Source organism: Pseudomonas sp. GD03842 (assembly GCF_029841165.1).
Lineage (GTDB): Bacteria > Pseudomonadota > Gammaproteobacteria > Pseudomonadales > Pseudomonadaceae > Aquipseudomonas.
The window spans coordinates 115,344-230,686 of the sequence record NZ_JAOCEA010000005.1 but is presented as its reverse complement, the minus strand read 5'-3'; the positions used below and the strand labels follow the sequence as shown (position 1 = coordinate 230,686).

At 60.1% G+C, this 115,343-nt stretch carries 84 protein-coding genes, 2 pseudogenes and 1 riboswitch (2 of these 87 cut by a window edge); of the genes and pseudogenes, 40 read left to right on the top strand and 46 right to left on the bottom strand.

From position 1 onward, the window contains the following. Positions 1–1,041, bottom strand: the 5' portion of a protein-coding gene (motB, locus tag N5D61_RS09635; protein ID WP_108239423.1) for a flagellar motor protein MotB. Its footprint begins 6 nt before the window's first position; only the first 1,041 of its 1,047 coding nucleotides appear in the window; it begins with the start codon at positions 1,039–1,041; the stop codon falls past the left edge of the window. Positions 1,042–1,044: 3 nt separating this feature from the next. Next, positions 1,045–1,896, bottom strand: coding sequence for a flagellar motor stator protein MotA (gene motA / locus N5D61_RS09630; protein WP_108239422.1), 852 nt, complete (start codon positions 1,894–1,896; stop codon positions 1,045–1,047). A gap of 210 nt (positions 1,897–2,106) precedes the next feature. On the opposite strand from motA, the gene N5D61_RS09625 reads away from it, so the two are divergent. From N5D61_RS09625 to N5D61_RS09610, 4 genes are all read left to right on the top strand, one after another. Then, the gene (locus N5D61_RS09625) at positions 2,107–3,642 is read left to right on the top strand and encodes an HDOD domain-containing protein (protein ID WP_108239421.1); all 1,536 of its coding nucleotides are present in this window, start codon (positions 2,107–2,109) and stop codon (positions 3,640–3,642) included. A 45-nt stretch (positions 3,643–3,687) separates the two neighbouring features. Beyond that, positions 3,688–4,503: a rhodanese-like domain-containing protein gene (locus N5D61_RS09620; RefSeq protein ID WP_279892280.1), complete on the top strand. Its 816-nt coding sequence runs from the start codon at positions 3,688–3,690 to the stop codon at positions 4,501–4,503. Positions 4,504–4,546: 43 nt separating this feature from the next. Beyond that, positions 4,547–5,416 (top strand): archaetidylserine decarboxylase, encoded by an 870-nt coding sequence (gene asd / locus N5D61_RS09615; protein ID WP_177411104.1) that lies wholly within the window; start codon positions 4,547–4,549, stop codon positions 5,414–5,416. Positions 5,417–5,696: 280 nt separating this feature from the next. Beyond that, a complete protein-coding gene (locus N5D61_RS09610; protein ID WP_279892278.1) occupies positions 5,697–7,481 on the top strand; it encodes a molecular chaperone in 1,785 nt (594 codons plus the stop codon). A 71-nt stretch (positions 7,482–7,552) separates the two neighbouring features. Here the strand turns inward: N5D61_RS09610 and serB are convergent, their stop codons facing one another. Beyond that, on the bottom strand, positions 7,553–8,770 hold the full coding sequence (gene serB, locus N5D61_RS09605) for a phosphoserine phosphatase SerB (RefSeq protein WP_108239417.1): 1,218 nt from the start codon (positions 8,768–8,770) through the stop codon (positions 7,553–7,555). 130 nt (positions 8,771–8,900) lie between these two features. Between serB and N5D61_RS09600 the strand changes: the two genes are divergently transcribed. Continuing rightward, positions 8,901–10,427 carry a HAMP domain-containing protein gene (locus N5D61_RS09600; RefSeq protein WP_108239416.1) on the top strand — a complete coding sequence of 509 codons (1,527 nt, stop codon included), beginning with the start codon at positions 8,901–8,903 and terminating at the stop codon, positions 10,425–10,427. 146 nt (positions 10,428–10,573) lie between these two features. Here N5D61_RS09600 and N5D61_RS09595 read toward each other — a convergent pair whose 3' ends face one another. The 9 genes from N5D61_RS09595 to N5D61_RS09555 all read right to left on the bottom strand — a co-directional run bounded on the left by N5D61_RS09595 (position 10,574) and on the right by N5D61_RS09555 (position 20,031). Then, positions 10,574–11,281, bottom strand: a complete 708-nt coding sequence (locus N5D61_RS09595) for a PqiC family protein (RefSeq protein WP_108239415.1) — start codon at positions 11,279–11,281, stop codon at positions 10,574–10,576. Positions 11,282–11,461: 180 nt separating this feature from the next. Next, positions 11,462–13,720: a DNA topoisomerase IV subunit A gene (parC, locus tag N5D61_RS09590; protein ID WP_108239414.1), complete on the bottom strand. Its 2,259-nt coding sequence runs from the start codon at positions 13,718–13,720 to the stop codon at positions 11,462–11,464. A 10-nt stretch (positions 13,721–13,730) separates the two neighbouring features. Beyond that, positions 13,731–14,252, bottom strand: a complete 522-nt coding sequence (locus N5D61_RS09585) for a TIGR02281 family clan AA aspartic protease (protein WP_108239413.1) — start codon at positions 14,250–14,252, stop codon at positions 13,731–13,733. After that, positions 14,249–15,208 carry an esterase-like activity of phytase family protein gene (locus N5D61_RS09580; RefSeq protein WP_279892424.1) on the bottom strand — a complete coding sequence of 320 codons (960 nt, stop codon included), beginning with the start codon at positions 15,206–15,208 and terminating at the stop codon, positions 14,249–14,251. The genes N5D61_RS09585 and N5D61_RS09580 overlap by 4 nt, the downstream gene beginning before the upstream one ends. Positions 15,209–15,243: 35 nt before the next feature. Then, positions 15,244–17,148: a DNA topoisomerase IV subunit B gene (gene parE / locus N5D61_RS09575; protein ID WP_108239411.1), complete on the bottom strand. Its 1,905-nt coding sequence runs from the start codon at positions 17,146–17,148 to the stop codon at positions 15,244–15,246. A 101-nt stretch (positions 17,149–17,249) separates the two neighbouring features. Further along, positions 17,250–17,870, bottom strand: a complete 621-nt coding sequence (locus tag N5D61_RS09570) for a YqiA/YcfP family alpha/beta fold hydrolase (RefSeq protein ID WP_108239410.1) — start codon at positions 17,868–17,870, stop codon at positions 17,250–17,252. A 116-nt stretch (positions 17,871–17,986) separates the two neighbouring features. After that, the gene (gene cpdA / locus N5D61_RS09565; protein ID WP_279892274.1) at positions 17,987–18,796 is read right to left on the bottom strand and encodes a 3',5'-cyclic-AMP phosphodiesterase; all 810 of its coding nucleotides are present in this window, start codon (positions 18,794–18,796) and stop codon (positions 17,987–17,989) included. A gap of 168 nt (positions 18,797–18,964) precedes the next feature. Then, on the bottom strand, positions 18,965–19,423 hold the full coding sequence (locus tag N5D61_RS09560; RefSeq protein WP_108239408.1) for a DUF1249 domain-containing protein: 459 nt from the start codon (positions 19,421–19,423) through the stop codon (positions 18,965–18,967). Then, complete coding sequence (locus tag N5D61_RS09555) at positions 19,414–20,031, bottom strand: NUDIX domain-containing protein (RefSeq protein ID WP_108239407.1); 618 nt, start codon at positions 20,029–20,031, stop codon at positions 19,414–19,416. Before N5D61_RS09555 ends, N5D61_RS09560 begins: the two co-directional genes overlap by 10 nt. A 231-nt stretch (positions 20,032–20,262) precedes the next feature. Here N5D61_RS09555 and N5D61_RS09550 point away from each other — a divergent pair, with 231 nt between their 5' ends. From N5D61_RS09550 to N5D61_RS09525, 6 genes and pseudogenes are all read left to right on the top strand, one after another. Beyond that, a complete protein-coding gene (locus tag N5D61_RS09550) occupies positions 20,263–21,009 on the top strand; it encodes an RsiV family protein (protein ID WP_108239406.1) in 747 nt (248 codons plus the stop codon). A 263-nt stretch (positions 21,010–21,272) separates the two neighbouring features. After that, complete coding sequence (locus tag N5D61_RS09545; RefSeq protein ID WP_279892270.1) at positions 21,273–22,628, top strand: DUF6861 domain-containing protein; 1,356 nt, start codon at positions 21,273–21,275, stop codon at positions 22,626–22,628. A gap of 9 nt (positions 22,629–22,637) precedes the next feature. Further along, positions 22,638–23,255: a GAD-like domain-containing protein gene (locus tag N5D61_RS09540; RefSeq protein ID WP_108237331.1), complete on the top strand. Its 618-nt coding sequence runs from the start codon at positions 22,638–22,640 to the stop codon at positions 23,253–23,255. 172 nt (positions 23,256–23,427) lie between these two features. Next, positions 23,428–24,049 (top strand): annotated as a pseudogene (locus tag N5D61_RS09535) (GAD-like domain-containing protein). Between the two features lie 23 nt (positions 24,050–24,072). Next, positions 24,073–24,699, top strand: a pseudogene (locus tag N5D61_RS09530) (GAD-like domain-containing protein). A 114-nt stretch (positions 24,700–24,813) separates the two neighbouring features. Then, positions 24,814–25,443, top strand: coding sequence for a GAD-like domain-containing protein (locus N5D61_RS09525; RefSeq protein ID WP_279892267.1), 630 nt, complete (start codon positions 24,814–24,816; stop codon positions 25,441–25,443). Positions 25,444–25,519: 76 nt separating this feature from the next. Here the strand turns inward: N5D61_RS09525 and cytX are convergent, their stop codons facing one another. The 3 genes from cytX to thiC all read right to left on the bottom strand — a co-directional run bounded on the left by cytX (position 25,520) and on the right by thiC (position 29,080). Continuing rightward, positions 25,520–26,812, bottom strand: coding sequence for a putative hydroxymethylpyrimidine transporter CytX (gene cytX / locus N5D61_RS09520; protein ID WP_279892265.1), 1,293 nt, complete (start codon positions 26,810–26,812; stop codon positions 25,520–25,522). Between the two features lie 25 nt (positions 26,813–26,837). After that, positions 26,838–27,089: a hypothetical protein gene (locus N5D61_RS09515; protein WP_279892264.1), complete on the bottom strand. Its 252-nt coding sequence runs from the start codon at positions 27,087–27,089 to the stop codon at positions 26,838–26,840. A gap of 104 nt (positions 27,090–27,193) precedes the next feature. Next, positions 27,194–29,080: a phosphomethylpyrimidine synthase ThiC gene (gene thiC, locus N5D61_RS09510; protein WP_108237337.1), complete on the bottom strand. Its 1,887-nt coding sequence runs from the start codon at positions 29,078–29,080 to the stop codon at positions 27,194–27,196. A gap of 168 nt (positions 29,081–29,248) precedes the next feature. Beyond that, positions 29,249–29,353, bottom strand: a riboswitch (TPP riboswitch). Positions 29,354–29,518: 165 nt separating this feature from the next. Between thiC and N5D61_RS09505 the strand changes: the two genes are divergently transcribed. After that, positions 29,519–30,958 carry a TolC family outer membrane protein gene (locus N5D61_RS09505; protein WP_108237338.1) on the top strand — a complete coding sequence of 480 codons (1,440 nt, stop codon included), beginning with the start codon at positions 29,519–29,521 and terminating at the stop codon, positions 30,956–30,958. A 3-nt stretch (positions 30,959–30,961) separates the two neighbouring features. On the opposite strand, the gene waaA is transcribed toward N5D61_RS09505, so the two are convergent. Together waaA and N5D61_RS09495 are read right to left on the bottom strand one after the other, a co-directional pair. Next, positions 30,962–32,236 carry a lipid IV(A) 3-deoxy-D-manno-octulosonic acid transferase gene (gene waaA, locus N5D61_RS09500; protein ID WP_279892263.1) on the bottom strand — a complete coding sequence of 425 codons (1,275 nt, stop codon included), beginning with the start codon at positions 32,234–32,236 and terminating at the stop codon, positions 30,962–30,964. 14 nt (positions 32,237–32,250) lie between these two features. After that, entirely contained in the window at positions 32,251–33,135 is an 885-nt protein-coding gene (locus tag N5D61_RS09495; protein WP_108237340.1) for a LysR family transcriptional regulator, read from the bottom strand. Between the two features lie 107 nt (positions 33,136–33,242). On the opposite strand from N5D61_RS09495, the gene N5D61_RS09490 reads away from it, so the two are divergent. The 4 genes from N5D61_RS09490 (at position 33,243) to N5D61_RS09475 (ending at position 36,646) form a co-directional block, all read left to right on the top strand. Then, positions 33,243–33,575, top strand: a complete 333-nt coding sequence (locus tag N5D61_RS09490) for an SMR family transporter (protein WP_108237341.1) — start codon at positions 33,243–33,245, stop codon at positions 33,573–33,575. A gap of 69 nt (positions 33,576–33,644) precedes the next feature. Next, positions 33,645–34,820 (top strand): FAD-dependent oxidoreductase, encoded by a 1,176-nt coding sequence (locus N5D61_RS09485; protein ID WP_108237342.1) that lies wholly within the window; start codon positions 33,645–33,647, stop codon positions 34,818–34,820. After that, the gene (locus tag N5D61_RS09480; RefSeq protein ID WP_279892262.1) at positions 34,817–35,638 is read left to right on the top strand and encodes an aldo/keto reductase; all 822 of its coding nucleotides are present in this window, start codon (positions 34,817–34,819) and stop codon (positions 35,636–35,638) included. Before N5D61_RS09485 ends, N5D61_RS09480 begins: the two co-directional genes overlap by 4 nt. A gap of 36 nt (positions 35,639–35,674) precedes the next feature. Then, positions 35,675–36,646: a metal ABC transporter ATPase gene (locus N5D61_RS09475; protein WP_279892261.1), complete on the top strand. Its 972-nt coding sequence runs from the start codon at positions 35,675–35,677 to the stop codon at positions 36,644–36,646. A 109-nt stretch (positions 36,647–36,755) separates the two neighbouring features. Here N5D61_RS09475 and hldE read toward each other — a convergent pair whose 3' ends face one another. Both hldE and msbA read right to left on the bottom strand, forming a co-directional pair. Continuing rightward, positions 36,756–38,177, bottom strand: coding sequence for a bifunctional D-glycero-beta-D-manno-heptose-7-phosphate kinase/D-glycero-beta-D-manno-heptose 1-phosphate adenylyltransferase HldE (hldE, locus tag N5D61_RS09470; protein WP_279892259.1), 1,422 nt, complete (start codon positions 38,175–38,177; stop codon positions 36,756–36,758). Positions 38,178–38,422: 245 nt separating this feature from the next. Further along, positions 38,423–40,225 (bottom strand): lipid A export permease/ATP-binding protein MsbA, encoded by a 1,803-nt coding sequence (msbA, locus tag N5D61_RS09465; protein WP_279892258.1) that lies wholly within the window; start codon positions 40,223–40,225, stop codon positions 38,423–38,425. Positions 40,226–40,396: 171 nt separating this feature from the next. Here msbA and N5D61_RS09460 point away from each other — a divergent pair, with 171 nt between their 5' ends. Further along, the gene (locus tag N5D61_RS09460; protein WP_108237347.1) at positions 40,397–41,059 is read left to right on the top strand and encodes a toluene tolerance protein; all 663 of its coding nucleotides are present in this window, start codon (positions 40,397–40,399) and stop codon (positions 41,057–41,059) included. Here N5D61_RS09460 and N5D61_RS09455 read toward each other — a convergent pair. The 7 genes from N5D61_RS09455 to N5D61_RS09425 all read right to left on the bottom strand — a co-directional run bounded on the left by N5D61_RS09455 (position 41,050) and on the right by N5D61_RS09425 (position 49,514). Then, positions 41,050–42,276: an O-antigen ligase family protein gene (locus N5D61_RS09455; protein WP_158541436.1), complete on the bottom strand. Its 1,227-nt coding sequence runs from the start codon at positions 42,274–42,276 to the stop codon at positions 41,050–41,052. The genes N5D61_RS09460 and N5D61_RS09455 overlap by 10 nt on opposite strands. Continuing rightward, the gene (locus N5D61_RS09450; RefSeq protein WP_108237551.1) at positions 42,273–43,157 is read right to left on the bottom strand and encodes a glycosyltransferase family A protein; all 885 of its coding nucleotides are present in this window, start codon (positions 43,155–43,157) and stop codon (positions 42,273–42,275) included. The genes N5D61_RS09455 and N5D61_RS09450 overlap by 4 nt, the downstream gene beginning before the upstream one ends. A gap of 156 nt (positions 43,158–43,313) precedes the next feature. Next, entirely contained in the window at positions 43,314–44,270 is a 957-nt protein-coding gene (locus N5D61_RS09445) for a glycosyltransferase (RefSeq protein WP_279892254.1), read from the bottom strand. Between the two features lie 70 nt (positions 44,271–44,340). After that, a complete protein-coding gene (locus N5D61_RS09440; protein ID WP_279892422.1) occupies positions 44,341–45,750 on the bottom strand; it encodes a PIG-L family deacetylase in 1,410 nt (469 codons plus the stop codon). Beyond that, positions 45,747–46,643, bottom strand: coding sequence for an antimicrobial resistance protein Mig-14 (locus N5D61_RS09435; protein ID WP_279892253.1), 897 nt, complete (start codon positions 46,641–46,643; stop codon positions 45,747–45,749). Before N5D61_RS09435 ends, N5D61_RS09440 begins: the two co-directional genes overlap by 4 nt. Further along, positions 46,643–47,773: a glycosyltransferase gene (locus N5D61_RS09430; protein ID WP_279892252.1), complete on the bottom strand. Its 1,131-nt coding sequence runs from the start codon at positions 47,771–47,773 to the stop codon at positions 46,643–46,645. Before N5D61_RS09430 ends, N5D61_RS09435 begins: the two co-directional genes overlap by 1 nt. Next, positions 47,757–49,514, bottom strand: coding sequence for a carbamoyltransferase (locus tag N5D61_RS09425; protein WP_279892250.1), 1,758 nt, complete (start codon positions 49,512–49,514; stop codon positions 47,757–47,759). The genes N5D61_RS09430 and N5D61_RS09425 overlap by 17 nt, the downstream gene beginning before the upstream one ends. Before the next feature lie 338 nt (positions 49,515–49,852). On the opposite strand from N5D61_RS09425, the gene N5D61_RS09420 reads away from it, so the two are divergent. Further along, positions 49,853–55,912 carry a membrane-targeted effector domain-containing toxin gene (locus tag N5D61_RS09420; RefSeq protein ID WP_279892248.1) on the top strand — a complete coding sequence of 2,020 codons (6,060 nt, stop codon included), beginning with the start codon at positions 49,853–49,855 and terminating at the stop codon, positions 55,910–55,912. A gap of 44 nt (positions 55,913–55,956) precedes the next feature. Here N5D61_RS09420 and N5D61_RS09415 read toward each other — a convergent pair whose 3' ends face one another. From N5D61_RS09415 to glnE, 8 genes are all read right to left on the bottom strand, one after another. After that, complete coding sequence (locus tag N5D61_RS09415) at positions 55,957–57,396, bottom strand: lipopolysaccharide kinase InaA family protein (RefSeq protein ID WP_279892246.1); 1,440 nt, start codon at positions 57,394–57,396, stop codon at positions 55,957–55,959. Positions 57,397–57,469: 73 nt separating this feature from the next. Continuing rightward, positions 57,470–58,225 carry a lipopolysaccharide kinase InaA family protein gene (locus N5D61_RS09410; RefSeq protein WP_279892244.1) on the bottom strand — a complete coding sequence of 252 codons (756 nt, stop codon included), beginning with the start codon at positions 58,223–58,225 and terminating at the stop codon, positions 57,470–57,472. Further along, positions 58,222–58,956, bottom strand: coding sequence for a lipopolysaccharide kinase InaA family protein (locus tag N5D61_RS09405; RefSeq protein WP_108237355.1), 735 nt, complete (start codon positions 58,954–58,956; stop codon positions 58,222–58,224). The genes N5D61_RS09410 and N5D61_RS09405 overlap by 4 nt, the downstream gene beginning before the upstream one ends. Next, positions 58,956–59,762, bottom strand: coding sequence for a lipopolysaccharide core heptose(I) kinase RfaP (gene rfaP / locus N5D61_RS09400; RefSeq protein WP_279892241.1), 807 nt, complete (start codon positions 59,760–59,762; stop codon positions 58,956–58,958). Before rfaP ends, N5D61_RS09405 begins: the two co-directional genes overlap by 1 nt. Continuing rightward, a complete protein-coding gene (locus N5D61_RS09395) occupies positions 59,759–60,883 on the bottom strand; it encodes a glycosyltransferase family 4 protein (RefSeq protein WP_108237357.1) in 1,125 nt (374 codons plus the stop codon). The genes rfaP and N5D61_RS09395 overlap by 4 nt, the downstream gene beginning before the upstream one ends. Continuing rightward, on the bottom strand, positions 60,883–61,947 hold the full coding sequence (waaC, locus tag N5D61_RS09390) for a lipopolysaccharide heptosyltransferase I (RefSeq protein ID WP_279892239.1): 1,065 nt from the start codon (positions 61,945–61,947) through the stop codon (positions 60,883–60,885). The genes N5D61_RS09395 and waaC overlap by 1 nt, the downstream gene beginning before the upstream one ends. 1 nt (position 61,948) lies before the next feature. Continuing rightward, positions 61,949–62,983 carry a lipopolysaccharide heptosyltransferase II gene (gene waaF / locus N5D61_RS09385; RefSeq protein WP_279892237.1) on the bottom strand — a complete coding sequence of 345 codons (1,035 nt, stop codon included), beginning with the start codon at positions 62,981–62,983 and terminating at the stop codon, positions 61,949–61,951. A gap of 269 nt (positions 62,984–63,252) precedes the next feature. After that, on the bottom strand, positions 63,253–66,204 hold the full coding sequence (glnE, locus tag N5D61_RS09380; RefSeq protein ID WP_279892235.1) for a bifunctional [glutamate--ammonia ligase]-adenylyl-L-tyrosine phosphorylase/[glutamate--ammonia-ligase] adenylyltransferase: 2,952 nt from the start codon (positions 66,202–66,204) through the stop codon (positions 63,253–63,255). Positions 66,205–66,590: 386 nt separating this feature from the next. On the opposite strand from glnE, the gene aceE reads away from it, so the two are divergent. From aceE to msrA, 4 genes are all read left to right on the top strand, one after another. Then, complete coding sequence (aceE, locus tag N5D61_RS09375) at positions 66,591–69,239, top strand: pyruvate dehydrogenase (acetyl-transferring), homodimeric type (protein WP_279892233.1); 2,649 nt, start codon at positions 66,591–66,593, stop codon at positions 69,237–69,239. A 142-nt stretch (positions 69,240–69,381) separates the two neighbouring features. Continuing rightward, positions 69,382–71,037, top strand: a complete 1,656-nt coding sequence (gene aceF / locus N5D61_RS09370) for a dihydrolipoyllysine-residue acetyltransferase (protein WP_279892231.1) — start codon at positions 69,382–69,384, stop codon at positions 71,035–71,037. 448 nt (positions 71,038–71,485) lie between these two features. Then, entirely contained in the window at positions 71,486–74,179 is a 2,694-nt protein-coding gene (locus tag N5D61_RS09365; RefSeq protein WP_108237363.1) for an EAL domain-containing protein, read from the top strand. A gap of 103 nt (positions 74,180–74,282) precedes the next feature. Then, positions 74,283–74,942, top strand: a complete 660-nt coding sequence (gene msrA / locus N5D61_RS09360; RefSeq protein WP_108237364.1) for a peptide-methionine (S)-S-oxide reductase MsrA — start codon at positions 74,283–74,285, stop codon at positions 74,940–74,942. Between the two features lie 188 nt (positions 74,943–75,130). Here msrA and rlmJ read toward each other — a convergent pair whose 3' ends face one another. Then, the gene (rlmJ, locus tag N5D61_RS09355; protein ID WP_108237365.1) at positions 75,131–75,973 is read right to left on the bottom strand and encodes a 23S rRNA (adenine(2030)-N(6))-methyltransferase RlmJ; all 843 of its coding nucleotides are present in this window, start codon (positions 75,971–75,973) and stop codon (positions 75,131–75,133) included. A 92-nt stretch (positions 75,974–76,065) separates the two neighbouring features. Then, the gene (locus tag N5D61_RS09350) at positions 76,066–76,545 is read right to left on the bottom strand and encodes a hypothetical protein (protein WP_279892228.1); all 480 of its coding nucleotides are present in this window, start codon (positions 76,543–76,545) and stop codon (positions 76,066–76,068) included. A gap of 406 nt (positions 76,546–76,951) precedes the next feature. Here N5D61_RS09350 and N5D61_RS09345 point away from each other — a divergent pair, with 406 nt between their 5' ends. Then, positions 76,952–77,215, top strand: coding sequence for a hypothetical protein (locus N5D61_RS09345; RefSeq protein ID WP_108237367.1), 264 nt, complete (start codon positions 76,952–76,954; stop codon positions 77,213–77,215). A gap of 118 nt (positions 77,216–77,333) precedes the next feature. Here N5D61_RS09345 and N5D61_RS09340 read toward each other — a convergent pair whose 3' ends face one another. Then, positions 77,334–78,437: a GlxA family transcriptional regulator gene (locus N5D61_RS09340; protein ID WP_108237368.1), complete on the bottom strand. Its 1,104-nt coding sequence runs from the start codon at positions 78,435–78,437 to the stop codon at positions 77,334–77,336. 577 nt (positions 78,438–79,014) lie between these two features. Then, positions 79,015–80,391 (bottom strand): L-serine ammonia-lyase, encoded by a 1,377-nt coding sequence (locus N5D61_RS09335; protein ID WP_108237369.1) that lies wholly within the window; start codon positions 80,389–80,391, stop codon positions 79,015–79,017. A 466-nt stretch (positions 80,392–80,857) separates the two neighbouring features. Here N5D61_RS09335 and N5D61_RS09330 point away from each other — a divergent pair, with 466 nt between their 5' ends. The 13 genes from N5D61_RS09330 to yccS all read left to right on the top strand — a co-directional run bounded on the left by N5D61_RS09330 (position 80,858) and on the right by yccS (position 98,366). Then, positions 80,858–81,805, top strand: a complete 948-nt coding sequence (locus N5D61_RS09330) for a choline ABC transporter substrate-binding protein (protein WP_108237370.1) — start codon at positions 80,858–80,860, stop codon at positions 81,803–81,805. Between the two features lie 64 nt (positions 81,806–81,869). Further along, entirely contained in the window at positions 81,870–82,718 is an 849-nt protein-coding gene (choW, locus tag N5D61_RS09325) for a choline ABC transporter permease subunit (RefSeq protein ID WP_177411040.1), read from the top strand. After that, positions 82,715–83,896 (top strand): choline ABC transporter ATP-binding protein, encoded by a 1,182-nt coding sequence (gene choV, locus N5D61_RS09320; RefSeq protein WP_108237372.1) that lies wholly within the window; start codon positions 82,715–82,717, stop codon positions 83,894–83,896. Before choW ends, choV begins: the two co-directional genes overlap by 4 nt. A gap of 292 nt (positions 83,897–84,188) precedes the next feature. After that, entirely contained in the window at positions 84,189–84,782 is a 594-nt protein-coding gene (gene betI, locus N5D61_RS09315; RefSeq protein WP_108237373.1) for a transcriptional regulator BetI, read from the top strand. Positions 84,783–84,858: 76 nt separating this feature from the next. Then, on the top strand, positions 84,859–86,331 hold the full coding sequence (gene betB, locus N5D61_RS09310) for a betaine-aldehyde dehydrogenase (protein ID WP_108237374.1): 1,473 nt from the start codon (positions 84,859–84,861) through the stop codon (positions 86,329–86,331). Positions 86,332–86,481: 150 nt separating this feature from the next. Then, complete coding sequence (gene betA, locus N5D61_RS09305) at positions 86,482–88,173, top strand: choline dehydrogenase (protein WP_279892225.1); 1,692 nt, start codon at positions 86,482–86,484, stop codon at positions 88,171–88,173. A 111-nt stretch (positions 88,174–88,284) separates the two neighbouring features. Next, the gene (locus tag N5D61_RS09300) at positions 88,285–88,407 is read left to right on the top strand and encodes a hypothetical protein (protein ID WP_279892224.1); all 123 of its coding nucleotides are present in this window, start codon (positions 88,285–88,287) and stop codon (positions 88,405–88,407) included. Between the two features lie 196 nt (positions 88,408–88,603). Continuing rightward, positions 88,604–90,046, top strand: a complete 1,443-nt coding sequence (locus tag N5D61_RS09295) for a TldD/PmbA family protein (protein WP_279892223.1) — start codon at positions 88,604–88,606, stop codon at positions 90,044–90,046. After that, a complete protein-coding gene (locus tag N5D61_RS09290) occupies positions 90,046–91,371 on the top strand; it encodes a metallopeptidase TldD-related protein (protein WP_279892222.1) in 1,326 nt (441 codons plus the stop codon). The genes N5D61_RS09295 and N5D61_RS09290 overlap by 1 nt, the downstream gene beginning before the upstream one ends. Positions 91,372–91,517: 146 nt before the next feature. After that, the gene (gene mdtD / locus N5D61_RS09285) at positions 91,518–92,960 is read left to right on the top strand and encodes a multidrug transporter subunit MdtD (RefSeq protein WP_279892221.1); all 1,443 of its coding nucleotides are present in this window, start codon (positions 91,518–91,520) and stop codon (positions 92,958–92,960) included. 357 nt (positions 92,961–93,317) lie between these two features. Next, positions 93,318–94,697, top strand: a complete 1,380-nt coding sequence (dbpA, locus tag N5D61_RS09280) for an ATP-dependent RNA helicase DbpA (RefSeq protein WP_108237378.1) — start codon at positions 93,318–93,320, stop codon at positions 94,695–94,697. Positions 94,698–94,833: 136 nt separating this feature from the next. After that, positions 94,834–96,012: an NAD(P)/FAD-dependent oxidoreductase gene (locus N5D61_RS09275; protein ID WP_279892220.1), complete on the top strand. Its 1,179-nt coding sequence runs from the start codon at positions 94,834–94,836 to the stop codon at positions 96,010–96,012. A gap of 143 nt (positions 96,013–96,155) precedes the next feature. Continuing rightward, positions 96,156–98,366 (top strand): YccS family putative transporter, encoded by a 2,211-nt coding sequence (yccS, locus tag N5D61_RS09270; protein WP_279892218.1) that lies wholly within the window; start codon positions 96,156–96,158, stop codon positions 98,364–98,366. Here yccS and N5D61_RS09265 read toward each other — a convergent pair. Further along, a complete protein-coding gene (locus N5D61_RS09265; RefSeq protein WP_279892217.1) occupies positions 98,347–99,084 on the bottom strand; it encodes a transporter substrate-binding domain-containing protein in 738 nt (245 codons plus the stop codon). The two genes, yccS and N5D61_RS09265, sit on opposite strands and share 20 nt — an antisense overlap. A gap of 297 nt (positions 99,085–99,381) precedes the next feature. Here N5D61_RS09265 and N5D61_RS09260 point away from each other — a divergent pair, with 297 nt between their 5' ends. Beyond that, the gene (locus tag N5D61_RS09260; RefSeq protein WP_108237382.1) at positions 99,382–99,840 is read left to right on the top strand and encodes a GNAT family N-acetyltransferase; all 459 of its coding nucleotides are present in this window, start codon (positions 99,382–99,384) and stop codon (positions 99,838–99,840) included. A gap of 68 nt (positions 99,841–99,908) precedes the next feature. Here N5D61_RS09260 and N5D61_RS09255 read toward each other — a convergent pair whose 3' ends face one another. The 3 genes from N5D61_RS09255 to N5D61_RS09245 are packed head-to-tail and all read right to left on the bottom strand — an operon-like array spanning position 99,909 to position 102,923. Further along, complete coding sequence (locus N5D61_RS09255; RefSeq protein WP_279892216.1) at positions 99,909–100,205, bottom strand: winged helix-turn-helix domain-containing protein; 297 nt, start codon at positions 100,203–100,205, stop codon at positions 99,909–99,911. A 27-nt stretch (positions 100,206–100,232) separates the two neighbouring features. Beyond that, entirely contained in the window at positions 100,233–100,727 is a 495-nt protein-coding gene (locus N5D61_RS09250) for a M48 family metallopeptidase (RefSeq protein WP_279892418.1), read from the bottom strand. Between the two features lie 54 nt (positions 100,728–100,781). Continuing rightward, on the bottom strand, positions 100,782–102,923 hold the full coding sequence (locus tag N5D61_RS09245) for an EAL domain-containing protein (protein ID WP_279892215.1): 2,142 nt from the start codon (positions 102,921–102,923) through the stop codon (positions 100,782–100,784). A 317-nt stretch (positions 102,924–103,240) separates the two neighbouring features. Between N5D61_RS09245 and N5D61_RS09240 the strand changes: the two genes are divergently transcribed. Beyond that, the gene (locus N5D61_RS09240) at positions 103,241–103,912 is read left to right on the top strand and encodes a polysaccharide lyase family 7 protein (RefSeq protein ID WP_108237385.1); all 672 of its coding nucleotides are present in this window, start codon (positions 103,241–103,243) and stop codon (positions 103,910–103,912) included. Positions 103,913–104,052: 140 nt separating this feature from the next. On the opposite strand, the gene putP is transcribed toward N5D61_RS09240, so the two are convergent. Beyond that, positions 104,053–105,537 carry a sodium/proline symporter PutP gene (gene putP, locus N5D61_RS09235; RefSeq protein ID WP_177411038.1) on the bottom strand — a complete coding sequence of 495 codons (1,485 nt, stop codon included), beginning with the start codon at positions 105,535–105,537 and terminating at the stop codon, positions 104,053–104,055. Positions 105,538–105,868: 331 nt separating this feature from the next. Between putP and putA the strand changes: the two genes are divergently transcribed. Further along, on the top strand, positions 105,869–109,819 hold the full coding sequence (gene putA, locus N5D61_RS09230) for a trifunctional transcriptional regulator/proline dehydrogenase/L-glutamate gamma-semialdehyde dehydrogenase (RefSeq protein ID WP_279892214.1): 3,951 nt from the start codon (positions 105,869–105,871) through the stop codon (positions 109,817–109,819). A 221-nt stretch (positions 109,820–110,040) separates the two neighbouring features. Here the strand turns inward: putA and N5D61_RS09225 are convergent, their stop codons facing one another. Together N5D61_RS09225 and N5D61_RS09220 are read right to left on the bottom strand one after the other, a co-directional pair. Then, entirely contained in the window at positions 110,041–110,475 is a 435-nt protein-coding gene (locus N5D61_RS09225) for a hypothetical protein (protein ID WP_279892213.1), read from the bottom strand. 4 nt (positions 110,476–110,479) lie between these two features. Further along, complete coding sequence (locus N5D61_RS09220; RefSeq protein ID WP_108237389.1) at positions 110,480–111,169, bottom strand: hypothetical protein; 690 nt, start codon at positions 111,167–111,169, stop codon at positions 110,480–110,482. 590 nt (positions 111,170–111,759) lie between these two features. Between N5D61_RS09220 and N5D61_RS09215 the strand changes: the two genes are divergently transcribed. Continuing rightward, positions 111,760–113,562 carry an acyl-CoA dehydrogenase gene (locus N5D61_RS09215; RefSeq protein WP_279892212.1) on the top strand — a complete coding sequence of 601 codons (1,803 nt, stop codon included), beginning with the start codon at positions 111,760–111,762 and terminating at the stop codon, positions 113,560–113,562. Positions 113,563–113,568: 6 nt separating this feature from the next. Here the strand turns inward: N5D61_RS09215 and N5D61_RS09210 are convergent, their stop codons facing one another. Beyond that, on the bottom strand, positions 113,569–115,343 hold the 3' portion of the coding sequence (locus tag N5D61_RS09210; protein ID WP_279892211.1) for a DUF6543 domain-containing protein. Its footprint extends 928 nt past the window's final position; 1,775 of the gene's 2,703 nt are visible here — the last part of the coding sequence; the start codon falls outside the window, past its right edge; its stop codon occupies positions 113,569–113,571.

Here is a 115,343-nt window from a genome sequence, read left to right as displayed (position 1 = left end):
CTTGGTCTCGTCGATCTTCAATTGCCCTTGGTCGAAGATGTTCAGCTTTTGCCGGATTTCGTGAGGCTGAGCGTAGGCCTGGGGGTCTACCGGGGGCGCTGCCGTCGATGCCTCCGGCCGAGCGCCGGGTGCCGTTGGCGCAGCAGGCGCGGCAGGGGCAGGTGGCACGTCCGTTTTTGGCGCATCCCCCGTGCCTTGTGCGCCCTCGATGCGCTCCTGGGCCTTCTTGGTCAGCACCACAATGTCGATCCGGCGGTTGATCGGGTTGGTGGGGTGTTCCTTGTCGTACAGCGCGGACGAGGCGTAACCCACCACACGAGCGACTTGCGGGTCCGGATAGCCTCCTGCGGTCAGCGCACGCCGGGCCGCGTTGGCACGGTTGGCTGAAAGCTCCCAGTTACCGAAACCGTTGTTACCCACATAAGGCGTCGCATCGGTGTGCCCACTGATACTGACCTTGTTTGGCACCGCTTTGATGGTATCGGCCATGGCCAGCAGAATGTCCTCGAAATACGGCTTGAGGCGTGCGCTGCCGATGTCGAACATGGGCCGGTTTTCTGCGTCCATGATCTGGATACGCAAGCCATCCTGGGTAATTTCGAACAGGATCTGGTCTTTGAATTTGGCCAGTTGCGGATTTTCGTTGACCTTGGTCTGCAGTTCCTGCAGCAGCATCTCAAGACGCTCCTGCTCGACCTGCTCGGCCGCGGAGTCCTGTTGATCCGCATCCACCGGGACCTTGTCGGGCGCTGGGGTGGATTTGACTTCAGGGTTGAGGGTCTGGTCCGGCGACATCTCCGGTGAACCACCCAGATCAATGACATACGGGGATCCGCTGTCCGAGAACCCCACAGGGTCCTTGAAGTAACCCGCAATGGCGATCAACTGCTCGGGCGTGGCCGAAGACATCAGCCACAGCACGAGGAAAAACGCCATCATTGCCGTCGCGAAGTCGGCGAAGGCGATTTTCCAGGCGCCACCGTGATGACCGCCGCCGAAGCGCTTTACGCGCTTGACGATAATGGGTTGATTGTTTTCCATGGATCAGCGACCGCGAACAGCTTGTTCCAGCTCGCTGAAGCTGGGGCGATGGGCCGGGTACAGCACCTTGCGGCCGAACTCGACAGCCAGCGAGGGTGGCACGCCCGACGCAGAGGCGACTAACGAAGCCTTGATCGATTCGAAGACGTTCATCTCTTCTTTCGCGTCGTGGGCGAGACACTGCGACAACGGACCGAAGAAGCCGTAAGCCGCAAGAATACCGAAGAAGGTACCGACCAGTGCGGCGCCTACGTGCATGCCGATCGCGGCCTTGTCTCCAGAGCCCAGCGACGCCATGGTCACAACGATACCCAGTACGGCCGCAACGATACCGAAACCGGGCATGCCGTCGGCGATACCCGTCACGGCGTGGGAAGGGTGCTCCAGCTCTTCCTTCATGCTCAGCAGCTCCATGTCGAACAGGCCTTCCAGCTCGTGGGGGGCCATGTTGCCGGAGGACATGATGCGCAGGTAATCACAGATGAAGGCGATCATCCGGGTGTCTTTCAAAACGCTAGGGTATTTGGCGAAGATCGGGCTGTTTTCCGGCTCTTCGATGTCGCCTTCGATGGCCATCATGCCTTCGCGGCGGCTCTTGTTGAGGATCTCGTAGATCAAGCCCAGCACTTCGAGGTAGAAGGCGTGCGTGAAGCGCGAACCGAACATCTTCACGGACTTCTTGATGACGTGCATGGTCATATAACCCGGGTTCGCCTGCAAAAATGCACCGAACGCGGCACCGCCGATGATCAGGACCTCGAACGGCTGGATCAACGCAGCGATTTGACCATGTGACAGTACGTAGCCGCCGAGAACGCTCGCGATAACGACGATGATGCCGATAATTTTTGCCATAGATAAAAATACTTACTGAGTCGGGTTCAAGGTCATTGTGCGAGAAGCGCTGGAAACGCTTGTTCTACTTATCGGCATGAGTGCGCCAGACTATAGTCAATTCAGGCGAAAATCCTGTCTGGCGTCTGGCTCGCGTACCGCAGCGCGACGGCCAGCATGATGCCACCATTCGACGCCGATCAAAACCTCCCAGCCGTATGGGCCTTGCGAATGCAATCAGAAAAAGCCTCCACGTTCCCCGTTCCGCAGACGCTCGATGCTTGGGTCAAACAGCTCGACAGCATCGCGCTGCCCGTACCGGCTGCCGCCTACACCAAAGTGCATTCAGCGCTGAACGACAGTCGTCGCTCCCTGCGAGAGATTGCCGAGCTCATGCAGGACAGCCCGGCCTTGGTTCTCAGCGTGTTGCGAGAGGCCAACCTCAAGGCGGGTGGCCTTACCGAGCCTGCGGAAAGCCTCGAAGTGGCTTTGAACCGTCTGGGCCTGGCGCGCACCGGCACCTTACTGGCCCGCCTGCCCAGTGTCGAATTGCAGAGCATTCCGGTCGCGTTTCGCCAGTTGCAACTGATCAGCCAGCACGCCACGCAGCAGGCGTACGGACTTTTCGCCAATCAACTGGCACGCCTATGGCAAGACATCCACTTGGGCAGCCTGTTGTTTCTTGCGCCTCTGTGGCCGATGGCACTGGCACATCCGAAGCTGCTGGAGGAGTGGGAGCTGCGGGTCATCCACAAGGGCGAGAGCGCGAAAGTCGTAGAAAAGGCGCTGTTCGGCGTGCGGCTGGTGCAGCTCTGCCAAGCGGTGGCTCAACACTGGCAGTTGCCCATCTGGGTGACGCAGGGCTATGACCTGCTGATTCGTGAGCAGCGCAATCTGGTGAAAGTGCTGCGTATCGCGCACGAACATGACAATCCGCTTCAACGGCAGCAGGCGCTGGACGCTGATCTGCCATTGCGGCGCTGGCTCAATCAGCCCGCCAATACGATATTGCTGGCTAATGGCTTGGCGCTGTCAGCTCAACAAGCGTGGGACACGCCGCACAATCTGCGCTGGCAGTTGCTGACCAGTCTGTACCTGCAACAGCCGTTCGACGAACTGCAGCAACAGGTGCACCAAAACGCCGTTGCCAGCGCACGCCATCACGCCGCGCCCGGCGTCTGGCACCCGGCCGAGGCGCTGCTGTGGCCTTGGGAAGCGCGACGGGTTCACAAAGGCCTGCTGCCTGCGCCTGCGCCGTCGGCCGAAGCGCTGCAGATGTGGCGCAAGCACTGCGGCGATTTACTCAAAGAGCCCAGCGCTTTCACCAATGCCATGCACCTGACCACCTGCGCTCGGGATGCGCTTCTGGCGGCAGGCATGCGACGCACAGTGCTGCTCATGATCGATCGCAAGACCGACACCTTGCGTGTGCATCAACTCGCCGGGGTGCCTTCGGCTGCCGCCGCGCTGCTGATTCCGTATCGCGACAGTACCGTGTTGCAGCGTCTGATGGCACAAGCCACTCAGTTGCGCCTGACGCCCAGCAATAACGCCCAGTTTTCCGCGCTTCTGCCCGTTCAGCTGCGCAGCCTCTTTCCGGGCGAAAACCTGCTGATCCGCTCGCTGGCGAGTCAGGGCCGGGTGGTGATGGTGGTCCTGGCGGATCAGGGCGGGGGCCCTTTTTCGGAAATGACCGTCCAGGCGTTCGGTAAGACCGGACAATGCATCGAGAAGGCGCTTACCACCTTTAGCCAACGCAATGGCTGACGCCTGAGCTACAATTCCTCCCTTTTCACGATCCGGAGTTGTCACATGTCTGCCTTCTCAAGCTTGCCGCTGGTGATCGAGCCCGCAGACCTCCAGGCACGCCTTGGCGCTTCAGAACTGATCCTGGTCGACCTGACGAGCGCCGCCCGTTACGCTGCCGGCCACATTCCAGGTGCTCGCTTCGTCGATCCGAAACGCACACAGCTGGGCCGACCGCCTGCTCCGGGCCTGTTGCCGACCCAGCCGGAACTGGAAAGCCTGTTCGGCGAGCTGGGGCATCACCCGAATGCCACCTACGTGGTGTACGACGACGAGGGCGGCGGTTGGGCCGGCCGCTTCATCTGGTTGCTGGACGTGATCGGCCACTCGAATTACCACTACCTCGATGGCGGTGTCCTGTCGTGGCAAGCCGAGGGCCTGCCGCTGTCCACAGAGGTTCCCGCACCCGCGGGCGGCCCCGTCGCACTCAAGATCCACGATGAACCCACGGCCACCCGTGAATACCTGCGCAGCCGCCTGGGCGCACCGGACCTGGCCATCTGGGACGCACGGGCCCCGAGCGAGTATTCAGGCGAGAAAGTGGTGGCAGCGCGAGGCGGCCACATCCCTGGGGCGATCAATTTCGAATGGACGGCAGGCATGGATCCGGCCCGCCAATTGCGCATTCGCGAAGACATGCCGCAGATTCTGGAAAGCCTGGGCATTACGCCTGACAAGGAAGTCGTGACTCATTGCCAGACCCACCATCGCTCCGGCTTCACGTACCTGGTGGCCAAGGCGCTCGGCTATCCGCGGGTCAAGGGCTATGCCGGGTCATGGGGCGAATGGGGTAATGACCCAGAGATGCCAATCGAGAAATGACGGGGCGCCCCGCGATCTGAACTCCTTTTCAAACGCTTTAGGAATCTTGATGAAACAGCGTCTGTTTATCCTTTTTCAATACCTGCTTCCCCACCATCTGCTGTCGCGCCTGGCGGGCTGCGTTGCTGAATGCCGCGTGCGCTGGTTCAAGAATGCGTTCACGCAGTGGTTCGTGCGCCGGTACCAAGTGGACATGTCCCAGGCGCTGGTGGAAGACTTCACTGCCTACCCGCACTTCAACGATTTCTTCACCCGTGCACTCAAGCCAGGCGCTCGCCCCCTCGACGAGACACCGGGGGCAATCCTCTGCCCTGCCGATGGCGCGGTGAGCCAACTGGGCCCCATCGAACATGGCCGGATCTTCCAGGCCAAAGGCCATAGCTTCAGCGCGCTGGAACTGCTGGGCGGCGATGCACGCCTGTCGGCGCCATTCATGGGCGGCGAGTTCGCCACCATCTACCTTTCGCCGAAGGACTACCACCGCGTACACATGCCGCTGGCAGGGACATTGCGGGAAATGGTCTACGTGCCCGGTCGCCTGTTCTCGGTCAACCAGACCACAGCCGAAAACGTGCCTGAACTGTTCGCGCGCAACGAACGTGTCGTGTGTCTGTTCGATACCGAGCGCGGCCCGATGGCGGTCGTGCTGGTGGGCGCGATGATCGTGGCTTCTGTCGAGACGGTCTGGGCAGGTCTGGTGACGCCACCGAAACGCGAGCTGAAGACCTTCCGTTACGATGAAGCGGCCCGCGCGCCCATCCATCTGGAAAAAGGCGCCGAGCTGGGACGCTTCAAACTGGGATCGACCGCTATTGTCCTGTTCGGTCCAAACCAAGTGAAGTGGGCTGAACAACTGACCGCGGGGGCGCCCACCAGAATGGGGCAACTGCTGGCGACGCCCATCCAGGTGTGACTTGCTGCCTCGATAACATCGAGGCGCAGACGGGCGGGGCAGCCGTGATCCACACGCCCCGCTCTGTTCGTAATAACCGAAGCAACGCAATTCACTTGCAATATCAGTTTGACATTAATGGCTGCGACTTGGCGCCGATGCTGGTAAAGTCATCCATCGGTGCTGTAGGAAACTTCTCTTTCAATTGACGTAAACTCGCTCGTTTAGCTGGATCGCGGCGCCGTTGCATGCCGTTTGACCGCGCCATTCGGGCTGATAGTTGTCGGAGTTTGCCTGTCACATGAGTAATTTAAGTCTCCCGCTGTTGTTGCGCGCCCCCGTGCCGACGCAGTCGAGCCTGTCGTTCTGTGACGCGACGCCAAAAGACCTCAAGCGCTGGATCGCCACGCTGCCCAAGGCGAACCTCGGCGAAATGGCTCGTCAGTTGTACCAAGGCCTCGGCGAGTTGAATCAACTGCTGACGCCGAGTGAAAACCGGCTGCAATTGCTCGAACTGCTGCGTCCGGAAGTCGCCTTCGTCTGCAAGCACTTGGAGCGGCACTTTCTCAACCAGTCAGTGGTGCTGGAGGAGCGGCCGCGCAAAGTGGCCAACTTGTGCCAGGCCCTGCAAAACCACCTGGCAGTCGGTTACAAGCAAATCATTGTCCGCGTGGCTCCCAAACTGAGTCGGGACCGCACCGCGCTGCTGACCACCGCCCTGCAACGTGCGTTGCATTGCCTCAATGGTCCGCTGATTCGCGCCAATCAGTTGTATTGCCCGGTTCAGGACGGGCTGTGGATGGAGCTGCACCAGATCTACCAGATCGCGAGACAGCACCAGCTTCACGCAATACCGGTGCCCGATAACCAGGCGCATCACACCCGAACCCTGACCGTCGAGCAGACCTACATCGTGGCCCTGCTCATGGGGTGCTCGCGCTGCAATCAGATGCGTCAGCACAATATCGGCAAGCTGGCCGATGCGCTGGATGCGTGGAGCGCCATGGTCACGCTGCAACAGCCCTTCGACGAGTCGAGCCTCTACGCCGTCGCCTTCGCCTCCGATACGGCGCCGCGCTATACCTCGCTATTCACCGACGATCAACGCAGCCAACTGCTCGGGTTCAACCCTCGGCCTCTATCGGCCGCGCTTGAGCGTTATATCGAAACGCCCCCGGAACAGCGTTCGCAGTCCTATCTGCATGTTCCGCCCGGCCTGTCGATCGACGTGCTGCAACACCTCGCGGCAGCATGGGGCGATGTGTCGGAGCGGGCATTTCAACGGACGCCGGGCCAGGGCACGCTCACGGTTTGTGTCGGGATGAGTGCCTTGCATTATTTTGTGGGCGGCCAGCGCTGCTTCAGCGATTTGCTGCAGGTCGACCACGCCGCCGTCGGCAGGATGACCGAATACACGTTGCAACCGCTGGAGTCGGCCCGGCACGACCCTTGGGGTCAAGCCATGGACGTCCAGCGCGCAAGCTCCTCCAGCACGATGCTGCCGTTCGAGGAAATCGAGTATCAGGGCAGCGATGCCGAGGCGGCCGCCGCCGCTGACGGGCAGAAAAGCTTTCCGACTTACAGCCTGAATATCGTCAACCACAGCCCCGGAGGTTATTGCCTGGCGTGGCCGAAGGATGTTCCGGACCAATTGCAGGCCGGTGAGATGATCGGCATTCAGGATCATGGCCACGGCTGGAGCATTGCCGTGGTGCGCTGGGTGCGCCAGGTGCGCAGCGGCGGAACGCAAATGGGTGTGGAGCTGATTGCGCCGTTCGCTCAGGCGTGCGGCATGCAGTTGCTGCGTACCGAGCAGAGCAGCCAATACCTGCGAGCGCTGCTGTTGCCGGAAGTACGTGCGATCGACGTGCCTGCAACGGTGTTGGCGCCTCGCCTGCCTTTCGACAACGGCAACAAGGTCATGATCAATAACTGCGGCGAAGAACGCCCCGCCACCCTCAACGGGCGCAAGGCAACGACGGGTAACTACAACCAGTTCGAATACGAGATGCTCGAAGGGCCCAAGAGCACTACGGAGCAGTCGGGCCCGGAACAGGAATTCGATTCGCTGTGGACGGTGCTGTAAGGCATTACGCGCCTACTCCAGACCTCTGAAGGTGTGGGCGCAAGCCTCTGCGCCCATGGGGCGGTTGCGATTTACAGGCTGCGCCCTTCCCGATCGCGGAAACCCAACAGGTACAGCACGCCATCGAGCCCCAGCGTCGAAATCGCCTGCTTGGCGGACTGTTTGACCAATGGCTTGGCGCGGAACGCCACGCCCAACCCCGCAATCGCCAGCATCGGCAGGTCGTTCGCGCCATCGCCGACCGCGATGGTCTGCTCCAGACTCAACCCTTCTTTCGCAGCCAGCTCTCGCAGCAGATCCGCCTTGCGCTGGGCATCGACGATCGGCTCTACGGCGACGCCTGTGCATTGCCCGTCGACCACTTCCAGTTCGTTGGCGAAGATATAGTCGATACCCAGCTTCGCCTGCAGTTGACGGGCGAAATAGGTGAAGCCGCCCGACAGGATCGCCGTCTTGTAACCGAGGCGCTTCAGCTCGGCGAACAAGGTCTCTGCGCCTTCGGTCAGGCGCAATGAGGCACCAATTTCATCCAGCACCTTGATGTCCAGACCTTTGAGAAGGGCCAGACGCTCTTTGAAGCTGGCGCGGAAGTCCAATTCACCACGCATGGCCCGTTCGGTGATCTCCGACACCCGCTCGCCGACGCCGTGCGCCTTGGCCAGTTCGTCGATGACCTCCGCCTCGATGAGCGTCGAGTCCATGTCGAATACCGCCAGACGACGATTGCGGCGGAATACCGAATCCTGCTGAAACGCGATGTCGACGTTCAACTCCTGCGCGACATGGAGGAATTCGGCGCGCATCTGTTGGGCATCTGCCGGCTCCCCACGCACTGAAAACTCGATGCACCCTTTGCCTTTGTCAGACGGCATGTCGAGCGGCATGCGCCCCGACAGTCGGTCGATCCGCTCGATATTCAAACCATAGCGAGCCGTGATCCCACTGACTGTCTGCAGTTGCTCGGCGGTCACTTTGCGGGTCAAGAGCGTCACGATGTGCCGGTCCTTGCCCTGATCTTCGACCCAGTGCTGGTAATCGTCATCACTCACGTGAGTGAACAGCACGTTCAGGCCCAACTCGTCGGCCTTCAATTGCACCCGATCCAGTAGCGTCGAGCCGCTTTCGGTGTCCGGAATCTGCACCAGGATACCGAACGACAGCGTGTCATGGATCACGGCCTGACCAATATCCAGCACCTCGGCGTCACCCTGGGCCAGAACGCCGGTGATGGCGGCCGTCAGGCCCGGGCTGTCTTCGCCGGTGATGTTTATCAGGACAATTTCGCGCAAGGCGCACCCCCGGTGTGAAAAAAAAGCGCATTCTACTCACTTTCAGTGACCGCCGGGCACAGTGAGCGCTTTGCCGTATCTGGGTCGCTCGCTATACTGCGCCCCAACTTCTCCAAGAGAGCCGTGCTCAGTGAACCGGCCCACGCCAGTAAAAACCGATAATTTCTTCTTGCTGATCTTCCGGGCATTGCGTCATCGACGCGTTCCGATTGCTTTGCGCATCGCCAGCCACAACGTGATCCTCGTCGCGCTGGCGCTGGTGATCTACGCCTGCGTGATGGGTTTGCAGTTCAAGCAAGCCATGCACGAACAGGCCGACGCACTGGGTCAGGCCCTGACGACGCAAACGGCGACCTCTGCCACCGAGCTGCTGGTGTCCAACGACATCCTCAGCCTGAACGTGCTGCTGGGCAATCTGGTCAAGAACCCGCTGGTGGCGCACGCAGCGATCTACAGCGTGGACAACCGCATTCTCGCCGAAGCCGGTCAACGCCCGAAAAACGGCCTGCTCGGTCAGACGGAAGGCCTCTACGAGACCAAGGTCACCTTTCAGGACGTGGTCGCCGGCACATTGCGCATCAGCCTGGACATGAGTCAGTTCCAGCAACCACTGACCATCAGCCTGCAAAGCATGGGGATTCTGGCCGGGATTCTGCTGGCGCTGTCATTGGCACTGAGCCTGCGTCTGGGACGGCACATTTCCACCCCCATGCTGCAATTGCGCATGTGGTTGCGCTATATCGACCCTTACACTCCGGCCACTGATCGCCAGGATGAAATCGGCGATCTGGCCCGTCAGCTCAAGGCGTCCTACGCGCCGCCCGAACCCGAGCCGGCCCCTGTTCCCGAACCCGAACGCCTTGATGACGATGACGAAGACGGGGCGCCCGAGTTCGACACCAGCGACCTGGGCGAGCCTGAATTCGACGACGAACCCAAGCCTCGGGCCACGGCCATCCCCGCTCGCCGCATCGTGGCCGAGGAAGATGAAGAGGACGATCCCTTCGCCGATCTTCGTGACGACACGCCAGTGGCGCAGAAACCTGCACAGCGCCCCGTGTTGCCGGTGGCGCCCTCGCAGCCCCAATTCAGCGCAGTGCTGGCCGTCCAACTGGGCTCGCAGGAGCAACTGCGCCGCCTGCCCCGCGCCCGCCTGACCGAGCTGCTGGAGCGCTACCGTGACTGCATCGATCAGGCGGCATCGCTGTACGACAGCGAGCTGCACACCTTGAACGATGGCAGCTCGCTGATGGTGTTCAGCATGCAGGACAGCGGTGACGACTATCTGACCAATGCCATCTGCTGCGGTGAGCTGTTGCGGGCCCTGAGCCATGCCCTGCAGATCGAAGTTGCGGACAGCGGCATCACCCTGCAATTGCAACTGGGCCTGACCCTGGGCGAAGGCCTGCACGGCATGAACCAGATCGACCTGCTGCTGACCGAAACGGCACAGGATGCACTGGCGCTGTCGCAACACAGCCGTAACCTGCTGCTGGTCGAGCGCAAGATCAGCGAAGACTCCACCATCCGCCAACGCGCCCGCATTCGTTCGATTGCCAGCCCAGAAGGTGCCAGCTGCGTGGAGCGCTTGATGGAACCTTATCCGTCCATGCTGGAGCGCCAATTGGCTCGCATGCATGAGGCGCGCAAGGCCTGACTAAGAGGGGGCTGCTCTGGAATCCGTTCCAGGGATGCCCTCTTCTGATTTCGCGGGAGCCGTCAGGCAGTATTCCCTCCATTGCCATCTCGATCACAAGCCACAAAAAAGCCCGCATCGCTGCGGGCTTTTCGTATGCGCTGGACTCAGAAGCGGAATACTTCGAGGTCAGTGCGGATGGGTGATGCCATTGGAATCTTCGGTTTGTCCTGATCGGTCCGGGTCTTGGCTGGCTGGGCAGCTTTCTTCGGCTGATCAGCGACCAAAGGCTGATTGGCTACCGGTTTGACCGCCACGCTCAACTGATCGGCCAGCCGCTGCAGGAGAATACCCTGAGCCTTGACCTGCGCCGCGGAGGTGCCTGAATGCGGCTCCTCAAGGTGAATGAGCTTGCTGTCGCGCACCGTCCCACGACGGTCCAGCAAACGCCACTGAGCGTCGAGCACGGCCGGCTGGTTCTCACCGGAATCCAGACGGGTGATCGACAGCACCACTTGAACGTCAGGGCTGAAGTTCGCCGCCGCTGGCGCCATGACCACCCGCTGACTGTCCAACTTCCACGCTAACTGGCGCAGCAGCAATTGGTCGATGTCCGACGACAGGCTGCCCGCCCATCGCCCGTCCGCCGATGCCGTCAGGCTGCCGTCAGGCTGACGCTGAAGTAATGTCTCCCGTTGCAGATAGTCAGCAATGGAGACCGGCCCCAGCAAAACGGCCATGCCTGCACTTTGTTTAGGTTGCCCAGGATCGCCACTGTCCAGCTGATAGAGCGATTGGGGCTTATGTACGCTACACCCGGCCAAACCAAGAACGCCGGTCAATAACAGAACAACAGGAACGCGTAAGAAATTCATCATTCCGTCCAAGTGAACGCATACAGCGCATCCACGATGTCAATAACCTGTGAAACATGAAGGCACTGAGCCACGCCAGTGCCGAACGACGTCATATCATCCGTGAATATGCGTCGTGACTCCAGCGATTCTGCGTCGATCTTCATGACGAAACGAATATCGAACACTCCAAACGCCGCTTCACGTAGCGCTTTCCACCAACAACGCGTCCACCCGCTGGAAGCCGCGCGGTAACTTGTTGCCCCGACGGCCTCGTTCGCCTTTGTAATGCTCCAGGTCATCGGGCTTCAGCGACAGCGTTCGCTTGCCCGCCTGGAGCACAAGCGTGGCGCCATCGGGAACCACGGCCAGATCCGTCACGAACTCTTCGCGACTGGCCACACGTTCCCCTGGAATGCCGATGATCTTGTTGCCCTTGCCTTTGCCCAACTGAGGCAAGTCGCTGATTTTGAAGACCAGCAGTCGTCCTTCGGTGGTTACCGCCGCCAGCCAGTTCTGATCACGATCCGGCACCGGGCGTGGCAGGATGACTTTCGCACCGGCAGGCAAACTCAGCAGCGCCTTGCCCGCTTTGTTCTTGGCTTGCAGGTCTTCCCCTTTCACCACGAACCCGTAACCGGCGTCGGAGGCAATGACGTAGAGCGCATCGTCGTCCGGCAACAACACGCATTCGAAGGTGGCGGCAGGGGGTGGCGTCAGACGGCCGGTAAGCGGATCACCCTGGCCGCGAGCCGACGGAAGGCTGTGCGCGGCGAGCGAATAGCTGCGCCCTGTGGAATCGATGAACACCGCGTACTGGTTTGAGCGCCCCGCCGCTGCAGCCTTGAAACCGTCCCCTGCCTTATAGGAGAGGCCGGTCGCGTCGATGTCATGACCCTTGGCGCAGCGCACCCAGCCTTTTTCGGACAGGACGACGGTGACAGGCTCGGTCGGCATCAACTCGTTTTCGGACAGGGCCTTGGCTTCGGCACGCTCGACAATCGGCGAACGACGATCGTCGCCATAGGTTTCAGCGTCCTTGATCAACTCGCTGCGCACCAGCTTGCGCAATTTCGCGTCGCTGCTCAGCAACGCCTGCAATTTGGCCTGTTCTTTCAGCAACTCGTCCTGCTCACCGCGCAGCTTCATCTCTTCCAGGCGCGCCAACTGACGCAGGCGGGTGTCGAGGATGTAGTCGGCCTGGATTTCGGACAGTTCAAACCGTGCGATCAGATCGGCTTTGGGATGATCCGATGTGCGGATGATGTGAATCACTTCATCGAGGTTGAGATAAGCGGTGAGCAAGCCTTCCAACAGGTGCAGGCGCTTTTCGACCTTGTCCAGCCGGAACTGCAAGCGACGGCGCACCGTGGTGATCCGGAATTGCAGCCACTCGGCCAGCAGCGCCTTGAGGTTCTTCAGCTGGGGTTTACCGTCCAGACCGATGATGTTGATGTTGACCCGGTAGCTGGATTCCAGATCCGTGGTCGCGAACAGGTGCTGCATCAATTCGTCGGCGTCCACACGGTTGGAGCGCGGAATGATGACGATACGGCAAGGGTTTTCGTGGTCCGACTCGTCACGCAGGTCTGCGACCATCGGCAGTTTTTTCGCCTGCATCTGTGCGGCGATCTGCTCCAGGACCTTGGCACCCGAAACTTGGTGGGGCAAGGCCGTGACCACGATGTCCCCGTCTTCGACGCGGTAGACCGCCCGCATGCGCACCGAGCCGCGACCGCTTTCATAGATCTTCAGCAAATCGGCGCGAGGGGTAATGATCTCGGCTTCGGTTGGGTAATCAGGGCCCTGCACGTGTTCGCAGAGCTGTTCGGTCGTGGCTTTCGGCTCATCGAGCAAACGAACGCAAGCCGCTGCGACTTCGCGCAGGTTGTGTGGCGGAACGTCGGTGGCCATGCCCACCGCGATCCCAGTGGTGCCGTTGAGCAGGATGTTCGGCAAGCGCGCCGGCAGTACGGCCGGCTCGTCCAGCGTGCCATCGAAGTTGGGGACCCAGTCCGCCGTGCCCTGCCCCAGCTCGCTGAGCAGCACTTCGGAATAGCGCGACAGCCGCGCTTCGGTATACCGCATGGCCGCGAAGGATTTTGGATCATCCGGCGCGCCCCAGTTGCCCTGGCCGTCCACCAGCGTGTAGCGGTAGCTGAACGGCTGGGCCATCAGCACCATGGCTTCGTAACAGGCCGAGTCGCCGTGGGGGTGGAATTTGCCGAGTACGTCACCGACGGTACGCGCCGATTTTTTATGCTTGGCGTCGGCGTCCAGGCCCAGTTCGCTCATGGCGTAGACAATGCGTCGTTGCACTGGCTTGAGGCCATCACCTATGTGCGGCAAGGCCCGGTCCATGATCACGTACATGGAATAGTTGAGATAGGCCTGTTCGGTGAAGTCAGCCAGTGAGCGGCGTTCTACGCCATCCAGGCTGAGGTCAAGGGAGTCGCTCATGCGGGCCTCATCATTTCGTCGTCTGACGCAGCAGCAAAGTGCCGCCGCGCTGGGTGAATTCAAGTTGTTTGATGGCGCTCATACCCAGCAGCACCTGATCACCGTCCAGACCGGGCACCACCAGAGCGCGCACGTTGTCCAGGACGATGTCGCCAATTTGCAGGGTTCGCAGCGTCGTGCGGAAAGCGTCCGTCCGGCCGTTGGCCGTGTTGACCTCCACGCGAGCGCCACGCTCCAGCCGCAGTGTTTGCGCAACGCTGTCGGGGATCGCGACCTGAGTCGCACCGGTGTCCAGCATGAACGCCACGGGGCGCGCATTGATCTGCCCCGTCATCACGAAATGCCCTTGGCGATTGCTCACCAGGCGCACTTCCACATAACCGTCACCGTGTTCCGAGGTCACGGTGGTATTCGGGTTTTCCTGACGCTGCTCCCAGTCGCCAAAAAAACGCGTCGCCAGAAACAGCGCTGCAGCCCAGGCCATGATCAACATCAGGCGCCCGGCGCGCTTGCCGGGAGGCGCCTGGCTCAAGGCTTGCCGCCCCAGCCGCCTTGCGGGGCGGCAAAGCGCCAGACGATCGGGCGTTTTTCGCCATCGGCGCGCACGCCGAAGTTGTTGTCCGTCCCGACCCACGCGCCGGTTTCGTCAACGATCAGCGCTTCCGTCAGTCCGTATTTCTGGTCGTACAAGCGGTTGGGTTGCAACGCCTCTTTGGCGAACGACCAGCAGGTTTCCAGTTGCCCCGTTTCCAAAGCCCGACGGCAGATGCGATAGGCCGCGCGCTCCAGGGTGTAAAGCTTGCCCTTGTACAGCGAGACGTCGGAAAAATCCTTGGCCACGGATTTGCCGCCCAACTGCGGCGGCAGCACATCGTTCCCGGACTCCACCCGCAAAATGCAACTTGCACCGCAGGCCCAACCATCCTTGCCACGCTTGACCGTCAGCAGCCCGCGCTTCTCGCGCTCGGCGGCCAGCCAGAGCTGATCGCCTTCGGGACTGACGGCAATGCCTTCGAAAATCGCATTGAAGTGCTGCAGCATCCCCGCCGACTGAGCCTCCTCCACCACCTTTTTCGGCAACTCCAACCAGCTCGCAGGTCCCTCGACGGGCACCTTCAGGACCGTCGCATAGGCTTCACTGACCAGATACCGATTGCCAGCGGAATCACAGGTGACGCCCTCGAAATCCAGATCGCCCCCACGAATCAGTGCAGAAGCCTTGGCCATCCCTCGTAAGGTGGCCGACAACCCGCTGTCTGGAATTGGCGGAATGTCCAGCACCTGTGCACGCGCTTTCCAGACAGTCGCGGTGGTGTCCAGGCGATACAGCAACGTGTCGTCACGATCGGAGACTGTCCACAGGGTACCGTTGCACGACGCCAAGCCGGATAGATTGCCGCCGACCATGTCATCGACGGCGTGCTCGGACAGCAGCTTCAGTTCCGGCAAGGGCTTGTGGGCAACCGGCTCGGCGGCAAAAACGGGCATGGCGGTCAGCAACAGGGCTGCCAGCCAGACTCGCCTCAAACCAACACCTCGGCGAGGTTGCCTTTGGATTCCAGCCAGGTCTTGCGATCGCTGGCGCGCTTTTTAGCCAGCAGCATGTCCATGATCTCCGAGGTCTCTTCAAAGTTATCCAGGGTCAACTGCACCAGGCGGCGCGTGTTCGGGTCCATGGTGGTTTCACGCAGTTGAGGCGGGTTCATCTCGCCCAGGCCTTTGAAGCGCGTGACTTGCGGCTTGCCGCGTTTCTTCTCGGCGACCAAACGGTCGAGGATCCCGTCACGTTCGGCTTCGTCCAGCGCGTAATAGATGTCCTTGCCCAGGTCGATGCGGTACAGCGGCGGCATGGCAACGTAGACATGACCGGCGTCGACCAGTGGACGGAAGTGCTGAACGAAGAGCGCGCACAGCAGCGTGGCGATGTGCAGGCCGTCGGAGTCGGCGTCGGCCAGGATGCAGATCTTGCCGTAGCGCAACTGACTCATGTCCGCCGCGCCAGGATCGACGCCTATGGCCACGGCGATGTTGTGCACTTCCTGGCTCGCGAGGACTTCGCCGCCGTCCACTTCCCAAGTGTTGAGAATCTTGCCGCGCAGCGGCAGGATGGCCTGGAACTCCTTGTCGCGCGCCTGTTTGGCCGACCCGCCCGCGGAATCGCCCTCGACCAGAAAAAGCTCGGCGCGCATCGGGTCCTGACCGGCGCAGTCCGCCAGTTTGCCAGGCAATGCCGGGCCCTGGGTGATGCGCTTGCGCTCCACCTTCTTGCTCGCCTTGAGACGGCGGCCCGCGTTGCTGATGGCCAGTTCGGCCAACTGCATGCCCACCTCGGGGTGCGCGTTGAGCCACAGGCTGAAGGCATCCTTGACCACACCGGAAACGAACGCCGCCGCTTCGCGGGAGGACAGACGCTCTTTGGTCTGGCCAGAAAATTGCGGTTCCTGCATCTTCATCGACAGCACGAAGGCAATGCGCTCCCAGACGTCTTCCGGGGCCAGTTTCACGCCACGGGGCAGCAGGTTGCGGAATTCACAGAACTCGCGCATCGCATCGAGCAACCCCTGACGCAGGCCGTTGACGTGAGTGCCGCCCTGTGCGGTCGGGATCAGGTTGACGTAACTTTCCTGCACGCTGTCGCCACCTTCCGGCAACCACAACAACGCCCAGTCCACGGCCTCTTTGTGACCGGCGAATGCGCCGCAGAACGGTTCTTCCGGAAGACGCAGGAAATCGCTGACCGAATCCTGCAGGTAGGAGCGCAGACCGTCTTCGTAATGCCACTCCACTTTCTCGCCGGTGCCCTTGTCTTCGAAGCTGACCAGCAGCCCCGGACACAGCACTGCCTTGGCCTTGAGCACATGCTTAAGGCGGCTGACGGAGAATTTAGGGCTGTCGAAATACTTCGGGTCCGGCGAAAAATGCACGCTGGTGCCCGTGTTGCGCTTGCCGACGGTACCGATGACGGCCAGTTCGGTAGCTTTGAAGCCGTCGGCGAACGTCATCTCATATTCGTTGCCGTCACGCTTGACCCGCACCCGGACCTGGGTGGAGAGCGCGTTGACCACGGAAATCCCCACGCCGTGCAGGCCGCCGGAAAACTGGTAGTTCTTGTTCGAGAACTTGCCGCCCGCATGGAGCTTGGTGAGGATCAGTTCGACGCCCGAAACGCCCTCTTCCGGGTGGATGTCCACGGGCATGCCGCGACCGTCGTCGGCCACTTCCAGCGAATTGTCAGCGTGAAGAATGACCTGCACCGATTTGGCGTGCCCGGCCAGGGCTTCGTCGACACTGTTGTCGATGACTTCCTGGGCCAAATGGTTCGGCCGGGTGGTGTCGGTGTACATGCCCGGTCGCTTCCGGACCGGGTCGAGGCCCGAGAGGACTTCGATGGCGTCTGCGTTATAAGAGCTAGCGCTGGGATTGGCCATGGGGTCTCGTCATCAAGTCGTTCATGAAATTTCGGAGTGATGCTGTCGTTGCACGCGCGTTCTACGCTTCATTTATTGCCAACGCACCGGCCTGCACGCTGTCACAGCGCTGACCGATCGATGGCCTGCAGCAAATCGGGGGCGAAACCTGCGATGCTCAACAGCGTCGGCATCTTCTGCGCGAAGCCCTGAAAGCTGTGGTCGCCGCCTGCCTCGATCCGCAGCGCGCAGGCCCGATAAAAGCCCTGAGCGCGTCGATAATCCAGTGTCTCGTCGCCAGTTTGCAACCATACCTGAATGCGTTGCGGGTCTTGCGGGGCGGGTACTTCCAGCTCAGCCAAGGCGTCCACGTGGTCGTGGGTCAACTCCCACGTCTGGCCGGTGTAGAGGTTGGTCTGAGTGCCCAGAAAGCCATCGAACAACTCATGCGGATTGACCGCAGGGTTGATCAGCACCGCCTTGAGACCGTGGCGCTCGGCCAGGTGAGTCGCATAGTAGCCGCCGAGCGAGCTGCCGACCAGTAATGGCCGCCCACCCAGCGCTTCGATCGCCGCTTCGAGCTGCGCAATGGCCTGCCGCGGATGATGGTGCAACTCCGGCACCCGCAATTGCTCGGCAAGCCCTAGCCGCGTCATCAACGTCGTCAACTGTGTGGCCTTTTTCGACATCGCCGAGCTGTTCAGGCCATGTATATAAAGAAGCGTCGGCCGATCATGGTTCACGCGTTTGCCTCCAAACCCTGATTCCTAGCCCACAAGGGCAAAGCCACGCAGTTTACAGGGACAACGGCGTGAAGACTCGTGTGATGAGCTATTGCGGCGAATTCAGGACATTTCCTTCAATAGCCAGCGCCATTGAGGTCGATTTCGAACAGGTCAGGATCAATGCGGGAAACGCCGGTCTCGATCCGGCCGTCATCGTGCAAACGCAGCCAGCGATAGCCCGGGGCCTGCGAGTCCAGGGCAAAATCGTCACTGCCGGGGGCGAATTGGATGCACGTCGAAGGCGAGGCCATCAAGCGCAAGCCTGCGCGAGGCTGATCGAAGACCTGATGCACGTGGCCCCACAGCACCGCCCGCGTCTGCGGAAATCGGTCGAGTACCGAAAACAGGGCCTCTGGATTGCGCAATCCAATCGGCTCCATCCACGCTGCGCCAATCGGCACCGGATGATGATGCAGGCACACCAGATGATGACGATCCGGCGCTTCGCTCAATGCCTGGACGAGGAGCTGTAACTGTTTGTCCTCCAGATAGCCAGGCACCGAACCCGAAACCGAAGAATCCAGCATTGTGACGCGCCAGCCGCCGATGTCGGTGATTGCCTCGAGTACATCGCTTTGCCGGGCCGCGATCGCCATTTCCCGCACTTCGTCGTGGTTGCCCGGCAGCCAGCGCTTGGGAGCGTCGAGCCGATCGCTCGCCTCGCGAAACGCTTGATAGGACGCCACGGTTCCGTCTTGGGACAGATCCCCTGTCGCCAGCACCAGATCGATGTGAGGCTGCTCCTCGAGAACCAGCCCGATCACGGCGTGGAGGCTGTCGCGGGTCGGCATGCCCAACAAGGTGCCGTCCGCCTCAGCGAACAGATGACTGTCGGACAGTTGCACCACCAACACAGAGGACGGATTTGAGGATGCGCTCGACAATGGCCATCTCCTTGAGCAGACAAGGCCGGATTATGGTGCGTGATTGTTACGACGGCAAACTTGGAAATGAGTGGCAGGTATCAGTTATCGAATCAAGCGCGTTCGGCCATCGATGCTTATCCAATCGGCTGGGCACCGTGTTCAGTCCTCACTTTTTCAGAGCCGGGATCACCGAACCGATTCGAACTCATGCCCACATGCCAGGCAATGACTCAACCACTCGCCAAGAAACAGATTCAGCTGTGCCTTTTCATCCGGCTGGTGCATATCGGCGTTGGGGTACGGATAGATACCGCGGAAACGCCGGGCGTGCTCGGCGCCGATGACTTCGGCCATGCGAGCATCGTGGTAGACCTGCACTTCCAGCACCGGGACCGGCAGCCAGGGCAGGCTGTGCTCCTGACGCACTTGCAACGTGGTGGTGTAAGGACAGTCGAGCAGCACTTCGACGGCCAGCACACCGAGCATCTGATCGCCTTGGGTGACGGCCACCCGGCGAGAACGTTGACCATTGCCTTCGCGCATGTCCGGCAACAGACGCATCAAGCGCGCGTAGTTCGCCTCACAGGCTGCTTGCAGCCCGGCAAGATCGACACGGTAGCGCTCGCGCAGAAGATTCACGACCATAGCCCCCTGATTTCGGCACGATTGAGTGCCAGCCATTGTATTGCGATGATAGTTGCCGCGTTGACGATGCGTCCGTCTTTCACAGCCTGAAAGGCCTCGTCGAATGACCAGACCGACACACGGATGTCTTCGGCCTCTTCCTCCAGCCCGTGCAAGCCACCCGCCCCTTCACTGACGCACTTGCCCAGGTACAGATGGACGAATTCGTTGCTGCCCCCCGGCGACGGAAAGTACTTGGTGATCGGCCACAGCGCCTCGAACGCAAGCCCAGCTTCCTCTTCTCCTTCGCGGTGAGCAACTTCTTCAGGCAGTTCTTTCTTGTCGATGAGGCCGGCGACCATTTCCACCAGCCATGGGTTGGGGTGCTTGCCCACTACACCGACGCGGAACTGCTCGATCAGCACCACCTCGTCGCGCTTGGCATCGTAAGGCAGAACGCAGACGGCATCGTGCCGCACGAACAGTTCGCGCTTGATTTCCGGGCTCATTCCGCCATCGAACAATTCGTGGCGCAGGCGCAGACGGTCCAGTTGGTAGAAACCCTTGAAGCAGGTTTCCCGATGGGTGATCTCATGCTTCGTGGGGGTCGAACTCGCGCTGTCGGTCATAGGTTTCTCACTGCAAAGCATGGCTGACTTCGCGCCATCCTAACGTGGTGTCGCACAGGATGCAGCCCTCTGGGTTGGCAATTTCGGCACTGAGGGTAGACGACTGGACGGGAAAGGCACTCTAATCCGCCCAGTGGCGAACTGATTGCGTCCCCTACAGTCAAAGCCCGTTGCCATTGCCTACCTGGATGGCCCTTTACGGCCCTTAAAATGCCAACGCCAAGGAACACCATGTCGTTTCTGAAGATCACTTCAATCGCCTGTCTGGCCCTGATTCTCGGTGCCTGCCAAAGTTTTTTCGAACCCAACCTGCGTAAACCGCTGACCGTTCAGCGCGACGCTTCCGAGCTGATCAAACCGGGCTGCACCGCCGCCGACTGTCCCTTGGTGAACATCGACACCGTGCATTTCCCGGACGAGCCAAAACTCGACGAAATCACGCAGCGCACCTTGCTGCAATTGACCCGCAACGACAGTGACGGCCCCGTGCCGCCGACCCTCAAGGCTTATCAAGAGCAATTCCTGGCCACAGCACCGGCGCGCAACGCGAGCTATCTGCAGGCCAAGGTACGCGAGCAGCATGACGGCATCGTGGTGGTTGAGCTGTCCAGCTACCTGGATACCGGCGGGGCCCACGGCAATCCCGGCCGGGCGTTCATCAATTACTCCCGCCAGCAGCAACGTGTTCTGACCCTCAGTGACATGCTGGTGCCCGGCCAGGAAGCGGCTTTCTGGGCGAAGGCAGAGCTGGCCCACCAGGCCTGGCAGGTCAGCACAAAGCTGGACAAGGATGCCGAGTTCCAGAAGATGTGGCCTTTCAAGCGGACTTCCAATGTTGCGCTGACGTACGGCGCAGTCATCCTCAAATACCCGGTTTCCACCATCGCCCCTTATGCCATGGGCCATATCGAGTTGAAGATTCCTTACCCTCAACTCAACGGCATCGTAAAACCGGAACTGTTTCCCGGCCGCAGCTGACGACCGGACTGATCCACCAGGCCCCTTGCAGCGCAATCGCTGCAAGGGGCCTTTTTTTGGGGCCAATTAAAGTTATTTCCCAAACGCGATAATTAAAAAGAAAAGTCCCACATCAATTTAATACTCTTCCCACTTAAAAAGTTCAGAAAACTAAAACTTCCTCACAACGCACTTTTTATTAAACGCTTTGTATATTGAAACGCTGATCAACCGCCTTTAATTTCCGCCCCTGAAAGTTTCATACCGCTGTCAGGGAGACGGGGATGTTTGAAGGGACGGTCCTGCCCTCTTGGTTCGAAATCGAAGAGCGCCTGCTCTTCGAAATAAGGAGTGCGGGCCAAGGGAAGTTTCGCGGCTATTTCAATGAGCACTTGCCATCGGTCAGTACGGTACTGCGCCGTCTGGATCATATTCGTACGGCGTTTCATCGCGCCGAGTTCGAAGCAGCTGATTTATTGAGACAGCGTTTCGCCGATCTTGATATCGGCGAGGTGGTGCAAGAACTGTTAGGCACCGTTGGCCAAATGGCATTGATCGTTGTCGGCAGCGTATTGGCCGGCGGCGTCATTGGCGCCGGTGCCGGCGCGCTGGCGGGCGGTGCGGGTGCCCTGCCAGGTGGCTTGGCTGGCATGGGCGTCGGCCTGCAAGCCAGCGGCTGGATACTGACCGCCCTGGGCTTGGCGTCGATCGCCGAATACTTCGTGAATGGGCTGCCGGTGCTGCTCGACCATTACCTGGTCGGCATCCAAGTGGTGTGGGACGGCATATCGGGTGACGAAGGCCTCAACCCTTTCGGCGAGAACGAGCTCTTGGTGGTGCAGCGTGCCACCCACCACTTCGCCCGGGGTCACGTCGAAGTGGTGGTGCTGCTGCTCAGCGCCATCGTCGACTACCTGACCCGAGGGCGCGGAGGCATCGGCCAACTCGCCAATGAGATGCACTCCACCCGCCAAGGCAAGCGCTTGGCGCAATGGATGATCAAGCATGAGGAGACGCTGAAAAAGCGCCCGGATCTGCACTCCGCCCAGTCAACCCGAGGCAGTTTCGGTTCAGAGGAGTCCACACCGCCTCATCGCCAAAATGAGCAAACAGCCGGCAGAAAACCGCTGGGTATGCCCGAACACAAGGTACCCTGCTTCAGCGCAGACAATCTGCACTACAGTAAGATTCCCGAATTCGACCGTCAGTTGGGCGGGCAGGAGAAGGGGCTGAATGACTTGACGGTGGATGAATATTTGCGGGGGCGGGAGGCGTATACGGCGGGGGAAAAGGTTAGGGATCCGAATATTGCAAAGCGGGCGCGCAACGACTTAGAGGAGGATTTTATAAGGAAGCTAAGGATAGAGTTAGAAAGCCAAAAACACTCTGCCAGCGAAGCAACGAAAATGGCCAAAACATTGGCAAAAGAAAAAATGGCCGTACTTGCCGCGCTGCACAATCCAGACCTTTTCGCAGGAGGCAAAGATACGATTGCGGACTTCGGTGACCGCCGGGTAAATTCCAGTATAGGATCGCAGTGGCGTGGAAGGATCCTAGGCTTGGATGAAGCAGTTAGAAGATTAAAGAGCGCCGGAGCAAGCACGACCAAAATAAATGCAAGATTGGTACGATGTCAGTAGGAAAATATAATGGACGAAGATTTTAAGTTATTCATTGACGAATTTGGGCCACCCTCCGAGAAGAGGGAAGTGCCAGCCTCATCAATAGATAGATACAGAGGAAAATTACCTGGACAGCTGCTTGCGTATTGGGTGGAACATGGGTGGAGCAGCTACGCACGCGGTCTTTTCTGGACTGTTAACCCCTACGAATATGAAGGCATTATTAAGGAATGGCTGGAGTGCTCAGGGATTCCAAACGCCTCGAGCTATAACGTCATCGCAAGAAGCGCGTTCGGTGATCTCTACCTCTGGAAAAACAGTGCGTCGGAATTGATTAAAATTGACTCCGTTTACTCTCGCTACTCGCACGACATTTTAGACCCAACCAAGGGAAGAATCGATCTCGCCGTTCGCGTCTTTTTCGCTTCTGTGACCTATGCGAGTAACGATTTGGATGGCCTCTTTAAAAAAGCACTTCAAAAGCTAGGGCCGCTGAAATCCGACGAGATGTACGGCTTCGTCCCGGCCCTCGCACTAGGAGGGCCGAGCGATCTGGAACACCTGGAAAAAGTAAAAACCATCGAGCATCTAACGTTCTTGTCTCAGCTCACCCCCCTCACCGACTGGGGATTTCCAGACATTTGAAGACTTGGTGGCTGGTGGGTACGCAGCCATCAGCGGTATACACAGTCACGGGTAATAAGCTGGCGCATGGGGCTTGGGTGCAGGACAACGGCCCGAATAACTTCACCGTGAATGCAGAGCGAGTCGAAATAAAAATCAATGCACGTTTGGAGGGATGCAAATGAGCGAATGGATGGAAGAGTACTTCGAAATTTTCACGGAAAAAGTGGGTGATGCATGCTTCAGGAGGGAAGTGCCAACATCATCGCTCGACAAATACAAAAATATCCTTCCTTCGCGGCTGCTTACACATTGGAAAAATTATGGCTGGGCGGGCTATGGAGATGGAATCTTTTGGACAGTCAATCCGGAAGAATATGAGGGCATCGTTCATTCTTGGTTACTGGGGTCGAATATTGCAGAGGCCAGTACTTTCCATGTCATCGCAAGAAGTGCATTTGGAGATCTTTACCTCTGGCAGGGAGAAGACATGCAGCTACATAAAAATATGCTCGGTTTACTCCCGATACAGCATGGCAGAAAAAAACGCTTCTTCACTTAGAGAAGCAGACATCCTCGTTATGTCATTTTTTGTGGCATCCGCGCGTGAACATAATGATTTCGATAGTCTTTTCGAGAAGGCACTGAGCAAGCTGGGCCCGTTGCAACCTGAAGAAATGTACGGATTCGTTCCGGCCCTCGCACTAGGAGGGCCGAGCGATCTAGAAAACCTGCAAAAAGTCAAGACAGTTGAACACTTAACGTTCTTGTCTCAACTCGATCCACTGACTGACTGGGGATTCCCGGACATTTGAATGCTAGATATGAAAAATACATCATGGACGAACACTACAACGTTTTCACTGAAGAATTTGGACTTGGATTCGACCGTCGAGAGGCTCCAGACTCTACCCTTATACGCTATGCAAGCAGACTCCCCAGCCAGCTTCTGGAGTATTGGGAAACGTACGGATGGTGTGGGTACGCAGACGGACTATTCTGGACCGTTAATCCTCAGGAATATGAGGACCTGGTAGATACCTGGATTTCGGCAATTCCCGACCTTGCACACGAGAAGCTGCATGTGATAGCTCGAAGCGCGTTTGGGGATCTTTATCTATGGGGAGAGAAAAAGGGGCACTGCCTAACTGTATCCAGCCTTACTGCTCGCTATTCATTGCGGACTTCCAAGCTGATTGGTGTACACATGGATCTCGGGGTGCAAGCTTTCTTTTCTTTTATGAAAAAAAAATCACAATGACTTCTGCGACAGTTTCTACGCTCTTTTGGCTAAGCTCGGAAATTGAAAACCGACGAAATGTACGGGATTGTGCCAGCACTAGCTCTAGGCGGCTCGACAAGCCTGGAGAATTTTGAGAAGTTAAAAACGATCGAACACCTTACGTTTCTATCCCAACTCATGCCGCTCATGCCTTGGGCGTTTTCTGGTATTGAAATCAATTGAGCGCGCGGTGTGAAGGCCGAATAGACACGTTCGAGGAAACTTTAAAACGTCCACGAAGCAGATCGCCACGCAACAAAAACCAATGCAAGGCTGGAAATTTCACATAGACGTACTATGAACGAGTACTTTTCGTATTTTTTGAGAAACATGGGACCTGACATCCATCGGCGTGATGCACCCGCGACGTCTATCGAACGCTACAGAGGGGATCTGCCGGATCTGCTGCTTGAATTCTGGGAAGAGAACGGCTGGAGCGGCTATGGCGACGGCATTTTCTGGACGGTCAACCCGGCCGATTACGATGCAACTGTAAGGACGTGGCTGGAGGCATCAGGCATTCAGGATGCTGACACTTATCATGTCGTGGCTCGCAGTGCATTTGGCGACCTCTATCTATGGCAAAGCCGTACAGGAAGCACTTTAAATATTGATTCTGTATACGCGCGCTATTCGCTGAGCGCGCGCCCGCTCATGTCAAAAGCTGAAGCGAATCACCATGTCGAAGTTTTTTTCATGAATAAAGATCGCGATACAGATGATTTCGATGATCTTTTCACTGCAGCGCTGAAAAAACTCGGTCGTTTGGAACCCGATGAGATGTACGGTTTCGTCCCTGCCCTCGTACTAGGAGGGCCGAGCGATCTAGACCACCTGCAAAAAGTCAAAATTGTCGAACACTTGACCTTTCTTTCTCAGCTATCGCCTTTGAGAGACTGGGGCTTCCCGAATCTGGATTCGCTTTGACGGTGTGGCGCCTCTGTACAGCAAGAGGCGACATCGGTCTTCTTGTTAACTAATTCTGCCTTCGTCGCGCAATGCTTCAGCTGGGCGAAATATCGGGCTGCGGGTGGCCTTGGATGTGCGACAACACCCAGTGCAATACACCTGCCACCACCAGCGCTGGCAGTGTCGCACCGACATCTGGATAAAGATTAGCCAGCGTATGGTAGGTGGCGATGCCGCCAAGCCATGCCAGCAATGTCATCCAGCGCAAACCCACCGTTGCCGACGCCTGACGGCGACGACGCAGGATGAAATGATCCATCAGCACGACACCGAACAGTGGCGCGAATACCGAACCGATCAGCAGCAGGAAGTTCTGGTACTGCGCCAGGGGCGCGAAACAGGCGATGAGCGTGCAGATGACGCCGATGACCAGTGCCAGATGCTCCACCTTGGTCTTCAACAGAATCCCGCTGGAGACCGCCGCCGAGTGGATATCGGCGAAAGCGTTTTCTGACTCGTCGAGCAGAATCAGCAATAACGGAATGCCCATCCCTGCCCCGGCCAGCGCCAGCAACAACGCATTGGCTTCGCCGCTCGGCGCGAACGCCAGCGTGTAGGCGACGCCCAAAGTCATCAACCAGAAATTGCCGATGAAAAAGCCCAGCACGGTGCCACCGAACACACCGGTCGCACCTTTGCCGAAGCGGGAGTAATCCGCAATCAGTGGCAGCCACGACAGCGGCATGGCAATGGCGATGTCAAAACCCACCGCAAACGGCATCGAACCATCCCCAGCGCGAGCCCACAGCGCGGCCAGATCGGCCTTGGCGAAGAGGTTCCAGGTCAGCCATGCGCACGCGGCCAGCAGCAGCCAAATGCCCCACTTGCGCAAGATCTGGCGCACGAAAGCCAGCGGACCGCTGACGGCGAGCAAGGTGGCCAACCCACCAAACAACAGCGTCCAGAGCAACGGGCTCGTCCAAATGCTGCCTTCAGCGAACGCCCCGGCAGCCAGCAAACTGGCCGCATCGCGCATGACGATGATTTCGAACGAACCCCAGCCCACCAATTGCAGCAGGTTGAGGATCGCCGGCACTGCCGCGCCTTTGGTTCCGAGGCTCAGCTTGAGCGCAGCCATGGCTGACAGGCCCGTATCACTGCCGATCACGCCAACCGCAGCGAGCAGCAAGACCCCAATCAAGGTGCCGAGAACAATCGCCAGCATCGAAGCTGACATGCCCAGCCCCGGCGCGAGCAATGCGCCGGTTTGCAGGACCATCAGGCCGATGCCGAGGGAGAACCACAGGGAAAACAGATCGCGCCCGCCGAAGACCCGCTTGGCGGCAGGGACGGGGATGTCGGGGGAGTAGGTGCCGGGTGTGTTCACAGTGTGTGATCTCAGAGGAGCATTGTTATTGGGTTTGGTGATCGTTCCCACGCTCCGCGTGGGAATGCTGCCCCGGACGCTCCGCACCCCATTCGACGCAGAGCGTCAGCCAGGGCGTTACCACGCGGAGCGTGGGAACGATCAAGATCTTCTGGTTGGCCGCGTATTCGCGAACTTCCTGAGTGATCTTGATCGAGCAGAATTTGGGGCCGTACATCGAGCAGAATTTGGGGCCGTACATCGAGCAGAAATGCGCCACCTTGGTGATCGTTCCCACGCTCCGCGTGGGAATGCCGCCCCGGACGCTCCGCGTCCCATTTGACGCAGAGCGTCAGCCAGGGCGTTACCACGCGGAGCATGGGAACGATCAATCAAGATCGGTCAGACCTTTTTATAAAGCTGGCTACCTTCCTGCTTGAACCGTTCAGCCTGTTCACGCATGCCTTCGGCTACCGAAACGTCCACCGCCTCGATCTTCTGGTTGGCCGCGTATTCGCGGACTTCCTGAGTGATCTTCATCGAGCAGAATTTGGGGCCGCACATCGAGCAGAAATGCGCCACCTTGGCGGAATCCTTCGGCAGGGTTTCGTCGTGATACGAGCGTGCCGTGTCCGGATCCAGCCCAAGGTTGAACTGATCTTCCCAGCGAAATTCGAAGCGAGCCTTGCTCAGTGCGTTGTCGCGAATCTGTGCACCGGGGTGGCCTTTGGCGAGGTCGGCCGCGTGCGCGGCGATCTTGTAGGTAATGATCCCGGTCTTGACGTCGTCCTTATTTGGCAGCCCCAAATGCTCTTTCGGGGTGACGTAACAGAGCATGGCGCAGCCGAACCAGCCAATCATCGCCGCGCCGATGCCGGAAGTGATGTGGTCGTAGCCTGGAGCGATGTCGGTGGTCAGCGGGCCGAGGGTATAGAACGGCGCTTCGTCGCAGCATTCCAACTGCTTGTCCATGTTCTCCTTGATCAATTGCATCGGCACATGGCCGGGGCCTTCGATCATGCATTGCACATCGTGCTTCCAGGCAATCTTCGTCAACTCGCCGAGGGTCTCCAACTCGCCGAATTGCGCTTCGTCGTTGGCATCGGCAATCGAGCCGGGGCGCAAGCCATCGCCCAGCGAGAAGCTGACGTCGTAGGCCTTCATGATTTCGCAGATCTCATCGAAATGCGTGTAGAGGAAGTTTTCCTTGTGGTGCGCCAGGCACCATTTGGCCATGATCGAGCCGCCGCGGGAGACGATCCCGGTCACGCGTTTGGCCGTCAGCGGCACGTAGCGCAGCAGCACGCCAGCATGAATGGTGAAATAGTCGACGCCCTGCTCGGCCTGCTCGATCAGCGTGTCGCGGAACAGCTCCCACGTCAGGTCTTCTGCGACGCCGTTGACCTTTTCCAATGCCTGGTAGATCGGCACGGTGCCGATCGGGACTGGCGAGTTGCGAATGATCCACTCGCGGGTTTCATGAATGTGTTTGCCGGTGGACAAGTCCATCACGGTGTCCGAACCCCAGCGAATGCCCCACGTCAGCTTCGCCACTTCTTCTTCGATGGACGAGCCCAGGGCGCTGTTGCCGATGTTGCCGTTGATCTTCACCAGGAAGTTACGGCCAATGATCATGGGTTCCAATTCGACATGGTTGATGTTCGCGGGAATGATCGCGCGGCCTCGGGCGATCTCTTCGCGCACGAATTCGGCGGTGATTTCTTTCGGGATGCTCGCGCCAAAACTGTGCCCAGCGTGCTGCTGTTTCAACAGGCCGGCAGCCCGCGCCTCTTGCAGCTTCATGTTTTCGCGGATGGCGACGTATTCCATTTCAGCCGTGATGATGCCTTGACGCGCGTAGTGCATCTGGCTGACGTTGGCACCCGCCTTGGCACGGCGGGGGTTGCGCACGTGGGCGAAGCGCAGCTTGGTCAGCTCGGCATCCGCCAGACGCTGTTGGCCGAATTCCGAACTCAGGCCGGCGAGGCGCTCGGTGTCGCCGCGATCGTCGATCCAGGCCGAGCGGACATCGGCCAGGCCTTTGCGCACGTCGATGACCACATCCGGGTCGGTGTAAGGGCCTGAGGTGTCGTAAACGCACACCGGCGCATTGATCTCACCGCCGAAATCGGTGGGCGTGATGTCCAGGCTGATTTCGCGCATGGGCACGCGGATGTCCGGACGCGAGCCCTGAACGTAGATTTTCTGCGAACGGGGGAACGGCTGAACCGACCCCGAATCGACTTGGGCGGACTCACTCAGATTGGCGCTTTTTAGTGTTGTACTCATCACGGGCTCTCCAGACATCATCCTGCAGCGGATGGAATTGTCGGAGCTTGAGCCTGATTGGAACGGACGGAGGCACCCTGAGAAGACGGATGCTGAGAGTCGAACGACGAGGACTGTTCAAAATATGAACAAAGACGACCCCGGACGACACTCAAGAGGACTCGCCGGGAGACGAGAAATCTTGTTCCCTACGCAGGCGCTAACCTGATCAGGTTCAACGGGATCCGGATTATCCGATCTCAGCCTCATAGCAAGGCACCCCGACAAGAACGGCGTCAGTCTAGACGCGACAGCCGATAAACGCCAAGCAGGGAATTCAAACGCTCGTTAAATGGCGGTTCTGTCCGATTGTTGTAGCGATCCGACGGAACTACACTCGCTACGCGACGCCAAAGCCGTCGGTGTAAATGTTGGCGAAACCATTACCAGGGACTGTCTATGCTGCGCAAAATCTCATTGGCCATTGCCGTGTCATGTGCCTCGAACGCAATGGCGGGTGCAGCGGACTTGCCTCTACCGACCAGAACCGGACTGGTCAGCGTGTACCAGGAAGCTGTCAACAACAACGCGGACCTGGCCGCCGCCCGTGCCAGCTATGACGCGCAAAAGGAAATCGTGCCTCAGGCCCGTGCCGGTCTGCTGCCCAACCTCTCCGGCGGGGCCGACATCAACAGCACGCGGACCAAGATCGACGAACCGTCTGCCGTTATCAACCGCAGCGGCACCGTGTACCGCGCCACCTTGAGCCAGCCGATCTTCCGCGCAGATCGCTGGTTTCAGCTCAAGGCGGCCAAGGACGTCAGTGAACAGGCTTTGTTGCAACTCTCGGCGACCGAACAAAACCTGATTCTGCAGAGCGCGGAAGATTACTTCTCGGTGCTGCGTGCTCAAGACAACCTGGCCTCGACCAAAGCCGAGGAAGCGGCCTTCAAACGTCAGCTCGATCAAGCCAACGAACGCTTTGACGTGGGCCTGTCCGACAAGACCGACGTGCTGCAAGCTCAGGCCAGCTACGACACGGCCCGCGCTGCGCGGATCGTCGCCAAACGCCAGGTGGATGATGCGTTCCAGGCCTTGGTCACGTTGACCAATCGCGAGTACAACTCCATCGAGGGCATCGTGCACACCTTGCCGGTGCTGGCGCCCTCCCCCAACGACGCGAAGTCCTGGGTCGATACCGCCTCGCAGCAGAACCTCAATCTGCTGGCCAGCAATTACGCTGTCAGTGCCGCCGAAGAGACACTGCGCCAGCGCAAGGCCGGCCACGCGCCGACCGTCGACGCTGTCGCCCAGTATCAGAAGGGCGATAACGACCCGCTGGGCTTCACCAACCCGAACTACACCGGGCAGGACTTCCATGGCAGCGTCGAACAGCGCTCCATCGGCCTGCAGGTGAACATTCCGATCTACAGTGGCGGCCTGACCAGCTCGCAAGTGCGCGAGGCGTACGCCCGTCTCGGCCAGACCGAACAACAGCGTGAAGGTTTGCGCCGCCAGGTGGTGGAAAATACCCGCAACCTGCACCGAGCCGTGAACACCGACGTCGAGCAGGTGCAGGCGCGCAAGCAGTCGATCATCTCCAACCAGAGTGCGCTGGAAGCCACGGAAATCGGCTATCAGGTCGGTACGCGCAACATCGTCGACGTGCTCGACGCGCAGCGCCAGCTTTATGCGTCAGTGCGTGATTACAACAACACCCGCTACGACTACATCCTCGATAACCTGCGCTTGAAGCAGGCAGCGGGGACGTTGAGCCCGGGAGACCTTCAGGACCTGGCGCGCTATCTGAAGTCCGATTACAACCCGGACAAGGACTTCCTGCCCCCGGACCTGGCGAAAGAGGCGGCGAAGAATTTCGAGCGGCCTTCAGGACGGTGATCGTCAGCGCAGCAGGCCGCCGATGCCGTCCAGCAGCTTGCTCAACGCCCCCTGATTGGCCTTGATCACCGCCAACCCGGCATCCGCCATCGCCTTCGCCTGGTCAGGCTGCTCGATCAAACCCTGCACCGCCGCTGCCAGGCCCACCGCGTCGCTCGACTCCTTCAAAGCCCCCGCATTGCGCAGCAACGCGGCGATTTCAAGAAAGTTGAACAGGTGCGGACCGCTCAGGACAGGCTTGTCCAGCGCAGCAGGCTCCAGGAGATTGTGCCCACCGTTAGGCACCAGACTTCCACCCACGAAGGCGATGTCAGCCAGTGCGTAGAGAAACAGCAATTCGCCCATGGTGTCACCGACCAGCACCGCTGTCTCGCGGGTGACCGGCTCACCGGAGGATCGACGCACACCGGTAAAGCCTTGCTGGCGGACCAATTCATACACGCTGTCGAAGCGTTCGGGATGGCGCGGCACCAGTATCAGCAGCGCGTCTGGATGATGCGCTAATACTTGGCGATGGGCGGACAAGACCACCTCATCCTCACCGGCGTGGGTACTCGCAGCAATCCAGACGGGGCGATCGAGGGTCTGCCAATCGGCGCGTTGCCGGGCGGCGCGGCTGAGCAATTGCGGGTCAACGGTGAGATCGAATTTGATCGAACCCGTGACCTGCACGCATTCCGGATGTGCGCCCAGGTCGCGAAAACGCTGCGCCTCGGTTTCGGTTTGCACGGCGATCAGGCTCATTTCCGCCAGCATGGGCCGTGTGAGCCGCGCGAACTTTGCGTAACCCCGTGCTGAGCGCTCCGATAGACGCGCATTGGCCAACACGGTGGGAATGCCGCGCTTGGCGCATTGATGAATGTGATTGGGCCACAGCTCGGTCTCCATGATCACCCCGATCTTTGGCCGTACGTGATCGAGAAATCGGGCGGCCGCCCAGGGAAAATCATAGGGCAGGTAGCAGTGCTGCACTCGGGGTTCGTTGGCGAACATCGAGCGGATGCGTTCCGAGCCTGTGGGTGTCATGCAGGTAATGGTCAGCGGCAGGTGTGGATAACGCGCCAGAAGCGCGCGCACCATCGGTGCCGCCGCGATGCTTTCGCCCACCGAGACGGCGTGAACCCAGATGCCGCCCTGCTGCATCATTGGAAGTCCGCGGGCGAAACGCTCGCCGATACGCTGCGCGTAAGCGGGCGCTTTGCGGGCTCGAAGCCACAGACGCAAGGCAATCAGCGGCAGCCCAAGATGAAACAGCAGTGTGTAGAGCGTTCTATTCATGGGCGCGAAGTCTATCAGCCAATGGCCTTCAGGTGATGGGTGAAACATTCGGCCAGCCATTGAGCAGCAGGCCCCAATGGCTCATCGCGGCGCCAGACCATTTCGACCACCAACGCCGGAGGTGTCCATTCGCTGCTCAACTCGATCATCTGATTCTGATACGCCGGGTACTGAACGACATGGCGCGGCAACCAGGCCCAGCCCAGTCCACGCATCAGCAATTCGGCCATGACGTAGAAGCTGTCAGCGCGCCATATCTGCGGGCTGACCGGCTCCCCGCCAGGGTAACCACTCTGCTGAGGGGCGATGAGCAATTGACGGTGCCGGGCAAGTTGCTGGCGAGTGACCATCGGCTCGTGGGCCAGGGGGTGATTGGTGGCGCACACCGTGACCATTTCCACGCTGCCCAGCACCCGACGCTCGAGCGCATCCGGCATCTGTTCATGATGGAACAGTAGACCGAGGTCAGCGCGACGCTCCACCAGTTTGCGGGCCACATCCCCTTGGGCACCGCTGGCCAGTTGCACCTCGACGCTGGGGAATCGCTGGTCCAATTTGTCCAGACTATCGAGCACTGGCTGATAGGGCATCGCCTCGTCGTGAGCCAGGCGCAGACGCGCCTCCTGCCCACGCATCAGCGCCAACGCCCGGCCTTCCAGCCGATCACACTGGCGCAATAATTCCCGCGCTTCTTCCAGCAGGGCGCTGCCCGCCTCGGTCAATCGGGGCTGACGGCCGCTGCTCCGGTCAAACAAGCTGACGCCCAAATCGGTTTCCAGCAGGGCAATCGCACTGCTGACCGCTGACTGGGCGCGCTTCGCATCACGCGCTACGGCCGAGAACGAGCGTTGCTCGGCTACGCCGACGAACAACCGGATCTGCTCCAGACTCCATTGCATGTCGCTCAACCTATCGATTCGGGAGATAGGTAATGACTTTACCCCATCTATACAGCCTCTAAAATCCTCAGCCATCGAAGGGTGTATTTGCCAAGAGGATTTTCACCATGTCCGCCTATTACCTGCTCGCGATTGCCATTTGTGCAGAAGTCATCGGGACCGTTTCCATGAAAGCCGTCAAGGGGCTGAGCACCCCTCTGCCCTTGCTGCTGGTCATTGTGGGCTATGCGACGGCGTTCTGGATGCTGACGCTGGTGGTGCGCACGATTCCAGTGGGCGTGGCTTACGCGGTCTGGGCAGGCATGGGCATTGTGATGGTGAGCATTGCCGCGCTGATCATCTACGGCCAGAAGCTCGACCTGCCAGCGATTGGGGGCATGGCGATGATTGTGGCTGGCGTGGTGGTGATTCAGTTGTTCTCGAAAACGGCCGGCCATTGAGGCAATCGTTTAAAAGCGGCCCAGAAAAGCAGCATAATGGCGCGATTCGTTTCGCCATTTGAGGTTTCCATGCCATCTGCTATCTCCACTGACGTCCTGATTGTCGGCGCAGGCGTTGCCGGTCTCTGGCTCAACGCGCGCTTGCGTCGACAGGGCTTTTCGACAGTGGTCGTGGAGCGCGACAGCCTGGGTGGCGGGCAGACCGTCAAGTCGCAAGGCATCATCCATGGGGGCGCCAAGTACGCGCTGCACGGCGCGTTGTCCGGCGCTTCCGAGGCCATCGCCGACATGCCCCGTCGCTGGCGCGACGCGCTCTCGGGAAAGGGTGAACTGGATCTCTCCGGTGTGCGCCTGCTGTCCGAAGCCCATTATCTCTGGTCGCCAGGGACGCTGGCGGGCAACCTCACCAGCTTCTTCGCCAGCAAGGCGGTGCGCGGTCGCGTCGATCAGGTCAAGGGCGCAGAACTGCCCCCTGCCCTGCAAGATCCGCGCTTCAAAGGCAAGGTCTACCGTCTTGCGGAATTGGTGATCGACGTTCCGAGCCTGATCGAGAATCTGGCAGCCCTGGCTGGCGACAGCCTGTTGGCAGGCGAGAAGATCGAGCCGCTGCTCGATGAAGGGGAAGTGGTCGGGCTGCGGGTCGACGGCCGGGATATTCATGCCCAGCGCGTGGTGCTGAGCGCGGGCGGCGGAACGGACGACCTGCTGAGAATGCTGAACGTCGACCAGCCCGCGATGCAGCGTCGTCCGCTGCACATGGTCATGGTCAAAGGGCCGACACTCAAGCCACTCTACGCGCATTGCCTGGGGGGCGGCCCCAAGCCACGCATCACCGTGACCACGCACCCTGCGGCGAATGGCGAGTGGGTCTGGTACCTCGGCGGCGACCTTTCCGAGGCCGACGGCGTGGCCCGTGAACCGGCTGAACAGATCGCCACGGCAAAAAAGGAACTCGCCCAATTGCTGCCATGGGTCGACCTGAGCCAGGCGCAGTTCGCCACACTGCGTGTCGACCGAGCCGAGCCTATGCAATCCGGCCTCGTGCGCCCCGACAACGCTTTTCTCGATGTCCAAGGCCGTCTGATGGTGGGTTGGCCGACCAAGCTGGCCTTGGCCCCGGACTTCGCCGACCGTGTCCTGGCGTCGCTGTCCCGCGATGCCATTCATCCGATACCACAGCCGAAATACCCCGACCTGCCCAAGCCGCCTTTGGCTAAACCGGTATGGGATGTATTGCTGCCATGAAGACCCTGCATGATTGGCACCGCCCACTGGGCAATCTGGGCCTCGACGTTTCGCCGCTCGGCTTGGGCACCGTCAAGCTGGGCCGCGATCAGGGCGTCAAATACCCCAACGGCTTCACCATCCCTGATGACGACGAAGCACGCAGGCTGCTCAAGCTCGCGCGTGATCTGGGCATCAACCTGATCGACACGGCCCCCGCCTATGGCCGTAGCGAAGAGCGCCTGGGGCCACTGCTGCGCGGCCAACGCCATGACTGGGTCATCGTGAGCAAGGTCGGTGAGGAATTCGAAGCCGGCCAGTCACGCCATGACTTCAGCGCCGCGCACACACGGATGTCGGTCGAGCGCAGCCTGAAGCGTCTGGAAACGGACTTCATTGATCTGGTGCTGGTCCACTCAGACGGTAATGACCTGCACGTACTCAACGATTGCGAGGTGTACCAGACCCTGGCCGACCTCAAACACGAAGGCAAGATTCGCGGCATGGGCTTCTCCGGCAAAACCGTAGAAGGTGGGCTGCTGGCCCTGCGACACGGTGATTGCGCCATGGTCACCTACAACCTCAATGAACAAGCAGAAAAGCCGGTGCTCGATTACGCCGCCGCGCACGGCAAAGGCATTTTGATCAAGAAGGCGTTGGCCAGCGGGCACGCCTGCCTGAGTTCCGGCGTCGACCCCGTGCAGGCCAGCTTTGAATTGCTGTTCGAGCATCCTGGCGTGACCGGTGCTATCGTCGGAACGATCAATCCATTGCACCTGTCCCACAACGTGGCCACTGCCGCTGCCGTGCTAGACCATCAGTACCGTCAACGGCGCTGACTGCCGCGGCCGACCCCAACGCAAGAAGGAGCCGATATGCCGCGAACGCTGATCCGCAAGAACCCGAGCAATTTCAAAACCCTGCCACTGTTCGTCGAAGCTACACCCGAAGGCCTGAGCTACCAGAGTGTCGGGATGCCGCTCAATTTTTCCCAGACCCTGCAACGTCGCCGCAACATCGAAGTGGACAACAGCGAACGCTTTTCCACCGAACTGGCCAATCTGGGGGTCTCGGTTCGCCTCACCCTCACCTGGCAGAACCGCGACTACTGGGTGTTGGTCCGGCAACGGCGGCAGGACCGCGGCGATGTGGTGCTGAAGCTGATCTCCGGCTACGTGCCGGCACATGAGCTCAACCTGCCGCTGCTGACCGCCATTCAGGAGGTCGCCGAAGAATGCCTGATCGAAACGCCACAGGGGTGGCTCAGCGGCCGCTTCAATGACACGTGGCTGCCGACCCCCTACGCGTCGGCGTTGCATTACCGCGAGGCGATGCCCTTTCGCTTGAGCCCGCTTTCAGGCGCGGCGCGCCCGGTGCGTTGCGGCAGCATGAACCTGATCGAGCGACCTCGCGCCTACGTCCATCTGCCGACGGCATCGTTGCAATTGATCTATGACCTGCGCCTTGAGGTGCCGAAGGAAGCCCGCCCCTTGAGCCTGTTCCACGTCGACGAGGCGCTGGAGAAAGATGAACTGGTGGCACGCCTCAACCGCAGCAAGCCTGACCTGTATCTCATGCCTTTGGAAAATGGCAAACCGCTGCCCGAACTCTACACCTTGAAAAACGACAAGTTGTCTCCTGCGGGCACGCGCGGTTTGTACCTGGCCGAAAGTTTTGCAGCCCAGGATGGCTGGGTGGTGCGGGACGAGCGAATTCGTTGGAAAGACTGGCTGGTGCAGCAAGGGCTGGTGCCACCTAAGGCGAAGAAGGCAGGGATCAAGCGGCGATTGAAAGTGGGTGCCAAACAACTGCTGCGCATGGCGCGGCACAAGTTGCACAAGTCCTAGTGGAGAGAAGAGCGCTCATGAGGGGTTGCTTCGATGCCCTTGAGCCTGACTGCCACCGCTTGCCGACAAGCGCTCCTACAGGCGCTTGTCGAGCGGGTGGAGCGATCACTCACTGGCCGCGAATTTTCTCGACGATGGCCGTGGTGGAGCTGTTTTCAACCAACCCGAGCACACGCACTTCGCCCCCGTAGGCTTGCACGATCTGCGCCCCGACCACTTGGTCCACGGTGTAATCCCCGCCCTTCACCAACACATCAGGTTTGACGTGACTCAGCAGGTTCTCCGGGGTGCCTTCCGAAAAGCTGATGACCCAGTCCACGGCGCCCAGGCCGGCCAACACAGCCATGCGACGGTCGACGCTGTTGATTGGGCGGCCGGGGCCTTTGAGGCGACTGACCGAGGCGTCGTCGTTCACCGCAACGATCAGGCGATCCCCTTGGGCGCTGGCCTGCTCCAGATAGGTCACATGGCCGGCATGCAGGATGTCGAAGCAGCCGTTGGTGAAGACGATTTTTTCGTTGTGCGCCCGGGCGTCTTCGATCGCCAGCAGCAACTGATCGAGGCTCAGCACCCCTCGCTCGGAACCCTCGGCACGCTGAATGGCACGGCGTAACTCGGGGGCGCTGATCGCCGCGGTCCCTAGCTTGCCGACGACGATACCGGCCGCGAGGTTGGCCAGTGCCACGGCGTGGGGCAATTCTTCACCGGCAGCGATGGCCGCGGCCAAGGTGGAAATCACGGTGTCACCGGCGCCGGTCACGTCGAAGACTTCGCGGGCACGTGCGGGCAGGTGGAGGGCTTGCTGATCGGGGCGCAACAACGTCATACCGTGTTCGCCACGGGTCACCAGCAGCGCCCCCAGCTCCAGATCGGTCATCAGCCTCGCGCCTTTGGCGACCAGTTCAGCCTCATCGGCACAGGGGCCGACAATGGCTTCGAATTCGCTGAGGTTCGGGGTGATGATGCTGGCGCCGCGATAAATCGCGAAATCCTTTCCCTTCGGGTCGGCCAACACGGGAATACCCCGGTCGCGCGCGGCCTTGATTAGCACTTGGTGATTCTTCAGTGCGCCCTTGCCGTAATCGGACAGGACCAGCACCTTGACCCCGTCGAGCAAGGCGTCGACTTCACGGCCCAGCGCATCGGCGTCTGTAGCGAAAGGCTCTTCGAAATCGATGCGCAGCAATTGCTGATGGCGGCTCATGACGCGCAGCTTGACGATCGTAGGCTGTTGCGCGATGCGCTGGAAGCGCGCCGTGACGCCCGCGGCCTTGAGGCTGTTGCCCAGGCTCTCGGCGGCTTCGTCCTCACCGGTCACGCCAACCAGCGACGCCTTGGCTCCCAGCGCGGCGATGTTCAGCGCCACGTTGGCGGCACCGCCCGGCCGGTCTTCGATCTGATCGACTTTCACCACCGGGACCGGGGCTTCTGGGGAAATTCTCGACGTGCCGCCATGCCAATAGCGGTCGAGCATGACATCGCCCACCACAAGAACTGGTGCCTGATCGAAACGTGGCATGGACAACTTCATCGAACAACCCGCAACTGAAAATGAACAGGGGCGGAATCTTAGCACAGGGTTTGCGAAGGCTTGATGCCTTGGGGAAAAGTGAGTGGGACCGTTGACGACAATTGCACTTGTAGCAGCGCGCTTGCCCGCGATTGCGGTGCATCAATCACATGGACCTTGACTGATGAATCGCAATCGCGGGCAAGCGCGCTCCTACAAGGTTTCGGGCGCTCGACAATTGTCAGAGCGCAATCATCCGAAAAGGATCAAACCGCCCCGATCGGTGCCGGTTCGTCGAGCCCCATGGCATGCAGCCGCGCGTAATAACCATTTTTGGACAGCAACTGAGGATGGGTACCTCGCTCGACGATACGCCCCTGATCCATCACCAGAATGAGGTCGGCCCGTTCGATGGTCGACAGCCGGTGCGCGATGACCAGCGTTGTACGGCCCTTCATAACGTGATCCAGCGCGGCCTGAATGTGCCGCTCGGATTCAGTGTCCAGTGCCGACGTCGCTTCGTCGAGAATCAGCAATGGCGCGTTTTTCAACAGAGCACGGGCAATCGCCAATCGCTGCCGCTGACCACCGGAGAGCAGCACACCGTTTTCACCTACCTGCGTGTCGAACCCTTCCGGCAATTGATCGACGAACTCCTTGGCATAGGCATCGGCAGCGGCAGCCTCGATATCCGCGCGGGGGGCACCGGCCAGATCGCCGTAGGCGATGTTGTTGGCAACGGAGTCGTTGAACAGCGTCACGTTCTGATTCACCTGGGCCACATGGCGGCGCAGGTTGCGCAACCGATAGTTTTCGATTTCGACACCGTCGAGCAGGATCTGCCCCGATGAATGGTGGTAGAAGCGAGGAATCAGGTTGGCCAGGGTCGATTTGCCGCTGCCCGAACGCCCTACCAGCGCGATCATCTGACCGGGCGAGGCGGAAAAACTGATGTCATGCAGCACTGTTCGATCGGTGTCCGGGTAGGCGAAACTCAGATTACGCACTTCCAGATGGCCTTCGACACGCTCGCGCTCGACGGTGCCCGTATCGATTTCCGGCTCCACATCCAACTGTTCGAAAATGCTCTCCGCGCCCGCCACACCCTTCTGGATCGTCGAACTGACTTCCGAGAGCTGGCGAATCGGTTTGGGCAACAGGCCCGCGGCGGTGATGTACGCCACCAGATCACCCGCCGTCGCGTCGCCACGCAACCACAGCACCAAGAACATCAGCACAGCCATGGCGGTGTAGATGACCAACTGCAGCATGGGCGTGTAGATCGAGCCGGTCTTGGTCATGCGCAGTTGCTTGTCGGTATTGCTGGTGCTGGCCTTTTTAAAGCGTTCCTCTTCGTACTTTTCGCCGCCGAAGCTGCGGACCACGCGATAACCCTGAATGGTTTCCGAGGCCACGTGGGTGACATCCCCCATCGCCACCTGGATTTTCTTGCTCTGCTTGCGGAATTTCTTGCTGGAACTGCCCACCATGACCGCGATCAGCGGCAGGATCGCCAGCATGACGAGGGTGAGCTTCCAGTTCATCCACACCAGGTACAGGAACAGAAACACAACGGTCAGCCCTTCGCGAATGACGACTTTGATAGCGTCCGTTGCGGCCCCGGTGACCATGGTGACGTTGAAGGTGATGCGGGAAATCAGATGCCCGGAGTTATGGGTATCGAAATAGCGATTGGGCAATACCAGCAGCTTGTTGAACAGTTCGACCCGCAGATCGTGAACCAGCCCGAGGGAGACCTTCGCCAGGAAATAGTTGCCCAGGTAAGAGCCAAGCCCCTGCCAGGCGGCGATCAGCACGATCAGCAAAGGCACCGCTTGCAGCAGTTGCACGTCCCGGAGGTAGGGCGTGTTGGGAAACAGCACGGCCTCGGGGTTGGTCAGGCCGTCGACGAAGTACTTCAGGATGCCCGCCAGCATGGGCTGGGTCGAGGCGAAAATGACGAAACCGACGATGCTGAGCAAAAAGATGCCCACGTAGGGTTTCACGTAAGTCAGCAGTCGAAAATAGATTCTCAGGCTGGAGGATTCGCGTTTCTCTGGCGTGCTCATGGTCATCGATACGATTAGAAGAGCCGAAATACTACCACACGCAAGGTAGGTGAAAACGTTACGCAGCCGGGCCGCCCCGGCAACGAGCGATTTGAAGAGCCCCGTGCGCAGAGCGTTGGGCCTGGGGCGAGCGGCTGAGGTATCATGGCGGCCTTTTTCGAAGGAGCCCGCATGCGCGCACTCGCCTACCCTGACTACCAAGCCTTACGCAAAGATGCCGAAGTCATCGAGGCCGATGCTTTTGGAGACAAGGTCTTGCGCCTGACCGATGGCAACTTCATGAAGCTGTTCAGGCGCAAGCGACTGGTGTCGTCCGCTGCGCTGTTCCCCTACGCCAAACGCTTCGCGAACAACGCGTCGACCCTGCACAAGCGCGGCATTCCCTGCCCCGATGTGCTGGAAACCTACCGGGTAGGGGAAATAGCCCGTGACGTGGTTCATTACCGGCCACTGCCGGGTCGAACCCTTCGCCAACTGATTGCCGAACCTGGGTATTTCAACGATGAGGCTTTGCTGCGCAAGTTCGGCCGGTTCGTCGCAGAACTGCACAATCAGGGTATTTATTTCCGTTCGCTGCACCTGGGCAACGTCGTCATGACCCCGGACAACGAATTCGGCCTCATCGACATCGCTGACATGAAGACGCTGCGTCGCCCATTGCGTAAAAGCCTGTGCCTGCGCAACTTCCAGCACATGCGCCGCTATAAGGGAGACCATGCGTGGCTACTGCAAAACCACGGCGACCTCTTCTTCGAGGCCTACATTGAACACAGCGCCCACGCATGGGAACGCCAGGTACTCGTAGAGCACCTAGCACGTGCGGATCAGGTCTGACGCTCGATCGAGCGCTCCTTTTTTTCCGACTTACCGAGACACAGCGAAAGCACGAACGGCATCCAGACCACCATCCACATCGCACGCGCACGGCCGAAAACGGTGAAGACGTCGAACTGCACGGCCACCGTCGCGAACACCCAGATCATCAGAATCGCCATCCCCAGGCTTTCCGTCCGGTGACGCCATGCCCGAAAGCCCAGCCAGAGCCAGAGCCAGATCCAAAGCGCGGCAAAGGGCACCCCGTACTGAATGGCCGTGTCCAGAATCAGATTGTGGCAATGGCCGAATACCACTCCGCCCGCGCTCACTTCGTAGTCGCTGCTCAGGCCGATCCCCAGCCATGGGCGCTGCTGAATCAGCTCGACAGCGCCTTTCATCAGGATCAGCCGCTCCGAGTCGCCGCGTTGCACGATCGAAGGTTCGAAAATGGCCAGGGCTGCCGCGGCCACCAAAGCCACGATCGCCAGCGCACGATAGAAACGACCACCGCCCAGCAGCACGACTACGCCAGCGACGGCAATCAGCGACACGATGGACCCACGACTGCCGGTCATGATCACGAACGCCACTGAACATGCTTGCAGGATTGCCCAAACAACACGGGCACTCAGCCGTTGCGGCCACCATGTACAACTGAGCACCACCAGCGCTGCAATCGTGTAACCGGCTGGGTTGGGGTTGTCCATGAAGCCGCCAAACCCGAACATCCGGTCGATCCCGCGCATCGGATAGGCGATCAGCGCGGCCAACGAGTAAAGCCCGGCAAGCGCGCCCCAGAGAATCATCATGCTTTGCAGCGGCTTGTTGAATGTGCGCCCCCACACGATCCAGCCAAGGATCAGCATGAGGAAAAACAACTCGCGTTTGATGATGGTCAGGTAGCGCTCGGCATCGGCACTCCAGCTCAGCGACACCAGCGACCAGACAAATAGCAGCAAGAAAAGCCAGAGCTCACGGCGATTCAAAACCGTATGACGGAATTCGTGGAAGTAGCGCACGATCAGGTACAGGCATGGCAAGTAAACGAATGCCGTCAGCAGCCAGCTGTAAAACTTCATGGTCGGTGTCAACAGCACACCGGCGACGCTCCAGAACAAGCCCAATGCGAGCAGCAGGCCCCCGGGGCCCAGATGATTCGAAATCTCCCGCCACTGCGCGGTGACTTGGGAATAAACGCTGCTTACCGACCGCTTGTCCTGTAAAGGCTGACTCACTGTGCACCCTTGGGTTTGCCGTATTTGAAAACAAAGTGCCTGAATCTCTTCCATGTCAGGCGATTCCAGCGATGAACCGGAATGCTGGCGAACAGGCCCCGGGCGAATTTCTTGTCGGTCACGACGGACTCTTTCAACGCCTTGTTGATGATCGCCAGACGCCCCGCTTCGTAGGCCGGATTGTCGCGGTAGGCCTCGATGACTTTCAGGTCGTAGACGAGTTGGCTTTTGTACGCGGTTTTGGAGATGTTGGTGGCGTGCCGGCGATACAGCGTGACTCGATCAGGCAGAATGTCGACCTGATAACCGGCCTGGGCGATTCTCAGCGTCATCTGAAAATCCTGGACCTTGATGGCCGGGTCGTACCCGCCGACATGATCGATCGCCTCACGCCGGTACATTGCCACCGGAGCCCCGACCGCATAAGCATCCGCCAGCAACTGGTCGAAGCTCCAGCGCTGCACGGACGATTGCCGGGCGACCTTATGCTTGATCGGACGACCGATCGAGTCGATGTAGATGACCTTTGCACCCAGCAGACCGACTTCCGGATGTTCCTGCATGTAGCTGACCTGCCGGCGGATCCGCCCGGCCAGCATGATGTCGTCGGAGTCATGGGTAACGATGAACTCGCCCCGCGCATGGCTGAGCGCCAGGTTGAGTGCAGCACTGACGCCCATGTTGGGCTGCTGGTAAAACTGGAAACCGTGCAAGCGCTGCAACGCTTCGATTTTCGCGGCGCTGCCGTCGGTGGAGCCGTCGTTCACGACGATCAGCTCAAAATTGTCGTAATCCTGCGCCAGAATGCTGCGCAGGCATTCCTCGATGTACAACTCGTGGTTGAAACACGGCACCAGAATCGAGACCAATGGCCATTTCATATCCGCAATTGACCCTTGGCTTTGCATAACACCTTCGATGACCGCATGCACAGGGAGCGATCAGTATCGCGTCGACCTGGCTTTAACAGCAAAAACGTTTGAGGGCAGTCTGTTTTCAAATGAGTGTCGTTATAGGCGCTGGCTAAGCCGTTCAATTCAGATCCCCAGTGCTGCGCGCAGCTTCTGGAAACCGCTCATGGGTGGTTGCGGGCGAAGCGCAGGTTCGAGTTCTCGCACGATGCGGGCACCGATGGCCTCGAAACTGAACTGAGACACTGCCAGATTGCGCCCGTTGACCGCAATACGCGCGGCCAGATCCTGATCCTGGCGCAACATGGCGAGTTTCGCCTGCAACTGCGGAATATCACGGTAGAACACCACATTGTCCATGTCCTGCAGACCCAATGCGCGATTCTCCGCCTCTCCTTGATCATAGGCAAACAGAACGCAGCCACAGGCCATCGCTTCGAAATTCTTGATCATGTATTCGCCCATGCCGACATCGGCACTGACGAAGAAACGGATACGGTTCAGTGTGTCGCAGTATTCCTCGCCGGACTTGGTCCGGGTGACCACCAGGTTCTCGACCTGCCCCAATTCGTCGAGCAATGCCTTGCGACCGCTGTATGCCACGCTGTTGGTGCTGCCGACGAATGCCAGCTCGATATCCCGCTCGCGCCGCTGATCGCTGAGCAATGTCTGGTCGTACCCCTTGGGCACGAACACGGCGTCGAATCCTTCACTGCGCAGGCGGTCACTGACCACGAAACCCGAACTGAGCACGCGCACCCACGGCATCTTGCGGTAATGGGCGCTGAACTGGCCGGTGTATTTGCAAGGGATGTAGTTCTGGTAGGCGTCGTGTTCGAGGATCACCAGGTTGGGCACCGTGCGGATGAAGCTCGCCTGACGAATTTCCTGCTTGAACCGCAGAAAGAATACGATGCGGTCGTACTTCGAAACATCGACATGCTGTCGGAAATAGCGGCGCAAGTGGCGCTGCTCGTCGGAGGTCAGCCAACGCAGGTCGCATTCGCAGTGTGCTGCAACGCCCTCATAGAGGCGGTCCAGAATGGCGCGCTGCTCCTTCTGGACAAGAAATAGAACCTTCATCGGCTTCCTTACAATACCGGATCACTCACAGCCCGGCCCGCTCACATCCTTAAACGGACTTCAAGGGCCATCAGAGCTCTCTGCGCCAGAACAGCTCGTGTCGACGCACGGCCTTTCTGAAAAATTCGTTTTCACCCTCGGCAGGCCACCGTCGACTTGCCAAGCGCTGTTGCAGCCATCGTCGCACACGACGCTTGAGCGGCGGAGGGGGCAGCAGGTCATGCATCATACCCAAGGCCATGGCCTTGTCTCGCTGTTGTTCTTCACCAAGCTCGATACTGTAAGGCACCAGCGGTTGGGATGCATCAAACACCGGTGGCAATGAGACACCTGTCTTTGCATCACCCATCGGCCAGCGATCGTTATCGTGAAGATGGTTGGCATACCCCAGCACCACACTCGGCTGCCAGGCAAGCCCGTCCAGCGCTTCGAGCACGGCGGCCTGGGAGCAGACGTGGTCGGGATGGGGGTCGATCGTCGCGTGCGGCATGACCAAGACCTGAGGTTTGGCATGGAGGATGACCGCCCGCAGATCTGCGATCAGGTTGTGCCAGGTCGGCGCTCCGTCTACGTCGCCGGGAAGCGGCATCGTATTGAACTGCCGGAAAACTCGCGTATCGGCCAAGTCGGCTTCGCGAGAGGCAATCGGCTGATCGGGGGCGGCCTGCATCGCCGGGAGCTGAAGGCAGAAATAGCCCAGTTGCACACACCGTGACTCGGGCACACCCGCCCAACGTGGAACGACGATACTGTCCCAGGCGCGCAGGCGACCTTTGGTCCTGGCGGCTTCAGCAGGGCTCATGCCCATGCGCTGGTAGTGCTCGGCTTCAATTTCGCCCGCCGTCAGCGTCACGATCCAGCTTTCGTCTGCCTCGCTGTACAGCCCAAAGGCGGCCAGCTCCGCGTCGTCGGCGTGCGGGGCGATCACCATCACCCGCTGCCGACGTGCATCGTCCTGCCGGAAAGCCCACAACCGCGGCTGGCCTTCGATGCTGCAATAACGCCCACGCACACGAAGCGAGCCCTCGTTCAGTGCGGCGTGAAACCCGGTCAGGTTCAGGTAGCGCAGGCCATCAACCCCACGTTCGAAGGCTTGGCGGTCGTGCAAAGAGCCGGCACTCAACTCGATGCAGGGATCCAGAAAACATCCCAGCCAGGAGCGCTTTATCGACAGCGCCAGGACCACCGTGTCATCGCCCGTCAAGACGCGCGAGTGATCGCATGCGAGGACATCGCCCTGCAACGCGACGCCTGCCAGCTCATGCCCTGTCGGGAATTGATATTGGTAGTCGTCACGCGGCGAATAGAACAGGTGATCGGAGAACCAGGCCTCGTGAGCGACCCACCCCAGCACCGCCAGAATGAACGGCAGCCACCAGGCAATCAGCAGCCCCACGAGGATCAGCACCACCAGCGCGACCAGCAACGCCATCCGTTTGTTGCGACGGTGGCGTTTGAGCAGTTCCTGTTTGCGACTCAACTGTGAAATACCGGCACGGGGTTGCACCAACGATCCTTGTATTCACGATCGGCGCGACCAAACGAAAAACGCAGCGCTTTGCCACGAGCCCGTGCATCCTCCCAGGCACTCTGGGTATTGAGGAAACTCAACACACTGCCGGGGCTGAAATCACGGGTTTCGGGGTCGACGCCGCCATTGATGTACTCGACGCTGATCCACTCGCACGCTTCCACGCGGTACACCAGTTGAATGGCGATCGGCGCGTCGTTCAGGAACACCACCGAACCGATCAGCAACTCGCGGAGCAATTCGATGACGTCTGCCATACGTTCGGCACCGGTTGCCGCGAAGCCCCAGCGGCGCTGGAACAAGTCGCAGTACATGCGCGCGATGTCGGCACTGCTGAAGTCGGTGATGGGACGCACCACGCCGCCCGCCTCTTCCAGCAAACGCAATTCGCGTCGCTGGTTGTAGCGAAACTTCTTGGACAGGTCCTCGGGGGCCCGGGCCATGGCAAGGGCTTCGGCCTGCGGCTTGAGCGTGGCGATACGGCCCTGATTGAGTTCCGAGAGGTAGCGAGCCTGATGACGTAAAGGCACCTGAGCATCCGAGGCAGCCGGCAGGATCAACTCTGCATTGCCCAGATCGAACAGGCCCTTTTTGCCGTTTTTCTTCAATACGTCCTTGGACAGCGCCAACGAGCGCCCCCAGGTCGGGATCGCGGCTTTCAATTCGCCGTCGCGCTCCCAACCCAAGTAGCGCACAGGAAGCCCGGCCAGCGTTGCGAGCCGCTCGACCACCATGGGGTACGTGGCGACGCTGCCCCCGTAACGCTGCCAGACTTGCTCGTACGCCGAGGCGTCGATCACCGTCCAGCCACGTTCGCGCCAGGCTTGAAAGTGATTGAGCATCAGGACTCCGTCGTCAGGTCGGTGACCTGCGGCAAGCGCCAGAAGACACTGCGCACAGACTCGTCGGAGAAGCGCTCGCGCACGCGCTGCAGCATCACGTCAGCGCAGGACTGACGCTGCTCGGCGTCGAGCCGCGAGAGGTGAACCAGGCCTTGGGCCAAATGCTCGGCATCACCGAGCGGAAACAGGATTCCCACGCCCTCGACGACCTCTTTGGCGCCCCCCGCGGCGGTGGCGATGACCGGAACGCCAGCGACCATTGCCTCCAGCAATACCATGCCGAAAGGCTCATGATCGGAACTCAGGGCAAAGGCGTCGAATGCCTTGAAGTAGCGGCTGGCCTGAGGTACTTGGCCCAGCAGCATGACGTGCTGAGCAACACCCAGTTCCATCGCCAGCGCCTTCAGGTCTTGTTCCAGACGCCCCTTGCCCAGAATCACCAACTCGCTGCGCGCAGGGAGATGGGGATGCGCCTGTGCGAAACCGCGCAGCAACGTGGCTTGGTCCTTATCGGGATGCAGCCGACCGACATTGCCGACGATCCAGGCGTCCTGTGGCAGACGAAGGGCTTCGCGGGCCTGCTCACGCGTCAGTTGAGTCTGCGAGAGAGCATCGACATCGATGCGGTTGTACAGCGTCTGGATCCGCCCGGTTGGCCATGTTGGCAGGCAGCTGCGCATGTCGTCTCGCACGGCATCGGACACCCCCAGCAAGCTCAGGCGGGCGCGGAACACCTGCGCAAACAGCTTGCGGCTGCGACGCTGATAGTCGCCAAAAGCGTGGTGAACGCCAATCACGGGCAAACGAGTGGCCAGCAAGGCGATGTAGATGGGCTTGAAACGGTGCGCGATGCAGAACGTGAAAGAGCGGGAGGCAGCGATTTTGCGAAGGTCTCGAATGGCGCCCAGCTTGAGGCCGCGAACGGCCTTTGAGCTGTATTCCATGAACAGCACTTCGTCAGAAGCACAGCCCGCAGCGACATCGGGGTCCGCCGCACCGGTCAGGAATACCGTGGTAACCCGGTATCCCTTGCCGGCGAACAGGCTGGCGTATTGACGTGCACAGTCGAGAAACGGCCCGTCATAGCCGTGGCAGAACTGCAATACATGCCGCTCAGCCGAGCGTGTCATAAGCGTCCGCGCCGTCTTTTACCACCAGGATGTCTTCCATGATCAGGTACTGCAGGTCCGAGCCGAAGAACATGTTCAGGGCGTCGGTGGGCGAGCAGATCATGGGTTCGCCGCGACGGTTGAGCGAGGTGTTCAGCGAAACGCCGTTGCCCGTCAGGTTTTCCAGCGCCTTCATCATGTCGTAGTAACGCGGGTTGTATTCGCGCTTGAGGACTTGGGCGCGGGAAGTGCCGTCTTCGTGGACCACCTCCGGCACACGGATTTTCCACTCTTCGGCCACTTCGAAAGTGAAGGTCATGAAGGGGGCCGGATGATCGATCTTGATCATCTGAGGCGCAACGGTGTCGAGCATGGATGGGCAGAACGGCCTCCAGCGCTCGCGGAACTTGATCTGGTGGTTGATACGGTCGGCCACGCCCTTCACGCTCGGGCAGCCGATGATCGAACGCCCGCCCAGCGCGCGCGGGCCGAACTCCATACGCCCCTGGAACCAGGCAACCGGATTGCCATCGACCATGATTTTGGCGATCTGCTCCGGCATGTTCTCCAGCTTGCGCCATTTTGGCTGACTGGGGTGACGGGCGCAGGCCGCGATCACGTCTTCGTTGCTGTACGAAGGGCCGAGGTAGACGTGTTCCATCTTCTCCACCGGAACGCCCCGCTGATGCGAAACGTAAGCCGCCGCGCCCACTGCCGTACCGGCGTCGCCGGAAGCGGGTTGAACGAACAGCTCCTTGACTTCAGGGCGGGCGATGATTTTCTGGTTCAGCTTGACGTTCAGCGCACAGCCGCCGGCGAAGGCGATCTTGCCGGTTTCCTTGAGGATGTCGCCCAGGTAGTGATCCATCATCTGCAGCGCCAGCTTCTCGAACAGCGCCTGCATGCTCGCCGCGTAGTGGATGTAAGGCTCGTCGGCGATGTCGCCTTCGCGCTTCGGACCCAACCACTCGATCAGCTTCGGCGAGAAATAGAAGCCTTTGCCCTTCTCTTTATAGCGGCGCAGGCCGATGACGTTGGCGTATTCGGTGTTGATCACCAACTCGCCGTTTTCGAAGCTGGCCAGCCGCGAGAAGTCATATTTGCTGGCATCGCCATACGGCGCCATCCCCATGACCTTGAACTCGCCGTCGAGCATTTCAAAGCCGAGGAATTCGGTGATAGCACCGTACAGGCCGCCCAGAGAGTCCGGATCGTAGAATTCCTTGATCTTGTGGATCTTGCCGTTTTCGCCGTAGCCGAAAAACGTGGTGGCGTACTCGCCCTTGCCGTCGATACCGAGGATCGCGGTCTTCTCTTTGAAGCCCGAGCAGTGGTAGGCGCTGGAAGCGTGAGCCAGATGGTGCTCGACCGGCTCGATCTTGACCTTTTTCGGATCGAAGCCCAGTTGTTCAAGGCACCACACGATCTTGTTACGGTAGCGCTTGTAGCGGCGGTTACCCATCAGGATCGCGTCGAGGGCGCGATCCGGCGCGTACCAGTAGCGCTTGGCGTAGTGCCAGCGCGCCTCGCCAAACAGGCTGATCGGGGCAAACGGAATGGCCACGACGTCAACATCGGATGGCTTGATGCCCGCCTGCTCGAGGCAGAACTTCGCAGATTCGTACGGCATGCGGTTCTTTGCGTGCTTGTCGCGCACGAAGCGCTCTTCTTCGGCCGCCGCGACCAGTTTGCCGTCGATGTACAGGGCCGCGGAAGGATCATGGCTAAGGGCGCCGGACAGGCCAAGGATCGTCAATGCCACTAGGGTCTCGCCTCTCAAGTCTGCAACAGGCGTCGTACGCCTGATCAATAAGGTGCGCCTGGCGCGAATGTGCGGCGGGCAGCTAAAGGGCGGGATTATAGCGTAATGAAGTGAGATATGGCGCGGGCTGAACAAAACCGTCCCGCGCGCCATTTACCGCCCCGTCCCGCTCGATTCGAAACCCGCTGACCGCTCCCCCCCCCTGACCGAAATGCGCTGCGTTAACTATATATCGCGCCTCTGTGAGCGAACCGTGATTGATTAGGCCAATGAATCACGCGGGACTACCCGCCATTGCCGCCCTCAGATCAACAGGGCTTATCAAGGAAGACAATCACATGCATCGCATCACCCCAGCCCCCTCCTCGCCCGAGGCCACCCATCGCCAGGCGACCGAGGCGCTGCAACGCCTGAGCCAGTCGGATAGAACGTTGTCAGTTGAACTGGCGCAACTCCCAACGATTACGCAGACCTTGGTCGACGCACTGAACAGCAACGACGCGCCGCTGATCGAGCAAGAAACCGCTGACTTTCTGCAACGACTGGACACGTGGTGGAACGCCCCGAGCCACTCTGGCCTGCGTCGTCGTCAACTGTTCACCGACCATCTGGAAAGCGCTTTGCGTGACGAGGTCATCCTCAAATGCCATGAAGGACGTCTGACGCCTGGCGCTGCCGAATCCCTCACCACGCCCGCCCCCCAGCAAAACGAGGCCACCCGCGAACAGCCGCAAGCCTGTTCGCTTCATGTGCGGCTTGACGAGCGAACCACCGTTGAGATCAGAGGCGCATTGGTGATGAGCCATCCGACCGGCTCAACGCTACTCGCCTTGCCTGGCATCGGCCTGAGTGAATTCCCAACCCTGACAGCGCTGCTGAAGACGCTGGTTGAGTGGCTTAACGACGAGACATTGCGGCGGGTGCTCTTGATCAACGCCGATCAGCGCCATCAAGCGTCCGTTTTCAGCGTAGCCGACGATCAGGATCTGTTTTTGAGCCCCTTCGGCCAGCGCGACGTTGTGCTCCACGTCATCACCGGCGCGCCTTACCGGTTTGCGTTGCAGCGTCAGCTCGAGAAACAGCGTGAGGACATCATTTACGCATGCGGCGACGGCCGACGCACAAATCCGGACCGTCACGCAGAACGCATCACCGACGCCATGCGCATGCACGGCCTGTTCGGTCCTGCATCGATGCTGCAACAACGCGAACGGTTGTTGGCCGAAAGCGCATTGCGCGCAAAGCTTCCGCACTGGGTCAAAATGGCTCCGGCCGCTGACCTGCAAACTTACGTGGGACATCTCAAGCGCTATGACCAGGCCCGCGACGCGCTGTCTAGCGCCCTGAACGGAGCAACCTCGGCCCAAGACTTTGCGCAGATCAGCCTGCGCACCCGACTCGCGAACGACTTGGGTTATGACCTGGATCCCGCAACGATTTTTGTCAGCACTCAGCGCTTGCTGCCTGTCACGGGGGAGCCCTACACCGTCACCCGCTCGCTGCCGGAACTGGCGCTGCACGGTCTTCACCCAAACGATGAGCAGGAAGGCTCGGCGTTTTTGACGCACACCACCCTGCGTCTTAATGACGCCCCGATTGGCAGCCACCATGCCGCACTGACGCCCGCCTACCTCGCCCGAATCATTGACGAGTTGCAACTGCGCATCCACTTTGCCGACTACCAGCGAAGGGCGTACGCCAAACCCGGTCATCAGAAGCTCATGCGCGACGTGCTGCACTTGCAGATCGTGGAGTCTGCGATGGCCGGCAAAATGCAGGGGCACATCAGCGCAACCGATCTCGCCCTCATCGAAACCATCGGCACGACCTCCGACCTCAACGGAACAGGTTTGTGTGTACAGCAACTGAACCTCGATGAAAGCGCCACGCCAGGACGAATCCTGCTGTTCAGAAAGCAGGCCACGCAGAACGAACAGGGCCGGCTGGTCATGTTCACGGCAGACGCGCCGGGTGATCGCCGCGTTTACAGCTTCGCCAGCGAGACTGAGTTGCTGGAGGAGTTGGTCGGTTGGTCCGCACGCCCGCAGATGCGTGAATACCTGCTCAGCCAGTTGCCCGCCGAGCTGCGCCCTGGCATCCAGGCATCACTTGACGCCCTCGCCCTCAAACCGATGCCGGAGCCGCAGTTCCTTCGCCTGACTGGCCTGGCAAATTACGAGACGGCGCTGAGCACCCTCGTGACGCAGACCATCGAGACGAACCTGTCTGACCTGCGCACTCGCACACCGGATTGGTACGTGAACGCGACGGCCGCCCAACGTCAGCAATTGGTTGCCCTTGAGGACGCCGCAGCTGGCGCGATTCGCAACTATGCCGCCAAACCGCACACTCAGGTTCAGGCGTTCGAGGACTACGTTCGGCAGCGAGCCAGCGAGAAAATCAGTCAGTTGCTGAATGTTCCGGCCGGCACCGTCGACCCGGACAGCGTCATCATCCACTCAGAGCGGGAAACCCTGAGCTACACCCGCATGATTCGCAACGGTTACGACGACAGCATCGGCTTTCTCAACCCGTCGGCTGACACCATGGCGACGTTCAGCGGACCGGAAGGCGTCGACCTGAGCCCACTGACACCCGCCCGCGTTGCAGGGTCGGTGCGTGGTAAATGGCTGGCCGATGACTATGCGGCGCTGGTACAACGCTCGCTCCTCGACCCGCAAAGTGCCGGGTATGACTACCGACGCCGAACCAGCACGGCGATCACCCGCTTGCAGATGCAAAGCGCTGCACTGCGCAGCTACCTCAAGGGGCACATCGACGCTGAGCAGTACCAGTGGCTCGACGCAATCATCTGCAAGGTTCAGCGCAGTGATGCCGACACGCGCACGCGCTTCCCGGTGTACCCGCTGCAGATACACATCGATAAGCCATTCATTGCGTCACGCCTGCACCTGCTCGATCAGTTGGTCATCCCCGACACTCACCTGATTCACGTCGAAACCATCCAGGGCTGTTACGTCCTGCTGCCTACCGGCACCCGCCACTCGGCATTGCTGTACACGCCCGAGACGCCTGACGGCATCGAATTTCGTCTGTTCAGTTCCTTCGTCGAGTCGCTCGAGCAGCCCGGCATGATCGACTACTACAAAGACCGCTGCAGGATCGGCATCCGTCGAGTCATGTCGTTTTTCCTCAACGACATGAAAAAAGGCAACGCACACAAAGCGCCCTTCGTACCAAAAAACCCGATCTTGGACTTCGCTCAGACGTGTTTCAACCGCCCCCTTGAGCGCAAGCTGCGAGACGTGGCAGACACCACCACAGGTCGTAGCGACATGCTGAGCCAACTGATCTGGAACAGCGTCGAGATCATTGCCACCGTCATCACCTTGCCGTTTCCTCTGGCTGCGTTTGCGGTAGGCGTCACGCTGTCACTTCGGGACAGTCTTCACGCCCTGCAAGCACTGACGGGCGAAACACCGGAAGACGCCAGCGAGCTGATTCTGGCGGCGATCCTCAACATGGCCGGCGCCGTGGGTGACCTCGATCAAGGGTTGAAGGGCTTCGGCGGGGTGTTGCGCAAACTTGGCAAACACTCCAGACCCGGCATGGGCCCTGCGTTTAAACCCGAAGCCGTGAGAATGAGCGCACCGGAAAAGCTCTTCCCTGTCTCGCTGGGGGACGAGCCGTTCCTGGTGGCCAAACCCAACGCGAACGGACACGCCCAAGTGTACCACAACCCTAGCTTCGAAGCCGATGAGGTGTTCCCTACCGGTCATTACGCGACCCGCAACAACACCGGTACCTGGCAGCCGCTAGAAGATCTCCCGACGCAACGCAACGCCCCTCGCGCCGTCGACCTGTCTCTGGAAGGCCTGCCACGAGCGACCGAAGGCCATGCCGCAGGCGTCAGCCTGGCCAACGGTAAGTGCTACATCGAAATGAACGGTTCGAGCTTTCAGGTTCATTACGACACAAGCCTGATGTGTTGGCACATCGTGGACCCTGAAAACCCCTTCTCGTTTTTCGGCCGTCAGCCGGTGCGGCTGAACGAGAAAGGACAGTGGTATACCGTCGAACGCCCGGGGCTGCGGGGTGGTGCTGACCGCGCCACCCCGCACAGCCCTCAGACGAGCGAGTCTGTACCCGTAGGGCTGTCAGCCTATGAGTTGCCGAGAAACCTGCGACCGTACCTCGACGAAATCCTCACAGGCTCCTCGCTCGACCCTGTCGGACTTGGCGTGGAGGTGTATTTGGCCGAACGATTTGCGCAATACCGTCAGACGTTTGCCCAGCTCAGGGAAAACCTCTACCGCGATGCAAATACGTTTTTCTCCAACCCATTGGTCATTCCGCCGCGCCCCTCACTTCCGGCCGTCGACGACGCCAGCACCTTCGCGGGTTTTCTGGAAGACGTCTTCAATCACAGTAATGGCCTGGTGCTCAGTGAGGCGCCTGCGTCCGTCGCCAGTAAAAAACTCTTGATGAGCCACATGCAGACGCTGGTCGATCAGCGCGTGGAGGTGCTGTACATCCCTCACGTGTTCACCGACAAACACAAGGCCAAGCTGGCGAAGCATCACGCCAAAGGTTCGCGCGTACGCTCCGGTTCCCATGAGATCAAATACCACCTGAAATACCTGAACGGTAAGGCGCTGGATAATCTGAGCCGCGAGTACGATTATTACCACCTCATCAAACAGGCCCATCAGCACGGTATTGAAGTCCGCCCCTTGAGTTCCTCGGTCAGCTATCCGCTGGAGATGCATCCGGTGGCCAGTGCCGTGGGTGACACCACAGCGGGTCAAAAAATGAGCAATTTCTTCGGCCACAAGCTGATCAGCAGCGACGTCAGCGCCCATCCTGCAAAGCGCTGGGTAGCCTTGGTCGACCCCAGAATGGCCACAACCCACGATCAGGTCCCCGGCCTGACGCAGTTGCAAGGGTGTATCAGCGCGCACATCGAGCAAGCTCCAGACGGCTTGGCGACACGCGTCCAGCGTAACGCCGAGCTGGTAGACGCAAGCGCGAGCAGCACAGCCTGTGATTTCAAGATCGAAGTCGGTGACGCCCGCTACGCCGACACGCCTGCTGCGGGTGCCAATACCCCGTTACCCGCTCCCGATTCCGATGCGCTGGTGACGGCCATTCGCTCGCCGGAAGACATCGGCTTCCGCTGGGATGAATTTGCGGGTTGGCGCCGCGTCACCTCTGAACAGTGGCTGGCCGAGCACCCTCCGACCGCTGTCCAGCATTCCCTGTTCGACACCGCCTATAACATGCCTGGGGAAAACCGCGAGGCGATGTTCAAACTCGCCTATTTCAAATCAAAGGGGCTGAACAGCGACTATTTCTTCTTCGATGACGAGTTGACCGTGGTTCAGGACAAGTTCTTTGACCTGCGAGCCAAACTGCGCAACGACGCTCGCGCCATCCTGACCGCGGACCTGCCACCACGCCCAGCCATGCCCGCGCTGGTACCCACGCCGGACAACGCAGAGTTCATCCGACGCCTGTACCAACACACCGATGGTATGGTGGTTGGCGAGTATCACGCCTCCGTCGGCAGCAAGCGATTCATCATCGACCACCTGCCCTTGCTCGCCGAACAACAGGTGAAAACCCTGTACCTGGAGCACCTGCTGACAGACTTGCACCAAGCCGATCTGGATCGCTATTTCGAAACCGGCCAGATGACCAAGCGCCTGCTGCACAGTCTCAAGGCGCTCGACAACGGCCACATGACAGACCCGAGAAAGGTCTACAACTTCGAGCAACTGGTGATCAAGGCACGGGAGCACGGTCTTGAGGTACGCGCCATCGATTGCGCCGCGAGTTATCACCTCAAAGGCCTGCCGGAAACCACCTCATCCACGCGCCAGGAGATGATGAATTACTTCGCTTCGCGCACGATCCGTCAGCATCAGGCAGTGATGGGTAAGCATAGGTGGGTAGCGCTGGTCGGAAACAGTCACGCCAACCGATATAAAAACGTGCCGGGGCTCGCTGAGCTGGAGGGCGCTATCGGTGTACGGCTTGACGACGTGTCGGCCGGGACGTCACGGGGTGTATTCATCGACCCTGGAGAGGATCTGCGACGACCGATGAGTAATCAGACCGAATTCATCAAAAGTGACTTCATGGTGGAGATGGAGAATTTGAACATCCCGCAGGTCGTGCGCGCACCGCAGCCGATGTCGCTGGAGCAGCGTCTGGCAAGACCGGGCCAGTTCGTGACAGAGCAGATCGGTGACACACATTTCATCTGCCATCGTTCCCGGGACCGTGCGATTTACCGCACGCCTGTGCAGGTGAGTGCTCAAGGCAGAGTATTCGTCGACCGCCCGAGCTGGGCAGCCGTGCACTTGCAGCCTTACAACAACATCGATGCGCTGATCATGGCACTGGAGGACATCAACCTGACCCGCGTTGGGTAAGGTTTACACCACAGTGGTGGCCATACAGCGCCACCACTTGAACCTCACGAGAGCTTCGGCAGGCGCTGCTCCAGCAACTGGTGCAGCGCGCTGTCGGCGGGCCAGTTGCGCATGAACCGGGCGCGGTCTTTGGCAAAGGCTGCCGCGAATGCACTTGCAGAGCTGTGCTGGCACATAGCGTCGAGGTCGATCAGCGCCCAGCGATCCTGATGCCAGAATACATTGTGCCCTTTCAGATCACCGTGGCTGATGCGCTCACGCACCAACTGGGCGAACAGACGATCCAGCGCCTGCAACTCGGTTTCCGGCGCATCGCCGGAGGCCACGTAGGGCGCGAACCGTTCGATGATGTCCGGCCCTGGCAAATACTCCGTCACCAGGTACGCCTTGCGTCGCAGCCAGAAAAAACGCTGCTCCAGCAATGCCAGTGGTTTTGGCGTTGCGATACCGAGAAACATCAGGCGGTTGCCCTCGCGCCAGGAGTGCCAGGCCCGGCTCGGGCGCCAGAAACGCTTGAGCCAGTGAGCGAAGTTCTTGATGTTGTAGCGCTTGATCACCAGCGCCCGCCCATCGACGTCGGCTTTGGCCACACTGGCCGCGCCACCGGTTTTGTAAAGGTGGCCGCGGTCGATCAGCGTATCGGCCTGCTCGAGCACCGGCACCATCGCGGCCTCTTCTTCGCGGCGAATCGCGCGCAGACCGAACGGGCCGTCGCTGACGCTGAACAAACTGCACTCACGACCGACCTTGATCAAGTAATCCGCCAGGCGCCACCGACTGACCTTGTCGATCTGCTTCTGCAGCGCCTCGACCGGCAGGGCGTGTTCGCCATTGCTCAACAGGTAGTAGACCAACAGTTCTTCAGTGAAGGGCTCCAGTGCCTTGGGCAATTGGGCGAAGAACACCCCGAGGTTTTCCAGCACTTTCTGACGAGACAGCGGCTTGCCCGGCTCCTCGGCCCGAATGCCGGCACCGTCGATCAGGTACAGATGGCCGTTCTGGCGGAGCAGATTGTCCAGGTGCAAGTCTTCCTGCCACAGACCTTTGGCGTGCATCTGGCCGATGGCGCCGAGCGCTTCGCTGAGCACGGCGGTCTGCTCATCGGCGAGCGGGGGCAGGTGCTCGACCGCCTTCCAGGCATCCCCGAGGGATTGGGCGCGATCGAGAAATTCGAACAACAGCCAGCCGCCCTCGCCCTCCTGCAGCCCGTCAGCCAGCAGCTTCGGCGTGGCCAGGCCTTGATCGGCAAGCCACTGCACGCCTGTGCGCTCACGCTGAAAATGCCGCGGCGCCTTGTGCCCCACGAGCAACTTGGCCAGTACCGGACGCCCACGCCATATGCCTGCGCCCACATAGCGCTGCCCCGGCAGCACACGCAACAGGCTGAGTAACTGCAAGTCAGCAGGGCCCGCCGCATCCGCCAAAGTGATGCTCATCGGCAACGCGGGGGTACGGCCGGCGGTTTTCAGTTCAGACAGACGCATCGGCATCCTCTTCAATCTTGCTTGATCCAGATGGCTCATCTGGCAGACAACATCACCCGCAGGGGTGAACGTTTTAACGATGGCTGCGCTTATGGCTGCCGCGTCTGGCCAACCGCTGCCACCATGCATCGATCAACCCGCTGTCAATGGGGGCTTGCAGGTAGCTGGCAAGCAGCTCGCGAATTTCCGCTTCGTTCCACATCGGTGCGCGCCGCAGCAGCGGCTCGATGTCCTTGACCCGGTCGCGTTGGCCAAAGATCGCTCTGCGCGTCTTTTCCAGGTCGATCAATTGCGCCTGATATTCGCCGCCATTGGCCTTGAGGAAAATATGCTTGGGGTAGAAACAACCATGCACCTGCCCTGCCTTGTGCAGTGTACGCGCCAGTTGGCCACAGGCCTGGAGAATTGCCAGGCGCTGAGTGGCCGCCATCTCGCCCCAATGGGTCAGCAGGGTATCGAGATCGGTCCAGCCATCCAGGGCGCGGGTCATCAGGATGGCCCGGCGCTCGCCATCGACCTTCTTCTCGCCGTAGAACACGGCGTGCAGCGCCGGTATGCCAAGCTTCTGATAAAGACGGATATTGCGAAACTCGCGGGAAAACGAGGGTTCGCCGAACGGGTGATGCAAGGTATGCGTCAGGTAATTGCTCTGGCGCTTGAGGTAGAAACCCGATCCTTCGAGGTCCAGACGGAACACACTGCTCCATCCGCCCCGCCCGGTATTGGGCTCGTCGACGGCGTCCAGTTCAAGCGCCCAAAGCGGGTCAAAGGCCGCCAGGCCGTGGCGCTCCAGCAGCGAACGGTCGGCATCGGCAATAAAAACACTCATTCGCGCCCCTCGAAAAAGCTGACGATATGGCGAATACGTTTCTTGTCCGAATCGTTCAGGCGCTGGCGCCCGCGGTATTGCAGATAGAAACGCAGTCGCTGGGTGGCGGACAAGTGGTATTTGGCGACCTTGTCCAGACATGCCAAGTCCTTGGTGATGCGGTAACGCAACATGAAGCTGACCCAGAACGCGCCGTTGGGGCAATCGATCAGGAACACCGTTGACTGATCGTCCACCAGCAGGTTGCGCCACTTCAGGTCGTTGTGGGTGAAGTGATGGTCATGCATCGTGCGGGTGTAACGCGCCACTTGCTGGCTGATCCCTTCGACCCACGCGCGATCGGCCAGGCGTTCGTCTTGGTGCTTGGCCAGCTCGGACAAATCTTCAGTACGCGGCAGCTCGCGGGTAATCAACGCCCCTCGATCGTAAGCGGCGCCCTTGCGCTCCAGCCCCCAGGCCACCACTTCGGCCGTTGGAATGCCCCACTTGGCGAAACGCTTGAGGTTTTGCCACTCGGACTTGACCCGAGGTCGCCCCAGGTAGCGTCGCAGACCTTTACCCGCAGCCGAGTAGCGCTTCACGTAATAGTGGATGCCGCCGCGCTCGACGCGGATCACTTCTGACAGCGGGTCACGGGTCAGGCGCTCTCCCTGCAAGGCGAAGACCGCGTCCAGCGAGCCAAAATCATCGGCCAGTGCAGCGTACTCAGGTTCCAGATTCCAACCCGCCATCAGAGCGCATCCCCGTATCGCAGCTTGCGCTGATACAGCTTCTCGGCCTTGGCCTCCAGCCAATCAAGGAGCGCCGACTCTTCGGCGAGGATCTTGCGCAGCGGCTGTTGGAAGTAGCCTTTGAGAAAGCGCAGCTTGTCGCGGCGGGTCAGGCCGATATCCAGCGCAGAAAAATAGAGCGCGGCCAGATCCTTGTTACGCCAGCGCCGGGTGATACGCGGTCGGGTCTGAGCACGGTGCAGATCGATCACCGACAGCTTGAAGCTGTCCGGGGTGACCGGCGTGTCGGTGTGCAGCAGGAAGTGGCACAGATAGCAGTCACGATGGTTGACCCCCGCGCGATGCATCGTGCCGACCAACCTTGCGATTTCGGCGATGTACGCCCGCTTCATCCGAGGCTCGGGCGGGACTTTCACCCAGTCGATGCTGACGTCTTCCATGCTTTCAGTGGGCGCCAGCTCTTCGGTGATGATGAAAGAATGCTGGGCGGCGGGGTTGCTTCCTCGCTCACCGTAGGCCACCGACGTCATGGTAGGCACACCAGCCGCCTTCAAGCGATTGATCGCTTCGAACTCTTTGCCGGCGCCCAATACCGGCAACTTGGCGGTCAGCAGGTTCTTCGCGACTTCTCCCCAACCAATGCCCCGATGGATCTTGACGAAATAGCCACGGCCATTGACCTCGGTACGCAGAGTGCGGCGGTTTTCCAGCTCGCGGTACACCTGGCCCTGCAATGCCTCGACCGCTTCGAACGCATCGCGCCCGGCCCAGAGGCTCTTGAAAGGTTCTTCAAGCATCAGCTTCATCCGCGGTGCTCCGCCAGAATCACATCCGCTGCGTGCTGCGGCATGCTGTAAAGGTCAGCCGTGTCGGCGAACGCCAGCCCGTTCCTGCCCCAGGCGGCACGCAAGGCATCATCCTTGAGCACACGTTCGAGGCAATCGTTGAGCTGGTGTTGTTCGAAGGGCTCATCGAGCACCAGGCCGCTGTCGGCCTCGGCAATGTAATGGGCGTAGCCGCACACCGCGCTGACCAGCACCGGCAACCCGGCGACCAGCGCTTCGAGCAGGACGGTGCCGGTATTTTCGTTGTACGCCGGGTGAATCAACAGGTCGGCGCCCAGCAGGAAGCGCGGGATATCGCTGCGCCCTTTCATAAACGTCACGTTGTCGGTCAGGCCCAGCGCGGTGCTCTGCATCTGGAACAGCTTGGGGTCGTCCTGGCCGATGACGAACAGACGAGTACGCTTGCGCAAGTCTGCTGGCAAGGCCGCGAGCGCCTTGAGACTGCGGTCGACCCCCTTGGTCTTGAACCCGGAGCCGATCTGCACCAAAAGCAGATCGTCGGCGTCCAGCTCGAACTCGCGACGGAAGTCAGCCCGGATCTGGGCTGCATCGGGCGGCGCGCGGCGGTCCTGAGAGATGCCCGGCGGCAGCAAATGGAAACGCTCCAGCGGCGTGCCGTAATGCTTGATGAACAGCGGCTGCTGCACTTCGGAGATCATCAGCACCTCGGTCTTGGCGTCCTTCGCGAATACCGCGCGCTCATAGTCCGCGAAATGACGATAGCGGCCCCAGTATTTGTAAAGGCCGTGGCGCAGGTTCTGCGCTTTGTCCTCATAGCACCCGTCGGCGGCGTAGTACACGTCCAGCCCTGGCATCTTGTTGAAGCCGATCAAGCGGTCAACCGGACGCTTGGCCAAGTCGGCATTCATCCAGTCGGTGAGTTTTTCGTTGCGCCGGTGATTGAAGATCGCCTTGACCGGTGCCACCAGCACCTCGAAGCCGGGAGGCACGTCACCTTCCCAGATCAGCGTGTAGACGCGAATCGAATGCCCACGCCGCTGGCACTCCAGGGCGATGCGCATGAAATCGCGCTGCAAGCCGCCGAAGGGAAAATACTTATAGAGCACGAATGCCAGTTGCATCACAGGTGTTCCTTTGCCAGCAACAGCGAGCTCAACCGGCTCGCTACTCGCTCGGGATTCAGGCGAGTGAAGCACATCGGCCACTCGCGTTCGATATCGACCTGACGCCGGTCTTCGGCGGTGGGGCGATAGGTGCATTTTTTCTGCAGGCAGGGTGCACAGGCCGGGTAGTCAGCCGCCAGGTGAACCTGCGATTTGCCATAGGCGCCGGTCAGGCCCGGATTGGTAGGCCCGAACAACGACAGCGTGGGCACGTCCAGCGCAGCCGCCAGGTGACCCAGACCGGTATCCACGGCCACACAGCCCTGAGCGCCGGCCAGAACCTGAGCAACGCCTGCCAGATTCAATTTGGGCAGCACAACTGCTTTATCAAGCCCTTGGGCGATACGCTCAGCCCGCGCCTTCTCTGACGGGTTGCCCCACGGCAGGTGCACTTCCAGGCCTTGCCCGATCATGCGCTCGGCCAATTGGCGCCAGTACAGCTCGGGCCAGTGTTTGGTATCCCACGTCGTGCCGTGCAGGAATAGAACGAACGGCGCGCCGCGTTCACCGCTCAGCAGACGGCTGCGGTCCAGACCATAATCGCCGACCCCTGCGGGTACTGGGTACCCCAGCGCCTGGGCGAACAATTGCCGCAAGCGTTCGACGGCGTGCTGGCCGCGGGCGACGGGATACGGGTGATCATAAAAGTGCGCGGCCAAGGGCTCACGCGCAGAGCTTTTGTCCAGCCCCGAAATTGGCGCCTTGACGTAACGGGTCAGCCACGCGCTTTTCAGCAGGCCCTGGGCGTCAATCACCCGATCGTAACGGGTGTCGCGCAGGCGCTGTTTGAACTGGCGCCACTGGCCGTTCTTGAAAGTCTGCCAGAGGTTTTTGCGCCAGCGACGAATCGCCACCGGAATCACCCCGGACACCGCGGGATGCCAGGTAGGAATCTCGGCGAAGCCTTCTTCCACCACCCAGTCGAACTGAATGCCAGGAATGGCGCGGGCAGCGTCGGTCAGCGCAGGCAGGGTGTGAATGACGTCACCCAACGACGAAGTCTTGATCAGTAGTACCCGCAAGTCAGGCAACCTCGACCGGCGTGCCACTCAACTGGGCCAGCGCTTGGATCACCGAATCCGGTTCCAGGAGACGCAGGCAGTTGTAGTGGCCGAAACGGCAGGTGCGTTCGAAGCATGGGCTGCATTCGATGCCCAACTGCACGATTTCGACCTGATCGGCCAGAGGCGGCGTAAAGCTGGGCGAGGTCGAGCCATACACGGCGACCAAGGGACGGTTGAGCGACGCGGCCACATGCATCAGGCCTGAATCGTTGGAGACCACGGCGTCAGCGCAGGACAGCAGATCAATGGCCTCGGCCAGCGAGGTCGCGCCGCTGAGGTTGCTCGACTCCTCACGCAAGCCGGGAATCAGCCGCTCACGGATGCTTTCGCCCACCGCGTGATCGTTTTTCGAGCCGAACAGCCAGACTTGCCAGCCTTCGCGAATCTTCGCTTCGGCCACTTTGGCGTAATGCTCGGAAGGCCATCGCTTGGACTCACCGAATTCGGCGCCAGGGCACAGGGCCAACACCGGGCGGTCGAGCGTGAGCCCGAACTTGGCCAGTGCGGCATCGCGGCTGGTGGCTTCAATCCGCAAACTCGGCTGCGGATAAGGACGCGGAATTTCAGCACCTTTGTCAAAGGCCAGCGCCATGAACCGCTCGATCATCAGCGGGTATTTCTGTTTGTCCAACAGGCGAACGTCATTGAGCAGGCCGTAGCGAAATTCGCCCCGCCACCCCGTCCGCTTGGGAATGCCTGCAAAAAAAGGCACCAAGGCCGACTTCAAGGAATTGGGTAACAGGATCGCCTGATCGTACTGGCCCTTCAGAGATTGGCCGATGCGTCGGCGCGTTGCCAACTCCAGTGCGCCGTGGCCGAGCGGAAAGCTCAAGGCCGTGCGCACCTCGGGCATGCGCTCGAGGAGCGGCCGACTCCATTCAGGGGCCAGCACATCGATTTGGCATTGCGGGTGTCGCTGTTTCAGGCACTGGAACAGCGTTTGCGCCATCACCATGTCACCGACCCAGCTGGGCCCTACGATCAGAATTCTCATGCTCAATCCAAAACGACCAGAAACGAGCAGGGAGGCCGATCAGGCTGCGTGACGCTTCCACACAGCCTGACGCCTCCCTGTCATAGCTTTATATAAATCCAACAAATTCGGACCCTGTGGCGTTGGTTCTGACGCCATCGCGGGCAAGCACGCGCCTACAATGGAACGCAGCGCCCCGATCAATCCCGATTTTCCGTAGAAACGCGATGTACCGGTGGCGCGCTTGCCCGCGATGGGGCCGAAGGCTTCCGTGAAGAATCCTTCATGCTTCAACTCAACCCCAACTGCCCCCAGATCCGCATCACTTGACGCCGTTCGACTGCGAACTGATCACCGCTGACCACACCCGCATCCTTTTGCAGCGCTTGTCGGTGGGCGGCGGAACGGTAGGCTTTATACACCTCGCGCAACAAGCTGGCATCTGCGGGGGGCATCAGTCCTGCTGCTTCCAGCCCTTCGAGAATACGAATGTTATCGGTGTAGCGAAGTAGCGCGGGATGCTCTCTGGACCAGGCCAAGGCCGCGTATTGCACCATAAATTCGATATCGACGATACCACCGGCATCCTGCTTGAGGTCGAACGATGCCGTGGGTTCGAAGGCATTTTCGCCCTTGCCTGCTGCGGTGCTGCGGGTCCCGAGGTTGTCGCGCATCTTGGCGCGCATGTCGCTGACCTCCCGGCGCAACGTATCCAGATCGCGCTCGCGCCCCAACACCGAAGCGCGTACGGCTTCGAACCCTTGCCCCACGTCCGCGCTGCCGACCAACACCCGTGCACGGACCAGGGCCTGGTGTTCCCAGGTCCAGGCTTCGTTTTCCTGATAGCGCGAAAATGCGCCCAACGAACTGACCAGCAGCCCCGCCGCCCCCGAGGGCCGCAGACGCATGTCCACTTCGTAGAGCTGGCCCGAGTTCGTCTGCGTGGTGATCAGGTGAATGATCCGCTGCCCCAGACGCGTGAAGAATTGCGCGCCATCGATGGGCTTGGGACCGTCGGTCTCGGCCTGGGGATCGCCATCGTGGATGAACACCAGGTCCAGGTCCGAACCATGACCCAGTTCAATCCCCCCGACCTTCCCGTAGCCGACGATCACGAAACCCGGATCGCACAAACTGCCATCCGGACGGCGCGGCGCACCGTGACGCGCAACGGTGTGTCGCCACGCCAGTGCCAGAACCTGCTCCAGAATGGCCTCGGCCAGCCAGGTCAGGTAATCGCTGACTTTCATCAACGGCAAACTGCCAGTGATCTCCGAGGCAGCCACCCGCAGACGATGTGCCAGCTTGAAATGACGCAACGCTTCCATTTGCTGCTCAAGATCGTCTTCAGGGATACGGGTCAGGCGTTCGCGCAGCTCGGCAGCCAGTTCAAGCGCCTTTGGCGGGCTGAACAGGCGCCCCTCGTTGAGCAACTCGTCGAGCAGCAACGGGAAGCGCGCGATCTGCTCGGCAATCCAGGGACTGGCCGCGCACAGGGTCAGTAAACGGCGCAGTGCGTCGGGGTTTTCGGTCAGCAGGACCAGGTAGGCCGAGCGCCGAGCCACTGCCTCGACCAGAGGCAGCACTCGCTCGAGCACCAGATCGGGATTGTCATGCTCGACGGCTTGGGCCAGCAGGCGTGGGATGAATGCGTCAAGACGCTCACGCCCCAGCCGTTGCATCGAACGCAGTTGTGAGCTGTTGCGCAGATTGCTTAAGTGCCTGAGGGCTTTCTGGGCATCGGCGAAACCTGCTTCTTGCAGTTGGCGACAGGCGGCTTCCTCGTTCTGCGATTCTTCCCACAGCGGCAACCATTCGCCGCCGACGATCTCGTCACCGCCGTACGCCTGCCCTTCTTCCTCATCCGGGTCGGCGATCACTTGGCGGAAATGCCATTCGATCCGACCCCGCCAGTGCATCAGCGTCTGGTGAAACGCGCTCCAATCGGCAAACCCCATGATGAAAGCGACACGCGCTTGATCACGGGGGTCATCGGGCAGCATTTGGGTTTGTCGGTCGGCGATGGCCTGAATCGCATGCTCGGTGTAGCGCAGGAATTCGTAGCCGTCGCGAAGCTCGGCGATGACGGAACTCGGCAGATAACCCTGCCCTTCGAGGGTGCGTAACACCTTGAGCAGAGGGCGTTGCTGCAGGCTCAGGTCACGTCCGCCGTGGATCAACTGGAAAGCCTGGGCGATGAACTCCACCTCGCGAATACCGCCGGCCCCCAGCTTGATGTTGGCGGCCATGCCTTTACGACGGACCTCCTGTTGAATCAGTTGCTTCATCGTGCGCAGCGCTTCGATGGCGGAAAAGTCCAGATAGCGTCGGTAAACGAAGGGCCGCAGCATCTCCAGCAGCTCCCGGCCGCGAGCCTGATCGCCCCCGACCACTCGCGCCTTGATCATGGCGTAGCGTTCCCAATCGCGCCCTTGATCCTGGTAGTACTGCTCCAGAGCGTTGAAGCTGAGCACCAACGCGCCGGACGAACCGTAGGGCCTCAAGCGCATATCGACACGGAACACGAAACCGTCGACCGTCACTGGATCCAGCGCCTTGATCAAGCGCTGGCCGAGACGAATGAAAAACTCCTGGTTATCCAGCGGGCGTTTGACTCCGTGTGTCTCACCGCCTTCGGGGTAAGCGAAGATCAGATCAATGTCCGACGACAGGTTGAGCTCCACGGCCCCCAGCTTGCCCATGCCGAGGATGACCATCTGCTGAGGCTCGCCGCTTCGACGCCCAGTCGGCACACCGAATTGCTGGCAGTGTTTGTCGTACAACCACCGATAGGCGAGGTCGATACTGCCATCGGCCATGTCGGACAGGTCGCGGCATGTTTCTACCAAGTCGGCCTGGCGAGTGACATCGCGCCAGATAATTCGGACTTGCTGCCGCGTCCGTTGACGACGTAGATTACGCCCCAGCTCATCGTCGGTGTTCGCTTCGGCAACCGCAGCGGCGATGTGCTCACGCAGCTCGTGGGCCGCAAAGCTGCGCTCCAACTCACCGGATTCGGCGAGATCGAGCAGCATTTGCGGGTCGCGTCCGACGTGTTCGGCGACGAAGTCGCTGGCCGCGCAGACGCGCTCGAAAGCCGCCAGACGTTCGGCAGGCCAGGCCTCGAAAGCAGCCAGGCTCGCGTCGTTCAACGCGGCGAGCGCCGCTCGGACGGTGTGTTGCGCACGAGTGACCAGCGGCAGCAGTGAGGCTGGCAGATCGGCCAGCGAAGGAAGGCTCATGGTCTATCCTTGATCGGCGTTCGAAGGCCGGCCCGGAACCAGTGGTGTACCGCAACATCCGGTCGGACTGTCGAACAAAGGTTAAAAATTGCTGGTATTTGCCTGTTTTTGATTGCCAGCATCAGACGCCCGCTGATCTTTTTATGGTTTCTACCAACATTTTTCATTTGATTCATCGCAAAACTTGGGCGAAAACATCGCCCAACTGTAGTTTTACTACTGTATATACAAGTCAAAAAGCTGAAACAGCCAAAGATTTGTAGTAAAACTACACGGAGCCGGACACCTCTCCGGTCATCCAAGAATTTTACGTCGTCTGCCCACAAGGCCAGTCGCAACAAACTCAGGCAACCGATTCTGGAAGCCTTTCCGCCCTGGAGCAAGCCATGCAAGACCTCGATCCCGTCGAAACCCAGGAATGGCTGGACGCCCTGGAATCGGTTCTCGACAAAGAAGGCGAAGACCGCGCTCACTACCTGATGACCCGTCTGGGTGAACTCGCCACTCGCAGCGGTTCGCAACTGCCCTATTCCATCACCACGCCTTACCGCAACACGATCCCCGTTACCCGCGAAGCACGCATGCCCGGCGACCTGTTCATGGAACGCCGCATCCGTTCGATCGTTCGCTGGAACGCCTTGGCGATGGTCATGCGCGCGAACATGCAGGACCCCGATCTGGGTGGCCACATCTCCACCTTCGCCTCCAGTGCGACGCTCTATGACATCGGCTTCAACTATTTCTTCCAGGCCCCGACCGAGGAACACGGCGGCGACCTGATCTATTACCAAGGCCACGCTTCACCGGGTATCTATGCTCGCGCCTTCCTCGAAGGCCGCTTGAGCGAAGAACAGATGCTCAAATTCCGTCAGGAAGTCGATGGTGGCGGCCTGTCGTCGTACCCGCACCCACACCTGATGCCTGACTTCTGGCAATTCCCGACCGTTTCCATGGGTCTGGGCCCGATTACCGCGATCTACCAGGCACGCTTCATGAAGTACCTGGAAAACCGTGGCTTCATCCCGGCTGGCAAGCAGAAAGTCTGGTGCTTCATCGGTGACGGCGAGTGTGACGAGCCGGAAACCTTGGGCGCCATCTCCCTGGCCGGTCGTGAAAACCTCGACAACCTGATCTTCGTCATCAACTGCAACCTGCAGCGCCTCGACGGCCCGGTTCGCGGCAACGGCAAGATCATTCAGGAACTCGAAGGCGTGTTCCGTGGCGCCAACTGGAACGTCAACAAGGTCATCTGGGGTCGCATGTGGGACCCATTGTTCGCCCAGGACGAAGATGGCCTCATGCAGCGCCGCATGGACAAAGCCATCGACGGCGAGTACCAGAACTACAAGGCCAAAGACGGCGCCTACGTGCGCAAGCACTTCTTCGGCGACGATCCGGAACTGCTCAAGCGCGTCGAGAACCTCTCCGACGACGAGATCTGGAAACTCAACCGTGGCGGCCACGACCCGTACAAGGTCTACGCGGCGTACCATCAGGCGGTCAACCACAAAGGCCAGCCTACCGTCATCCTCGCCAAGACCATCAAGGGCTACGGAACCGGTGCGGGCGAGGCGAAGAACACCGCGCACAACACCAAGAAAGTCGATATCGAGTCGCTGAAGAAATTCCGTGATCGCTTCGACATCCCGCTGAACGATTCGGAACTCGAATCGCTGCCGTTCTATCGTCCGGCCGAAGACAGCGCGGAAATGAAATACCTGCGCAAGTGCCGCGAGAAACTGGGCGGCTCGCTGCCACAGCGCAACCGCGGCAACATCAGCATCCCGACCCCAGGCCTGGATACGCTGAAATCCATCCTGGACGGCTCCGGCGACCGCGAAATTTCCACCACCATGGCGTTCGGTCGCATCCTCGCCTCGCTGGTGAAAGACAAGGAACTGGGCAAGCGCATCGTTCCGATCCTCGCCGACGAAGCGCGTACCTTCGGTATGGAAGGCATGTTCCGTCAGTTGGGCATCTACTCCCCAGTCGGCCAACTCTACGAGCCAGTCGACCGCGACCAGGTGATGTACTACCGCGAAGAGAAGGACGGCCAGATCCTGCAGGAAGGCCTCAACGAGGCGGGCGCGTTCTCCTCGTTCATCGCTGCCGGTACTGCCTACAGCAACTACAACACCCCGATGCTGCCGGTCTACATCTTCTATTCGATGTTCGGCTTCCAGCGCATCGGCGACCTGGCCTGGGCGGCGGGCGATGCCCAGACGCGCGGTTTCCTGCTGGGCGGCACGTCCGGCCGGACCACGCTCAACGGTGAAGGTCTGCAACACGAAGACGGCCACAGCCACCTGCTGGCCAGCACCATCCCGAACGTGCGCAGCTACGACCCTGCCTATGCCTACGAGCTGGCGGTGATCATGCAGGAAGGCACGCATCGGATGATGACCCTGCAGGAAAACGTCTACTACTACATCACCGTGATGAACGAGAACTACCATCAGCCAGCGATGCCGGCCGGGGTAGAGCAAGGCATCATCAAGGGCATGTACCTGCTGGAAGAAGACAAGCGCGAAGCGGCTCATCACGTTCAACTGATGGGCTCCGGCACCATCCTCAACGAAGTGCGCGAAGCGGCGAAGATCCTGCGCGAGCAGTTCAATATCGGGGCTGACGTCTGGAGCGTCACCAGCTTCAACGAATTGCGCCGCAACGGGCTGGCCGTTGAGCGCAGCAATCGCCTGAAACCCGGTCAGAAGCCGCAACTGAGCTACGTTGAAGAGTGCCTGAACGGCCGTAAAGGTCCGGTCATCGCTTCGACCGACTACATGAAACTGTTCGCTGACCAGATCCGTCAGTGGGTTCCGACCAAGGAATACAAGGTTCTGGGCACTGACGGCTATGGCCGCAGCGACAGCCGCAAGAAGCTGCGTCACTTCTTCGAAGTCGACCGTCACTTCATCGTGCTGGCGGCTCTGGAAGCCTTGGCTGATCGCGGCGATATCGAACCGAAAGTCGTGGCGGAAGCCATCACCAAGTTCGGCATCGACCCTGAGAAGCGCAACCCGCTGGACTGCTGAGCGTAGGTCGAGAAGAGCGCTGAACGCATGCGCGAAACAGCCGCCGATGCGGAATTTACTTCGGTAAATGAGCATCCCCGGCTGTTTCGTTGCTGGCGCAACAGCGCAGTCGAGTGAACAGGTTCTCCTGAGGAGAGACATTGTGAGTGAGTTAATTCGTGTACCCGACATCGGCAGCGGTGACGGTGAAGTCATTGAGTTGTTCGTCAAGGTCGGTGATCGCATCGAGGCCGACCAAAGCCTCCTGACCCTGGAGTCGGACAAGGCCAGCATGGAAATTCCGGCGCCGAAAGCCGGTGTCGTCAAAGCACTGAAAGTGAAGCTGGGCGACCGTCTGAAAGAAGGCGACGAACTGCTGGAACTGGAAGTGGAAGGCGACGCGGCCGCCGCACCGGCGGCTGAACCTGCTGCCCAGGCCCCTGCTGCCCCGGCGCCCGCCGCCGAGCAACCCGCTGAAGCCGCGCCTGCACCTGCCGCCGCGCCTGCTGCTGCCGCAAGCGAGTCGGTTCAGGATATCCATGTACCGGACATCGGCTCGTCGGGCAAAGCTCGCATCATCGAGTTGCTGGTCAAGGCCGGCGACAGCATCGAAGCGGATCAATCGCTGATCACGCTGGAATCGGACAAAGCCTCGATGGAGATTCCTTCTCCAGCGGCAGGCGTGGTCGAAAGCATCAGCGTCAAGGTCGAAGACGAAGTCGGCACTGGTGACCTGATCCTGAAACTGAAGGTCGCGGGCGCTGCTCCGGCTGCCGCACCGGCTCCAGCCGCTGCTCCGGCTCAAGCCCCGGCCAAGGCTGAAACCCCTGCCGCCGCATCGGCTCCCGCTCCAGCGCCAAAAGCTGAAGCGGCACCGGCCGCAGCTCCAGCTGCAAGCGGTGCAAAAGTCCACGCAGGCCCGGCAGTTCGCCAACTGGCGCGTGAGTTCGGCGTCGAGCTGAACGCTGTGACGGCTACCGGCCCACACGGCCGCGTCCTGAAGGAAGACGTGCAGGCGTACGTCAAATCCATCATGACCAAGGCCAAAGACGCTCCGGCTGCTGCTGGCGCGACCGGCGGCATGGGCATCCCTCCTGTTCCGGAAGTCGATTTCAGCCGTTTCGGTGAAATCGAAGAAGTGCCGATGACTCGCCTGATGCAACTGGGCGCGACCGGCCTGCACCGCAGTTGGCTGAACATTCCCCACGTCACGCAGTTCGACCAAGCCGACATCACCGACCTGGAAGCTTTCCGCGTCGCGCAGAAAGCCGTCGCTGAAAAAGCGGGCGTGAAGCTGACCGTGCTGCCATTGCTGCTCAAGTCCATCGCGCACCTGCTCAAGGAAATGCCGGACTTCAACAGCTCGCTGGCCCCTAGTGGCAAAGCGGTCATTCGCAAGAAGTACTTCCACATCGGCTTCGCCGTGGATACCCCGGACGGTCTGCTGGTGCCGGTGATCAAGAACGTCGACCAGAAGAGCCTGTTGCAACTGGCGGCGGAAGCGGCCGAGTTGGCCGAGAAAGCCCGCTCCAAGAAGCTGTCGGCCAACGACATGCAAGGTGCCTGCTTCACCATCTCCAGCCTCGGCCACATTGGCGGCACAGGCTTCACGCCGATCGTCAACGCGCCGGAAGTCGCGATCCTGGGCGTGTCCAAGGCCACCATGCAGCCCGTTTGGGACGGCAAAGCCTTCCAGCCTCGCCTGATGCTGCCGCTGTCGCTGTCCTACGACCACCGCGTGATCAATGGTGCTGCGGCTGCGCGTTTCACCAAGCGTCTGAGCGATCTGCTGGCGGACATCCGGACGATCTTGCTGTAAGTCGCACGGGGCCCGCTCCCACGAGCGGGCCTTGGCAGTTTTCGAGCGCCACGCTCGTACCTCAACCCCGCTCAATCAGCGGGGCTTTTTTTGCCGAAGATATGACAGATGGTAGGAGCGCGCTTGGTCTGGGCCGCATCCGGACGATTGGGCATGCCTGCCACCCACAGCGGTGAATGTGCCACCGCCGTCGTCCGGATGCGGCCCAGACCAAGCGCGCTCCTGCGGTCTGCTGGTCGCCGACACTCACGAATAACAACCACTTACCCGCCCTTTACGACAATTCCGACCAACAACCTTTAGTTAATCCACGATTTGCCGACAGATTTATAGCACTAAGCCATCGCGCTCACTTGTCAGCCCGTGCGCCATGATGCAACCTTGCGACACGCGATTTAACGATGGGTTTCTGCCCACGCGCGACCGTACTCTCAAAGCGAGTTCCTTCATGAAAAGCCAACCTGATGCTGCCGCAAGATCGGCAGCCGAGGTCGTGACGCAATTGCCGGTGCCCTCGCGGCTCGGCATGTTGCGTTTCGAGCGGCTGAATGAAGCCAGTTGGGCAATGCTTTACCTGGACCCCAACTGCGAAAAGCAATTCGACATGCCCGCCATCGAGCTGTGCGCCCTGATCGGGGCGCCGTACGCCAGCCTCATGGAGCCCGAGGCACGCTATCAGTTGCACGACTCGGTGCAGACGCAGCTCAGCAAGCACTCGCACTACATCATCCGCTATACCCTGCACACCACCCGTGGGCCGCTGGGCCTGATGGAGATCGGTGAAGGCTACCGACAGCACAATCGGGAACTGTTGCGGGGCTACCTGATGGTGGTCAGCGACGTTTTCGACCCCAGCGAGCTCGCCTTCTCCCCCGACCTGGAAGTCCAGAATTCGCGCCTACAGATCGCGCTGGAGCTCAACCAGCGGGCGCAGCACGAACAATTGCAGCACCTGGAGCGCGTGCGTGCTCAGCAGAACCTGATTTTGCGGCTGACCCGCCATCGTTATCGATCCAGTGATTCGCTGCAGGAAGCGGCCGAGCTGATCACCAAAAACGCCTGCGAAATCTACGACATCGACCGCGCAGCCATCTGGAATCTCAACGGCCAGGTGCTGGAGCCCATTGCCGAGTACAGCCGTGCAGCCGATGAGTACCGCAAGGGTGCGCCCATCGATATCAGCCGCTACCCCAGTTACTTGGAAGCCCTGCACAACAGCCGCGCCATCGACGCTCACGATGTGCAACATGACCCACGCACCCGCGAACTGGCCGAGAGTCTAGGCCCGCGTGACATCAACGCCATTCTCGACGCCAGTATTCGTATCGATGGCCATGTAGTCGGTGTGCTGTGCCTGGAACAGACCGGCGTCACCCGTGAGTGGCAATCGGACGAGATCGCCTTTGCGGGCGAATTGGCCGATCAATTCGCCCAGGCCATCAACAACCACAACCGGCGCGCCGCAACCAATGCACTGCACCTGTTCCAGCGAGCGGTGGAGCAAAGCGCCAATGCGTTCCTGCTGGTGAACCGCGAGGGCGTGGTGGAGTACGTCAACCCAAGTTTCACGGCAATCACCCAATACACCGCCGAGGAGGTCCAGGGCCAGCGCCTGTCCGAGTTGCCGGCGCTGGAGAACCTCGACACGCTGCTGCTCGATGCCAATTCCAGCCTGGTCAGTGGCAACAGTTGGCAGGGCGAATTCAAAAGTCGGCGCAAGAACCTGGAACCCTATTGGGGCCAGCTCTCGATCTCCAAGGTCTACGGCGATAACCGCGAACTGACCCATTACATCGGCATCTACGAAGACATCACCCAGGCCAAGCTCTCCCAGCAACGGATCGAGCGCCTGGCGTATACCGACAACCTGACCAACCTGGGCAACCGGCCGGCATTCATTCGCACCCTCGACGAGCATTTCGCCCGCGACGTCGAAACGCCGATCAGCCTGTTGCTGGTCGACATCGACAACTTCAAGCGCATCAACGACAGCCTCGGCCATCAGACGGGCGACAAGCTGCTGATCAGCCTGGCGCGCCGCCTGCGCAACAGCCTGAGCCCGAGCGGTATTCTGGCGCGCTTTGCCAGTAACGAGTTCGCCGTGCTGCTGGATGACACGGCACCGGAAGAAGGTCAGCGCATCGCACAACAGGTGCTGACGACCCTCGACAAGCCCATGTTCGTCGACAATCAGCTGATCAGTGTCACAGGCTCCGTCGGCCTGGCTTGCGCGCCGTTGCATGGCCGCGATCCACAGACGTTGATGAAGAACGCCGGGCTCGCGCTGCACAAGGCGAAAGCCAACGGAAAGCATCAGGTTCAGGTCTTCACCGAGGCGCTCAACGCAGAGGCCAGCTACAAGCTGTTCGTCGAAAACAACCTGCGGCGCGCGCTGACCCAGAACGAACTCGAAGTCTTTTACCAACCCAAGCTCTGCCTTCGCACAGGCCGGCTATTGGGCTTGGAAGCGCTGCTGCGCTGGAACCACCCGGAAAAGGGCATGATTCGTCCGGATCAGTTCATCAGCGTGGCCGAGGAAACCGGCCTGATCATCCCCATCGGGAAATGGGTCGCGCGCCAGTCCTGCCGCATGAGCAAGCAACTGAACGCTGCCGGTTACGGTAACTTGCATGTGGCAATCAACGTGTCGCCCAAACAGTTCTCGGACCCGGAACTGGTCAGCTCGCTGGCCAACATTCTGCGAGAGGAACAGCTCGACCCCTCATTGCTCGAACTCGAGTTGACGGAGGGTCTGCTGCTGGAGGCGACGGAAGATACGCGGCTGCAACTGGAATCGTTGAAGACGCTGGGCCTGACCCTGGCCATGGACGACTTCGGAACCGGCTATTCGTCCTTCAGTTACCTGAAGAAATTCCCCATCGATGTGATCAAGATCGACCGCAGTTTCATCCGCGACATTCCGGATGACCAAGACGATATGGAAATCACCTCGGCGGTCATCGCCATGGCGCACAACCTCAAGCTGACGGTGGTGGCCGAGGGCATCGAAACGGCCGAACAACTGGCCTTCCTGCGCCGTCATCGCTGCGATGTCGGCCAAGGGTATCTGTTCGACAAGCCCATTCCCGGCGAAGACCTCATCAACGCCTTGCGTCGCTACCCTCGCGTCAGCCGCGGCTGAACCCTTCCCTGCTCTGCCCTTGTGCGGCAAACTGGCCGCCTTGATCGGAATCAGAATCCTCTGACTTCACTTAGCCGTTATCTGTCCAGAGAGGATCGACCTCATGGCCTTGCGCTCGGAAATTCTTGTGAACAAAAGTGATATGCCCACCGCCCAGCAAGCCTTGCCGGGCCGCGAAACGCCGATGGCGCTCCCTGAAACACACTTCGTCAACGGTCGTCCACTACTGGGACCGTTCTTCGAGGACGTGGAGTTCGCAATCTTCGGTCTGGGTTGCTTCTGGGGTGCGGAACGTCGTTTCTGGCAACGCGAAGGCGTCGTCAGCACGGTCGTGGGCTACGCCGGTGGCTTTACACCAAATCCGACCTATGAAGAAGTCTGTTCGGGGCTGACCGGGCATAGCGAAGTGGTGCTTGTGGTCTACGAGCCTGCGAAGGTCAGCTACGAAGCGCTGCTGGCGATGTTTTGGGAACTGCACAACCCGACTCAGGGCATGCGTCAGGGCAACGACATCGGTACTCAGTACCGCTCGGTGATCTACGCCACCACACCTGACCAATTGGACGCTGCGAAGAAAAGCGCCGAGGTGTATCAGGCCGAATTGAGCAAAGCCGGCCTGGGTCAAATCACCACGGAAATCGATCAGGCGCCGACGGTTTATTTCGCCGAGGCTTATCATCAGCAGTACCTGGCGAAGAACCCGCAGGGTTACTGCGGCATTGGCGGAACCGGGGTGTGCATGCCACCGAGCCTGAATCGCTGATCATCCCGTAGAAGCGCTTGCCCGCGATAGCGTCGGTACCCCGACAGCGTGGGTGACTGATACTCCATTGTTGCAGGCAAGCGCGCTTCTACAGATCGAGCGGGGCGAACTCAAACCTTTCAGACACCCTCATGCCCCTTAGCAGCCCGGCTTGCCAGCAATAGCCCCCTCTCCAAACCGCCACGGCCTCACGCCTCGGCAATCAGCCAATCCAACCGCCAGTCACCCTTGGTTTGCGCCAGCTTTTCTGCCAGCCATGGCAGCAATTCACGCAGTTCTTCTTCCAGCCCCCACGGCGGGTTGGCGATGGCCAGGCCCGAGCCGTTGAGGCTGTTCGGCGTTTCCAGCGGGTGCACCAGCAGCTCGACACGCAGCAGTTTGGGCGCGCCTGTCTCGGCCAGCTCCTGATAGAAACGCTTGAGCGCGCGCGGATCCTTGATCGGGTACCAGATCGCCGCCACGGTCTGACGCATCCGCCCGATCGTCTCCTTGAGCGCTACCGAGCAGCGCTTCATCTCGTCCAACTGCTCGAACGGCGGATCGATCAGCATCACCGCGCGTTTTTCCTGCACCGGCAGCAAAGCACGCGGAACATGCCAGCCTTCGCCCAGATGCACGGCCACGCGCTTGTCATACTTCATGTTGTCCTTGAGCAGTACGCCGTCTTCCGGATGCTTCTCGTTGAGCAGCACGCGGTCTTGCTCGCGTGTCACGCGGCGCGCCAGCTCAGGGGAACCGGGGTAATAACGCAACTCGCCGGTCTTGCGGTTCATGTGACGGATCACATCCAGATACCCGGCCGCCACGGCGGGCACGTCGGTAGCGTCCCATAGACGGCCAATACCTTCGATCCACTCGCCCGTGCGGGTGGCCTGATCGCCTTGCAGATCGTAAAGGCCAATGCCGGCATGGGTGTCGAGGTACGCGAGCGGTTGCTCCTTGCGCGACATCAGCGCAATCAAACGAGTCAGGACGATGTGTTTCAAGACGTCGGCGTGGTTGCCAGCGTGAAAGGCGTGACGGTAGTTCATGGCGGCTCCTGGAAGGCTGCGGAGTTTAGCAAACCAGGCTTGTTTTGGCAGACGCTTCGTCTGTCACGTTTGATCGCCAAACGCCTTCACCTTCAACGTGCGTCGGGCTCTGCATACCGTTTGGAGACACCTTCGAGGGACCGCACACGCCCCACACTGAAGGGGCAGGGTTTCAGCATGACGGTGTCGGAAGGCGCGGCCAGACACGCCGGATAATCGTAGAAATCTGCCCAGCGATTCACGACCTCGTACCCGCCGGCTTTCAATTGATTGAAGTTCCAGTTGTTCAACATGGCAGGCCCTGCCAAGTTGCCCTCGCAATCGCGAAGCTTGACCTCATCACTCCCCTTGAACGTGATTAGACAGCGCATCTTCTTGCCATCGGGGGAGTGGATTCTGATCTGAAAATAGCCATTACCGATGTTGACCAGCTCCCAAACGCCCGGATTTTCAGCGCCGAGCTCAATTTCGCCTCGTGGCGCCTGAGAAGGTTCTTCCGCTTGAACAGCCGTCCAGCCAAAGGCATGTGAACATGAGACATGACAGGCAGCATTGCACTGCCAGGCGCGCAAGACGGTTCACTCCATGCATTGCGCTCCTCCATAAGGTCTTTAGTGGCCACCTCGATATGACCCCTTTTTTCAAGATAGCGAACGGGAACGCAGGGCTTGGAACGATCCGAAATAATGATTAAAGCGAATCGCGATTAGGCGAAATGGTAGGCGTCTTTTCAACAGGCAAAAAAAGCCCCGGTCAAGCCGTTACGAAACCGGGGTTGAGGCATTTGTCCGGGCCATAAGGTGACCAACCCAAGCTTCGGACAATGATGAGTGAAGCCATTATGTGGATTTAACTAACCGGTTACATAGCTAAAACCGACACCCTGTTGCGCATGCCAGACATCGCCTGCGACAGGTATTGCCGAGTGCGCAGCGCGCTCCCAGAATCTGTGCAACCTCAATAAAAGGAGCGAGCCTCATGATGCATGCAGACCTGATCGACCAGGACGATCTTCTCGGCCAACTCAGAGCCATCGGTTTTGAAATGCCGTCAGGTGCCACGGCCGAGCAAGCGTGCGCTCAGGCCGTCTGCGGCCTCAATGAAGACCGCGCCCGCGCATTGCGGCAGCTGGTCGAGAAGATGCTCAGCGGCAGCGCGACCATCCTGCCTGCCGTGCGCCAGGCGATCGATCAACAGTTGTTGCCGGCGCTGGCGTCGTACAACAAGAGCAAGGCGCACTGAGCGTTCATCTTTGCAGATGCGCGCTTGCCCGTGATGACGGTGTGTCTGCACCCAATACGGCGGCTGACACGCCCTGTTCGCGGGCAAGCGCGCTCCTACGGCCTTACGGTGTGAGTGCTTACAACCTCACACTCGCGAACGTCGATTCGTTGCGCGCCTGGCTCAAGGCCGACAGCGGACCGGAGAGGGGAGCCAGCACCATTGCTTGCGGAATCGGCATCATCGCCACCTGCTGGGCGGTGTTGGAGCCGACACGCTCATCCCGTGGCGGAATGCCGAAGTACTCGCGGTAGCACTTGGAGAAGTGCGGCGTTGAGACAAAACCACAGACCGAAGCCACTTCGATGATCGACATCGGCGTCTGCTTGAGCAGTTGCCGGGCCCGGATCAGGCGCAACTTGAGGTAGTAGCGCGACGGCGAGCAATGCAGGTACTTCTGGAACAGCCTTTCCAACTGACGCCGCGACACCGAGACATAGACGGCCAGTTCATCGAGGTCGATCGGCTCTTCGAGGTTGGCCTCCATCAACGCGACGATTTCCTGAAGCTTGGGCTGATTGGTCCCCAGCATGTGCTTGAGCGGCACGCGCTGGTGATCCTGCTCATTGCGAATGCGCTCATAAACGAACATTTCGGAAATCGCGGCGGACAGCTCACGACCATGATCACGGCTGATCAGGTGCAGCATCATGTCCAGCGGCGCCGTGCCACCGGAGCTGGTGAAGCGGTTACGGTCCAGTGTGAACAGACGCGTGCTCATGGCCACGCGCGGGAAGGCTTCCTGCATCGCCGCCAGACATTCCCAGTGCACGCTGCAATCGAAGCCGTCGAGCAAGCCAGCGCATGCCAACGCCCAACTGCCGGTGCAGACCGCGCCCAGACGACGGGACTGACGGGCCTGGCTCTGCAGCCAGCTCACATGTTCACGGGTGACGGTGCGTTGAATCCCGACGCCGCCGCAGACGATCACGGTGTCCAGCACCGGCGCCTTGTGCATGGCTGCGTCAGGGGTGATCTGCAGACCGTCGCTGGCCCAGACCTGGTTGCCGTCGACGCTCAACGTGGTCCAGCGATACAGCTCACGGCCGGAAAGTTGGTTGGCCATACGCAGTGGCTCAACCGCAGATGCGAGAGAGATCAGTGTGAAATTGTCCAACAGCAGGAAGCCGATGGATTGAGGCGCACGGTTCTGGGGTTGAGCCCCGGAGTTGAACGAAGTCATCACGGTATCTCCTCACACGAAAAGCGGTTGATGGCCCCAAGTCGAGGCTCTTGTTGTTTCGCCCTCATCGCTGGAGAGCTTTGTGTATTGCAACGCAAATGCCATGCCTAAAGTTGAATGAGCATTCAATAACTCTTGTTTGCGACGTCGCGAAGCGTCTATTCGGGAGCGACATGGCTGTTCCGTTAGCGACCTATCGATTGGGAAGCCGCGGGAATGGCGGGCGGGATGAGCAATTCGGTAGCACTCGCGCGAATCAGCGAAAGGTCACCCCGGGGCGAGTGTCACTTCATGCACAGCCGACCGGCGGCAGAAGCGGCTGACGTCGTGTGGCATGGCATTGCGCTATGCCCCCACACTTTACGCGCCAAAAGGCAGCGGCAGGTCTGGCGCGTGATCGAAAAGCGAGCAGTGTCGACAGACCGCTTCAACGGCAGCTGATCGTTCCCACGCTCCGCGTGGTAACGCCGCTCAGGACGCTCCGCGTCCATCGACGGGTGACGCGGAGCGTCACAGGAGCCATGCCCACGCAGAGCGTGGGCACGATCAGGTTCTGCGTCAGATCGTAACGAGGTGTTCAGCACTCCACTGCGCTGACAGCCAGGCCGCCGCGGGAGGTTTCCTTGTATTTGTCGTGCATGTCTGCACCGGTGTCGCGCATGGTGCGAATCACTCGGTCCAGCGAAATGAAATGCTCGCCATCGCCCCGCAAGGCCATCTGCGCTGCGTTGATGGCTTTGACGGCGGCAATCGCGTTGCGCTCGATGCAGGGCACTTGAACCAGGCCGGCCACCGGATCACAGGTCAGCCCCAGGTTATGCTCCAGGCCAATTTCAGCCGCGTTGCACAGCTGTGGAGGCGTCGCTCCCAAAATATCCGCCAGCCCTGCTGCGGCCATTGCGCAGGCCGAGCCCACTTCGCCCTGGCAACCGACTTCCGCACCGGAGATCGACGCATTCTTTTTGCAGAGAATGCCGATCGACGCCGCCCCCAGAAAGTAATCCACCACGTTGGCTTCGCTCACGTCATCGCTGAACTTGACGAAGTAATGCAACACCGCGGGGATAATGCCCGCCGCCCCATTGGTCGGTGCCGTGACCATGCGCCCCCCTGCTGCGTTTTCTTCGTTGACCGCCAGCGCGAACAGATTGACCCACTCCATGGCGTTGAGGGTCGACCCAATCACGTTCGGCTTGCCCAGCTCCTGCAGGCTGCGATGCAACCGTGCGGCACGGCGACGTACATTCAACCCGCCCGGCAGGACGCCCTCCTCTTTCAGGCCGTGCTCGACGCAATCCTGCATCGCCTTCCACAGCCGCATCAGGCCGGCGCGAATTTCGCCTTCGCTGCGCCAAACCTTCTCGTTTTCCATCATCAATTCCGACACACGCAAGTTGTGCTGCTTGCACAGCCTGAGCAATTCTTCGGCGCTGGAGAATTCATAAGGCAGAACGGTGTTATCGGCGTCGAGTACACCACTGGCGGCTTGTGCCTCGTCCACCACGAAACCGCCACCTACCGAATAATAGGTGTCGCGGTGCAGCTCGCCGTTGGCGTCGAAGGCGATGAGGCGCATGGCGTTGGGGTGGTACGGCAAGTTTTCGTCGAGCAACAGCATGTCGCGCTGCCAGATGAACGGCACCGGGTGGTCACCATTGAGTTTCAGAGTCTCGGTTTCGCGCAGTTCGGCAATATGACGACCGATCTGGGAAGGATCGATTGCATCCGGCCATTCGCCCATCAAGCCCATGATCACCGCATTGTCACTGCCGTGACCGACACCGGTCGCGGACAGCGAGCCGTATAGACGGACTTCGATGCGATCGACCTGCGCCAGACGGTCGTTTTCACGCAAGCTTTGAACGAACAAGGCCGCCGCTCGCATCGGCCCGACGGTGTGGGAGCTCGAGGGGCCGATTCCGATCTTGAACAGGTCGAACACGCTGATAGCCATTTACCGCAAACCTCCGAATAACAGGGCTTCCGGCACGCCAGGCGGCCGGCGACGGAGCTGCTACGCTTCAAGCTGCGACCCGTCGAGATAGCCGCATCATCAGCCTTTTATCCAGAAGGGCGGCGTCTCACACCGACTCACTCTTGTCCACGAACGCCGTGATAAGCAGGTACCCACGCCCCCGAAGCAGCGCCACCGATTTCGACACTTTTTGCCGCTTTGACACTCGAAAACCGGTCGGCGGGTGGGGAAAAAAGCTGTAAGCGACGTCACCGACACTGGATACGACCCCCTCTGTACTGGTTACGACGCACCCTGTAGGCGTTTGTTTTTCCCTGTTACATGATCGTTAGCGACTCAATCGCCATACGCAGTGATAGAGCTGTTTTCCTACTTGACTCGCCGACACCAGAAAACGCGTCAGCTTCGCCTGATGCCGAGAAGAAAACACCTAAGGAGTCCAACCATGAAAGGTTCACATAAGCTGTTGCTGGGCGTTGCGCTGAGTCTGCCACTGGTAGCGCAGGCCGCGGAGCCCGCCGCTTGCCAGACCGTCAATTTCTCCGATGTGGGCTGGACCGACATCACGGCTACCACCGCCGTGACCAGCGTGGTGCTGCAGTCGCTGGGCTACAAGACCAAAACCACCATGATTTCCGTGCCCGTGACCTATAAATCACTGGCCGATGGCAAGAATATGGACGTGTTCCTCGGCAACTGGATGCCGACCATGGAAAACGACATCAAGGCTTACCGCGACGCCGGAACCGTGGAAACCGTGCGCGCCAACCTTGAAAACGCCAAGTACACCCTCGCCGTACCTCAAGCCCTTTATGACAAAGGCCTGCACGACTTCGCGGACATCGTCAAATTCAAGAAGGAGCTGGACGGCAAGATCTATGGCATCGAGCCAGGCAACGACGGCAACCGATTGATTCAGAGCATGATCGACAAGAACGCCTTCGGCCTGAAAGACGCCGGGTTCAAAGTCGTCGAATCCAGCGAAGCGGGCATGCTTTCGCAAGTGGATCGCGCCTCCAAACGTGGAACGGATGTCGTGTTCCTGGGTTGGGAACCGCACCCAATGAACACGCGCTTCAAGATCCAATACCTGACCGGTGGCGATGACTATTTCGGTCCGAACTTTGGTCAGGCGACCGTTTACACCAACGTGCGCAAGGGCTACACCAGCGAATGCGCCAACGTCGGCCAACTGCTGAAGAACCTCTCGTTCACCCTGCCGATGGAGAGCGGCCTGATGGGCAACATCCTCGACGACAAAATGAAGCCTGAAGCCGCCGCCAAGGCATGGCTGAAGAAGAACCCGCAAATTCTCGACACCTGGCTGGCGGGTGTCACCACAGTGGACGGTAAGCCTGGCCTGGACGCCGCTAAAGCCGAGCTGACGAAGTAACTCGACAGGCAGGCGGGTTCGCCCGCCTGTTGTCCTCTTTTCATCCCGCACGCGGACAATCGATATCATGCTGACTGATCATAAAATCCCCCTGGGCGAGTACATTGCCGGTTTTGTCGAATGGCTGACGCAGCACGGCGCCAGCACCTTCGACGCCATCGCCTCGAGTCTCGAATCCATGATCCATGGACTGACCGCTGGTCTGACCTGGTTCAACCCATTCGTTCTGATCGGCCTGATTGCTCTGCTTGCTCACTACATCCAACGCAAGTGGGGGCTGACCGCCTTCGTCGTGGCCTCTTTTCTGCTGATCCTCAACCTGGGTTACTGGCAGGAAACGATGGAAACCCTGGCGCAAGTGCTGTTCGCGACCCTCGTGTGCGTCGTGATCGGCGTCCCACTGGGGATCGTCGCCGCGCACAAACCCTGGTTCTACACCGCCATGCGACCGATCCTCGACCTCATGCAGACGGTCCCGACGTTCGTTTACCTGATTCCAACCCTGACTCTTTTCGGACTGGGCGTCGTGCCGGGTCTGATTTCGACGGTCGTGTTCGCGATTGCCGCGCCTATCCGTCTGACGTATCTGGGCATCTGCGATGTCCCGCAGGAACTCCTCGACGCTGGTAAGGCCTTCGGCTGCTCCCGCCGTCAATTACTGTCCCGTATCGAACTGCCCCACGCCATGCCAAGCATCGCGGCCGGTATCACCCAGTGCATCATGCTGTCGTTGTCGATGGTGGTGATCGCCGCACTGGTGGGTGCCGACGGCCTGGGCAAACCCGTGGTCAACGCACTGAACACTGCTGATATCGCCCTGGGCTTCGAAGCAGGCCTGGCGATCGTATTGCTGGCGATCATGCTCGACCGTATCTGCAAACAACCCGACGCTAAAGTGAGGGCCGACGCATGAGCATCATCAAATTCGACCAGGTAGACGTCGTCTTCTCCAAAGACCCGCGCGAGGCTCTCAAGCTGCTGGATCAGGGCCTTGCGCGGCCAGAAATCCTGAAGAAAACCGGCCAGATCGTCGGCGTCGAAAAAGCCAGCCTGGAAATCAACAAAGGCGAAATCTGCGTGCTGATGGGGTTGTCCGGCTCGGGCAAGTCCAGCCTGCTGCGCTGCATCAACGGGCTGAACACGGTCAGCCGCGGGTCGCTGTTCGTCGAGCACGAAGGCAAGCAGATCAACATCGCCAACTGTTCGGCGGCCGAATTGAAAATGATGCGTACCAAGCGCATCGCGATGGTGTTTCAAAAGTTCGCGTTGATGCCCTGGCTGACGGTTCGCGAGAACATCAGTTTCGGTCTGGAAATGCAGGGGCGCCCCGAGAAAGAACGCCGTCAGTTGGTGGACGAAAAACTCGAACTGGTGGGCCTGACCCAATGGCGCAACAAGAAGCCAGACGAACTGTCGGGCGGTATGCAGCAACGCGTGGGCCTGGCGCGCGCGCTGGCGATGGATGCCGACATTCTGCTGATGGACGAACCCTTCTCGGCACTCGATCCGCTGATCCGCCAGGGCTTGCAGGATGAACTGCTGGTTCTGCAGAAAAAACTGCACAAGACCATCGTGTTCGTGAGTCACGACCTGGACGAAGCCCTCAAGCTCGGTACTCGAATCGCGATCATGAAAGACGGCAAGATCATTCAGTACAGCGTGCCGGAAGAAATCGTGCTCAACCCGGCGGACGAATATGTGCGCACCTTCGTTGCCCACACCAACCCGCTGAACGTACTGTGCGGCCGCAGCCTGATGCGCTCGATCAATGACTGCACCCGCATCAACGGCTCCCAGGTATGCCTGGACCCGGGCGACGATTCCTGGATCGACCTGGCCGAAGGCAACACCATCAAAGGCCTGCGTCAGCATGGCACGGCGGTGGACCTGCAGAGCTGGGAGCCAGGTCAATCGGTTGAAAACCTTGGCCGCAAGCCCACCGTCGTGCACTCCAACATCGGCATGCGCGATGCCCTGCAAATTCGTTATCACACTGGCAACAAGCTGGTGCTGCAAGAGAATAACCAGTTGGTCGGCATCCTCGGCGACAGCGAGCTTTACCACGCACTGCTGGGCAAGAACCACGGTTAAGTCAGGTGATCGTTCCCACGCCCCGCGCGGGAACGCATTCCGGGACGCTCTGCGCCCCATGGGGTGACGCGGAGCGTCAAGCACGGCATTCCCACGCGGAGCGTGGGAACGATCATCGATCGCGGGCGAGCGCGCTCCTACAGAGTGTCGATCTAAGGCTCTAGAACGGGGATATTCGCGTTTTTTTCGCACGCCCATCGTTTTTTGTTGTTTGAACGTTCAATCAAAAAGCAATAGACTGGAGCCCGTTTTCAGTCATTCACGATCACCCGGCGAGCCAAGGAGACGCGAGATGCCCAAGGTCGGTATGCAACCCATTCGGCGGCAACAACTGATCCAAGCCACCCTGACGGCGGTGGATCAGGTCGGGATGGGCGAGGCTAGCATTTCGGTGATTGCCAAACTGGCCGGGGTCTCCAACGGCATCATCAGTCATTACTTTCAGGACAAGAACGGTCTGATCGCAGCCACCATGCGCCACCTGATGAACGCGCTGATCGTCAACGTTGCCGAGCGCCGTCAGGCGCTGACTGACGACAGCCCGCGAGCGCACCTGAAAGTGATCATCGAGGGCAACTTCGATGCCAGCCAGGTGAATGGCCCAGCGATGAAAACCTGGCTGGCCTTCTGGGCCACCAGCATGCATTCGCCTTCGCTGCACCGACTGCAGCGCATCAACGATCACCGCTTGTATTCGAACCTGTGTTGCCAGTTCCGCCGCGTCTTGACGCTGGACGACGCCCGTACCGCCGCCCGAGGGCTGGCAGCGTTGATCGACGGCCTGTGGCTGCGTGGCGCGCTTTCGGGAGACGCCTTCGATACCGAGCAGGCTCAGCAGATCGCCTTCGAATACATGGATTTGCAACTGGCGAAAGCGGTGGGCTGAGACCGCCGCCGAACACTGACCGGCACGGTGCGCCCTGCAACGGTCCACGCCAATCACCGATAAACGAGAGGACACTATGGCCCGTTTCGAATTGCAAAAACTCTACATTGACGGTGGTTACGTCGACGCCAGCAGCGACGCGACGTTCGAAGCCATCAACCCGGCTAACGGCGAAGTGCTCGCCCTCGTCCAGCGGGCCTCTCAGGCCGATGTCGAACGCGCGGTAACCAGCGCCGAAAAGGGCCAGAAAATCTGGGCTGCGATGACCGCCATGGAGCGATCGCGCATTCTGCGTCGGGCCGTCGATATTCTGCGCGAGCGCAACGACGAGTTGGCAGAGCTGGAAACCCTCGACACGGGCAAGGCGATTTCCGAAACCAAATACGTCGACATCGTCACCGGTGCGGATGTACTGGAGTATTACGCTGGCCTGGTCCCGGCCATCGAAGGCGAACAGATCCCGCTGCGGTCGTCGTCCTTCGTCTATACCCGCCGCGAACCGCTGGGTGTGACCGTCGGCATCGGCGCCTGGAACTACCCGATCCAGATCGCGCTGTGGAAGTCCGCCCCTGCGCTGGCAGCCGGGAATGCGATGATCTTCAAGCCCAGTGAAGTCACCTCGCTGACGACCCTCAAACTGGCAGAAATCTACACCGAGGCGGGCGTGCCCGATGGCGTGTTCAACGTGCTGACCGGCAGCGGTCGCGAGGTCGGCACCTGGCTGACCGAGCACCCTCGCATCGAGAAAGTCTCGTTCACCGGCGGTACCGACACTGGCAAAAAAGTCATGGCCAGTGCGTCCAGTTCGTCGCTCAAAGAGGTGACCATGGAGCTGGGCGGCAAGTCGCCGCTGATCATCTGCGACGACGCCGATCTGGACCGGGCCGCTGACATCGCGATGATGGCCAACTTCTACAGCTCGGGTCAGGTCTGCACCAACGGCACCCGGGTATTCGTGCCGAGCGCGTTGAAAACCGCATTCGAGGCGAAGATCGTCGAACGCGTGAAGCGCATTCGCGCAGGCAACCCGCAGGATGACAACACCAATTTCGGCCCCCTGGTCAGCTTCGCTCACATGGAAAGCGTGTTGGGCTACATCGCCAAGGGCAAGGAACAGGGTGCGCGTCTGTTGATCGGCGGCGAACGCCTCACCGAGGGCGACTTCGCCAAAGGTGCCTTCGTGGCACCGACCGTGTTCACCGACTGCACGGATGACATGGTCATCGTCCAGGAGGAAATCTTCGGCCCGGTGATGAGCATCCTCAGCTATGAGACCGAGGAAGAAGTGATCCGCCGCGCCAACGACACCGAATTCGGCCTGGCTGCCGGGATCGTCACCCGCGATCTGAATCGCGCCCATCGCGTGATCCATCAATTGGAAGCAGGGATCTGCTGGATCAACGCCTGGGGCGAGTCCGACGCCAAGATGCCGGTCGGTGGCTACAAGCAATCGGGCGTGGGCCGCGAGAACGGGATCAGTTCGTTGGCGCAGTACACGCGATTGAAGTCTGTCCAGGTTGAATTGGGCGAATACAGCTCGGTGTTCTAAGGCCACCGTTCAGCTTCAAGCGGCAAGCTTCAAGAAAGATCACAAGCAGATCGAGTTTGCCGCTCCCTCTATCAATCTGGCAGGCGCCGCCTCGCTGCTTTTTCTTGCAGCTTGAAGCTTGCGCTTGCAGCTCCCCGAAGGAGGAATATCTTGGAATACGATTACATCATCGTAGGCGCCGGTTCCGCCGGTAACACACTGGCCGCGCGTCTGACCGAAGACCCCGGCGTCACGGTGCTTCTGCTGGAAGCCGGCGGGCCTGACTATCGCGCGGATTTCCGGACCCAGATGCCCGCGGCCCTCGCCTTCCCGCTCCAAGGCCGCCGGTACAACTGGGCCTACGAAACCGACCCGGAACCGCACATGAACAACCGCCGGATGGAGTGCGGCCGCGGCAAGGGGTTGGGTGGATCGTCCTTGATCAACGGCATGTGCTACATCCGCGGCAATGCCATGGACTACGACGGTTGGGCGAAGCTGCCTGGCCTGGAAGACTGGACCTACCTGGACTGTCTGCCGTATTTCCGCAAGGCCGAGACCCGCGACATCGGCCCCAACGACTATCACGGGGGCGACGGTCCGGTCAGCGTGACGACGCCCAAGGCGGGGAACAACCCGCTGTTCCACGCGATGGTCGAGGCCGGGGTTCAAGCCGGCTATCCGCGTACCGACGACCTCAACGGCTATCAACAGGAAGGTTTCGGCCCGATGGATCGCACGGTGACCCCCCATGGGCGTCGCGCCAGCACCGCGCGCGGTTACCTGGATGTCGCCAAGCAGCGTAATACGCTGACAATTGTCACCCATGCCCTGGCCGATCGCATCCTGTTCGACGGCAAGCGCGCCGTGGGCGTGACCTATCTGGTAGGCAACAGCGACACCCGCATCGAAGCGCGTGCACGTAAGGAAGTGATCGTCAGCAGCGGTGCGATTGCCTCGCCACAACTGTTGCAACGCTCGGGTGTGGGCCCTGCCGAATTACTGAAGAAACTCGACATTCCTGTGGTGCACGACTTGCCGGGCGTGGGCGAAAACCTTCAGGACCACCTGGAGATGTACCTGCAATACGCTTGCAAGGAACCCGTCTCGCTCTACCCGTCGCTGCTGTGGTGGAACCAGCCGGCAATCGGGGCGAAGTGGATGTTCCTCGGCAAAGGCATTGGCGCCAGCAACCAGTTCGAGGCCGGCGGTTTCATCCGCAGCCGAGAGGAGTTCGAGTGGCCGAACATTCAATACCACTTCCTGCCGGTGGCGATTAACTACAACGGCAGCAACGGCGTCAAAGAACACGGCTTCCAGGCTCATGTGGGGTCGATGCGTTCGCCAAGCCGTGGCCGGGTGCAACTGAAGTCGAAGGACCCCCGGCAACATCCGAGCATTCTGTTCAACTACATGGCCACCGAACAGGACTGGCAGGAGTTTCGCGACGGCATTCGCTTGACCCGCGAAATCATGGCTCAGCCCGCGCTGGACAAATACCGCGGTCGCGAAATCAGCCCGGGCATCGAGGTGCAGACGGACGAGCAGTTGGACGCCTTCGTGCGCGAACACGCCGAGACAGCCTTTCACCCTTCGTGCTCGTGCAAGATGGGCACCGACGACATGGCCGTGGTCGATAGCCAGGGTCGCGTTCACGGTATGCAGGGTCTGCGAGTGGTCGATGCCTCGATCATGCCGATCATCACGACCGGCAACCTCAACGCGCCGACCATCATGATGGCCGAGAAGATCGCCGACAACATTCGCGGTCGTCAGCCTCTGCCGCGCAGCACGGCCACCTACTACGTGGCCGGCGATGCGCCGGTGCGGGGCAAGCCGATGCGGGAGATCCACACCGCTTGATCCCGTAGGAGCGCGCTTGCCCGCGACAGCGTCGGGTCAGTTGACACCGCAGTGCCTGGCAGTGCGCAGTCGCGGGCAAGCGCGCTCCTACGGGGTCGGCGCAGTCGAGGTGTGGGCGTTCCTCCCCCCGCCGTTCGCGGTCGTCAGCCTCTGCCGCGCAGCACCGCCACCTACTACGTGGCCGGCGATGTGCCGGGGCGGGGCAAGCCGATGCGGGAGATCCACACCGGCTGATCCCTTGTAGGAGCGCGCTTGCCCGCGATGGCATCGGGTCAGTTGACACCGCAGTGCCTGGCAGTGCGCAGTCGCGGGCAAGCGCACTCCTACGGGGTCGGCGCAGTCGATATATGGCGTTCCTCCCCCGCCACAGAGCCCTTCCGCGCTATGATTCGGTCCGTTGCCCGCCCGAATCGCCGAGGAGCTTCCCTGCATGTTCGACTTCTCCGCTCAACTCAAGCAGCGCTTCGCCGCCTTGCAGAGCCGTGCTCAATTCTTTTCACTGCGCTACGTCAAGCAGACCAGCCAGCAGCTGTCCGTGCGCAAGAATGTTCCCGAACCCCCGCACCTGAGCACAGACGAAGGTGCAATGCTGACCGTGCGCATCGACGGCGTCGAAGCCTATGCCGCGACCAACGACCTCTCCCCGCGCGGGTTGCAAACGGCTCTGGAGCGAGCGGAACGTCAAGCCAGACTGCTGGCGCCGCATGCGCTGCTGGACTTGCGCGACCACGCCGTCGCCACCGGCCGAGCCGATTACCTGTCGCCGAACCTGGACAAGGCGTTTCCCTCGTTGAGCGATTGCTATGCCCTGCTCGGCCACGAGTCCGCCGCGGTACCTGAGGATGCCCGACTGGTGAACTGGCACGTCACCCTCGGCCTGGAAAACGTCGAGCAGATTTACCTCAACAGCGCGGGTGCGGAAATTCGCCAGGCTCAACGGTATGTGTTCCCTGGGCTGAGTGTGACGGCTTACGACGGCCGCGACAGTCAAACCCGCAGCCTGGGTCGCGAAAACTTCGGCCAGCAGGGCGGTGCCGAGGTCATCGCTTCTTGCGGAATCATCGGCGCGGCTCCGCTTGTCGCCGACCAGGCCCTGCAACTGCTCATGGCGCCGAACACGCCCACCGGCCCGCGCGATCTGTTGCTCACCCCCGATCAGATGATCCTGCAGATTCACGAGTCCATCGGGCATCCGTTGGAGTTGGACCGCATTCTGGGGGACGAGCGTAACTACGCGGGCACCAGCTTCGTCAAAACCCATGATTTCGGGCACCTGCAATACGGCTCGCCGCTGCTCAACGTCACCTTCGATCCGAACATCCCTCACCAACTGGCCAGCTATGGGTTCGACGACGACGGCACCCAGGCAAGCAAGGCGTTTCTGATCAAGGACGGCATTCTCGAGCGTCCGCTGGGTGGCGCCCTTTCGCAGTACCGCAGCGGTATGGAAGGGGTCGCCAACAGCCGAGCGTGCAGTTGGAACCGAGCGCCGATCGACCGCATGGCGAATCTCAACATCGAGCCTGGCGACAAGACGATGGCACAACTGATTGGTGGCATCGAGCGCGGCATTCTGATGAGCACCAATCGTTCGTGGTCGATCGACGATGCGCGCAACAAATTCCAGTTCGGTTGCGAGTGGGGCCAGTTGATCGAAAACGGCGAGCTCAAGGGCGTGGTGAAAAATCCGAATTACCGGGCAGTCTCCGCGCAGTTCTGGCGCAGCCTGAACGCGGTAGGGGACGCCAGCACCTTCAAGGTGCTCGGTACGCCGAATTGCGGCAAGGGGGAGCCCAATCAGGTGGTGCGCGTCGGCCATGCTTCGCCCGCGTGCGTATTTGCCAACGTCGACGTTTTCGGAGGTGACGCCTGATGGCCCATCAAGCTCGGTTCAAAGCACTGGTCGATTGGCTGCACAGCGCGATCACGCCACAGGAAGGCTTTACCCTCGCCTACAACGCCGAAGCATCGGACTTCATCCGCTTCAACCACGCCAAGGTGCGCCAGGCCGGCCACGTGCAACAGGCCAGCCTGACATTCAAACTGATCGAAAACGGCCGCCACGCCGACCTCAGCCTGACGCTGTCGGGCGACGAGGCGGTGGACCGCGAGCGTTTGAGCGACGCGCTGCAACATCTGCGTGGGACCTTGCCATTGCTTCCACCAGACCCCTACTTGCTGCTCAATGATCAGGTCTGGCAGAGCACCCATGTTCAAGAACGGCCGCTACCTGCCAGTGAGCAGGTCGTCGAGCGGATTGCGCAACTGGGCGAAGGCCTTGATCTGGTGGGCATCTATGCAGCCGGACCGATCTATCGCGGCTTTGCCAGCGACAACGGCGCATTCGGCTGGCATCAGGCCAACAGCTTCAATTTCGACTGGAGCCTGTTTCACGCGAACGGCCAAGCGGTCAAAGCCAATTACGCCGGCGATGAGTGGAGCGACGAAGCCTTCGCCAAGCGCTTTGCGCTGGCCCGCGATCAACTGGCGTTTCTTGGACAACCCTCGCATGCGCTGGCGCCCGGTCAATATCGCGCCTACCTCGCACCGGCAGCGCTGGAGGAGATCATGGGCATGCTGTGCTGGGGCGGTTTCTCGGCGCAGTCGCTGGCCGACAAGCGCAGCCCGCTGCAACGGCTGTACGACGGTCAGGCGACGCTGAGTCCGCTGGTGAGCCTGAACGAACAGGTCACAGGCTCTCTGTCCCCGGCATTTTCCGGCGAAGGCTATCCCCGCTCGGACTTGGCTCTGGTGGTCGAGGGCGCTGCCAGGGATCGCCTCGTCGACTCGCGCAGCGCGGCCGAATATGGCCTGACCGCCAACGGTGCCGGAGGCGGAGAATCACCTGGTGCGTTGAGCCTGTCGGGCGGATCGCTTCTACAGGACGATGTGTTGAAAGCACTCGGCACTGGGCTGTACATCAGCAACCTGTGGTACCTGAACTTTTCGGACCGCACCGCCGGGAGAATCACCGGCATGACGCGCTTCGCGACGTTCTGGGTCGAGGACGGCAAGATCAAAGGGCCGGTCGACACCATGCGCTTCGACGACAGCATCTTCAGCCTGCTGGGCGACGCGCTGGAACAATTGACGCAAGAAAGGGAACTCAGCCTCTCGACGAGTACCTACAGTCAGCGTCAGACGGATTCCAGCCTGCTGCCGGGAGCGCTGGTGAGCAAGCTGACACTGACGTTGTGAATCCACGGCCAGTAGGCGCGCGCTTGCCCGCGATGGCGATGGCGTTGACACATTGAGCAGCAATGGCGTCTCACACGACGCTGTCGCGGGCAAGCGCGCGCCTACTGGCTGCATGACCTCAAAAAATATAAGGACCCACGACCCACATGCCCACCACCACCCCGCCACTGGACGCCAAAACCTTGCGCTGGATGCCTTGGGTCATCGCCATCGCCTTTTTCATGCAGAGTCTGGATGGCACGATTCTGAATACCGCGCTGCCGTCGATGGCCCATTCGCTCTCGGAAGACCCGTTGCGCATGCAGTCGGTGATCATCGCCTACATGCTGACGATCGCCCTGCTGATTCCGGCCTCCGGGTGGATTTCCGACCGATTCGGCATCAAGCGCATCTTTTTCAGCGCGATCCTGCTGTTCAGCTTTGGCTCATTGTTGTGCGCAGCGTCCAACTCATTGGGGATGCTGGTAGCGGCGCGGGTCATTCAGGGATTGGGCGGAGCGCTGATGATGCCGGTGGGTCGCTTGATTGTGTTGCGGGCTTACCCACGAACCGAACTGGTGCGCACCCTGGGCTTCATCACTACGCCTGCGCTGCTTGGCCCGCTGCTCGGCCCGACGGTAGGCGGCTGGCTGGTGGAATACCTGAGCTGGCACTGGATTTTTTTGATCAACATCCCGGTCGGCGTGATCGGGTGCTTCGCTGTTCGCAAATTCATTCCGGACTTGCAGGGAGGTGGCCGCACGCGCTTCGATCTGGTCGGCTTCGGCCTGTTCGGCGCCTCCATGGTGCTGATCACCATTGCTCTCGAAGGCTTGGGTGAATTGCACTTGCCCCATTTGCGCGTGGTCATGTTGCTGTTCGGCGGCATGGCTTGCCTGGCGGCTTACTGGCTGCGGGCCGGGCATGTCGAAGCGCCGCTGTTTTCGGCCTCGCTGTTTCGCACCCGCAGTTTTGCCGTGGGGATCATGGGCAATCTATTCGCGCGGTTGGGCAGCGGCGCACTGCCGTTTCTGGTGCCGCTGATGCTGCAGGTCGCCCTGGGCTATTCCCCTTCTCATGCTGGGATGAGCATGATTCCACTGGCGCTGGCCGCGATGACGGCCAAGCCTTTGGCCACCAAGCTGATTCCGCGCTTGGGCTACCGGGTCATCTTGACGGGCAACACGCTATTACTGGGGGCACTGCTGGCCAGCATGGCGCTGGTGGACGCCGAGACCCCTTACTGGATGCTGTTGATCCATCTGGCCCTGCTGGGTGGCGTGAACTCGTTGCAATTCTCGGCGATGAACGCCGTGACGCTGATCGACCTGGACGATGCCAGTGCCGCCAGTGGCAATAGCCTGCTTTCCGTGGTCGCACAGTTGTCGTTGAGCCTGGGTGTGGCGTGTGCCGCTGCATTGCTGGGCGGTTTCACGGACGACGTCGCCGCGGGGGAAGTGAGCAACGTGCTGGGGGCATTTCAACTGACATTCCTCTGCGTTGGGGTATTGGCAATGCTTGCGGCGTCGATATTCCTGCAGCTGTCGCCGCGCATGCCACCAGAAGCACCGCCGCGCAAGCCGCAGACCGAACCGGAAATAGAGGTCTGACGCCGAGCGGCCAAGGAACGCCCATCCGCTTATGGTGAAAACCGGGTGCAACGAAGCGCGACGGCCATGGACGGCGTGGGAGGAACGCCGATAGATCGACGGGTGCCAACCCTGTAGGAGCGCGCTTGCCCGCGACTCCTTACTGCCAGACGCTACGGTGTCAACTGACCCGACGCTTTCGCGGGCAAGCGCGCTTCTACGGGGAGCGGGCGGTGTGGATTTCCCGCATCGCCTTGCCCCGCACCGGCGCATCGCCAGCCACGTAGTAGGGCGCGTTCACCATTTATCGCCCGCCTACGCAAGGCGGGGCGCGTGACCTGATACACTGCGCGACATTTTGTTTTGCAGGCCACCCTTGTGACTAACACCGCGTTCAATTCACTGCCACTCTCCGCTGCCATGCTGGCTAACCTGGAGTCTCTCGGCTATGCCGAGATGACACCGATTCAAGCGCAGAGCCTGCCGGTGATCCTCAAGGGCATGGACCTGATCGCCCAAGCCAAGACCGGCTCCGGCAAGACCGCCGCATTCGGCATCGGCCTGCTCAACCCGATCAATCCGCGTTACTTCGGCTGCCAGGCGCTGGTCTTGTGCCCGACCCGTGAACTGGCCGATCAGGTGGCCAAGGAAATCCGCCGCCTGGCCCGCGCAGAGGACAACATCAAGGTATTGACCCTGTGCGGAGGTGTTGCTTTCGGCCCGCAGATCGGCTCACTGGAGCACGGCGCGCACATCATCGTCGGCACGCCAGGCCGTATTCAACAGCACTTGCGCAAGGGCTCGCTGGTGCTTGACGGGCTCAACACGCTGATCCTCGACGAAGCCGATCGCATGCTCGACATGGGCTTTTATGACGCCATCGAAGACATCATCCAACAGACGCCCGCACGCCGTCAGACGTTGCTGTTCTCGGCCACCTACCCGGTGGGCATCAAGCAACTGGCCTCCAAATTCATGCGCGACCCGCAGACCGTCAAGGTCGAGACCCTGCACGCAGACAGCCAGATCGAGCAGATCTTCTACGAAATCGCCCCAGAGCAACGTCTTGAAGCCGTCGTAAAAGTGCTCGATCACTTCCGGCCGCAGTCCTGCGTGGCTTTCTGCTTCACCAAGCAACAGGTGCAAGAGGTGGTCGATCACCTGACAGCCAAGGGCATGTCAGCGGTGGGGTTGCATGGCGATCTGGAGCAACGGGACCGCGATCAGGTGCTGGCAATGTTTGCCAACCGCAGCACGTCGGTGCTGGTCGCCACCGACGTGGCCGCTCGCGGCCTGGACATCGACGCGCTGGACATGGTGATCAACGTCGAGCTGGCGCGGGATTCGGAAATCCACATTCACCGCGTGGGCCGTACCGGTCGCGCCGGGGAAAAAGGGATCGCCGTCAGCCTCGTGGCGCCATCGGAAAGCCAACGGGCCCGCGCCATCGAAGAACTGCAGAAAGCGCCTCTCAATTGGCAACAGTACGATCAATTGAAGCGCTCGGAAGGTGGCAAGCTGCTGCCGCCGATGACCACCCTGTGCATTGGCTCGGGCCGCAAGGACAAACTGCGTCCTGGCGATATTCTGGGCGCGCTCACGGGAGAAGCGGGCATTCCCGGCACTCAGGTGGGCAAGATCGCGATCTTTGACTTTCAGGCGTATGTGGCCGTCGACCGCACCCTCGCCAAACAGGCGCTTGAGCGCCTGAACAAGGGCAAGATCAAAGGCAAGTCGTTGCGAGTTCGGATTTTGTAACAACGCCCACCCGCTCGTAGGAGCGCGCTTGCCCGCGAAATCGTCGGTAGATCCAACATCATTGGCGACTGAAACGCCCTGATCGCCGGCAAGCGCGCTCCTACAGTTTCAATTCTGTTTACCCGAGGACATCGTTTTGCCCGCAACAGACGTTTTGATCATCGGCGCCGGCGCCGCTGGCCTGATGTGCGCCGCCACCGCCGCCAACCGGGGCCGCAAGGTGATGCTGATCGACCACGCCAACAAGCCGGGCAAAAAAATCCTCATGTCGGGCGGCGGGCGCTGCAATTTCACCAACCTGTACACCGAGCCCGCCAACTTTCTTTCCCAGAACCCTCATTTCTGCAAATCGGCGCTGGCGCGCTACACCCAGTGGGACTTCATCGCGCTGGTCGCCAAGCATGGCGTGCCCTACCACGAGAAGAAGCTTGGGCAACTGTTTTGCGACAACAAGTCCAGCGACATCCTGAATCTTCTGTTGAAGGAGTGCGATGACGCGGGCGTGAGCCTGCACATGGACACGGCCGTGCAAACCATCGAGAAGACTGAGGCAGGCTATCGGCTGCTCACGACGCTGGGCACCGTTGAGTGCGCCTCACTGGTCATCGCCACCGGTGGCTTGTCCATCCCGACACTGGGTGCCACCGGGTTCGGCTATCAGGTGGGCAAGCAGTTCGGGCACACGCTGCTGCCCACCCGCGCAGGCTTGGTACCGTTCACCATCACCGATCAGTTGAAGGCGCTGTGCAGTGAGCTGTCGGGCACATCGGTGGACTGCCTCGTCAGTTGCAACGGCGCCAGCTTCCGCGAAAACATCCTGTTCACGCACCGGGGCTTGAGTGGCCCGGCGATCTTGCAGATTTCATCGTTCTGGCACCCGGGCGATGCCGTGGAGATCAACCTGCTGCCCGATCATGACGCCCATGACTGGCTGACCCAGCAACAGGCCGAGCGGCCCAACAGCGAGTTGAAGACCCTGCTGGGCGAACTATTCACTCGCAAGATGGCCAACCTGATCGCCGATCAGTGGTTCGTTTCCCGGCCGATGAAGCAATACACCCATGCTGAATTGACCGACATTGCCGACAGACTGGCGAGCTGGCAGGTCATTCCGGCGGGCACCGAGGGGTATCGCACGGCAGAAGTGACGCTCGGCGGCATCGATACGCGGGAAGTGTCCTCCAAGACCCTGGAATCATTGAAGTCGCCAGGGCTTTACTTCATCGGTGAAGTCCTCGACGTCAGCGGACACTTGGGTGGTTTCAACTTCCAATGGGCCTGGGCCTCGGCTTACGCAGCAGCGCAGTTCGTCTGATCGCCGCCTGGTCGCACTGACGTTTGCGCGACGGATCGCCGCACGGCTCGCGGAATAAATTTTGCTAACCGGATGTACAGCACGCATCCGGCGCTGTACATATCGTTCAGCAGATTCAGTCGCGAAAAAGGCCGTCCGCGTTCATGGCATCGAAATCGTTGCGCAACACCTTCCGCCGCCTGTGGGCGCTGGACAAGTTTTCCTACAGTGTGCGGGTATTCATCGCACTGACCGGCAGCATGGCGCTGTGCTGGTACCAAAATGAAATGTCGCTGGTCATCCCCCTCTTCCTGGGGATTATCGCCAGCGCGCTGTCCGAAACCGACGACAGCTGGCAAGGCCGACTCAATGCGTTGGCCGTGACGCTGGTGTGCTTCAGCATCGCGGCCCTGTCCGTAGAGCTGCTTTTCCCTTACCCGGTGCTGTTCATCTGCGCCTTCGCCCTTGCCGCGTTCTGCCTGACGATGCTCGGCGCGCTCGGAGAACGATACGGCGCGATTGCCTACGCGACACTGATTCTGTCGGTCTACACGATGATTGGGGTGGACCAGCGTGGCGGTGAAGTCACCGACTTCTGGCATGAACCGATGCTGCTGGTGGCGGGCGCGGCGTGGTATGGCCTGCTTTCCGTACTCTGGCAGATGTTGTTCTCCAACCAGCCTGTGCAACAAGCGTTGGCGCGCCTGTTTCGCGAGTTGGGCCTGTACCTGAAACTGAAGTCCGAACTGTTCGAGCCGATCCGCACCCTGGACGTCGAGGCCCGCCGACTGGAGCTGGCCAAACAGAACGGCAAGGTCGTCGCGGCGCTCAACGTCACCAAGGAAATCATCCTCAACCGGGTTGGCAGTGGCCGCCCGGGCTCGAAAGTCAGCCGTTATCTGAAACTGTACTTTCTGGCGCAGGACATCCATGAACGCGCCAGTTCGTCGCACTATCCCTATAACTCGTTGGCTGAGGCGTTTTTCCACAGCGACGTCCTGTTCCGCTGCCAGCGGCTGTTGCGCCAACAAGGCAATGCGTGCCGTGACCTCTCCGTGTCGATCCAGTTGCGCCAACCCTTCATCTACGACGACAGCTTCGCCCACGCCCTCGATGATCTGCGAGCGTCCCTGGAACACTTGCGCATCCAGAGCAATCCAGCGTGGCGCGGCTTGCTCCGCTCCCTGCGCGCACTGGCCCACAACCTCGGCACCCTGGATCGCCTGCTCAGCGATGCCAGCAATCCGGACGCACTCGCCGATGCTTCCGACAGCAGTCTTCTGGACCGCTCGCCACGCAACCTCAAAGATGTCTGGACGCGACTGCGCCTGCAACTGACGCCCACCTCGCTGCTGTTCCGTCATGCCCTGCGCCTGCCGTTGGCGCTGGTGGTGGGCTACCTGATGGTTCATCTGATTCACCCGTCCCAGGGTTACTGGATCATCCTGACGACGGTTTTCGTCTGCCAGCCGAGCTACGGCGCGACACGGCGCAAACTGGGGCAGCGTATCATCGGGACGGCCATCGGCCTGACCGTGGGGTGGATTCTGTTCGACCTGATTACCACGCCGATTCTGCAATCGATGTGCGCCGTGCTGGCAGGCGTTGTGTTCTTCGTCAACCGCACGACCCGATACACCTTGTCGACAGCGGCGATCACGGTGATGGTTCTGTTCTGCTTCAACCAGGTGGGCAACGGCTATGGGCTGTTCCTGCCGAGGCTGATGGACACCTTGCTGGGCAGTCTCATCGCAGGCTTGGCGGTGTTCCTGTTCCTGCCGGACTGGCAAGGCCGTCGCTTGAATAAAGTGCTGGCCAACACGCTGTCCTGCAACAGCATTTACCTGCGTCAGATCATGCAGCAATACGCCGCGGGCAAAAGCGACGATCTGGCTTACCGGCTGGCCCGACGCAACGCTCATAATGCCGATGCAGCGTTATCGACCACGCTGGCCAACATGCTGCTGGAGCCGGGTCACTTCCGCAAAGAGGCTGATGTAGGCTTCCGCTTTCTGGTGCTGTCCCACACCTTGTTGAGCTACCTGTCTGGCCTTGGCGCGCACCGCGAGACCCCATTACCGACCGAAGTACGCGAACACCTGATCGAGGGCGCGGGGGCGAATCTGGCGGCCAGTATCGACGAAATCGCGCAGTCCCTGGCGGCCCGTCAGCCGGTCGCGGTGCAAAGCGATGCCGAAGAGGCACTCGCGTCAGAACTGGAGCAGATGCCTGAGGAAATCGACGAAGGGCAGCGCCTGGTGCAGACCCAACTGGCGCTCATCTGCCGACAGCTCGGCCCGTTGCGCACCCTCGCTGCGCATCTGATCAAGGAACCGGAAAAGGACAGCGTTAACATCACAGACCGTGCAGCTTGAACAACCTGTCGTAGCTGCCGTCGGCCTTCATGGCGGCGATGGCCTTGTCGAAATCGGCGACGATCCGGGCATGGTCGGGGTTCTTCAGGCTGACCAGGATATGCAGGCTGTTCTCACTCAATGATTTGGACAGGAATTCGACGCTGTCCCGCACTTCCTCGGCCTCATGGCCCAAGGCAAAACGTGCGGCATATTCATCCTCCACCGTCAGATCCACCCGACCCGCTGCCAGCATCCGCGCCGCCGTCGAAAAACTCGCCACGGGAACCTTTTTCAAGCTGGCATCGCTATCGAACGCGGGTGAATAGGCGTAACTGCGCACCACCGCGATTGAATAAGGGTGCAGTTGTTGCAGGCTTTCGTATTGGATATCCGAGGTCTTGCGTTTGATGAACCGCAGCCGATTGATCATGTATGCCTCGGAGAACTCGCCAATCAATGTACGCTCATCGCTGTACCAAGCGTTGATCAGCACGTCGTAACGCCCTTCGCCGACACCGTGAATGGCTCGCGCCCAAGGCACTTGATCATACTCGACGGTGTAGCCGGCACGGGTCAGCGCGGTGCGCACAAGGTCGGTCGATAGGCCGCCGTTGAGCAGCGCGACGTCTGCATATGGCGCCCAAGCATCGCCCGCCATCCGCAAAGTCTGAGCCCACGCGCCGTGCGCGATCAGAAGCATTCCCAGCAAAGCCATGGCTCGAAGCAAACGCAGCATGCTCAAGATCCTTAGGCAGGTGGAGGCCTGCGATTTTTTCAGCGGCAAACGAGTGACACTGTGACATCCGTGAAGCGAGCAGCGGTTACAGGCCTCTTGAAAAGGCCATGGCAAGTGGCCTTCATTGAAGCCCGCCGAGCCGTTTTCCACAACATATAAGTCGCCAATCTCTGTGCAGCAGTTCAAGAAAATGACGCAATGTCCTGATTGCCGTCACACCTGCCTTGCCTCTATGGCTTTGGACTGAAGGCCATATGCGTTTAGTATCCGACAACGATTTTTTTGTGAGCCGGCTCCATGTCTATCAACTGGATTTGCAAACACCATACCGCCCTCAGCAAAGAGCAGTTGTACGCCATCCTGCAGTTGCGTGCGCAGGTGTTCGTCGTGGAGCAGAAGTGCTGGTACCTGGACGTCGACGGGCTGGACTTGCTAGGCGACACTCGCCATCTGATGGCATGGCAAAACGATGAGCTGGTGGCCTACCTGCGCCTATTGGACCCGATCCAGCAAGATGGGGATGTGACCATCGGTCGAGTGGTGACCGCCCCATCAATGCGCAACAAGGGCATGGGGCACGAACTAATGGTGCAGGCCCTGGAGCATGCCGAGCAAAACTGGCCCGACCAGCCCATTTACCTGTCTGCCCAGGCACACCTCCAGGGCTACTACAGTCGCTATGGCTTCATTCCAGTGGGCGAGGTGTATGTCGAGGACGGCATTCCTCATATCGGGATGCGAAGGGATCTGGACTGAGCGACTGGGTCCACTCCCGGCGGGCATGAGACCATGCGTGCCTACGCCGGCGGCCCAGTCCCTCGCGGTCAGGGGTAACCTAACACCGCTTTGATCTGCGCCAGATGCTCGGCAATCCAGCGTTTGTCGATAGCTCCCCAATCATGAATCCGATACGCCCCGGCATGATTACGGGCGCCGTCCTCTTGCTCGAATGCGCACGCGATATCCAGGTCCGCCAACGCGAGCAGGGTGTCCTGTGCCGTACGACGGGGCATGCCGGTGACCTCCGTGATGGCAGGCACGCTGGTGGCAATACCGGTGTCGATGAGGTGAGCCACGTAGAGGCGGCGGTAAAAACTGCTCTTGGTCTTACTGACGTCCATCGTCAGGTCCTTATCGGTAAAAAGCCATCAACCCTGCATGTCACGCCACGTCAGGTAGACACGCAGGTCGAACTCCAGTTGGTGATATCCCGGCTGCATGTGCTCGCAGAGTTTGTAGAACGCCTTGTTGTGCTCGGTCTCCTTGAAGTGGGCCAGCTCATGCACGACGATCATCCGGAGAAATTCCGGAGCGGCCTCTTTGAACAGGGAGGCAACGCGGATTTCCTTCTTGGCCTTGAATTTGCCGCCCTGAACCCGCGACACCGTGGTGTGCAACCCGAGTGCGCGATGGGTCAGGTCAAGGCGGTTATCGAACAGCACCTTATCGATATTCGGTGCGTTACGCAGGTGCTCCTGCTTGAGTGCCAGCGCATAGGCATAGAGTGCCTTGTCGCTCTGCACTTCATGCCGCCCCGGATAGCGTTGTTGCAGGTAGCTGCCCAGCTTGCCCTGCGCAATCAATTGCCGCACCTGATCCTGAAGCGATGGAGGATAGGCTTGCAGGTATTTGAGCGGCATCACGGCTGTTGAGGTCATCATCGAATCAGCGGAATCAAAGAGCGTCAGTTTACCGCGTCAATCCTCGCTGAGCAGCGGGTGCCGACTTGGCAGAGTGACAGGCTCGACGAAACGGAGCGCCTCTTGCGGCGTCAACGGATGGGCCAGCAGGAAGCCTTGAATGATCTCGCAGCCGTTATCCACCAACCACTGGTATTGCTCTAGCGTCTCCACGCCCTCAGCGATGACCTCGATGCTCAACAGCCGACACATGTCGATGATGCTGCGCGCCACGGCCAGATCACGCGGCGAGCTCATCATGCCGCCGATGAAATGACGGTCGATCTTGAGGGTGTCCAGATCCAGATTGCGCAGGTGTGCCAGAGAACTGTCTCCTGCGCCGAAGTCATCCAGCGATACGCGCACCCCGATGTCATGCAGGCTCTGCAGCTGTTTGCGGCTGTGGACAAGGTTGTGCACCAGGGACGGCTCGGTGATTTCCACCTCCAGTTGCCGAGGCTTGAGGTTGTGAATCTGGATGGCTCGCTGCAACTCGGCTGCCAGGTTGGGCATGCTGAATTGCGCCGGGCTGACGCTCACACTGACCACCAGATCATCGGGAAACACACTGGCCCACTGCTGTCGCTGAGCAGCACCCTGTTCGTAGATCCAGCCGCCCAGCTTGTTGATCAGCCGCGTTTCTTCCAATAAAGGGATGAACAGGCTCGAGGGCACATCCCCCGCGTCCGGGTGGTTCCACCGCAACAATGCCTCGAAACCCCGGGTTCGCCCGGTCACCACATTGATCTGCGGCTGATAGACGATCGAAAAGTCCTTGCCTTCGATGGCTGTGCGCACGCTCTCTTCAAGCATCAGGCGGGAACGGGCGCGGCCGTTCATGTACTGATCATAGAAGCGATACTGGTGGCGACCGGCACGCTTGGCCTCATACATAGCGATATCGGAGGCGCGCAGCAAGCCGTCCAGATGGGGGCCACAGTCGGGGTAGACGGCAATGCCGATACTGACTCCCAGGGTTGCCTCGACGCCATCGACATGGCGCCGGACGGAAATCCGATCAATGAGTTTTTCGGCGACCTTCGCGGCGTGCTCCGGGAAGTCCAAACCGTCGATTACCACCACGAATTCGTCACCCCCCATCCGCGCCAGTACGTCATAGGGGCGCAGGCTCTCCTTGAGCTGCTCGGCGACCCACACCAGCACCTGATCGCCCGCGTCGTGCCCCAGCGAATCATTGACGTGCTTGAATCCGTCGAGGTCCAGATACAGCACCACCAGGTACTTCCCGGCGTTTTCGTTGCGCACCAGCATCCCTTCCACCGTTTGGTAAAAGCCTCGGCGGTTGAGCAGCCCGGTGAGGGAGTCGGTGACGGCTTGTTGTTCGAGTTGACTGTAGAGATCACGCACCACAGACATGTCCAGCACACTCAACACCATCGCCTTCTGTTCGTCGGGCAACGGGGCGCAGGACAGCGCCACTGGCACTTGCCTTCCTTCCGGGGTACGCAGGATCGCGTCATGGACACGGTAGGTGTCCGCTCGCCGATAGTGGTGGTAGAAGCCCGAATCGCTCCACTCACTGATCGCGGGCTCTTGCAGGTAACGGGACAGTCCGGTGCCACGCAATTCGCCGTCGGTCATGCCCAACAGACGACAGATCGCCGGGTTGGCGAAGCTGATGACCCCGTCTTCCTTGACCACCAGGATGCCCTCGGCGACGTTAGCCAACACCGAGGCATTGAAGGCACGAGCCGACTCCAGTTCGCGGCTGAGTTTCTGCAAGGCGCGGCGATTGCTCTGCTGCTCCAGCAGCGCCTGGACCTTGGGTTTGAGGATATTGGGGTCGAACGGCTTGAAGAGGTAATCGACCGCTCCGCTGGCGTAGCCTTTATGCACAGCATCACGGGACTGCTCATTGGCCGTCAGGAAGATGATCGGTGTCAGCCGGGTTCTCTGGCTGCCGCGCATCAAGCGCGCGACTTCGAACCCATCCATCTCGGGCATCTGCACATCCAGCAAAACCAGGTCGACATCGACGTCCAGCAGCAGGCCTAGCGCTTCCATGCCTGAACTGGCCGTCACGATTTCCCAGTCCTGACGCTGCAGGACCGCCCGCATCGTGACGAGATTCTCCGGATAGTCATCCACGACCAACAACACTGACTTGCCATTTGGTGGCTGGGTTTGCACGCATTCCATGCTGCTACTCATTCACGTTACTGCTAGGTGAGAGGGTTCCAGTCCTTCTCTGATTGGCATCTACTCTAGCCCCGAATGCCAAAAAGTGTAGGAAGGCCATCCTTTTGCTATCTAGATCAATCGCGCGACCCGACTAACGGTCAAGGTGCTGGAGCCCCCTGAGGACGTGCCATTCGACGAAAGTGACAGCACTTTGGTTTCATCCGTTTGACGGATTCGATTTAACAACCGACAAGACGAAACGTATAAGGGTCGCCCCTCAAACCCTAGCGCCAGACGCGTTTACTGGCAATGAGACATGAACGGACGACTGAAAAATGATCGATTTGGGAACTTGGAATCTGAGCATTCCAGTGGGCTCGCCCCCCGCAACTATTGAAACCAAGCAACTGCTTCAAGGCTATGACGGCAAATACTTCACCTCCAGCGGGGCGAATATCACCTTCTGGGCCCCCGTGACGGGAAGCAAGACCGCCAACGCCATTTATCCGCGCAGCGAATTACGGGAAACCTGGTCCAACGGCGAACTGCACAACTGGTACTACCCCGACGCCGACAACTTTTTGAATGCCAAGCTCAAGGTGCTGCAGGTCCCCTCTTCCGGCCGCGTGGTGATTGGCCAGATTCATGTGTACGAAAGCAATCAGCCGTTGCTCAAGCTCGAATATCAATATAAAGACGCTACGAAAGACGGCAGCATCGTGGCCAAGGTGAGGTTTCACCCCAACGACAAGAAAGCCCGAGTCATCACCGTCGCTGAGGGCATTCGGCTCAATGAAACGTTCAAGTACGTCATCCATTTGAACAAGGCAGGATTGCTGGCGGTGCGGGCGGGCGACAGGGTCTGGAACGACCGCATCAGCGCAAGTTGGCGGGCTGAGCAGCTGTATTTCAAGGCAGGTGTCTACACCCAGGACAACACGGGCTACACCAGCGAAGGTGGGAAGGTGATGTTCTTCAACCTGGATACCGATCACAACAAGGGCTAGTGGCAGGCACAGGGGGTGCAACCAGGGGCTTCGCCAACTGAAACATCACCCGGCCTACTCTCGCGCGCAAGCTCGGCAGCGGCCCAGATAAGGCCGGATGACGCCTGGATTGGCGTCATCCGGATTTCCGACAGGCCCAGTCAGGCCGTCTTGTATTCCTTTTCAGCCGCTTCGAAGCGCTCGACCATGCCTTGCGACGGCCCTTTGCCCAGCGTGCTGAACAGTACGATCGCGACAGTGGCGAACAGAAAGCCTGGAATGATTTCGTACAGCCCCAGCCACGCGAACTGCTTCCACACCACGACAGTAATGGCGCCAACGAGAATGCCCGCCAAAGCACCATTGCGGGTCATGCCTTTCCAGACCACCGAAATCAGAACCACAGGACCGAACGCGGCGCCGAAGCCGGCCCAGGCATAACTCACCAGCCCTAGAACGCGGTTTTCCGGATTAGCGGCCAGGGCAATGGCAATCAGCGCGACCAGCAACACCATGGCGCGACCGACCCAGACCAGCTCCCGCTGAGAGGCATGCTTGCGCAGGAACGCCTTGTAGAAGTCTTCCGTCAGCGCACTGGAGCAGACCAGCAACTGACAACTCAGCGTACTCATCACCGCTGCCAGAATGGCCGACAACAATACCCCGGCGATCCACGGGTTGAAGAGCAGCTTGGCCAATTCGATGAACACCCGCTCATGGTTCTCCGTCACAGGGCCGGCCACCTCCGGATGCGCCGAAAAGTAAGCAATCCCGAAAAACCCCACCGCGACCGTGCCACCCAGGCACAAGACCATCCAGGTCATGGAAATACGCCGCGCGTTGGCGATGGACCTGACCGAGTCGGCCGCCATGAAACGCGCCAGGATGTGCGGTTGCCCGAAGTACCCCAGCCCCCATCCCATCAGGGAAATGATGCCGATGAAGGTGGTGTTCTTGAGCATATCGAAGCTCGTCGGATCTTTCGCTTCGATGGCGAGGAAGGTGGTGTCGACGCCACCAGTTGCGAGCAGCACGATAATCGGCGTGAGGATCAGTGCAAAGATCATGAGCGTGGCCTGGACCGTGTCGGTCCAGCTCACGGCAAGAAAGCCGCCAATGAACGTGTAGGCGATGGTGGCCGCTGCCCCCGCCCACAGGGCCGTTTCATATGACATGCCAAAGGTGCTCTCGAACAGGCGCGCGCCCGCCACGATGCCCGACGCGCAATAAATGGTGAAGAACACCAGAATCACGATGGCTGAGATCACCCGCAGCAGTCCGCTGGCGTCTTCGAAACGACTGGAAAAATAATCCGGCAACGTCAGTGCATCGCCGTTGTGCTCGGTCTGGACACGCAGCCGCCCTGCGACGAACAGCCAGTTCAGGTAGGCCCCTGCGATCAGCCCGATGGCGATCCAGCTTTCAGACAGGCCCGAAAGGTAAACGGCACCCGGCAGGCCCATGAGCAGCCAGCCGCTCATGTCTGAGGCGCCCGCAGACAGCGCGGTCACGACGCTGCCCAGGCTGCGCCCTCCAAGGATGTAATCAGAGAGGTTATTAGTGGCTCGATAGGCCATCAGCCCGATCAGTACCATCGCCGCGATGTAGATCACGAACGTGATCAAGGTGGGATTGCTGACGCTCATTGTGTGGGTCCGTGCGTTGTTTTTATGGCAGGAGCAACGGGTTGCACCAAGGCCGGGCATGCTAGCGACTCAAACCGCGAAGGCGCAACCCAAATCGGGCAGCGAGTTGCACCTTTTCTGCTCAAACCATGCTAGTCGGACCCCACCTACGGAAGTTAAAGCCGCGTACTACATAGCCTGCGCCTTCTTTTGGCGCGACGATGCGCCATCATCGAACATCGAGGAAATATCTTGAAAAAATGGGTTGCACCCGGTTGCACCACACCAAGTGCGGGGCTACCCTTGGCGGCAGTTATCGCCACGCTCACCGTGGCTCTCATGAGGACAAGACATGGCGACCACCACTCTGGGTGTCAAACTCGACGACCCGACCCGCGAGCGATTGAAAGCGGCTGCGCAGTCCATCGACCGGACCCCGCACTGGCTGATCAAACAGGCCATTTTCAATTACCTGGAGAAGCTCGAGAGTGGTGCAACCCTGAGTGACCTCGACGGTTTGAGCAAGGACGGTGAAGACCAGGGCGAATTGCCCGCAGAGACCAATCACCAAGCGTTTCTGGAATTCGCCGAAAGCATCCTCCCGCAATCAGTGCTGCGAGCCGCCATTACTTCCGCCTACCGCCGCCCCGAGCCTGAGGTGGTGCCCATGCTGCTCGAGCAGGCGCGCCTGCCGGCCCCGATGGCCGATGCGGCCCACAAGCTTGCCGCTTCGATCGCCGAAAAGCTGCGCAACCAGAAGAGCGCCGGCGGCCGGGCCGGAATCGTCCAGGGCCTTCTGCAGGAGTTCTCGCTGTCCTCGCAGGAGGGCGTTGCCCTGATGTGCCTGGCCGAAGCGTTGTTGCGCATCCCGGACAAAGGCACCCGCGATGCCCTGATCCGAGACAAAATCAGCACCGGCAACTGGCAACCCCACCTGGGTAACAGTCCGTCGCTGTTCGTCAACGCAGCCACTTGGGGCCTGCTGCTGACCGGCAAGCTGGTCAGCACCCACAATGAGGCAGGTCTGACTTCTTCCCTGAGCCGCATCATCGGCAAATCCGGCGAGCCCATGATCCGCAAGGGCGTCGACATGGCCATGCGGTTGATGGGCGAGCAGTTCGTCACCGGTGAAACCATCGGCGAAGCGCTGGCCAACGCGAGCAAGTTCGAGGCCAAGGGCTTTCGTTATTCCTACGACATGCTCGGCGAAGCGGCGCTGACCGAACATGACGCCCAGAAGTACCTGGCTTCCTACGAGCAGGCGATCCACTCCATCGGCAAAGCGTCTCATGGACGCGGGATCTATGAGGGCCCCGGAATCTCGATCAAGCTCTCGGCGCTGCATCCGCGCTACAGCCGTGCGCAATACGAGCGGGTCATGGAGGAACTGTACCCCCGCCTGCTGTCGCTGACGCTGTTGGCCAAACAGTACGACATCGGCCTGAACATCGACGCCGAAGAGGCAGACCGCCTCGAACTGTCGCTCGACCTCCTGGAGCGCTTGTGTTTCGAGCCGCAACTGACCGGCTGGAACGGCATCGGCTTCGTGATCCAGGCCTATCAGAAGCGCTGCCCTTACGTGATCGACTATGTGATCGATCTCGCTCGCCGCAGCCGTCATCGCTTGATGATCCGCCTGGTGAAAGGCGCCTACTGGGACAGCGAGATCAAACGCGCCCAAGTCGAAGGCCTGGAGGGTTACCCGGTCTATACGCGCAAGGTGTACACCGACGTGTCCTATATCGCCTGCGCCCGCAAGCTGCTGTCGGTGCCCGAGGTCATCTACCCGCAATTCGCTACCCACAACGCCCATACGCTGTCGGCCATCTACCACATCGCTGGTCAGAACTATTACCCCGGCCAGTATGAATTCCAATGCCTGCATGGCATGGGCGAGCCTTTGTACGAGCAGGTGGTGGGCAAGGTTGCAGAGGGCAAGCTGAACCGTCCATGCCGCGTGTATGCGCCGGTCGGTACCCACGAGACCCTGCTGGCCTATCTCGTTCGTCGCCTGCTGGAAAACGGCGCGAACACCTCGTTCGTCAATCGCATTGCCGATCAGTCGATCTCGATTCAGGAACTGGTGGCCGACCCGGTTTCCAGCATCGAACGCATGGCCACCCAAGAAGGCGGTTTCGGGCTGCCGCACCCGCGGATTCCCCTCCCACGGGATCTGTATGGCAGCGAGCGCCCCAACTCGGCGGGTATCGACATGGCCAACGAACATCGGCTGGCGTCGCTGTCTTCTGCCCTGCTCGCCACCGCACACAACGATTGGAAAGCCCTGCCGATGCTGGGCAGCCCAGTCAGCGCGGGGGCAGCCACACCGGTGCTGAACCCTTCCGATCTGCGTGATGTGGTCGGTCATGTTCAGGAAGCCAGCCTACAAGATGTCGACAACGCCCTGTTGAGCGCCCTGAGTGCAGGACCGATCTGGCAGGCGACTCCCCCCGCCGAGCGCGCCGCTATCCTGGAGCGCGCCGCTGACCTGATGGAGGCTGACATCCAGCCCCTGATGGGCTTGCTGGCTCGCGAAGCCGGTAAAACCTTCGCCAACGCCATCGCAGAAGTGCGCGAGGCTGTGGATTTCCTGCGCTATTACGCCGTACAGGCGCGCAATGATTTCAGCAACGATGCGCATCGTCCGCTGGGGCCGGTGGTGTGCATCAGCCCATGGAACTTCCCTCTGGCCATCTTCAGCGGTCAAGTCGCGGCGGCATTGGCAGCAGGCAACCCCGTGCTGGCCAAGCCTGCTGAACAGACGCCGCTGGTGGCTGCGCAAGCCGTACGCATTCTGCTGGAAGCCGGCATTCCCGAAGGCGTGGTGCAGCTGCTGCCGGGCCGTGGTGAGACCGTCGGCGCTCGACTGGTCGGCGACGAACGGGTCAAAGGGGTGATGTTTACCGGTTCGACCGAGGTCGCTCGCTTGCTGCAACGCAACATCGCCGGGCGCCTTGACGCACAGGGCCGCCCGATCCCGCTGATCGCCGAAACCGGCGGGCAGAACGCAATGATCGTCGACTCCTCGGCACTGACCGAACAAGTGGTCATCGACGTCGTGTCCTCAGCCTTCGACAGTGCGGGCCAACGCTGCTCGGCCTTGCGCGTGCTCTGCCTGCAGGAAGACTCCGCGGACCGCGTCATCGAAATGCTCAAGGGCGCCATGGCGGAAAGCCGTCTGGGCAATCCGGAGCGGCTGGCAGTGGACATCGGGCCGGTAATCGATGCCGAGGCCAAGGCCGGTATCGAGAAACATATCCAGGCCATGCGCGACAAAGGCCGTTCCGTGTATCAGGTCGCCATCGCGGACAGTGACGAGATCAAACGCGGCACCTACGTGATGCCGACCTTGATCGAACTGGAAAGCTTCGATGAACTGCAACGCGAAATCTTCGGACCAGTGCTCCACGTTGTTCGCTACAAGCGCAAAGAACTGGATCAGTTGATCGGCCAGATCAACGCCTCGGGTTACGGCCTGACACTCGGCGTGCACACCCGCATCGACGAAACCATCGCCAAGGTGATCGACTCGGTCAATGCGGGCAACATGTACGTCAACCGCAACATCGTCGGCGCCGTGGTCGGGGTGCAACCGTTTGGCGGCGAAGGCCTCTCTGGCACGGGCCCGAAGGCGGGCGGCCCGCTGTATCTGTACCGCTTGCTGTCGACACGTCCTGCCGATGCCGTGCAGAAATCCTTTGCTACTCGTGATGCCGGGGTTGCGCCGGACACTCGCCTGCGTGAGACCCTGCTCAAGCCGCTCAACGCATTGAAAGCCTGGGCGACCAGCCAACAACTGTCGGAACTGGTAAGTGTGATTTCGCAGTTCACCGAGCAATCGCAAAGCGGCATTACCCGCCTGCTCGCAGGCCCGACCGGCGAGCGCAACAGCTATACCCTTCTGCCACGGGAGCATGTGTTGTGCCTGGCCGATGACGAGGCCGACTTGCTGACCCAACTGGCGGCTGTCCTGGCAGTTGGGGGCACGGCGATCGTTCCCGATAACGAAGTAGGCAAGCCACTCTACAAACGCCTGCCCAAAGAGGTGCAAGGCCGCCTCAAGCTGGTCAATGACTGGAACAAGGACGACGTCGCAATCGAGGCGGTGCTCCACCATGGCGACTCCGATCAGCTGCGCGCGATCTGCGAGCAGGTTGCGCAGCGCAGCGGTGCCATCGTCGGCGTGCAGGGCATCCCCAAAGGCGAAACCGGCATTGCATTGGAGCGTTTGGTGATCGAGCGCGCACTGAGCGTCAACACCGCAGCAGCAGGGGGCAATGCGAGCCTGATGACTATCGGGTAAGGATCCGAAGCGTAAACCTGTAGGAGCGCGGCTTGCCATGCCATTTGGGGCGCAGCGGCAGTTAGGTCAGTTGATCCGGTATGGCCGGCATATCGACGTTGCCTGATTTCGCTGCCGCTGCGCGCCAGATCGCGGGACAAGCCACGCTCCTACAGTTGTTTGAGCAGGCCTCCCTTTCTGGAGAGAAGAGGTATTTCCGAGAAGCTCCTGCCCACTTTTCGTTACAACGAATGCTTGCGAGCAACCCACAACGTCCAGCCCTTCAAACACTCAGACAGGACAACCAAAAGCAGCATAAGGACGACGCCGTACCGCTCAACGATGTCAGACCCCATGAAGATGATAGAAACGGAAGGGACCACCAGAACCAGACGAAAGGGTATCTGAGCCCACCCTAGCCACAGTGCCGCTCGCCATCGCCCTAGAAACAAGAAACAGCTGAGAATAATCGATACCTCAAAGCCCCAAGACAACGCCGCCAGCGCCTTGGCATACACCCCGTGATCCGAGATCAACACCAAGCCATTCTGAAGGTCACTCACATAGGGGATCCTGCCCGCGGCAATGCTCAAAAAAACGTAACGGGCGATGTAAATCGCATCAAACATCCCCCACCCCCAAAAAACCGCTCGTGCAGAAATGTTCAACTGACGCACCTGCCTATTCTCCTTTCAACTCATAAGTAATGTTCCCTATCGTCGGTCGCCAGTGCCAAGAAGTACCTGAAATCTGCCAGTGATCCTCAGCCTCAACAAACTGCTGTCCTATGCGGCGCTGCTCGCCGTAATAGCGAGACACTGATTTATCTCGTAGATGCATTTGCCCATCCATGAGAGGTTGCCACTCCTGAACTACTGTTCTGGAAGTGTTCGCGTAATCCTTACCCTCGCTCAAAAACATGCGCCCTTCATCGCCTCTTGAAGTCAGCCAGTTGGCAGCAAAAAACACCGCGTTTCTCGCCGTGTCATATTCAATGCCTTTTGTCACCCATCGTCCGGGACCGCCTGTCAGAGTCATTCTTTTGGCAACGTGCAACGCCGGGGCCACCGAAAGCGAGCGAAGGTTGAATTTTGCGGTCCCTGTCAGCTCGGAGATTTTCAGCGGTTTGAAAGGCCGGTCGGTCACCAACAACCACTCAGCTCGTTCCATCCGCTCAAGAATTGAACGCTTGTGATACTCCAACCGGCAGTCACTCAACGCGATATGAGCGTCGTCAATCAGCTCGACTAACCCTTCGAGGTCATATGGGTTTGCCAACGCCCGCTCTACCTCAAATGCTGCGAAGAGCGGACTTTCTATGGAGTTCAGCGAATAGTGCCGCGCACTAGCCCTTGGGATAACCTTTTTCATGCTCAACGCCCACCGTCAAAGAAGCCGACAATCAAGTGGTGCGTTGATAACGTCTTTACCCATTGCTGAATGCCGGGCGATTCGTCCGGTGATGTAGGACAGCGCCTCTCCAACAGGCCAGCCCCCACTCCCCCAAAGTTGATAAGCTCAAGACTGTATGATCCGCCCAGTGGCGAAGAGGTCTTCAAACGACTGCCGAAAGAGGGATAGGCGAATCAATTGGTCAGCGACTGGAACGCCTGGTGATCGAGCGCGCACTGAGCGTCAACACCGCAGCAGCAGGGGGCAATGCGAGCCTGATGACTATCGGCTGAACAACGATGCCCCGGTGTAGGAGCGCGCTTGCCCGCGATGCGTGAGTCATGACACCGCAATGGTGTCTGGCAAAACGCAATCGCGGGCAAGCGCGCTCTACAGTCCTGCACATTCCCCAGCCGCAGTGTCCAGCCGTTCAAGCAGTCAGATGACTGGAGCAGCAACTGCATCAGACACCGCCTCGTTCTATCGCTCCATCACCCAAATCAATCTTCCTGTTCACCCCCTCCCTGCTTCCCTAGACTCAAACGCACATCAGTTAAAGGTGCGCTGCCATGTCCGAAATGTTGCTCAGTTCTCGCAATCTGGCTTTCGAACTCTACGAAATGCTAGACGCCGAGGGGCTCACGCGGCGGGAGCGCTTTGCGGAGCACAGTCGCGAGACCTTCGATGCAGCCCTCTCCACCGCGCGGACGATCGCTGAGAAATTCTTTGCGTCACACAACCGCAAGAACGACGAGAACGAGCCCCGCTACGAGAACGGCGAAGCGGTGTTGATCCCTGAGGTGAAACCGGCAGTCGACGCCTTTCTGGAGGCGGGTTTTCTCAACGCGGCGCGGGACTTCGAGGCGGGCGGCATGCAGCTGCCCACGCTGCTCTCTCAAGCGTGCTTTGCGCATTTCCAAGCGGCAAACGCCGCCACGGCGTCGTACCCGTTTCTCACCATGGGCGCTGCTAACCTGATCGAAAACTTTGGCAGCGATGAGCAAAAACAACGCTTCCTGCAGCCGATGCTCGAGGGCCGGTTCTTCGGCACCATGGCACTGACCGAGCCTCACGCAGGATCCTCGCTGTCGGACATACGCACCCGCGCAGAACCCGCCAACGACGGGACTTACAGGCTGCGCGGCAACAAAATTTTCATTTCGGGCGGTGACCATCCATTATCGGAAAACATTGTGCATCTGGTGCTGGCCAAGCTTCCTGACGCACCGCCTGGTGTGAAAGGGATTTCACTGTTCATCGTGCCGAAGTTCCTGGTCAAGGATGACGGCAGTCTCGGCGCGCGCAATGACGTGGTGTTGGCGGGGCTTTTCCACAAAATGGGCTGGCGTGGCACGACATCGACCGCCCTGAACTTCGGTGACAACGGCCACTGCACAGGCTATCTGATTGGCAAGCCACACCGCGGTTTGAGCTACATGTTTCAGATGATGAACGAGGCCCGGATCGGCGTCGGCATGGGCGCAGTCATGCTGGGTTACGCCGGGTATCTGTACTCGCTGGAGTATGCACGCGAGCGTCCGCAAGGCCGTCTGCCCGACAGCAAGAACCCTGAAAGCGCGCCGGTTTCGATCATTCAACACGCTGATGTGAAACGCATGCTGCTGACGCAGAAAGCCTACGTCGAAGGCTCTTTCGACCTGGGACTGTATGCCGCACGCCTGTTCGACGACACGCAAACCGGCGAAACCGAGGACCAACGCAAACAAGCACATGAATTGCTGGACCTGCTGACGCCCATTGTCAAATCCTGGCCCTCGGAGTTTTGCTTGAAAGCCAACGAGCTGGCGATCCAGATTCTTGGCGGCCATGGCTATACCCGCGAGTATCCGGTAGAGCAGTATTACCGCGACAACCGCCTGAATCCGATTCACGAAGGCACTCACGGCATCCAGTCACTGGACCTGCTGGGACGCAAGCTGGCGCAGAACGGCGGCGCCGGCCTCAAACAACTGATTCGCCTGATCGCAGACACGTGTCAACGCGCTCAAAAGCATGCTTCGCTGAGCGCGCTGCGTCAGCCTCTGGAACAACTGGTTGCGCGCCTGCAGGCCGTCACGCTGGATCTGTTGACCGACCTGGCCCAAGGCAAGACCACCGCCACGCTCGCCAACTCAGCGCTTTACCTGAAAGCCTTCGGTCATACCGTCATCGGTTGGCGCTGGCTGGAGCAAGCGATCCGTGCAGAAGAAGGGCTTAGGACAGCAAGCGAGGGCGACGTCGCGTTCTACAAAGGCAAGCTGCAGGCCGCCCGGTACTTCCTGACCTGGGAGATTCCAGCCTGTCATCACGAGCTGGCCATTCTGCAGGCGCGGGACGACCTCTGTCTGTCGATGCAAGATCAGTGGTTTTGAAGGGGCTTAAGAGGTCGCAGGCGGGAATAAGCTGTCAACAAGCGTTTCAGCACCTGCCCCCAGCCTGGCGGCGAACTGGTCACGGCTGAAAGGCATGCCCGTGCGCAAGTCGTACACAGCCCCAGTCACCTGCTCCAGGGGTATCTGCTTGAGCTGCACGTTCATGAAACGATACCCGGTACCCATCACCTCCTGAACGCGCTGAATCTCGAAGTAGTTGCCAGGCACAAATACTGACTCGACCTCCTCGGGGCTCACGGAAAACGGGCTGATGGGGGTGGCGCTCAAATACTGCTTGGCAGGTAATTCGAACACGATTGAGGTGTTGTCGAAAGAAACGTCGCCCATAAAGCTTTCTGACGCCGCACCCGCTTGGCTGCTCGCGAACACTCGACTGATGTACGGATTCTCACTGAATGAAGTGAAGTCGGTGTTCACAAGCACGTCGCCTGCCTTGAACTGGCCATCGCGAAAGGCCTGCCCCGAGGTGCCGCGATGCCCGCTGCCGCCTCTGTATAACGGCACGTCATTGTTGTGACCGACTTCAGCAAGGTCTTCGAGCAGACGGCTTATGACGCCAACCTGATCAGGCCCTTTGCGCGCGCCGGTGCGCAAGAACACGTTGTAGGCGTCTTCATCCCTTGTGAACAGCGTGATAGTCCCCCCGAACCAATCGTGAGCGGTTTTAAAGATGCGGTGCTTTTCGCCAAAGCTGTCGATGGCAACCTCATCACCTTCTGAATCAGTGAACACGCTATCGTCCTCAACGACTTCGTAAATGCTCGTCAGCGACTCCTGGCGTTGATTGCCGACCTCGGACAATCGCCGCTCCTCTGACACATTGAATTGCATGTAGGTGTCCCAGAACGACGACGTCACACGCTCGAAGGGGGGCGGCACACTGCCGCTCGGCTCCATGGAACCCCCGCCGCGCAGGCCCGGCGCGCCGACCAGTTCCCATTCATTGGCCTCATTGAATCGAACCAGATGCGCGCCGCTGAACGAGAATGGGTTGTCCGGGTTGACGATGAACCAGAGTTTCAAGTCCGCAACGTACTGCACCCGAAACGAACGGTCATTCAAACTGATCCAGTTTTCGCCGTTTTCCAGTACATGAATCCCCCGGTAAGGGGAGGCATCGGTCAGCGAAGTTGCGGGCGGCAAGATGGCGTTCCCTTCCAACGCTTCCAACGCTTCCAACCCGTCCACCGCTTCATGTTCCAACTGCGAGATGGAGGTTGCCAGACCGCGGATGTCGGCCAATAAAGGCAGATTGAACAGCAGATAGATGGAATTGACGATGGCGCCCACCACCCCCGACTTCCGAAGTGGTGCAGTGCGCCCGTTGATCGCTTGATCGATGTTCAAACCAATGCTCGCGACGCCTGCTCCGACCAGGGTCAGTGCGACGGGCCAACCAATGGGCGCAAATGCCCCGGCCACCTGAATGAACGCCCCCAGATAACCGATCCACATTTGCTTGCGCAGGCTCGCGTTGCCGGTCAGCAGCGTATGCACGTCCTCTCGCATTTCTTCCTGGGCACGGTCTCGTAGCTGTTCGAAAACCCAGGTGCTCGCGGCCTGTCCGGGGGCAGGCATATTGATCGCCCGATTTCCTGCTCGGGATACCTTCTTGGCAAAATCTGTCTGCTGCGCTTGGCCTCGAACGAAGTGTGAGGCAAGCGCTGCCTTTGACGCCGGATCGGACATTTGTGCCGTTATCCAGCGACCCAAAGCGTGATCGTCGTCAAAGCACCGAAACGCGGGGCGGGCGTCGGCCT

Coding starts and splice junctions, on each gene's coding strand:
- motA (WP_108239422.1), bottom strand. CDS start 1,896: ATGGCAAAAATTATCGGCATCATCGTCGTTATCGCGAGCGTTCTCGGC.
- N5D61_RS09625 (WP_108239421.1), top strand. CDS start 2,107: ATGCAATCAGAAAAAGCCTCCACGTTCCCCGTTCCGCAGACGCTCGAT.
- N5D61_RS09620 (WP_279892280.1), top strand. CDS start 3,688: ATGTCTGCCTTCTCAAGCTTGCCGCTGGTGATCGAGCCCGCAGACCTC.
- N5D61_RS09610 (WP_279892278.1), top strand. CDS start 5,697: ATGAGTAATTTAAGTCTCCCGCTGTTGTTGCGCGCCCCCGTGCCGACG.
- N5D61_RS09595 (WP_108239415.1), bottom strand. CDS start 11,281: ATGAATTTCTTACGCGTTCCTGTTGTTCTGTTATTGACCGGCGTTCTT.
- parC (WP_108239414.1), bottom strand. CDS start 13,720: ATGAGCGACTCCCTTGACCTCAGCCTGGATGGCGTAGAACGCCGCTCA.
- N5D61_RS09580 (WP_279892424.1), bottom strand. CDS start 15,208: ATGCCCGTTTTTGCCGCCGAGCCGGTTGCCCACAAGCCCTTGCCGGAA.
- parE (WP_108239411.1), bottom strand. CDS start 17,148: ATGGCCAATCCCAGCGCTAGCTCTTATAACGCAGACGCCATCGAAGTC.
- N5D61_RS09560 (WP_108239408.1), bottom strand. CDS start 19,423: ATGGTCGTGAATCTTCTGCGCGAGCGCTACCGTGTCGATCTTGCCGGG.
- N5D61_RS09555 (WP_108239407.1), bottom strand. CDS start 20,031: ATGACCGACAGCGCGAGTTCGACCCCCACGAAGCATGAGATCACCCAT.
- N5D61_RS09550 (WP_108239406.1), top strand. CDS start 20,263: ATGTCGTTTCTGAAGATCACTTCAATCGCCTGTCTGGCCCTGATTCTC.
- N5D61_RS09545 (WP_279892270.1), top strand. CDS start 21,273: ATGTTTGAAGGGACGGTCCTGCCCTCTTGGTTCGAAATCGAAGAGCGC.
- N5D61_RS09540 (WP_108237331.1), top strand. CDS start 22,638: ATGGACGAAGATTTTAAGTTATTCATTGACGAATTTGGGCCACCCTCC.
- N5D61_RS09525 (WP_279892267.1), top strand. CDS start 24,814: ATGAACGAGTACTTTTCGTATTTTTTGAGAAACATGGGACCTGACATC.
- thiC (WP_108237337.1), bottom strand. CDS start 29,080: ATGAGTACAACACTAAAAAGCGCCAATCTGAGTGAGTCCGCCCAAGTC.
- N5D61_RS09505 (WP_108237338.1), top strand. CDS start 29,519: ATGCTGCGCAAAATCTCATTGGCCATTGCCGTGTCATGTGCCTCGAAC.
- waaA (WP_279892263.1), bottom strand. CDS start 32,236: ATGAATAGAACGCTCTACACACTGCTGTTTCATCTTGGGCTGCCGCTG.
- N5D61_RS09495 (WP_108237340.1), bottom strand. CDS start 33,135: ATGCAATGGAGTCTGGAGCAGATCCGGTTGTTCGTCGGCGTAGCCGAG.
- N5D61_RS09490 (WP_108237341.1), top strand. CDS start 33,243: ATGTCCGCCTATTACCTGCTCGCGATTGCCATTTGTGCAGAAGTCATC.
- N5D61_RS09485 (WP_108237342.1), top strand. CDS start 33,645: ATGCCATCTGCTATCTCCACTGACGTCCTGATTGTCGGCGCAGGCGTT.
- N5D61_RS09480 (WP_279892262.1), top strand. CDS start 34,817: ATGAAGACCCTGCATGATTGGCACCGCCCACTGGGCAATCTGGGCCTC.
- N5D61_RS09475 (WP_279892261.1), top strand. CDS start 35,675: ATGCCGCGAACGCTGATCCGCAAGAACCCGAGCAATTTCAAAACCCTG.
- hldE (WP_279892259.1), bottom strand. CDS start 38,177: ATGAAGTTGTCCATGCCACGTTTCGATCAGGCACCAGTTCTTGTGGTG.
- msbA (WP_279892258.1), bottom strand. CDS start 40,225: ATGAGCACGCCAGAGAAACGCGAATCCTCCAGCCTGAGAATCTATTTT.
- N5D61_RS09460 (WP_108237347.1), top strand. CDS start 40,397: ATGCGCGCACTCGCCTACCCTGACTACCAAGCCTTACGCAAAGATGCC.
- N5D61_RS09450 (WP_108237551.1), bottom strand. CDS start 43,157: ATGAAATGGCCATTGGTCTCGATTCTGGTGCCGTGTTTCAACCACGAG.
- N5D61_RS09445 (WP_279892254.1), bottom strand. CDS start 44,270: ATGAAGGTTCTATTTCTTGTCCAGAAGGAGCAGCGCGCCATTCTGGAC.
- N5D61_RS09435 (WP_279892253.1), bottom strand. CDS start 46,643: ATGCTCAATCACTTTCAAGCCTGGCGCGAACGTGGCTGGACGGTGATC.
- N5D61_RS09430 (WP_279892252.1), bottom strand. CDS start 47,773: ATGACACGCTCGGCTGAGCGGCATGTATTGCAGTTCTGCCACGGCTAT.
- N5D61_RS09420 (WP_279892248.1), top strand. CDS start 49,853: ATGCATCGCATCACCCCAGCCCCCTCCTCGCCCGAGGCCACCCATCGC.
- N5D61_RS09415 (WP_279892246.1), bottom strand. CDS start 57,396: ATGCGTCTGTCTGAACTGAAAACCGCCGGCCGTACCCCCGCGTTGCCG.
- N5D61_RS09410 (WP_279892244.1), bottom strand. CDS start 58,225: ATGAGTGTTTTTATTGCCGATGCCGACCGTTCGCTGCTGGAGCGCCAC.
- N5D61_RS09405 (WP_108237355.1), bottom strand. CDS start 58,956: ATGGCGGGTTGGAATCTGGAACCTGAGTACGCTGCACTGGCCGATGAT.
- rfaP (WP_279892241.1), bottom strand. CDS start 59,762: ATGAAGCTGATGCTTGAAGAACCTTTCAAGAGCCTCTGGGCCGGGCGC.
- N5D61_RS09395 (WP_108237357.1), bottom strand. CDS start 60,883: ATGCAACTGGCATTCGTGCTCTATAAGTATTTTCCCTTCGGCGGCTTG.
- waaF (WP_279892237.1), bottom strand. CDS start 62,983: ATGAGAATTCTGATCGTAGGGCCCAGCTGGGTCGGTGACATGGTGATG.
- glnE (WP_279892235.1), bottom strand. CDS start 66,204: ATGAGCCTTCCTTCGCTGGCCGATCTGCCAGCCTCACTGCTGCCGCTG.
- aceE (WP_279892233.1), top strand. CDS start 66,591: ATGCAAGACCTCGATCCCGTCGAAACCCAGGAATGGCTGGACGCCCTG.
- N5D61_RS09365 (WP_108237363.1), top strand. CDS start 71,486: ATGAAAAGCCAACCTGATGCTGCCGCAAGATCGGCAGCCGAGGTCGTG.
- msrA (WP_108237364.1), top strand. CDS start 74,283: ATGGCCTTGCGCTCGGAAATTCTTGTGAACAAAAGTGATATGCCCACC.
- rlmJ (WP_108237365.1), bottom strand. CDS start 75,973: ATGAACTACCGTCACGCCTTTCACGCTGGCAACCACGCCGACGTCTTG.
- N5D61_RS09345 (WP_108237367.1), top strand. CDS start 76,952: ATGATGCATGCAGACCTGATCGACCAGGACGATCTTCTCGGCCAACTC.
- N5D61_RS09340 (WP_108237368.1), bottom strand. CDS start 78,437: ATGACTTCGTTCAACTCCGGGGCTCAACCCCAGAACCGTGCGCCTCAA.
- N5D61_RS09335 (WP_108237369.1), bottom strand. CDS start 80,391: ATGGCTATCAGCGTGTTCGACCTGTTCAAGATCGGAATCGGCCCCTCG.
- N5D61_RS09330 (WP_108237370.1), top strand. CDS start 80,858: ATGAAAGGTTCACATAAGCTGTTGCTGGGCGTTGCGCTGAGTCTGCCA.
- choV (WP_108237372.1), top strand. CDS start 82,715: ATGAGCATCATCAAATTCGACCAGGTAGACGTCGTCTTCTCCAAAGAC.
- betI (WP_108237373.1), top strand. CDS start 84,189: ATGCCCAAGGTCGGTATGCAACCCATTCGGCGGCAACAACTGATCCAA.
- betB (WP_108237374.1), top strand. CDS start 84,859: ATGGCCCGTTTCGAATTGCAAAAACTCTACATTGACGGTGGTTACGTC.
- N5D61_RS09295 (WP_279892223.1), top strand. CDS start 88,604: ATGTTCGACTTCTCCGCTCAACTCAAGCAGCGCTTCGCCGCCTTGCAG.
- N5D61_RS09290 (WP_279892222.1), top strand. CDS start 90,046: ATGGCCCATCAAGCTCGGTTCAAAGCACTGGTCGATTGGCTGCACAGC.
- mdtD (WP_279892221.1), top strand. CDS start 91,518: ATGCCCACCACCACCCCGCCACTGGACGCCAAAACCTTGCGCTGGATG.
- yccS (WP_279892218.1), top strand. CDS start 96,156: ATGGCATCGAAATCGTTGCGCAACACCTTCCGCCGCCTGTGGGCGCTG.
- N5D61_RS09265 (WP_279892217.1), bottom strand. CDS start 99,084: ATGCTGCGTTTGCTTCGAGCCATGGCTTTGCTGGGAATGCTTCTGATC.
- N5D61_RS09260 (WP_108237382.1), top strand. CDS start 99,382: ATGTCTATCAACTGGATTTGCAAACACCATACCGCCCTCAGCAAAGAG.
- N5D61_RS09255 (WP_279892216.1), bottom strand. CDS start 100,205: ATGGACGTCAGTAAGACCAAGAGCAGTTTTTACCGCCGCCTCTACGTG.
- N5D61_RS09245 (WP_279892215.1), bottom strand. CDS start 102,923: ATGGAATGCGTGCAAACCCAGCCACCAAATGGCAAGTCAGTGTTGTTG.
- N5D61_RS09240 (WP_108237385.1), top strand. CDS start 103,241: ATGATCGATTTGGGAACTTGGAATCTGAGCATTCCAGTGGGCTCGCCC.
- putP (WP_177411038.1), bottom strand. CDS start 105,537: ATGAGCGTCAGCAATCCCACCTTGATCACGTTCGTGATCTACATCGCG.
- putA (WP_279892214.1), top strand. CDS start 105,869: ATGGCGACCACCACTCTGGGTGTCAAACTCGACGACCCGACCCGCGAG.
- N5D61_RS09220 (WP_108237389.1), bottom strand. CDS start 111,169: ATGAAAAAGGTTATCCCAAGGGCTAGTGCGCGGCACTATTCGCTGAAC.
- N5D61_RS09215 (WP_279892212.1), top strand. CDS start 111,760: ATGTCCGAAATGTTGCTCAGTTCTCGCAATCTGGCTTTCGAACTCTAC.